Source organism: Deinococcus alpinitundrae, assembly GCF_009982895.1.
GTDB classification, from domain to species: domain Bacteria; phylum Deinococcota; class Deinococci; order Deinococcales; family Deinococcaceae; genus Deinococcus; species Deinococcus alpinitundrae.
In genome coordinates, this window is sequence record NZ_WXZL01000006.1 from 1 (window position 1) to 111,595 (window position 111,595).

Annotated in this window: 112 protein-coding genes, 1 tRNA gene, 1 rRNA gene, 2 pseudogenes and 1 riboswitch (1 of these 117 cut by a window edge); of the genes and pseudogenes, 72 read left to right on the top strand and 44 right to left on the bottom strand. The window is 65.3% G+C overall.

All coding sequences use genetic code 11. From position 1 onward, the window contains the following. Window positions 1-97: ribosomal RNA gene (locus GUI70_RS06905) — 16S ribosomal RNA — on the top strand; the annotation flags it as partial. A 154-nt stretch (window positions 98-251) separates the two neighbouring features. Here GUI70_RS06905 and GUI70_RS06910 read toward each other — a convergent pair. Further along, window positions 252-551 (bottom strand): annotated as a pseudogene (locus tag GUI70_RS06910) (SRPBCC family protein); the annotation flags it as partial. A gap of 423 nt (window positions 552-974) precedes the next feature. On the opposite strand from GUI70_RS06910, the gene GUI70_RS23945 reads away from it, so the two are divergent. From GUI70_RS23945 to GUI70_RS06945, 7 genes are all read left to right on the top strand, one after another. After that, window positions 975-4,559 (top strand): S-layer homology domain-containing protein, encoded by a 3,585-nt coding sequence (locus GUI70_RS23945; protein ID WP_202630417.1) that lies wholly within the window; start codon window positions 975-977, stop codon window positions 4,557-4,559. Window positions 4,560-4,791: 232 nt separating this feature from the next. Then, the gene (gene tnpA, locus GUI70_RS06920) at window positions 4,792-5,190 is read left to right on the top strand and encodes an IS200/IS605 family transposase (protein ID WP_161881583.1); all 399 of its coding nucleotides are present in this window, start codon (window positions 4,792-4,794) and stop codon (window positions 5,188-5,190) included. Then, window positions 5,191-6,330: an RNA-guided endonuclease InsQ/TnpB family protein gene (locus tag GUI70_RS06925; protein WP_161881584.1), complete on the top strand. Its 1,140-nt coding sequence runs from the start codon at window positions 5,191-5,193 to the stop codon at window positions 6,328-6,330. It begins immediately after the preceding gene. A 73-nt stretch (window positions 6,331-6,403) separates the two neighbouring features. Next, window positions 6,404-7,330, top strand: coding sequence for a manganese-dependent inorganic pyrophosphatase (locus GUI70_RS06930; RefSeq protein ID WP_161881585.1), 927 nt, complete (start codon window positions 6,404-6,406; stop codon window positions 7,328-7,330). A 20-nt stretch (window positions 7,331-7,350) separates the two neighbouring features. Then, a complete protein-coding gene (locus tag GUI70_RS06935) occupies window positions 7,351-8,589 on the top strand; it encodes a bifunctional folylpolyglutamate synthase/dihydrofolate synthase (protein ID WP_161881586.1) in 1,239 nt (412 codons plus the stop codon). A 126-nt stretch (window positions 8,590-8,715) separates the two neighbouring features. Next, the gene (locus tag GUI70_RS06940) at window positions 8,716-10,251 is read left to right on the top strand and encodes a carboxypeptidase M32 (protein WP_237724760.1); all 1,536 of its coding nucleotides are present in this window, start codon (window positions 8,716-8,718) and stop codon (window positions 10,249-10,251) included. Further along, window positions 10,241-10,771 (top strand): adenylyl-sulfate kinase, encoded by a 531-nt coding sequence (locus GUI70_RS06945; protein ID WP_161881587.1) that lies wholly within the window; start codon window positions 10,241-10,243, stop codon window positions 10,769-10,771. Before GUI70_RS06940 ends, GUI70_RS06945 begins: the two co-directional genes overlap by 11 nt. Window positions 10,772-10,787: 16 nt before the next feature. Here GUI70_RS06945 and GUI70_RS06950 read toward each other — a convergent pair whose 3' ends face one another. Then, complete coding sequence (locus GUI70_RS06950) at window positions 10,788-11,039, bottom strand: hypothetical protein (RefSeq protein ID WP_161881588.1); 252 nt, start codon at window positions 11,037-11,039, stop codon at window positions 10,788-10,790. Between the two features lie 337 nt (window positions 11,040-11,376). Here GUI70_RS06950 and GUI70_RS06955 point away from each other — a divergent pair, with 337 nt between their 5' ends. Next, window positions 11,377-11,766: a helix-turn-helix domain-containing protein gene (locus GUI70_RS06955; RefSeq protein ID WP_161881589.1), complete on the top strand. Its 390-nt coding sequence runs from the start codon at window positions 11,377-11,379 to the stop codon at window positions 11,764-11,766. A 218-nt stretch (window positions 11,767-11,984) separates the two neighbouring features. Then, the gene (locus GUI70_RS06960; protein WP_202630418.1) at window positions 11,985-12,335 is read left to right on the top strand and encodes a DUF1801 domain-containing protein; all 351 of its coding nucleotides are present in this window, start codon (window positions 11,985-11,987) and stop codon (window positions 12,333-12,335) included. On the opposite strand, the gene GUI70_RS06965 is transcribed toward GUI70_RS06960, so the two are convergent. Further along, window positions 12,325-13,098, bottom strand: a complete 774-nt coding sequence (locus GUI70_RS06965) for a PIG-L deacetylase family protein (RefSeq protein WP_161881590.1) — start codon at window positions 13,096-13,098, stop codon at window positions 12,325-12,327. The two genes, GUI70_RS06960 and GUI70_RS06965, sit on opposite strands and share 11 nt — an antisense overlap. A gap of 105 nt (window positions 13,099-13,203) precedes the next feature. Here GUI70_RS06965 and hisB point away from each other — a divergent pair, with 105 nt between their 5' ends. The 10 genes from hisB (at window position 13,204) to GUI70_RS07010 (ending at window position 19,785) form a co-directional block, all read left to right on the top strand. After that, a complete protein-coding gene (hisB, locus tag GUI70_RS06970; protein ID WP_161881591.1) occupies window positions 13,204-13,788 on the top strand; it encodes an imidazoleglycerol-phosphate dehydratase HisB in 585 nt (194 codons plus the stop codon). Next, the gene (gene hisH / locus GUI70_RS06975; protein ID WP_161881592.1) at window positions 13,785-14,444 is read left to right on the top strand and encodes an imidazole glycerol phosphate synthase subunit HisH; all 660 of its coding nucleotides are present in this window, start codon (window positions 13,785-13,787) and stop codon (window positions 14,442-14,444) included. Before hisB ends, hisH begins: the two co-directional genes overlap by 4 nt. An 88-nt stretch (window positions 14,445-14,532) precedes the next feature. Continuing rightward, window positions 14,533-16,686 (top strand): 1,4-alpha-glucan branching protein GlgB, encoded by a 2,154-nt coding sequence (gene glgB, locus GUI70_RS06980; RefSeq protein WP_161881593.1) that lies wholly within the window; start codon window positions 14,533-14,535, stop codon window positions 16,684-16,686. Between the two features lie 5 nt (window positions 16,687-16,691). After that, window positions 16,692-16,946 (top strand): hypothetical protein, encoded by a 255-nt coding sequence (locus GUI70_RS06985; protein ID WP_161881594.1) that lies wholly within the window; start codon window positions 16,692-16,694, stop codon window positions 16,944-16,946. Window positions 16,947-17,047: 101 nt separating this feature from the next. After that, the gene (locus tag GUI70_RS23950) at window positions 17,048-17,188 is read left to right on the top strand and encodes a hypothetical protein (protein WP_202630419.1); all 141 of its coding nucleotides are present in this window, start codon (window positions 17,048-17,050) and stop codon (window positions 17,186-17,188) included. A 43-nt stretch (window positions 17,189-17,231) separates the two neighbouring features. Continuing rightward, entirely contained in the window at window positions 17,232-17,666 is a 435-nt protein-coding gene (locus GUI70_RS06990; RefSeq protein ID WP_161881595.1) for a uracil-DNA glycosylase, read from the top strand. A gap of 69 nt (window positions 17,667-17,735) precedes the next feature. Further along, the gene (locus tag GUI70_RS06995) at window positions 17,736-17,978 is read left to right on the top strand and encodes a hypothetical protein (RefSeq protein ID WP_161881596.1); all 243 of its coding nucleotides are present in this window, start codon (window positions 17,736-17,738) and stop codon (window positions 17,976-17,978) included. A 184-nt stretch (window positions 17,979-18,162) separates the two neighbouring features. Further along, the gene (rplM, locus tag GUI70_RS07000) at window positions 18,163-18,594 is read left to right on the top strand and encodes a 50S ribosomal protein L13 (protein WP_161881597.1); all 432 of its coding nucleotides are present in this window, start codon (window positions 18,163-18,165) and stop codon (window positions 18,592-18,594) included. Next, entirely contained in the window at window positions 18,594-18,986 is a 393-nt protein-coding gene (rpsI, locus tag GUI70_RS07005) for a 30S ribosomal protein S9 (RefSeq protein ID WP_161881598.1), read from the top strand. Before rplM ends, rpsI begins: the two co-directional genes overlap by 1 nt. 85 nt (window positions 18,987-19,071) lie before the next feature. Beyond that, the gene (locus tag GUI70_RS07010) at window positions 19,072-19,785 is read left to right on the top strand and encodes a YqjF family protein (RefSeq protein ID WP_237724761.1); all 714 of its coding nucleotides are present in this window, start codon (window positions 19,072-19,074) and stop codon (window positions 19,783-19,785) included. A gap of 186 nt (window positions 19,786-19,971) precedes the next feature. Here GUI70_RS07010 and GUI70_RS07015 read toward each other — a convergent pair whose 3' ends face one another. The 6 genes from GUI70_RS07015 to rnhA form a co-directional block, all read right to left on the bottom strand. Continuing rightward, complete coding sequence (locus tag GUI70_RS07015; RefSeq protein ID WP_202630420.1) at window positions 19,972-20,340, bottom strand: nucleoside/nucleotide kinase family protein; 369 nt, start codon at window positions 20,338-20,340, stop codon at window positions 19,972-19,974. A 65-nt stretch (window positions 20,341-20,405) separates the two neighbouring features. Next, on the bottom strand, window positions 20,406-21,371 hold the full coding sequence (locus tag GUI70_RS07020) for a hypothetical protein (RefSeq protein ID WP_161881599.1): 966 nt from the start codon (window positions 21,369-21,371) through the stop codon (window positions 20,406-20,408). 554 nt (window positions 21,372-21,925) lie between these two features. Further along, window positions 21,926-24,151 carry a RelA/SpoT family protein gene (locus GUI70_RS07025; protein WP_161881600.1) on the bottom strand — a complete coding sequence of 742 codons (2,226 nt, stop codon included), beginning with the start codon at window positions 24,149-24,151 and terminating at the stop codon, window positions 21,926-21,928. Window positions 24,152-24,542: 391 nt separating this feature from the next. Continuing rightward, complete coding sequence (locus GUI70_RS07030) at window positions 24,543-25,304, bottom strand: DUF937 domain-containing protein (protein ID WP_161881601.1); 762 nt, start codon at window positions 25,302-25,304, stop codon at window positions 24,543-24,545. 83 nt (window positions 25,305-25,387) lie between these two features. After that, a complete protein-coding gene (locus tag GUI70_RS07035) occupies window positions 25,388-26,584 on the bottom strand; it encodes an MFS transporter (protein ID WP_161881602.1) in 1,197 nt (398 codons plus the stop codon). Window positions 26,585-26,637: 53 nt separating this feature from the next. Next, window positions 26,638-27,213, bottom strand: a complete 576-nt coding sequence (rnhA, locus tag GUI70_RS07040; RefSeq protein ID WP_161881603.1) for a ribonuclease HI — start codon at window positions 27,211-27,213, stop codon at window positions 26,638-26,640. 93 nt (window positions 27,214-27,306) lie between these two features. Here rnhA and GUI70_RS07045 point away from each other — a divergent pair, with 93 nt between their 5' ends. The 4 genes from GUI70_RS07045 to GUI70_RS07060 all read left to right on the top strand — a co-directional run bounded on the left by GUI70_RS07045 (window position 27,307) and on the right by GUI70_RS07060 (window position 31,159). Beyond that, the gene (locus tag GUI70_RS07045) at window positions 27,307-28,527 is read left to right on the top strand and encodes a YihY/virulence factor BrkB family protein (RefSeq protein ID WP_161881604.1); all 1,221 of its coding nucleotides are present in this window, start codon (window positions 27,307-27,309) and stop codon (window positions 28,525-28,527) included. An 80-nt stretch (window positions 28,528-28,607) separates the two neighbouring features. Further along, on the top strand, window positions 28,608-29,225 hold the full coding sequence (locus tag GUI70_RS07050) for a hypothetical protein (protein WP_237724762.1): 618 nt from the start codon (window positions 28,608-28,610) through the stop codon (window positions 29,223-29,225). Window positions 29,226-29,279: 54 nt separating this feature from the next. Further along, the gene (locus GUI70_RS07055; protein ID WP_161881605.1) at window positions 29,280-29,498 is read left to right on the top strand and encodes a hypothetical protein; all 219 of its coding nucleotides are present in this window, start codon (window positions 29,280-29,282) and stop codon (window positions 29,496-29,498) included. 170 nt (window positions 29,499-29,668) lie between these two features. Further along, a complete protein-coding gene (locus tag GUI70_RS07060; protein WP_161881606.1) occupies window positions 29,669-31,159 on the top strand; it encodes a fasciclin domain-containing protein in 1,491 nt (496 codons plus the stop codon). A gap of 74 nt (window positions 31,160-31,233) precedes the next feature. On the opposite strand, the gene GUI70_RS07065 is transcribed toward GUI70_RS07060, so the two are convergent. Next, window positions 31,234-31,809: a hypothetical protein gene (locus GUI70_RS07065; protein ID WP_161881607.1), complete on the bottom strand. Its 576-nt coding sequence runs from the start codon at window positions 31,807-31,809 to the stop codon at window positions 31,234-31,236. A 116-nt stretch (window positions 31,810-31,925) separates the two neighbouring features. Here GUI70_RS07065 and GUI70_RS07070 point away from each other — a divergent pair, with 116 nt between their 5' ends. The 4 genes from GUI70_RS07070 (at window position 31,926) to ppgK (ending at window position 36,484) form a co-directional block, all read left to right on the top strand. Continuing rightward, entirely contained in the window at window positions 31,926-32,573 is a 648-nt protein-coding gene (locus tag GUI70_RS07070; RefSeq protein ID WP_161881608.1) for a MazG family protein, read from the top strand. Next, window positions 32,570-33,148 (top strand): NUDIX hydrolase, encoded by a 579-nt coding sequence (locus GUI70_RS07075; protein WP_237724763.1) that lies wholly within the window; start codon window positions 32,570-32,572, stop codon window positions 33,146-33,148. The genes GUI70_RS07070 and GUI70_RS07075 overlap by 4 nt, the downstream gene beginning before the upstream one ends. Window positions 33,149-33,380: 232 nt before the next feature. After that, the gene (locus GUI70_RS07080; RefSeq protein WP_161881609.1) at window positions 33,381-35,618 is read left to right on the top strand and encodes an ATP-dependent Clp protease ATP-binding subunit; all 2,238 of its coding nucleotides are present in this window, start codon (window positions 33,381-33,383) and stop codon (window positions 35,616-35,618) included. A gap of 116 nt (window positions 35,619-35,734) precedes the next feature. Further along, complete coding sequence (gene ppgK / locus GUI70_RS07085; RefSeq protein WP_161881610.1) at window positions 35,735-36,484, top strand: polyphosphate--glucose phosphotransferase; 750 nt, start codon at window positions 35,735-35,737, stop codon at window positions 36,482-36,484. Window positions 36,485-36,568: 84 nt separating this feature from the next. Here ppgK and GUI70_RS07090 read toward each other — a convergent pair whose 3' ends face one another. After that, a complete protein-coding gene (locus tag GUI70_RS07090) occupies window positions 36,569-36,865 on the bottom strand; it encodes a hypothetical protein (protein ID WP_161881611.1) in 297 nt (98 codons plus the stop codon). 166 nt (window positions 36,866-37,031) lie between these two features. On the opposite strand from GUI70_RS07090, the gene GUI70_RS07095 reads away from it, so the two are divergent. After that, window positions 37,032-37,442: an SCP2 sterol-binding domain-containing protein gene (locus GUI70_RS07095; protein ID WP_161881612.1), complete on the top strand. Its 411-nt coding sequence runs from the start codon at window positions 37,032-37,034 to the stop codon at window positions 37,440-37,442. 3 nt (window positions 37,443-37,445) lie between these two features. On the opposite strand, the gene moaC is transcribed toward GUI70_RS07095, so the two are convergent. After that, window positions 37,446-37,928, bottom strand: coding sequence for a cyclic pyranopterin monophosphate synthase MoaC (gene moaC, locus GUI70_RS07100; RefSeq protein ID WP_161881613.1), 483 nt, complete (start codon window positions 37,926-37,928; stop codon window positions 37,446-37,448). Window positions 37,929-37,936: 8 nt separating this feature from the next. Beyond that, window positions 37,937-38,548, bottom strand: coding sequence for a DUF177 domain-containing protein (locus GUI70_RS07105; RefSeq protein ID WP_161881614.1), 612 nt, complete (start codon window positions 38,546-38,548; stop codon window positions 37,937-37,939). A 180-nt stretch (window positions 38,549-38,728) separates the two neighbouring features. Between GUI70_RS07105 and rocF the strand changes: the two genes are divergently transcribed. Next, window positions 38,729-39,613, top strand: a complete 885-nt coding sequence (gene rocF / locus GUI70_RS07110; protein ID WP_161881615.1) for an arginase — start codon at window positions 38,729-38,731, stop codon at window positions 39,611-39,613. A gap of 58 nt (window positions 39,614-39,671) precedes the next feature. Then, on the top strand, window positions 39,672-39,992 hold the full coding sequence (locus GUI70_RS07115; RefSeq protein ID WP_161881616.1) for a putative quinol monooxygenase: 321 nt from the start codon (window positions 39,672-39,674) through the stop codon (window positions 39,990-39,992). A 73-nt stretch (window positions 39,993-40,065) separates the two neighbouring features. Here the strand turns inward: GUI70_RS07115 and pheT are convergent, their stop codons facing one another. From pheT to pheS, 3 genes are all read right to left on the bottom strand, one after another. Next, the gene (pheT, locus tag GUI70_RS07120) at window positions 40,066-42,525 is read right to left on the bottom strand and encodes a phenylalanine--tRNA ligase subunit beta (protein WP_161881617.1); all 2,460 of its coding nucleotides are present in this window, start codon (window positions 42,523-42,525) and stop codon (window positions 40,066-40,068) included. A gap of 35 nt (window positions 42,526-42,560) precedes the next feature. Further along, a complete protein-coding gene (locus tag GUI70_RS07125) occupies window positions 42,561-43,040 on the bottom strand; it encodes an NUDIX hydrolase (protein ID WP_237724764.1) in 480 nt (159 codons plus the stop codon). Window positions 43,041-43,146: 106 nt separating this feature from the next. Then, a complete protein-coding gene (gene pheS / locus GUI70_RS07130; protein WP_161881618.1) occupies window positions 43,147-44,166 on the bottom strand; it encodes a phenylalanine--tRNA ligase subunit alpha in 1,020 nt (339 codons plus the stop codon). A gap of 161 nt (window positions 44,167-44,327) precedes the next feature. After that, a riboswitch (cobalamin riboswitch) is annotated at window positions 44,328-44,479 on the top strand. A 117-nt stretch (window positions 44,480-44,596) separates the two neighbouring features. On the opposite strand from pheS, the gene GUI70_RS07135 reads away from it, so the two are divergent. From GUI70_RS07135 to GUI70_RS07150, 4 genes are all read left to right on the top strand, one after another. Next, window positions 44,597-45,457: an ABC transporter substrate-binding protein gene (locus GUI70_RS07135; protein WP_161881619.1), complete on the top strand. Its 861-nt coding sequence runs from the start codon at window positions 44,597-44,599 to the stop codon at window positions 45,455-45,457. A gap of 92 nt (window positions 45,458-45,549) precedes the next feature. Next, window positions 45,550-46,569: a FecCD family ABC transporter permease gene (locus GUI70_RS07140; protein WP_438503458.1), complete on the top strand. Its 1,020-nt coding sequence runs from the start codon at window positions 45,550-45,552 to the stop codon at window positions 46,567-46,569. Beyond that, window positions 46,569-47,357 (top strand): ABC transporter ATP-binding protein, encoded by a 789-nt coding sequence (locus tag GUI70_RS07145; RefSeq protein ID WP_161881620.1) that lies wholly within the window; start codon window positions 46,569-46,571, stop codon window positions 47,355-47,357. The genes GUI70_RS07140 and GUI70_RS07145 overlap by 1 nt, the downstream gene beginning before the upstream one ends. 20 nt (window positions 47,358-47,377) lie before the next feature. Beyond that, complete coding sequence (locus GUI70_RS07150; RefSeq protein WP_161881621.1) at window positions 47,378-47,812, top strand: hypothetical protein; 435 nt, start codon at window positions 47,378-47,380, stop codon at window positions 47,810-47,812. Between the two features lies 1 nt (window position 47,813). Here the strand turns inward: GUI70_RS07150 and GUI70_RS07155 are convergent, their stop codons facing one another. Further along, entirely contained in the window at window positions 47,814-48,704 is an 891-nt protein-coding gene (locus GUI70_RS07155) for an EamA family transporter (RefSeq protein ID WP_161881622.1), read from the bottom strand. A gap of 59 nt (window positions 48,705-48,763) precedes the next feature. On the opposite strand from GUI70_RS07155, the gene GUI70_RS07160 reads away from it, so the two are divergent. The 5 genes and pseudogenes from GUI70_RS07160 to GUI70_RS07180 all read left to right on the top strand — a co-directional run bounded on the left by GUI70_RS07160 (window position 48,764) and on the right by GUI70_RS07180 (window position 52,820). Next, window positions 48,764-49,099 (top strand): (2Fe-2S) ferredoxin domain-containing protein, encoded by a 336-nt coding sequence (locus GUI70_RS07160; protein ID WP_161881623.1) that lies wholly within the window; start codon window positions 48,764-48,766, stop codon window positions 49,097-49,099. Between the two features lie 503 nt (window positions 49,100-49,602). Continuing rightward, window positions 49,603-51,438 (top strand): thiamine pyrophosphate-requiring protein, encoded by a 1,836-nt coding sequence (locus GUI70_RS07165; protein ID WP_161881624.1) that lies wholly within the window; start codon window positions 49,603-49,605, stop codon window positions 51,436-51,438. 149 nt (window positions 51,439-51,587) lie between these two features. Beyond that, a pseudogene (locus GUI70_RS25215) lies at window positions 51,588-51,836 on the top strand (cytochrome b N-terminal domain-containing protein); the annotation flags it as partial. A gap of 94 nt (window positions 51,837-51,930) precedes the next feature. Next, entirely contained in the window at window positions 51,931-52,368 is a 438-nt protein-coding gene (locus GUI70_RS24960; protein ID WP_272952857.1) for a cytochrome b N-terminal domain-containing protein, read from the top strand. Next, complete coding sequence (locus tag GUI70_RS07180) at window positions 52,362-52,820, top strand: c-type cytochrome (RefSeq protein ID WP_237724785.1); 459 nt, start codon at window positions 52,362-52,364, stop codon at window positions 52,818-52,820. Before GUI70_RS24960 ends, GUI70_RS07180 begins: the two co-directional genes overlap by 7 nt. 3 nt (window positions 52,821-52,823) lie before the next feature. Here the strand turns inward: GUI70_RS07180 and GUI70_RS07185 are convergent, their stop codons facing one another. From GUI70_RS07185 to aceE, 3 genes are all read right to left on the bottom strand, one after another. Then, window positions 52,824-53,489, bottom strand: coding sequence for an RNA ligase 1 family protein (locus tag GUI70_RS07185; protein WP_202630421.1), 666 nt, complete (start codon window positions 53,487-53,489; stop codon window positions 52,824-52,826). 10 nt (window positions 53,490-53,499) lie between these two features. Beyond that, window positions 53,500-55,269, bottom strand: a complete 1,770-nt coding sequence (gene aceF, locus GUI70_RS07190; protein WP_161881628.1) for a dihydrolipoyllysine-residue acetyltransferase — start codon at window positions 55,267-55,269, stop codon at window positions 53,500-53,502. A 69-nt stretch (window positions 55,270-55,338) separates the two neighbouring features. Continuing rightward, window positions 55,339-58,041: a pyruvate dehydrogenase (acetyl-transferring), homodimeric type gene (gene aceE, locus GUI70_RS07195; protein WP_161881629.1), complete on the bottom strand. Its 2,703-nt coding sequence runs from the start codon at window positions 58,039-58,041 to the stop codon at window positions 55,339-55,341. Window positions 58,042-58,242: 201 nt separating this feature from the next. On the opposite strand from aceE, the gene GUI70_RS07200 reads away from it, so the two are divergent. Together GUI70_RS07200 and GUI70_RS07205 are read left to right on the top strand one after the other, a co-directional pair. Next, window positions 58,243-59,151 (top strand): LysR family transcriptional regulator, encoded by a 909-nt coding sequence (locus GUI70_RS07200; protein WP_161881630.1) that lies wholly within the window; start codon window positions 58,243-58,245, stop codon window positions 59,149-59,151. A 48-nt stretch (window positions 59,152-59,199) separates the two neighbouring features. Continuing rightward, on the top strand, window positions 59,200-60,081 hold the full coding sequence (locus GUI70_RS07205; protein ID WP_161881631.1) for a phosphotransferase enzyme family protein: 882 nt from the start codon (window positions 59,200-59,202) through the stop codon (window positions 60,079-60,081). A 3-nt stretch (window positions 60,082-60,084) separates the two neighbouring features. Here GUI70_RS07205 and GUI70_RS07210 read toward each other — a convergent pair whose 3' ends face one another. Then, on the bottom strand, window positions 60,085-61,563 hold the full coding sequence (locus GUI70_RS07210; protein ID WP_161881632.1) for a S41 family peptidase: 1,479 nt from the start codon (window positions 61,561-61,563) through the stop codon (window positions 60,085-60,087). 61 nt (window positions 61,564-61,624) lie between these two features. Then, complete coding sequence (locus GUI70_RS07215; protein ID WP_161881633.1) at window positions 61,625-62,662, bottom strand: hypothetical protein; 1,038 nt, start codon at window positions 62,660-62,662, stop codon at window positions 61,625-61,627. A 141-nt stretch (window positions 62,663-62,803) separates the two neighbouring features. On the opposite strand from GUI70_RS07215, the gene GUI70_RS07220 reads away from it, so the two are divergent. Then, window positions 62,804-63,535 (top strand): queuosine precursor transporter, encoded by a 732-nt coding sequence (locus GUI70_RS07220; RefSeq protein ID WP_202630422.1) that lies wholly within the window; start codon window positions 62,804-62,806, stop codon window positions 63,533-63,535. Between the two features lie 81 nt (window positions 63,536-63,616). On the opposite strand, the gene GUI70_RS07225 is transcribed toward GUI70_RS07220, so the two are convergent. From GUI70_RS07225 to GUI70_RS07240, 4 genes are all read right to left on the bottom strand, one after another. After that, the gene (locus tag GUI70_RS07225; protein ID WP_161881634.1) at window positions 63,617-64,942 is read right to left on the bottom strand and encodes a GH1 family beta-glucosidase; all 1,326 of its coding nucleotides are present in this window, start codon (window positions 64,940-64,942) and stop codon (window positions 63,617-63,619) included. A 56-nt stretch (window positions 64,943-64,998) separates the two neighbouring features. Next, window positions 64,999-65,874 carry a carbohydrate ABC transporter permease gene (locus GUI70_RS07230; protein WP_161881635.1) on the bottom strand — a complete coding sequence of 292 codons (876 nt, stop codon included), beginning with the start codon at window positions 65,872-65,874 and terminating at the stop codon, window positions 64,999-65,001. Then, a complete protein-coding gene (locus GUI70_RS07235) occupies window positions 65,871-66,863 on the bottom strand; it encodes a carbohydrate ABC transporter permease (protein ID WP_237724765.1) in 993 nt (330 codons plus the stop codon). The genes GUI70_RS07230 and GUI70_RS07235 overlap by 4 nt, the downstream gene beginning before the upstream one ends. Window positions 66,864-66,990: 127 nt before the next feature. Next, complete coding sequence (locus tag GUI70_RS07240) at window positions 66,991-68,241, bottom strand: ABC transporter substrate-binding protein (RefSeq protein ID WP_161881636.1); 1,251 nt, start codon at window positions 68,239-68,241, stop codon at window positions 66,991-66,993. A 351-nt stretch (window positions 68,242-68,592) separates the two neighbouring features. Between GUI70_RS07240 and GUI70_RS07245 the strand changes: the two genes are divergently transcribed. The 3 genes from GUI70_RS07245 (at window position 68,593) to GUI70_RS07255 (ending at window position 71,439) form a co-directional block, all read left to right on the top strand. Beyond that, window positions 68,593-69,609 carry a LacI family DNA-binding transcriptional regulator gene (locus GUI70_RS07245; RefSeq protein WP_161881637.1) on the top strand — a complete coding sequence of 339 codons (1,017 nt, stop codon included), beginning with the start codon at window positions 68,593-68,595 and terminating at the stop codon, window positions 69,607-69,609. A 67-nt stretch (window positions 69,610-69,676) separates the two neighbouring features. Then, window positions 69,677-70,987, top strand: a complete 1,311-nt coding sequence (locus GUI70_RS07250) for a glutamate-5-semialdehyde dehydrogenase (RefSeq protein WP_237724766.1) — start codon at window positions 69,677-69,679, stop codon at window positions 70,985-70,987. After that, window positions 70,984-71,439, top strand: coding sequence for a hypothetical protein (locus GUI70_RS07255; RefSeq protein WP_161881638.1), 456 nt, complete (start codon window positions 70,984-70,986; stop codon window positions 71,437-71,439). The genes GUI70_RS07250 and GUI70_RS07255 overlap by 4 nt, the downstream gene beginning before the upstream one ends. A gap of 11 nt (window positions 71,440-71,450) precedes the next feature. Here the strand turns inward: GUI70_RS07255 and GUI70_RS07260 are convergent, their stop codons facing one another. Together GUI70_RS07260 and rpe are read right to left on the bottom strand one after the other, a co-directional pair. Next, window positions 71,451-72,206 carry a 2-phosphosulfolactate phosphatase gene (locus GUI70_RS07260; RefSeq protein WP_161881639.1) on the bottom strand — a complete coding sequence of 252 codons (756 nt, stop codon included), beginning with the start codon at window positions 72,204-72,206 and terminating at the stop codon, window positions 71,451-71,453. Further along, window positions 72,203-72,871: a ribulose-phosphate 3-epimerase gene (gene rpe, locus GUI70_RS07265; protein WP_237724767.1), complete on the bottom strand. Its 669-nt coding sequence runs from the start codon at window positions 72,869-72,871 to the stop codon at window positions 72,203-72,205. The genes GUI70_RS07260 and rpe overlap by 4 nt, the downstream gene beginning before the upstream one ends. Window positions 72,872-72,962: 91 nt before the next feature. On the opposite strand from rpe, the gene GUI70_RS07270 reads away from it, so the two are divergent. From GUI70_RS07270 to GUI70_RS07295, 6 genes are all read left to right on the top strand, one after another. Next, window positions 72,963-73,406, top strand: a complete 444-nt coding sequence (locus GUI70_RS07270; protein ID WP_161881640.1) for an NUDIX hydrolase — start codon at window positions 72,963-72,965, stop codon at window positions 73,404-73,406. Between the two features lie 48 nt (window positions 73,407-73,454). Continuing rightward, the gene (locus GUI70_RS07275) at window positions 73,455-74,741 is read left to right on the top strand and encodes an NAD(P)/FAD-dependent oxidoreductase (protein WP_161881641.1); all 1,287 of its coding nucleotides are present in this window, start codon (window positions 73,455-73,457) and stop codon (window positions 74,739-74,741) included. Continuing rightward, the gene (locus GUI70_RS07280) at window positions 74,738-75,370 is read left to right on the top strand and encodes a VOC family protein (RefSeq protein WP_161881642.1); all 633 of its coding nucleotides are present in this window, start codon (window positions 74,738-74,740) and stop codon (window positions 75,368-75,370) included. Before GUI70_RS07275 ends, GUI70_RS07280 begins: the two co-directional genes overlap by 4 nt. After that, a complete protein-coding gene (locus tag GUI70_RS07285; protein WP_202630423.1) occupies window positions 75,363-75,812 on the top strand; it encodes an NUDIX domain-containing protein in 450 nt (149 codons plus the stop codon). Before GUI70_RS07280 ends, GUI70_RS07285 begins: the two co-directional genes overlap by 8 nt. 257 nt (window positions 75,813-76,069) lie before the next feature. Continuing rightward, on the top strand, window positions 76,070-77,827 hold the full coding sequence (gene dnaG / locus GUI70_RS07290) for a DNA primase (protein ID WP_237724768.1): 1,758 nt from the start codon (window positions 76,070-76,072) through the stop codon (window positions 77,825-77,827). A gap of 84 nt (window positions 77,828-77,911) precedes the next feature. After that, window positions 77,912-78,691: an endonuclease III domain-containing protein gene (locus GUI70_RS07295; RefSeq protein WP_161881643.1), complete on the top strand. Its 780-nt coding sequence runs from the start codon at window positions 77,912-77,914 to the stop codon at window positions 78,689-78,691. A gap of 94 nt (window positions 78,692-78,785) precedes the next feature. Here the strand turns inward: GUI70_RS07295 and GUI70_RS07300 are convergent, their stop codons facing one another. Continuing rightward, window positions 78,786-79,622: an EamA family transporter gene (locus GUI70_RS07300; protein WP_161881644.1), complete on the bottom strand. Its 837-nt coding sequence runs from the start codon at window positions 79,620-79,622 to the stop codon at window positions 78,786-78,788. A gap of 147 nt (window positions 79,623-79,769) precedes the next feature. On the opposite strand from GUI70_RS07300, the gene GUI70_RS07305 reads away from it, so the two are divergent. Further along, the gene (locus GUI70_RS07305; protein WP_161881645.1) at window positions 79,770-80,465 is read left to right on the top strand and encodes a histidine phosphatase family protein; all 696 of its coding nucleotides are present in this window, start codon (window positions 79,770-79,772) and stop codon (window positions 80,463-80,465) included. A 49-nt stretch (window positions 80,466-80,514) separates the two neighbouring features. Further along, a complete protein-coding gene (locus tag GUI70_RS07310; protein WP_161881646.1) occupies window positions 80,515-81,495 on the top strand; it encodes an NADPH:quinone oxidoreductase family protein in 981 nt (326 codons plus the stop codon). Window positions 81,496-81,529: 34 nt separating this feature from the next. On the opposite strand, the gene GUI70_RS07315 is transcribed toward GUI70_RS07310, so the two are convergent. The 5 genes from GUI70_RS07315 to GUI70_RS07335 form a co-directional block, all read right to left on the bottom strand. Then, window positions 81,530-82,297 carry an SDR family oxidoreductase gene (locus GUI70_RS07315; protein ID WP_161881647.1) on the bottom strand — a complete coding sequence of 256 codons (768 nt, stop codon included), beginning with the start codon at window positions 82,295-82,297 and terminating at the stop codon, window positions 81,530-81,532. A gap of 15 nt (window positions 82,298-82,312) precedes the next feature. After that, window positions 82,313-83,578, bottom strand: a complete 1,266-nt coding sequence (gene serS, locus GUI70_RS07320; protein WP_161881648.1) for a serine--tRNA ligase — start codon at window positions 83,576-83,578, stop codon at window positions 82,313-82,315. 75 nt (window positions 83,579-83,653) lie between these two features. Continuing rightward, on the bottom strand, window positions 83,654-83,944 hold the full coding sequence (gene gatC, locus GUI70_RS07325; RefSeq protein ID WP_161881649.1) for an Asp-tRNA(Asn)/Glu-tRNA(Gln) amidotransferase subunit GatC: 291 nt from the start codon (window positions 83,942-83,944) through the stop codon (window positions 83,654-83,656). 44 nt (window positions 83,945-83,988) lie between these two features. Then, entirely contained in the window at window positions 83,989-85,251 is a 1,263-nt protein-coding gene (locus GUI70_RS07330) for an aspartate aminotransferase type Ic (RefSeq protein WP_161881650.1), read from the bottom strand. A 79-nt stretch (window positions 85,252-85,330) separates the two neighbouring features. Next, window positions 85,331-86,110 (bottom strand): DUF554 domain-containing protein, encoded by a 780-nt coding sequence (locus GUI70_RS07335; protein WP_161881651.1) that lies wholly within the window; start codon window positions 86,108-86,110, stop codon window positions 85,331-85,333. Between the two features lie 598 nt (window positions 86,111-86,708). On the opposite strand from GUI70_RS07335, the gene GUI70_RS07340 reads away from it, so the two are divergent. Next, window positions 86,709-86,909, top strand: coding sequence for a helix-turn-helix domain-containing protein (locus tag GUI70_RS07340; RefSeq protein ID WP_161881652.1), 201 nt, complete (start codon window positions 86,709-86,711; stop codon window positions 86,907-86,909). A gap of 99 nt (window positions 86,910-87,008) precedes the next feature. Then, entirely contained in the window at window positions 87,009-87,911 is a 903-nt protein-coding gene (locus GUI70_RS07345; protein WP_161881653.1) for a glutaminyl-peptide cyclotransferase, read from the top strand. 72 nt (window positions 87,912-87,983) lie between these two features. Here GUI70_RS07345 and GUI70_RS07350 read toward each other — a convergent pair whose 3' ends face one another. Then, window positions 87,984-89,636 (bottom strand): DUF937 domain-containing protein, encoded by a 1,653-nt coding sequence (locus GUI70_RS07350; RefSeq protein WP_161881654.1) that lies wholly within the window; start codon window positions 89,634-89,636, stop codon window positions 87,984-87,986. A 214-nt stretch (window positions 89,637-89,850) separates the two neighbouring features. On the opposite strand from GUI70_RS07350, the gene GUI70_RS07355 reads away from it, so the two are divergent. Together GUI70_RS07355 and GUI70_RS07360 are read left to right on the top strand one after the other, a co-directional pair. Further along, a complete protein-coding gene (locus GUI70_RS07355) occupies window positions 89,851-90,690 on the top strand; it encodes an NAD-dependent epimerase/dehydratase family protein (protein WP_237724769.1) in 840 nt (279 codons plus the stop codon). A gap of 91 nt (window positions 90,691-90,781) precedes the next feature. After that, window positions 90,782-92,023, top strand: a complete 1,242-nt coding sequence (locus GUI70_RS07360; protein WP_161881655.1) for an MFS transporter — start codon at window positions 90,782-90,784, stop codon at window positions 92,021-92,023. Window position 92,024: 1 nt separating this feature from the next. Here the strand turns inward: GUI70_RS07360 and GUI70_RS07365 are convergent, their stop codons facing one another. The 3 genes from GUI70_RS07365 to GUI70_RS07375 form a co-directional block, all read right to left on the bottom strand. Continuing rightward, on the bottom strand, window positions 92,025-92,780 hold the full coding sequence (locus GUI70_RS07365) for a class I SAM-dependent methyltransferase (protein WP_237724770.1): 756 nt from the start codon (window positions 92,778-92,780) through the stop codon (window positions 92,025-92,027). Window positions 92,781-92,851: 71 nt separating this feature from the next. Next, entirely contained in the window at window positions 92,852-93,223 is a 372-nt protein-coding gene (locus GUI70_RS07370) for a metal-sulfur cluster assembly factor (RefSeq protein WP_161881656.1), read from the bottom strand. Continuing rightward, window positions 93,220-93,534, bottom strand: a complete 315-nt coding sequence (locus tag GUI70_RS07375) for a rhodanese-like domain-containing protein (RefSeq protein ID WP_161881657.1) — start codon at window positions 93,532-93,534, stop codon at window positions 93,220-93,222. The genes GUI70_RS07370 and GUI70_RS07375 overlap by 4 nt, the downstream gene beginning before the upstream one ends. 56 nt (window positions 93,535-93,590) lie before the next feature. Between GUI70_RS07375 and GUI70_RS07380 the strand changes: the two genes are divergently transcribed. Both GUI70_RS07380 and GUI70_RS07385 read left to right on the top strand, forming a co-directional pair. Continuing rightward, the gene (locus GUI70_RS07380) at window positions 93,591-93,863 is read left to right on the top strand and encodes a rhodanese-like domain-containing protein (RefSeq protein WP_161881658.1); all 273 of its coding nucleotides are present in this window, start codon (window positions 93,591-93,593) and stop codon (window positions 93,861-93,863) included. A 1-nt stretch (window position 93,864) separates the two neighbouring features. Continuing rightward, the gene (locus GUI70_RS07385; RefSeq protein WP_161881659.1) at window positions 93,865-94,335 is read left to right on the top strand and encodes a P-loop nucleotide/nucleoside kinase family protein; all 471 of its coding nucleotides are present in this window, start codon (window positions 93,865-93,867) and stop codon (window positions 94,333-94,335) included. Between the two features lie 47 nt (window positions 94,336-94,382). Here GUI70_RS07385 and GUI70_RS07390 read toward each other — a convergent pair. Next, a tRNA-Met gene (locus GUI70_RS07390) sits at window positions 94,383-94,459 on the bottom strand. A gap of 254 nt (window positions 94,460-94,713) precedes the next feature. Between GUI70_RS07390 and rpmI the strand changes: the two genes are divergently transcribed. The 3 genes from rpmI (at window position 94,714) to GUI70_RS07405 (ending at window position 95,896) form a co-directional block, all read left to right on the top strand. After that, a complete protein-coding gene (gene rpmI, locus GUI70_RS07395; protein ID WP_161881660.1) occupies window positions 94,714-94,914 on the top strand; it encodes a 50S ribosomal protein L35 in 201 nt (66 codons plus the stop codon). Between the two features lie 5 nt (window positions 94,915-94,919). Next, entirely contained in the window at window positions 94,920-95,291 is a 372-nt protein-coding gene (gene rplT, locus GUI70_RS07400; protein WP_161881661.1) for a 50S ribosomal protein L20, read from the top strand. Between the two features lie 125 nt (window positions 95,292-95,416). Continuing rightward, on the top strand, window positions 95,417-95,896 hold the full coding sequence (locus GUI70_RS07405; protein ID WP_161881662.1) for a hypothetical protein: 480 nt from the start codon (window positions 95,417-95,419) through the stop codon (window positions 95,894-95,896). A gap of 21 nt (window positions 95,897-95,917) precedes the next feature. On the opposite strand, the gene GUI70_RS07410 is transcribed toward GUI70_RS07405, so the two are convergent. Next, window positions 95,918-98,980 (bottom strand): FtsK/SpoIIIE family DNA translocase, encoded by a 3,063-nt coding sequence (locus GUI70_RS07410; protein WP_161881663.1) that lies wholly within the window; start codon window positions 98,978-98,980, stop codon window positions 95,918-95,920. Between the two features lie 238 nt (window positions 98,981-99,218). Between GUI70_RS07410 and GUI70_RS07415 the strand changes: the two genes are divergently transcribed. Then, window positions 99,219-99,635 (top strand): M67 family metallopeptidase, encoded by a 417-nt coding sequence (locus GUI70_RS07415; protein WP_237724771.1) that lies wholly within the window; start codon window positions 99,219-99,221, stop codon window positions 99,633-99,635. A gap of 58 nt (window positions 99,636-99,693) precedes the next feature. Here the strand turns inward: GUI70_RS07415 and GUI70_RS07420 are convergent, their stop codons facing one another. Then, entirely contained in the window at window positions 99,694-100,716 is a 1,023-nt protein-coding gene (locus GUI70_RS07420) for a C40 family peptidase (RefSeq protein ID WP_237724772.1), read from the bottom strand. Between the two features lie 278 nt (window positions 100,717-100,994). On the opposite strand from GUI70_RS07420, the gene GUI70_RS07425 reads away from it, so the two are divergent. From GUI70_RS07425 to leuB, 5 genes are all read left to right on the top strand, one after another. Next, entirely contained in the window at window positions 100,995-102,392 is a 1,398-nt protein-coding gene (locus GUI70_RS07425; RefSeq protein WP_161881664.1) for an MFS transporter, read from the top strand. A gap of 234 nt (window positions 102,393-102,626) precedes the next feature. After that, window positions 102,627-103,916: a homoaconitate hydratase family protein gene (locus tag GUI70_RS07430; protein WP_161881665.1), complete on the top strand. Its 1,290-nt coding sequence runs from the start codon at window positions 102,627-102,629 to the stop codon at window positions 103,914-103,916. After that, on the top strand, window positions 103,916-105,163 hold the full coding sequence (locus tag GUI70_RS07435) for a hypothetical protein (RefSeq protein ID WP_161881666.1): 1,248 nt from the start codon (window positions 103,916-103,918) through the stop codon (window positions 105,161-105,163). The genes GUI70_RS07430 and GUI70_RS07435 overlap by 1 nt, the downstream gene beginning before the upstream one ends. Beyond that, entirely contained in the window at window positions 105,163-105,753 is a 591-nt protein-coding gene (locus tag GUI70_RS07440) for a 3-isopropylmalate dehydratase small subunit (RefSeq protein WP_161881667.1), read from the top strand. The genes GUI70_RS07435 and GUI70_RS07440 overlap by 1 nt, the downstream gene beginning before the upstream one ends. Continuing rightward, window positions 105,746-106,783: a 3-isopropylmalate dehydrogenase gene (gene leuB / locus GUI70_RS07445; RefSeq protein WP_161881668.1), complete on the top strand. Its 1,038-nt coding sequence runs from the start codon at window positions 105,746-105,748 to the stop codon at window positions 106,781-106,783. The genes GUI70_RS07440 and leuB overlap by 8 nt, the downstream gene beginning before the upstream one ends. A 76-nt stretch (window positions 106,784-106,859) precedes the next feature. Here the strand turns inward: leuB and GUI70_RS07450 are convergent, their stop codons facing one another. From GUI70_RS07450 to GUI70_RS07460, 3 genes are all read right to left on the bottom strand, one after another. Beyond that, window positions 106,860-107,018: a hypothetical protein gene (locus tag GUI70_RS07450; protein WP_161881669.1), complete on the bottom strand. Its 159-nt coding sequence runs from the start codon at window positions 107,016-107,018 to the stop codon at window positions 106,860-106,862. A gap of 371 nt (window positions 107,019-107,389) precedes the next feature. Further along, window positions 107,390-107,764: a hypothetical protein gene (locus GUI70_RS07455; protein ID WP_161881670.1), complete on the bottom strand. Its 375-nt coding sequence runs from the start codon at window positions 107,762-107,764 to the stop codon at window positions 107,390-107,392. Beyond that, complete coding sequence (locus GUI70_RS07460; protein ID WP_161881671.1) at window positions 107,710-107,994, bottom strand: hypothetical protein; 285 nt, start codon at window positions 107,992-107,994, stop codon at window positions 107,710-107,712. The genes GUI70_RS07455 and GUI70_RS07460 overlap by 55 nt, the downstream gene beginning before the upstream one ends. 378 nt (window positions 107,995-108,372) lie before the next feature. On the opposite strand from GUI70_RS07460, the gene ilvB reads away from it, so the two are divergent. The 3 genes from ilvB to ilvC all read left to right on the top strand — a co-directional run. After that, a complete protein-coding gene (gene ilvB / locus GUI70_RS07465) occupies window positions 108,373-110,115 on the top strand; it encodes a biosynthetic-type acetolactate synthase large subunit (RefSeq protein ID WP_161881775.1) in 1,743 nt (580 codons plus the stop codon). Next, window positions 110,112-110,726: an acetolactate synthase small subunit gene (gene ilvN / locus GUI70_RS07470; protein ID WP_237724773.1), complete on the top strand. Its 615-nt coding sequence runs from the start codon at window positions 110,112-110,114 to the stop codon at window positions 110,724-110,726. The genes ilvB and ilvN overlap by 4 nt, the downstream gene beginning before the upstream one ends. A 141-nt stretch (window positions 110,727-110,867) precedes the next feature. After that, window positions 110,868-111,595, top strand: partial view of a ketol-acid reductoisomerase gene (gene ilvC, locus GUI70_RS07475; protein WP_161881672.1) — the 5' portion only. 283 nt of this gene lie beyond the right edge of the window; 728 of the gene's 1,011 nt are visible here — the first part of the coding sequence; the start codon lies at window positions 110,868-110,870; the stop codon falls past the right edge of the window.

Below are 111,595 nucleotides of genomic sequence, written 5' to 3' on the forward strand. Positions count from 1 at the left end.
GGGAGCTGAAAGGCAGGCGTCTAGGCTGTGGTTGATGACTGGGGTGAAGTCGTAACAAGGTAACTGTACCGGAAGGTGCGGTTGGATCACCTCCTTTATATTGTCACGCCCCTTACCGTTCAAACAACACTGTTCATCTGCCCCGAGCTGTCCCGCACTTCACTGTGCGGGACAGCTCTTTTTTTGCTCTGTGCCCGCTAAAAAATGTACTGGAAGACGCCCGCGTCTTCCAGTACGGCCTTTCTATGGGCTCAGTTCTTGTTCTGTGCCTCAAAACTCTGCTTGAACTTCTGAAGGTCCTCGGCGATCTGCTGGCTGGGCTCCTCACCGAAGATCTTGGCCACAGCTGCACCCAGCGCCCCTGCGGGGGGACGGTAACTGAGGGCCACGTGCAGCCGCGTACTGCCGTTGGGCATGCTCTCGAACTGCACACTGCCGGCATTGTCGACTGTCGCGCCGGGCAGACTGTGCCAGCCGATCCGCTCGCCGGGCTTGTCGTTGACCACTTTGGCCTCCCACTCGACATGCGTCCCGAGCGGGGCCTTGGCAAGGTGCTTCTCAACTTATTCGGCAGCGCATATTGCAATCCACCCAAGCCGATACTCTCTGAATTCAAGTGTCGCTGCTAAAGTGCTACCAAGCCCTCCGTCAACGCTGCGGATGAGAACGCTCCGGCAAAATCGGGCAGTTCAACTCTTTATGAGGGTATGCTTTCGGATCGTTCAGCACGTTTCGGTCAGGCAATTCGGGCTATTTCGCGTATTTATGGGATTCTCAGGGTTGACCGCCTGATCTTCATGCGTGTATCATCACTCTGATCTGAACTGACTTTTCTCATGAAAGGGATTGCCAGTCCAGGTTGCGCGAAAGGAATGAGGAAGGCGGTTGCCCCTGGGAGAGGAAACTCGGGAACTCGCCCCATCATCGTCACCAAGCCGGAGCCGTTTCTGGCGCGCGACATTACGGGGGTTCATATGAAGAAGTCTCTGCTCGCTCTCACCGCTGCGCTGTCATTCGGCTTCGCAGCCGCCCAGGACACCGCACCGGCGGCTCCTGCGGCCCAGGTCCCTGCTCTGACCGATGTGCCTGCTGGTCACTGGGCCAAGGACGCCATCGACAAGCTGGTTTCACAGGGCGTCATTCTGGGTTATCCCGACGGCACCTTCCGGGGCACCCAGAACCTGACCCGCTACGAGGCCGCTGTCATCATCGCGCGTCTGCTCAACCAGATGGGCACGGCCCAAGCGCCCGCCCTGGACGCCGAGACCATGACCAGCCTGCAAAACGCCATCCAGGAACTGGCCGCCGATCTGGCTGCCCTGGGTGTGCGCGTCAGCGATCTGGAAGAAAATGCCGTGACCAAGGACGACTTCGCTCGTCTGGAGCAGCGCGTCGAGGAACTCGGCAGCATGACGCCCGCGCCGACGGAAACCCCCGCACCGGAAGCGTTCGACAACTCGGCCAACGAGCAGACCCAGGCCGACTTGCAAGACCAGGTGTCGACTGTTCAGGACCAGGCTGCGGCCAACGGCGACGCCATCACCGACCTGCAAGACCAGGTTTCGGGCAACGGCGACGCCATCACCGAGCTGCAAGACCAGGTTTCGGGCAACAGCGACGCGATTGCCGATCTGCAAGGCCAGATCAGCGATTTCACCACCCGCGCCGACGACCTCCAGGCCAACTACGACACGCTGCGCGCTGATGTGGACGATAACGCCAGCAGCATCGCGGCCCTCAACGACCTGACCGTCTTGCTCAACCAGGACATCCTGAACCTGCAAGACCGCGCCAGTGCCATCGAGGCGGCCCAGGCCGACTTCGTGCAGCGCGCCGACTTCGATAACCTGGTGGGCCGCGTGGCCGTCACGGAAACCAAGATCACCGATTTTGGCAACCGCATCACTGCGTTGGAGAAGAACCAGTTCAGCATCAAGCCCACCCTCACCGCCACCTATTTCGTGGCACGTGCTGACCGTGATATGGACATTGACCGCCTCTTCCCCGGTACCAAATTCAGCACTGGCGACGACGGCGACAGCGCCACCACCGACACCCCGGTCGATTACGTGGACCTGGCCAACAGCCAGACCAAAGTGGTCAACAACGCCGGTGGTCTCTACGGCTTCAGCACCGACAGCTACGTCAAGACCGTGGTGTTGACCAACCCCACCACCAAGGCCACCAAGACGGTGACCTTCACCGGTCCCATGGCCGGTGCGTACACCATCTCGGCGGCAGATACTTTGGCGGGCTTTACTGTCGCCGGAACGCCGACTGTCGTGGCGGCGTCAGCTGTCAACAACGAGGGTGCGACTACCCTTGACTTCGGCATCGACTTCAGCAACACCGGGGCCTTCACCACTGGCACCAGCGCCAACACCGGCGCATACCTCACCAGCGCAGGCGGCGTGGCCATCAAATCGGTGGACGTCAAGTTCGGCATTACCGCCAATCCCTCGCTGACCGGTACCCAGACCGATGCTGCCCTGGCCAATTACCCGGCCATCACGGACGACAACGGCTACACCTACAAGCCGCTGTTCTTCTACTTCAAGAACGGTACCGCTGTTTTCACGGTGGGCAACAGCCCCGTGACGGTGGACTTTGGCCGCAGCCTCAAGACCAAGTTCAGCGATTACGTGTTCGACAATGACCTCGACGGGCGCGGCGACGGCTACGCAGTCACGGTCGACGGCAGCAACCTGCCGGTGCTAGGGGCGTTCAAGCCGATCATCAAGGCCGTCTATGGCAGCAGCAACCTGACGTATGACGCAGCTGGAGCCAACGTTCACGCCACCACCGGAGCCAACGGCGATTACCGTTACTACCGTGGCGTCCGCGCCGAGATCACCCCGGTCGGGACCCTCAAATTGGGCCTGAACTACGCCCAGGAAGGCCGCGATGACGTCGGCACGACGCTGGCCAACAACGGTGCCCTCGTGGGTGTACAAAACGTCGTCGCTTACGGCGCGGATGCCCACGGCGGCCTGTTCGGCTTCCAGATCGACAGCGAGTACGCCCGCAGCACCGTGACCGGCACCCCTACCGACAACTCCGACACCCAGCGCACCGCGACGGCGTTTTACGGTAAGGCCAGTGGCGCGATCGGCCCGGTTCGCGTGTACGACCTCAACTACCGCAGCATCGGCGCGGGCTACGACAAGTATGCCGCGATCTCCGAAGCCAACCCCGGTGATAGCGACAACGGCAGCACTGCGCCCTACAACCGTGGCGACCGTGCCGCAGCGTACAAGGCAGCCGACGGTACCTATCAGACTCAGACCACGGCACCCGGACAAGTCGGTGCAGGTGTAGAAGTGGGTGGCGCGCTCGGCCCGGTGGCTGTGGGCGGTTACTACAACGTCCAGACCGTCGAGGGCGGCAACCTCGGCCAGAAAGATGACAACGGCATCGTGGACTTCGGTGTGACCGCCAAGGTCAACTTGCTCAACCTGGTGACGGTGCGCGGCGGCTACTACGGCCTCTACGCTGGCACACAGTCGGCAGACGTGACCAACTCGGTCAAGGGCGACGGAACGCGCTACGGGGTGCGCGCCGACGTGACGCCGGGCCTGGGCCTGGCCATTGGCGGGTTCTACCGCAATTTGTCGCTCAGTGGCAACCGCACCCAGAACGACGTGCTGGCTTATGACGCCGTAGGCGACACTGACAGCTTGTTCGAGAACAGCCGTTACGGTGCTTATTACACCCTGGCCGCCAATACCTTGACCAACCAGAGCGGTTGCGGTTTTCAGCATCCCGGCACAGGTCTGACCGATACCGACGACGTCGGCGGCGCGCTCACTTTCAGCCTTTCCGCTTTCTCCGATACGACCTGCTACAGCGAGTACGGCGCGGAAATTAGTCATGACGGCGCTCTGCCCGGCGCGCTGGTCAAGAACCTGACACTGCGCTTCGGCTACGCGGCCCGCTACCGCGACGCCACCAGCAGCTACAGCGGCTCGGCCCTCTACGCCGATGGTCTGTACAACGCCAAGCTCGGCTTCCTCAATGTCAACGTCAAGGGTCTCTACAACAACCGTGGCTTCGACCAGGGCAGCGAGCCGACGGTGAATGACGTCAGCACGGTGGCCGCTGGAGCCAGAATCAGCACCGACACCCTCAACACCATCTTCAAGCCCAGCGTCGAAGGTCAGGTCGGTTACCTCAGCCGCAACTACTCCGGTAGCAGCGTCGCCGCCAGCAATTACGACGTGACGGGCCTGAGCTACCGCGCCGGGATCAAGCTCAACGACTTCCTGCTGCCTACCGGCAAGCTGGCTGTCTACTACGCGGGCCTGAACGCCAAGAACCGTGCCTACACCCCCTGGACTGACAGTGACGACAACACTGCTGGCTACTACAGTGATCAGAACACTGGCACCAGCATCAACCAGAACGGCGTGTACGTGGAAGGCAACTACTACGACCTGTCGTTCGCCTACGGCCTCTACAATCTGAGCGCAATTGACGGCAACGGGAACCAGGTGGCCTTGCCCAGCGGCCAAGCGGCCCAGGGTTCGACCTTCAAGATCACTTACAAGGTCGGCTTCTAAGCCTTTTAAGCGCAGCGAGCTTCACCCCCGAGCATTCCCGCTCGTGCATCCCCGCACGAGCGGGGGTGTTTTTTTATAAAGGGTTCTGGGCGGAAAACCAACCCGCTTTAGCGGTGGGATGGTTAGCCCAGCCGCCCGCAGAGAGGTAAGCGAAAGCTGAGCGCCTGGTCACATGCCTATCTGGTGTCTTTTGGATCTTGCAACAGACACATCGAATTGCTAGACTGTGTCCGTGTCTATCACCAACTTCCACAGGCAGACTTCGGTGACGCATCTGCGATACCACTTCGTGTTCTGCCCGAAACGGCGACGCAAAGTGTTAGTGAATGGCGTGGCTGACCGTTTGAAGATGCTACTGGCCGAGAAATCGGCGGAGTTAGGATGGGAGATTGTGGCGCTGGAAATCATGCCCGACCACGTTCACATGTTCATCAGCACAGGGCCAGATGTTTCGCCCATTCAGGTCATGCACGCCCTTAAGGGACATACAAGTCGGATTCTTAGGCAGGAATACCCTCGGCTCAACACGCTCCCGTCGCTTTGGACTCGCTCCTTCTGGGCCAGCACGGCAAGCTACGTCAGCGCTGAAACCATTCAGAAATACATCTCAGAGCAGAAGACGAGAGATTGAATGCTGAAAGCATTCCGCTATCGTCTTTGTCCCACTCAAGCGCAAGAAACTGAGTTTTTCAACCAATTACGCCTTTGTCGTAATCTGTACAATGCGGGATTGGAGGAAAGAATTGGAGCGTACAAGAAAAGGAAAGAGAAGCTGAACTATTACGACCAAGCCAACAAACTGAGCGAGGTCAAAGAAGCGTTGCCGGAATACAAGGGTGTCTACAGTCAAGTCCTTCAAGATGTTTTGAAGCGGCTTGACAAGGCATATCAGACGTTTTTCCGTAGGGTCAAGGCGGGTCAAAAAGCGGGCTTCCCGCGTTTCCGGGGACGTGACCGCTACAATTCCTTCACCTACCCGCAGTCGGGTTTCACCGTCGCTCAGGACGGACGCACGGCTTACTTCTCTAAGATTGGGAATGTCCGTATCCGGCTGAGCAGACCGTTGGAAGGCAAGATGAAAACTGCAACCCTGATTCACGATTGCGGGGAATGGTATGTCAGCTACATCTGTCAGGTTGAACCTCGGCTGATGCCCAACACGGGGCGTAGTGTCGGGATTGACGTAGGGACAACGCATTTTCTCACTACCTCTGATGGGGGGGTTGTGGATAACCCCAGATACTTTCAGAACGCCATGACGAAACTGCGTGTCCTGCAACGTGCCATTGCCCGTAAATCGAACAAGCGCAGCAACACCCGGAGGAAAGCCGTCAAACGAGTGGCGAAGCTGCACCGCAAGGTGGCGCGTCAACGTCTGGACTTTCACCACAAAGCAGCCCGTAAGCTGGTCAACGCAAATGACCTGATTGCACATGAAAATCTCAACGTCGGCGGGATGGGGCGCGGGAATCTGGCCCGCAGTATCCATGATGTTGGGTGGGGTCAGTTCTTTCAGATACTCGCTTTCAAGGCAGAATGCGCCGGAAAACGAGTGATTGCGGTTGACCCGCGCTATACGTCGCAAGCGTGCAGCAAGTGTGGGTATACCGAAAAGGCAAACCGCGTCAGTCAGTCTCGTTTCGTGTGCCGCAGTTGTGGACACGCTATGAACGCTGACCATAACGCCGCCTTGAACATTTTGGGTCGGGCAGACCCGTTGAGCGTTAACGTAGGGATTTCTAGTCCATGCGTTGCTCAAGAATCCCACTGATTCATCTGTGGGATTGTCAAGGATGCAGACGCCCCCACCTCGCTGCGGCCTGCAAAGCTCTACACTGCTGGGCATGATTTCTGTCTTCGGTCACCTCAACCCCGATACCGACGCGGTCACGGCGGCGCTGGTCTACGCCCACCTGCTCAGCCGCAGTGGCACCCCGGCTACCGCCTACCGCCTGGGCGATCTCAATCTGGAAACGGCGTATGTGCTGCGTGAAGCGGGTCTGGACGCCCCTGAACTGCTTTTCAGCCTTCCTGCGGGCAGTCTGGTGGCGCTGGTCGATCACAACGAATCGGCCCAGAGTCTGCCCAACTTGGCCGAGCTGGACGTGCGCTACGTTGTGGACCACCACAAGCTCGGCGATTTGACGACCAGCCAGCCTGCCTCCTTGCGTTTCGAGCCGCTGGGCTGCACCGCCACCTTGCTGCTCAAACTTCACCGCGAGGCGGGGCTGTCCATCGAGCCTGTAGACGCCCGGCTGCTGCTGAGCGCCATCCTCTCGGACACGCTGCACTTTCGCAGCCCTACCACCACCGTCGCCGACAGGGACGCGGCGGCGTTTCTCGCGCCGATTGCGGGCATTGACGACGTGGCGGGCTACGCCATGCAGATGTTCGCGGCCAAGAGCAATCTCGGTGACATCGCTGCCGATAAGCTGCTGAAGATGGACTACAAGGTGTTTCCCTTCGGCACGCAAACTTGGGGCATCGGCGTGGTCGAGACGACCAATCCGGCCTATGTGTTCGGACGGCAGGCCGAACTGCTCAGCGCCATGCAAGCTGAGAAGGCGGCGGCCCAGCTCGACGGTGTGCTGCTGGGCGTGGTCGATATTCTCAATGAGACCAACCGGATGCTCGTTCCTTCCGAGACGGAAGCCGGGGTGGTGCAGGCCGCTTTCGGCGTAGAAACGCAAGGCGGCCTGGCCGATCTGGGCCAACTGATCAGCCGCAAGAAGCAGATCATTCCGGCGCTGGAAGCGTATTTTTCGACCTGAAGGGCTGGGGTGTGCCTGCCGTGAATGACCTCGACTGGCTGTATGCCCGTCAGCGCTTCGGCGTTCATCCTGGCCTGGGCCGGGTGCGCGATTTGCTGGCGCGGCTGGGCGACCCGCAAGGGGCTTTCCGGACGGTGCTGGTGGGCGGGACCAACGGCAAGGGCAGCACGGCGGCGACGCTGGCGGCCATGCTGGCGGCGGATGGTGGGCGCACGGCCCTGTTTACCAGCCCGCACCTGACCCGCTTCGCTGAGCGCTTCGTGGTGGGCGAGCGCGAAGTGCCGCCGGAAACGGTGAGCGCAGCCCTGAGCCGGGTGCGTCCGCAGGCCGAGGCATTGGGCGCGACCTTCTTCGAGATTGTGGTGGCGCTGGCCTGTTCGCTGTTTGCCGAAGCCGGGGCTGAGGTGGCGGTGATGGAAGTCGGCCTGGGTGGGCGGCTGGACGCCACCAACGTCCTCGACCCGCTGCTGAGCATCGTGACCGGCGTGGCGCTCGACCATACCGAGATCCTGGGCCAGACCGTCGAGCTGATCGCCGCCGAGAAGGCGGGCATTCTGCGCCCGGGTGGGTTGGCCGTGACTGGCGTCGCGCCGGAACTGCTGCCGATCCTGGAGCGGAGTGGGGCCGACGTGTGGGCGCTGGGGCGTGAGGCGCAGTTCGAAGGTCGTCCGCTCGGCTGGGACGGCTGGGAAGTCGAGCTGAGCAGTCCCGCCGGGTCTGTCACCTTCCGCACGCCGCTGCTGGGGATGCACGGCGCGAGGAATGCGGCCCTGGCAGCCCTGGCGGCCCAGCGACTGGGCCTGGGCGCAGCGGCTCTTCAGTCGGGTGCGGCGCGGGTGCGCTGGCCGGGACGCCTGGAGAAACTGGATTGGCGCGGGCGCGAGGTGCTGCTTGACGGCGCACACAACCCCGACGGTGCTCGGGCACTGGTGGCGGCCCTGCGGGGACTGGACGTCGAGCGGCTGCCCATCGTCTTTGGAGCGGCGGGTGACAAGGACATCAAGGGCGTGGTGGCCGAGTTGGAGCGGGTGGCGAGCGAAGTGATCGTGACCCGTGCCCAGCTCAGCCCGCGTGCCGCCGATCCTGGCGTGCTGGCTGGGCTGTTCAGTGTGCCGACCCGCCTGGCCGGAACGCCCGCCGAGGCACTTGACCTGCTGCCGCCGTGCCTGAGCCTGGTGTGCGGCAGCCTGTACCTGGTGGGTGAGGTGCGGCCCCTGCTGATGGGTGAAGTGGGCGAGGAGCGCGAGCGGTGGCAGTGAGCGGGAATCAGTCGGGGAGGGCGGGAGACTGTTGTGGCATGGGTCTCGCCTGAGCGCTGCGCTAGGCCATTTGGCTGAGTCGGGCCGCCGCCTTCCTGGCCTCACGCCGGTGCTAGCTTAAACGGCATGACAGTTGACCAGATGCCTGCTCCAGCCGGTGCCGCCAGCACCCTCGACGACCTCAAACGCCGCCTCAATCTGATCAGCGACCTCGGTGCGGCGCAGAGCCTGCTGTCCTGGGATCAGGAAACGCAGATGCCGCCGGACGCGGCACGGGTGCGCGGCCTGCAGATGGCGTCGCTGGCTGGGCTGAGCCACCAGATGTTCATCGGTGAGGAAACGCGGGTGCTGCTGGAAGCTGCCGAGCAGAGCAGTACGGTGAGCGAGATCGGCGCCGACCTGCTGAGGGTGACCCGGCGCGACTACGACAAGGCCACCAAGTTGCCGACCGCCTTCGTGGAGGAGCTGACCCAGGCCAGGAGCGAGGCCCACCACGCCTGGATCAAGGCGCGGGGCGAGAACGACTTCGCCCACTTCGCACCTTACCTGAGCCGGGTGCTCGATCTGACCCGCCGCTATGCCGAACTCACCAGCCAGGGCGACCACCCTTACGACGCCCTGCTGGACGACTACGAACCCGGCATGAAAACGTCCCAGGTACGCCAGATCTTCGCCGACCTGCGCGAGCGCACCCTGCCGCTGCTGAGGAAGATCGTGGCCGCCGGTGATGCTGCCGATTACGGCGTGCTGTCGCGCCCGTTTCCGGCGGCAGCGCAGCGGGCCTTCTCGCTCAAGGTGGCGGCGGAGGCCTTCGGCCTGCAGCCCGGTTTTTCGCGACTCGACGTCTCGGCACACCCGTTCCAGACCAATTTCAGTGCCGACGACCTGCGGATCACCACCCGCTTCGACGAGCAGTACTTCCCGATGAGCCTCTTCGGCACCTGGCACGAGACCGGCCACGCCATGTACGAGTACGGCGTGGGCCGCGAACTGGAGCGTACACCGCTCTCTAGGGGAGCCAGCCTGGGCGTTCACGAAAGCCAGTCACGGATGTTCGAGAACCTGCTGGGCCGCTCACGGGCCTTCTGGCAGCGCTACTTCGGCGAATTCGCCGGGGCTGCGCCGGAGGTGGCCGCCGGACAGGACGCCGAATCCATCTACCGGGCCGTCAACCGGGTGCAGCCGAGCCTGATCCGGGTCGAGGCCGACGAGGTGACCTACAACTTCCACATCATGCTGCGCTTCGAGCTGGAACTGGCCCTGCTGGAGGGTGAGCTGAGTGTGGCCGAGCTGCCCGACGCCTGGAACGCCAAGATGCAGGCGTACCTGGGCCTGACGCCGCCAAGCGACGCCGAGGGCGTCTTGCAGGACATCCACTGGTCATCGGGCCTGATCGGTTACTTCCCGACCTACAGCCTGGGCAACCTGCTGAGCGTGCAACTGTTCGAAGCCGCCCGCCGTGTGCCGGAGATTGCCGCCGGAATCGAGCAGGCCGACTACGCTCCACTGCACGAGTGGCTCCGCGTCAACGTGCATCAGTATGGCCGCCGCCGCACGCCCGGTCAGATCGTGCAGGACGCCACCGGCCAGCCGCTGAGCGCCGACGCCTACGTCAACTACCTGTTCGACAAGTACACCGACATCTACGGTCTTGAAGCCTGAGCCGACCCCGGAACGCAGCGAGGTGCTGCTGATCGGAGGCCGCTCCGGGGTGGGAAAGACCAGTCTGGCTGCTGAGCTGCACCATCAGCTCTCGGCGCGGCAGGTCAGGCATGCCGTCATCGAGGGCGACAACCTCGATCTGGCCTGGCCACCGCCCTGGGAACATGGCCTGGCCGAACGGAACCTGGCAACCATCTGGCAGAACTACCGCGCCCTGGGTTACCGCCGACTGATCTACACCAACACTGTCAGCGTGCTGCACAGCGCTGACCTGGCGAGGGCAATGGGCGACGAGCCGGTACTGAGGGCCGTGCTGCTGACTGCCAACGACGACACGGCGCGGGCCAGGCTGGCCGGCCGGGAAATCGGGGCGGGGCTGGAGGTACATGTCGAAAAAAGCAGCAAGCGGGCCGCTGAACTCGGTCAGCAGACGCCCGCCTGGGTTCAGCGCCTCGGCACCGATGGCCGGACGGTTGGTGAGCTGGGCGCACAGGTGCTCGCCTGGCTCGGTTGGACCTGAACCTTCCTGACTGGTTCTACACCGCCCGCTTCTGCTCGGTCTGGGCCACCAGATACGCGCGGGTGGCGCTGAGCCAGATCTGCGCCAGCTGGCTGTGGGGATGCTGGCGCTCGTTCAGGGCGTCGGCGCTGCGGGTCAGGTGGCGCTCAAGCTGGCGCACCGCCCCGAGGCCGCCCTCGTTCTCGGTGGCGATCAGGGTGTTAAGGACGGAGGTGGGGTGAAGCTGGCCGAGCCGCAAGCTCAGGGCGATATCGTCAATGGCGCGCATAGGGTCCTCCGGGTGAAGGCAAGCTCAGAACGCTGCTCTTGATTACGATAATAGCGTACCCGGCTTGCCTCTTCAAGAACTTGACCCGCTTCATTCTGTCTTGACCGGATTCGGGTGCGGTGGTACACTCCATTTTGAGGGTGCGAAATTCTGTAAATACCAGAAGGTATCGGCAGATCCGCATCCTGAGCCAGAGCACCTCAAATCATCCACCAGCTGAACCCAACGCCAGCAATGACGGGGCGATTCGTCTGAATGGGGAGGGGGGTTACCCGAACGGGTCGTCTGGACACTTCGTCTGGGCGAGGCTGGCTCTCACCACACCGGGAGGTGAAGCATGAAATTACACGAACGATTGCGCGAGTTACGCAGCGAGCGCGGGCTGCGCCTCAAAGACGTGGCGGAGACGGCCAGCATTAGCGTGCCGTACCTGTCTGACCTTGAGCGCGGACGCACCAACCCCAGCCTGGATACCCTTCAGACGCTGGCGGGAGCCTACAACATCACCGTCCACGACCTGCTCGAAGGGGTCGAGTTCTACGGCCAGAACACCGATGGAGCCATGCCCAAGGGACTGGCCGATCTGGTGGCCGACCCCACGCTTGGCGCGCAGATCACGCCCGACTGGGTGCGGACCCTGGCCCGCATCGAGTTGCGTGGCAAGCGCCCGCGTGACAAGGGCGACTGGTACGAGATCTACCTGCACCTCAAGCGCATTCTGGACTGAGGGCCGACCCCCCACCGTTCCGGTCAAATCCCGCTCGGCACCCGCGTGCTGGACGGGATTTTGTTTTGTCGAGCCGCCAGATTTGCGTGCTGATCGCTCGCAGCGATCAGACGAAGGGGGGCAGGAACCATAAAGCCAACGAATAGTGCTGACGCTCAGCTTGTTGCCGCCAGAATTACCGAGCGGATCGCGGCGCTGGCTGATTGGCTGGGGAGACGTTGGGCCGCGTCTGGCGGCTTATTCTGGCAGCCGACCCCGAGATGCAGGAAGAATGGAAGTGGGAAAAGCCGACCTCGCCCGGCATCCCGGTCTGGTCTCACGACGGTGGTGTCTGTACCGGAGAGGTGGGCCAGCAGGCGGTGGAGCTCACCTTCTTTCGTGGGGCCAGCGTCGACGACCCGGAGCGGCTGTTCAACGCCAGCTTGACCGGCGGTACGCGGCGGGCCATCGATCTACGTGAGGGCGATGAACTCGGTGAGGCCGCCTTCAAGCGGCTCATCAGTGCGGCGGTGGCGACCAATGTCGCCGCGCGGGCTGATCGGTCCGCCCGCAAGAAAGCTACTTCCTGAGCACCCGGAACAGCTCGGCAAAGCCGACGCCCACCGATTTGCCTGCTCCAGCGAAAAAGCCCCGCATATTTTCGCCGCTGCCGCCGTTCTGGCTGACGTGCTGCGCGAGTGCGCGGACTTTGGTGTCGATGACGCCGCTGATGTCCACCCCCGCGTCGGGCCGCCGGGTCTGGAACAGATAGACCGGCGGCTTGTCTGCGCCCAGCGTGTTCCAAAACTTTAGAAACTCGCGCGCCGACCCCTGGTGATCGACGTGCAGGTAGGGCAGCGAGGGATAGGTTGGGTCGAAGACGAACACGGCATCAGGCTTGACCTCGTGGTAGAGACGCTCGACTTCCGGCAAGAAGCGCGGGTCCTTCGCCGCGCCCCGGTCCGGCAGGGCCAGCGAGAAGATATGGGTATAGCCGTTGATGGCTCCGGCGGCGGCCTGCTCGGCGCGGCGGGTGGCCGCCAGGTTCGGCGACTTGGTGCGGTTGGGTCCCTTCTCGCCGTCGGTGGCGACGATGACCTGCACATTCGCGCCGCCCTCAGCCAGTCGCCTCAGGGTGCCGCCGATATACCACTCCAGGTCGTCGGGGTGCGCCACAATCGCCAGCACCGTCTTCTGGCTCAGCAAGTCCTGGCCTGCTGCCAGCGCCGCTGCGGGCGAATCGGTGAGCTGGGTGGTAAAGACGGCGGTGCAGGCCGTGCCGAGCAGCGCCAGCGCCAGTAGCCACAGCAGCGGTCTGCGGCGCTTGGGGGTCTTGCCGGTGAGGCGGGTCATAACGGCAGTCTAGCGGGTCGGCCTCTCTCGCCGGAACGAGACTTCATTCATACCCGTCCAGCCTGGCCCACCACCCCTCGGCACGGCGGGCCCTAGACTTCCGGCATGACCCGATCCGCCACCGTTCACCGCCGCACCCTGGAAACCGACATCAAAGTGAAGCTCGACCTCGACACGCCCGGCGCAGCGCTCGCCAGCGGGCACGGCTTTTTCGACCACATGCTCGAACAGCTCTCGCGGCATGGGCGGCTGGGCCTTCAGGTGCAGGCCACGGGCGATCTTCACATCGAGCCGCACCACCTGATCGAGGACACCGGCATCACGCTGGGGCAAGCGCTCAGTCAGGCGCTGGGCGACCGCCAGGGGATCGAGCGCTACGGCAGCGCCTTCGTGCCGATGGACGAGACGCTGGCGCATGTGGTCGTCGATCTCTCGGGCCGCGCCCACCTGGCCTTCGAACCGGAGGCGCTCGACGTGTGGGGATCGGCGGGCGACTTTACCCACTACCACCTGCGCGAATTTCTGCGGGGATTTTGTAACCACGGCGGCGTGACCCTGCACGTGCGCCTGCTCTCGGGCCGCGAAGCCCACCACGTCATCGAGGCGATCATGAAGGCGTTTGCCCGTGCCCTGCGCGACGCCGTGAAGGTGACGAGCACCGATTTGCCGAGTACCAAGGGCGCGCTGTGACCCCACCGACCGACCCGCAAGTGCTGCTGCTCGACTACGGCGCGGGCAACCTGCGCAGCGCCGAAAAGGCCCTGGTGCGCGCCGGAATGAACGTCAGGGTGACAGACGACCCCACTGAGTTGGATGGGGCCGCCGGGATTGTGGTGCCGGGTCAGGGGCACTTCCGGCAGGTGATGGAGGCGTTCGATGAAAGCGGTTTCCGTGAACCGCTGCTCTCGGCAGTCGCGTCCGGCACGCCGCTGCTGGGCATCTGCGTGGGCATGCAGATGCTCTTCGACGGTTCCGAGGAAGCGCCGGGCGTCTCAGGCCTGAAACTCATTCCCGGTACGGTGCGGCGCTTCACCGCCCAGCCGGGCCACAAGGTGCCGCAGATGGGCTGGAACAGCGTGCAGCCGGTGGGTGACTCGCCGCTGCTGCGCGGTTTGCCCGGCAGTGGGGGAGGGGCGGGCCACGCCTACTTCGTCCATAGCTACTACGTGCCCGCCGAGGTGCCTGTCGATGCCGGAGCCATCACCGAGTACGGGTTGCCGTTCTGGTCGGTCATCAGTCAGGGCAACATCCACGCCACCCAGTTTCACCCGGAAAAGAGTGGGGCGTTGGGCCTGGCACTGCTGGCCCGGTTCCGTCAAAACGTCGTGGAGCCGCACTTGAGCTGACTTTACCTAGCCTTTACAGACCCGCCCTCGGGCCGCTCTGGCCCCGGCAGTGCAGGGCTTGGCGGCAACCGGACGGTAAACTGCCAGGATGAACGAGCTACTGCCGCTGAATTATGACCTGCTCCAGAAGCTGGCCACCGCCGATCTGGTGCGGCCCGACCAACTGCTGGGCGCGCATGTCACCACCCAGGACGGTGTGGAAGGCGTCCGGTTCGCGGTGTGGGCACCCAACGCCCAGCATGTCAGCGTGGTGGGCGATTTCAATTACTGGAACGGCTTCGAGCACCCGCTGGAGCGCCTCGACTTCGGGTTCTGGGGCCTCTTCGTGCCGCAGGCCCACGCCGGGCACGCCTACAAGTACAACGTCACCGGCCAGGATGGGCGCACCGTCCAGAAGGCCGATCCATACATGCAGCTCTCAGAACTGCGCCCCGCCACCGCCAGCGTCGTCTGGCAGAGCAGCCACGTCTGGAACGACGGCGACTGGCTGGCCAAGCGTGATCCCAGCGACAAGCAGCCGATCAGCATCTACGAGGTGCATCTGGGGTCATGGGCGCGCGGCCTGGGCAACTGGTATATGAATTACCGCGATCTGGCGCACCGCCTGGCCGATTACGTGGACTGGCTCGGCTACACCCACGTCGAGCTGATGGGCGTCATGGAGCACCCCTTCGACGGCTCGTGGGGCTACCAGGTGACCGGCTACTACGCGCCCACCAGCCGCTTCGGCACGCCCGACGACTTCAAGTATTTTGTCGATCATCTGCACTCGCGCGGCATCGGGGTGCTGCTCGACTGGGTGCCAGGTCACTTCCCCACCGACGAGCATGGCCTGGCCCATTTCGACGGCGAACCGCTCTTCGAGTACGCTGACCCGCGCAAGGGCTTTCACATCGACTGGAACACCTACATCTTCGACTACGGACGCAACGAGGTCGTGATGTTCCTGATCGGCTCCGCCCTCAAATGGCTGGAGGAATACCACATCGACGGCCTGCGGGTGGATGCGGTGGCCTCGATGCTCTACCTCGATTTCTCGCGCACCGACTGGATCCCGAACATTCACGGCGGCAACGAGAACCTGGAAGCGGTGGCCTTTCTCAAGCGCCTCAACGACGTGGTGGCCCACCGGGTACCGGGAGCCATGATGATCGCCGAGGAGAGCACCAACTTCGCGGGCGTCACCACCCCGGCTCCCTTCGGCCTTGGCTTTCATTACAAGTGGGCCATGGGCTGGATGAACGACTCGCTTGATTACATTCGGCAGGACCCGGTCTACCGCAAGTACGCCCACCACAAGTTGACCTTCTTCAACGTCTATCGCACTTCCGAGAAGTTCGTGCTGGCCCTGTCGCATGACGAGGTGGTCCACGGCAAGAAGAGCTTGCTGCGCAAGATGCCCGGCGACCACTACGCCCAGATGGCCGGGCTGCGCGCCTTCTACGCCTACATGTGGACCACGCCCGGCAAGAAGCTGCTGTTCATGGGCCAGGAATTTGCCCAGGCCACCGAGTGGAACGAGAATATCGAGCTGCCCTGGTTCCTCACCGACCAGCGCGATCACCGGGGCGTGCTGCTGCTGGTGCGCGACCTCAACCGGCTCTACCGCGAGTACCCGGCCCTGCACGCGGGCGACCACGCTCCAGAAGGACTGCTGTGGATCAACGCCGACGACGTTGACGCCAGCACCTACAGCTACCTGCGCCGCGACCCTGACAGCAACGACTGGCTGCTGGTGGTGCTCAACATGACCCCGGTGTACCGTGAGGGCTACCCGGTGGGCGTGCCGCAGGGCGGCCAGTATCAGGTGCTGCTCGACACGGACGCGGGCGAGTACGGCGGCTTCGGAACCCAGCAGGGTGACCTCTTTGCTCAGGAGGGCGGAGACCACGGCCAGACCCACCGCTTGCGGCTCAACTTGGCTCCCAACAGCGCCCTGATGCTGAGGCCGCTGCCGTCGCCCACGCTACCCGCCGAGCCGGAGTCTCAGGTGATTCCAGCCCAATTGACGCCGGATCAGTCAATACCAGTGACGCCTACCCAAGTGCCGTCCCCCACTTCCGAGATCGCCAGCGGCAAGGCCAAAGGCAAGAAGGCCCGCTCGAAATCCGCCAACGCTAAGCAGATTAGTGCCGGGCCGCCGCAGGTGGAGGTGGCCGTCACCAGTCGAGGAGCTAACGAAGATCCTGAGTCGTCAACGGCCGGTCCAGTCCCCACCGAGCGCCCCGGCGATTCCACCTGAAGCGGATGCCGCCTGTTCTGGAACCGCTGGCGACGCTGAGCCTGCTGTTGCTGCTGGCCATCGCCCTGCTGCTGTTTGCGCCGCTGCTGGGGCTGGCGGTGCCGGTGTGGGTGCTGGCCGCGCTGCTGGCCCTGCGCCTCGTGGTGCAGGTGTTGCGTGCCCGGCGCGATGTGCGTCTGTGCCGTCCGGCCAGCTGGCTGCTCGACGCCGCCCTGATTGTGCTATTGCTGCTGACGCTGCGCCAGGGCAGCGCGCCTTGAAGCTGATGCAGATCAGCTCAGGCCGGCCCGCAGCCGGTTGACAGCGGCTGGATGAAGTGAAGGGGAAGGCAATCGGGGGGCGCAAGCCTTAAGCTCTGCTTATGATTCGCTTTCAGAGACACGACGCCCTGCATCCCGAGAAGGAAACCACCGTTGCCCTCGATCTGCTGCCGCTGCTGGTGTTCGCCGTCGGGTACTTCATTGCCCGCAGTCTGCTCGGCACACTGCCTGAGAAGAGCTGAGCGAGCCAGACCGGAGTGCCCGACTTTGAGCTAAGGTAAGGGCATGACCCAGAACACTTCCCAGATGTACAAGAGCAACTCCAGCGGGCGCAACGTGGTGCCGGGCTGGATGAAACTCAACACTGACAAGCCCGACGCCATCGAGATTCAGCTCGACATTGACGCCTCGGACCTTCAGCGCCAGCAGGCCACCTTGCTGATCGAATACTGGCCGGCACCCGGCGAACTGGGGCTGCAAAGTCTGTTGCCGGTCCGGGCCTTCACGTCCTCGCCGGAGGGCTGGTGCGTGTTCGTTCCGGCCCAGGGGCAGGTGCTCGTGCGCGCCATCGACACCCAGCCGATCCCACCGCTGCTCTCGGCCCACAGCATCATCCTCGACCCCGCCACGGTCATGGGCACGGTGGTCAATGTCAGCGTCAAATTCCCGGGCGAGACGACCCCGGTGGGCAATATAGGCAACCTGATGCTCAACAACTGAGACGACGCTCTTAGGGAATCGTCAGGCATTGCACCGATTTTGTCAGGAGCCGGGGGCTATGCTGACTGTATGGTGCAGCACTACAGCGATACCCGCACTTCCGAGGGCCGTGTGCGCTTCCTGCTCGACGGGGAAGCTGTGGTGCTGCTGACCGAGGGATCTGGCTGGCAGCAGCAGGCCCAGTTCGCCAGCATCCAGGACGCGGTGCTGGGCCTGGCCCTGCTGTCCGATGTGCCGCAGCCACTCTACGCCCAGGCGCTCGACGACCTTTACCGGCAGCTGTCTTTTTTCGGGCAGCTCGGCGCGGCCTGATTCCAGAGTTGCCCCGCTTGCCGCCGCCGCTTATCTCTGATACACTGGCGAGCGGTGTTTTGCGCTTGGTAGGGTGCGAAACGGTCGGGCGCAGCCCCGGCGAGGTCGCTCGCTCCTTGCCCCCGCGAGAAGCCGAGCCTCGACCTGACGAGCTGCTCAAATCCCCCACTTCTGGAGCAACAACGTGAAAACCTACGTGCCTGACAACAATTCAACCGAACAGAACTGGGTCGTCGTGGACGCCAGCGATGTGCCGCTGGGCCGCCTGGCCACCCTGATCGCCAGCCGTATTCGTGGCAAGCACCGTCCCGACTTCACGCCCAACATCATGAACGGCGACTTCGTGGTGGTCGTGAACGCCGAGAAGGTGGCGCTGACCGGCAAGAAGATGGACCAGAAGGTCTACACCCGCTACAGCGGCTACCAGGGCGGCCTCAAGAAAGAAACCGCCCGCACCGCGATTGCCCGTCACCCCGAGCGCGTCATCGAGCACGCCGTCTTCGGCATGCTGCCCAAGGGCCGCCAGGGCCGGGCCATGCACCCGCGCCTGAAGGTCTATGCGGGCGAGACCCACCCCCACGCCGCCCAACAACCCACCAAGCTGGAGAATAAGTAATGGCTACTGAACAGTTCTACGGCACCGGACGCCGCAAGACCGCCGTCGCGCGCGTCTTCCTGCGCCCCGGCGAAGGCAAGATCGTCGTCAACGGCAAGGAGTTCCAGAACTACTTCCGGGGCCTGCTGCGCGCCGTCCACGCCCTTCAGGGCTTTCGCGAAACCGGCACGGCGGGGCGCTACGACGCCTACATCACCGTGGCGGGCGGCGGTCCCAGCGGCCAGGCCGACGCCATCAAGCTGGGCATCTCGCGCGCGCTGCTGAAGGTCAACCCCGACTTCCGCGCCCAGCTCAAGCCCAAGGGCTTACTCAAGCGCGATCCCCGCGAAGTCGAGCGCAAGAAGTACGGCCTCAAGAAGGCCCGCCGCGCGCCGCAGTTCAGCAAGCGCTGAGTCCTTCCCCCAGTTCCGGCCCCTTCCAACTCGGAGGGGGCCTTTTGTTGCGCTCCGCCCCCCGGTCAGCCGCTAGGCTGGGGCCATGACCGATGCTGCCCACCCGCCCTCCGCCCTGCGCATGACCTGGGCGCGGCTGTGTTTCATGCACTGGCCGGTGCGCGCCGATGCGCTGCAAGCCCAGCTGCCACCAGGCCTGACGCTTGACACCTTTCACGGACAGGCGTATCTCGGCGTGGTGCCGTTTCTGATGTCGGACGTGGCTCCGCGCGGCCTGCCCACCGTCAGCGGGCTGTCGGCCTTTCCTGAACTCAACCTCCGGACGTATGTGATCGACGCTGAAGGGGTCGCGGGCGTCTGGTTTTTCAGCCTGGATGCCGCACAACCCATCGCCGTGCGGCTGGCGCGGCTGGGGTTTCATCTGCCGTACTTCGATGCCCGCATGTGGAGTGAGAGTCGCGGCGACATCACTGAATACGCCAGCGTCCGCACCCACAGGGGCGCGACCAGGGGTGCGTTCGCCGCCGCCTACCGGCCTGTCGGTCCCGCCTTCGAGTCGCAGGAAGGCAGTCTAGAGGCCTGGCTGACCGAGCGCTACTTTCTGTTCAGCGCTGCTGGCAACAGGATTTACAGAGGGCCCATTTGGCACCGGCGCTGGCCGCTGCAACGCGCCGAGGCGGAGATCCGGGTGAATACCTTGCCCGACTTGATCGGCATGAAGCTGGAGGGTGAGCCGCACCTGCTCTACGGCGAGAATCAGGTCGTGAAGGCGGGACTGATCGGGCAGGTCAGGGGTTAACGTGCCACGAATCCGGGATCGTCCAGAATGGCATTGTCGACGATAGACGATAACGGTCGCCCACTTTTCCAGCTGGGCTTCCTCAAAGTAAAGTCGCTGCCCGCCAATGTAACGGGCGTTGCTGGGTGCGCTCAGATCGGCGCTCCCAAACCCTGCGCCGCGCTTCCCGCAGAAAAGAGAGAAGTCTTAGTGGGGCCACAATTCGTGCCGTTCCAGAAACAGACCATCGAGCAGGAGAATGTCGCCTGGCCCGGCCTGCTCCAACTCGGCGTGTAAGGGGAGGTCCGTGGTCACATAGAAGGCGGCGCGGCGATACCGACCGTCTCCAACTGGTCCCAGTGGGTCGAGAAAAGCGGTTCGCAGAGTGCCGTAATCGTAGGAGTCGCGGTCAAAGCCTTCGGCGGAGTGCCTGCCCAGGCGGGAGCGCTCGGCACGCGGGCGGTGAAAGCCGTCTACGCTGGCGCGGATCACCTGAGCGCCTGCGCTACTCAGCGTCTGTGCCAGCTCATCGGCAAAATGGGTCTTGCCCGCACCGTCCACGTTGTCCCGCAGCACGCCCTACCACGCCGGGTCAGCAGATCGGCGGCGACCTGCTACCTGCTTCAGCAGTGCCGAGCGGTTCATTCGTCCGCCGCCAGCGCGAAGGCCGTCTGCATGCCCGCCCGCGCCGTCTCCCGCGCCACCTCCGGGGCAAAGTTGAGCGCCAGCACCGCCTGATAGCTGCGCCGCGCCAGGTCACGCTCGCCCTGGGCGTCTCTGACCTGCCCCAGTCGCGCTAGCACCAGCCCCGGCAGGCTGCGCGGCAAGTCGCTCAGGCCGTGCGCCGCCTTCTCCAGCAAGCTGCGGGCGCTGGCGAGGTCGCCGGTCGCCAGATAAATCCCGCCCGCGTGGTAATCCAGTTCGGCCAGTGGGGTTACGGCGTCGCCGGTCTCGCGGCCCAGCGCGGCGATCAGGGCGTCTAGATCGTCGTCCTCGCGCAGTTGCCCGGCCCGGTCTGCCAGGGCCCGCAGGCGCGACGCCTCGCCGGGCTGGAAGTGTGGCAGCTGGGGAAGCACGGCGTCGGGGAGCCGGTCCAGCAGTTCCGGCAGATCGTCGAGCGCGGCCAGCACGATACCGCCTTGCCCGCTCAAGCGCTCTGCCAGTTCATCCAGCCGCCGCGCCTGATGGCGGGTGCCGGGGCCTTCGCCGAGCGCTTCAGCAAGCGTGGCGTGGTAGCGCCGGGCCACGTCCAGCGTTTCCGGGGCCGTGACTTTGCCGAGCGTCATCGGCCCGGTCAGGAGGTCAGCCAGTTCGCCCTCGGCCTCGGCGGCGGCGCGCAGCCTGACTTTGCCCTGGGGATATTGCGGCATGAATTCCAGCAGTTGCTGATACTCGGCCTCGGCGAAGGCCCAGTCGGGGGCCACGTTATGGACCGTCAGGCGGGCTGCGCTGAAGCTGTCGCGTGCCGGGTGGTCGGGGTCGGGGCCGCTGGCCCACCAGACCTGCGCCGCGCCCATTTCACGTATCACCTCGACCAGCGTGGCGGCGTTGTACTGGGGCGAGAGCCGGAGCAGATCACCGAGGTCAGGGAGAAGGGTGAGGAACATTTGGGGTGATTGTAGCGGAGGTTGAAGATCGTAAACTAATTTCGGGCCTTAGACGAATAAGGAGAGGGATGAGCGAGTCCTATTTTATTAGATACAAGAAATTGTCAAGATACAATAACCTTGCGTAGATTAGATCGCTCATTATGGAAGACTGGATGTTGGAATCCAACGGAGTGATATCCTATACAGATTTTCTACATGGTTTCGAAAAATGTGATGCGTATTATCAGAGGTACATTTCAGAAGAACATGATCTTGAAAATTTTTTAGATATTGTTCAGCTACGATATGGACATCAAGAAAGTATTAGCTTCCCAGCTCTGACCCAAGAATTGCACTATTCATTATTTCTGACATTTAATTCAGATGGGTCGGTATATGTTAGTTTCACTTATCTCGACGTGCTTTTCTCAGAGGAGTACAAATTGGCCGACCTCAATCTGGTGCTGAGCTGTCTCTTCAAATTCTTTCGCAAACATCACTGCGACATTCAGGCCTGTAAAATTTACTGGGGAGATTGAACAGACCGAATGGCGAGTGAAAGCATCTCTTCCTTACGCCCTCGGCACGCTCTTGTTGCCCCGGCCCACCCGCAGCACGTCGGTCACGCTGTGGATGCCCCGCAGCTGGTTGGCCAGCGTCATCAGCTCAGCCTGGTCCTCGACGGCCAGCCGCAGGGCGATGTGCGCCACGCTGTCTGCGCCGACGCCCGCGCCCACCTTCATGGGGCTGTGCTTGAGGGCCGCCAGCAAACTCAGCACGTCGCTCAGTAAGCCGCTGCGGTCGGCGGCCACCACATCGAGGTCCACGATGGTGTTGCCGCGCTGCCCAGGGTTCCACGAGGCGGCCACACACCTTTCCGGCTCGAACTTGAGGAGCCGCACCATGTTGGGGCAGTCGATCCGGTGCACCGTGACGCCCCGGCCCCGCGTGAGGTACCCCATGACCTGATCGCCGCGAATTGGAGAGCAGCAGTGGGCCAGCTTGGTGACGGTGGAAAAGCCCTCCACGTACACGCCGCCGGGTTCGACGGGGCGCGGCATCGGCGCACGGACCGGGCGCTGCTCCTGTTCGAGTTGCGGCGCGAGGGCACGTGCCACCGCGCCCGGCGTCAGCTTTCCAGCGTGAATCGCCAGGTACAGATCGTCGGGGTTGCGCGATCCGGCCAGCTTGGCGCTCACATCTTCCAGAATCTTGGTGCGCATCAGCTGACGCACCGGGAGCTGGCGTTTTCTGAGGTACTTCTCCAGCACGTCGTGGCCGTTTTGCAGGGCCTCGCCGCGCTCCAGAATGCGGAAGTGGTGGCGGATCTTGCTGCGGGCGCTGCGGGTGGTGGCAAAATTCAGCCAGTCGCGGCTGGGGGTGCTGCTCTTGTTGGTGACGATCTCGACCATATCGCCGTTCTTGAGCTTGTGGCTGAGCGAGACGATCGAGCTGTTGACCCGCGCACCGATGGTGGTGTCGCCGATGCGGCTGTGAATGTGGTAGGCGAAATCCACCGGCGTCGCGCCCTGCGGCAGGCTGACGGTGTCGCCCCGGGGCGTGAACACGAACACCCGCCCGCCCAGGATGTCGTTTTTCACCGCGTCCACGAAGTCCGAGGCGTCGGTGAAATCCTGCTGGAGCTGGCGCATCTGCGAGAGCCAGTCCTCGCGCTCCTTCTGGGCCAGTGTGCTGCCCTGCTTGTACATCCAGTGGGCCGCCACCCCGAACTCGGCCACCATGTGCATCCGGCGCGAGCGGATCTGCACCTCGATGGGCTGCCCGCCCTGGCTGATGACGGTGGTGTGCAGGCTCTGGTAGCCGTTGGGCTTGGGCACCGCAATGTAGTCCTTGAAGCGCCCCGGAATCGGCGACCACATGCTGTGGACGATGCCCAGCGAGTGGTAGCAGACCCGCTTCTCGCGGGCTTCCTCGGCGCGGTCTTTCTGGCGGCCCGGCGGGGCGCTCACCGGCTTGGGGGTCAGGATCAGGCGAATGGCCAGCAGATCGAAAATCTGCTCTAGGGCCTTGCCCTCCTTTTGCATCTTGTTGTGAATGCTCCACAGGTGCTTGCTGCGCCCGGCGATGTCCTCTTCCTCGACCCATTCCGACAGCTCGATGTCGTCGGCCAGCTCAGTGCGCAGCTGCTCGATGGCCTGCAAGATGTGGGCTTCTCGCTCCTCCTGGCGGGTGCGCAGGCGGCTTTGCAGGTAGCTGTAGGCGTCGGGATCGAGGTACTTGAAGCTGAGGTCTTCGAGTTCCCATTTGATCTGCCCGATGCCGAGGCGGTGGGCCAGCGGCGCGAAGATTTCGAGCGTCTCGCGGGCGATGCGCTGCTGCTTTTCCGGCTTCATGGAGGCCAGGGTGCGCATGTTGTGCAGCCGGTCGGCCAGCTTGACGATGATGATGCGGATGTCGCCGGTCATGGCGATCAGCATCTGGCGCAGGTTCTCGGCCTGTTCGTCTTGCAGGTTGGCGCTGAGCTTGGTCAGTTTGCTGACCTTGGTTTCGCCCTCCACGATCCGCCGCACGTCCGCGCCGAACTGGGCCTCGATCATGGCGAAGGTCACGCCCTCCACGTCTTCCACCGTGTCGTGCAAAAACCCCGCCGCGATGGCGTCGGTGTCGAGGCCCAGCTCCGACAGGATGTGGGCCACCGCCACCGGATGGGTGATGTACGGCTCGCCGCTCTTGCGGTTGACCCCCTCGTGAGCGTCGCGGGCAAAGGCGTAAGCGGCTTCGAGTTTGTCCCGTTCTTCTGGCGGGCGCTCCGCGATCAGCGGGCGGAGGAGTTCCATGCCATGCACGCCCCCCAGCATAGCGAATCACTCTGTCCGGCGTCTGTCACCTGTGGCGCTCCCCCCGACGGCTGCCGAGACAAGCGGCCCCACCAAAAACGCTCCCCACCAGGAAACGGCGGGGAGCGGAGCATGAAGAGGGTGGAGGTAAAAGAGAGAAGCGGTTCAGCGCCTGACGCGCACGGGTACAGGCACCGGCTGCGGTTGCCCGCCGGGGTTCCGGAGCGTTTCGCGCAACCACTCGATGAATTCCTTGAGACCCATACCAGCAGTTTAAGTGTCGCCAGATGAAACGGGTACGCCGAAGCTTACCGTCGCTTTACGCTCACCGCAGCGGACTGTCGGCTGGCTGACCGAGTGGGACATCTGCCTGTCCTGGGCTGCGCTGAATTCAGCGCCGGTTGCCGCCGAACATGCCGATCAGGTCTTCCAGCGGGTTGCTGCTGCCCGGCTGGTTGGGCTGCTGGTTGATCGGTTCCAGCCCGACGCCACCCGAGGAGAAATTGGATTGCTGGCTCTGTCCGCCGCCGAAGATGCTGCCGAGCATGCCGCCGAGGTCGCCCAGGCCGCCGGAATTTTGCTGAGGCTGCTGATACTGGGGTTGTTGATATTGGGGTTGCTGCGATTGGCCGCCACCCAGCATGCCGCCGAGGATGTTGCCCAGCCCGCCCGCTGCGCCGCCGCCGAGCACGCTGCCCAGAATGCTACCCAGACCACCCAGGTTGCCCCCCAGTCCCCCGCTCATACCGCCGCCCGGGTTGCGGTTGCGGCTGAGGTAGCCCATGACCAGTGGGGCCACCATCGCGATGATCTGGATGGCGAGCTGCGGGCTGATTCCGGCGCGCTGACTCACCGCGTTGACCGCCGAGTTCTGGTTGCCGCCGAAGACGTGACCCATGATGGCCTGGCCGTCTTGCAGATTGGGCAGCTGACCCTGCTGCACCTGGTCGATGGCGCTGCCGTCGTGCTGATCGAGTGCTTGTGAGAGCGAGGCCGCCTGCTGCGGGTCCTGGGCGTTGTGACCCATCTGGCTGATGAGCAGCGGCACGGCAGCTTCCAGCGCCGAGGTCATCTGGTCGGGGGCCACGCCGAGTTGCTGGCCGAGCTGGGCGGTCTGGTTCTGGCCAAGGCCAATCATATTCAGGATGTCCATTCGGTCAGTAGAGAACGGCCACCAAGCAGGGCGGTTCTGGAGAAGCTAAAGGCAGGCTTGGGAAACTGCCCCCGCCGCGCTGCTCAGCGTTGGGGTCCGGCCCGCCACCACAGCAGCACAATGCTCAGTCCGAAGGCCGCGCCCAGGGCGCTCACGCCTGCCCAGCCGAACTTCACGTAGGCCACGCTCGACAGGGCCGACCCCAGCACCCCGCCCGCGAAATAGCTGGTCAGGTACACCGTGGTCACGCGGCTGCGGGCGTCGGGATGCAGCTTGTAGATCTCGGACTGATTGGTGATGTGCAGGCCCTGCACGCCCAGGTCCATCAGCAGCGCACCCGCGATCAGCGGCCACAGCGCCGTGCCGCCCCACCAGATCAGCCCGAACGACAGCGTAATGAGCGCGGCCATGATGCCGGTGGTGCGCTGGCCCTTTCCGGCGTCGGCCTGGCGGCCCGCCCACGATGCGGCCAGCGCGCCGAGTGCGCCCACCAGCCCGAAGAGGCCCGCCACCGCTTCCTGATAGAAGTACGGCGGCCTGGCCAGCAGGAAGGCCAGACTGGTCCAGAACACGCTGAAGGCGGCGAAGGCCAGCAGGCCGTAGAGCGAGCGGCGGCGCAGCACCGGCTCTTCTCGCAGCAGCCGCGCCACCGAGGCCAGTAGCGCCCCGTAGGCCAGCTTGGGCGGCGCGGGCAGGCGCGGAAGCTGCCGCCAGAGCGCCAGCAGCAGCAGCACCAGTGCGCCCGCCGCCACCACGAACACCATGCGCCAGCCCAGCCACGCCGAGAGCAGCCCCGACACCGTGCGCGCCAGCAAGATGCCCAGCAGCAGCCCGCTCATGACCGTGCCGACCACCTGCCCCCGGCGCTCGGGTTCGGCCAGACTCGCCGCGAACGGCACCAGCACCTGCGCGGCCACCGAGGTCAGGCCCAGCAGCACCGAAGCCAGCGAAAACAACCAGAAGACCGGCGCGGCAGCCACCCCCAGCAGCGCCAACACGCTTAGGGCAGTGAGGCCCAGGGTCAGCTTGCGGCGGTCCACGGCGTCGCCCAGCGGCACGATCAGGGCCAGCCCCGCCGCGTAGCCGAGCTGTGTCCAGGTGACCAGCCGCGCCGCCGTGCCCACGCTGACCCCGAAGGCCGAGGCGATCTTGGGCAAGAGAGGTTGGGCGTAGTAGAGATTGGCCACGATCAACCCCACCGAGACGGCGAACAGGGCAATCGCGGCCCCCGTCAACCGGGTCACGGCGGGTGCGGCGGAAGAAGCAACGGGCACAGACATACTGCCGAGCTTAGCGCTACTTAGCCGTCAAAGTACCTTGTGGCGTAGATGGGTTAGCGCCGCAGCTTCTTGCGCTCGGCCACCGCCAGTTCGTCGACGCGCTCGTTCTCGGCGTGCCCGGTGTGTCCGCGCACCCACACGAAGGTCAAAGCATGAAGGCGCGCCTGGACGATCAACTCCTCCCATAAATCCTGGTTCTTGACCGCGTCGCCGCCCGCCGTTTTCCAGCCGTTACGCTGCCACTTGAGAATCCAGGCGTCGGTGAAGGCCTTGCGCAGGTACTGGCTGTCGGTCACCACCCGCACCTGGCAGGGCCGCTTGAGTGCCCTCAATCCTTCGAGCAGTCCGGTCAGTTCCATGCGGTTGTTGGTGGTGGCCTCGGCGTGGCCCGAGAGTTCGGTGGCGTGCTCGCCGTATTTGAGGATGGTGGCCCAGCCGCCGTGCCCGGCCTGGGTGTCGCAGGCGCCGTCGCTGTAGAGCGTCACGGCGTTGGCCGCCACCGGCACTTCGGGCTGGATACAGGCCTGAATCGGCAACTGGTCGCGAGCGGCGCTCTGGGCTTTTTGCGCGGCACTCCGGGGAGCGGCGGACTTGAAACTCGGTCGTGGGGAAGCGGACTTGCGGGTCATTGGGGGTCAAAGTGTAGCAGAGGTCGCTCAATATGCCGGACTGGATGTTGGACCGCCGGGTGTGTGCCGCCGCTGCCCGTCATACTGGGCAGCATGAAAGCCAGAGCGAAAGAACTGTTCACCCTGCTCAGGGACGCGGCCAAGGCCTTCAACGAGGACAACGCGCCGCGCCTGGCCGCCGCCATCGCCTACTACGCCATCTCGTCCATCGGCCCGATTCTGTTTTTGATCATTACCGTGGCGGGCATTCTCTTTCAGGGCCAGAACACCCAGGACGTGACCAACAAGATCATCGACGTGGTGCAAAACGTGCTGGGCAGCGGCAGCAGCCCCGAGTTTTCCAGCAACACCACCGAGTTCGTCGGCAAGTTGGTCGAGTCACTCAGTAAGCAGTTTGCCAACGCCGGAACCAACACCCTGGCGATCTTCACCGGTCTGGCGACCTTGTTTCTTACCTCCACCGGCCTCTTCCTTCAACTTCAGGGCGCGCTCAATGCCCTGTGGGACGTCAAACCCAAGCCGGGCCTGCTCTCCATGATCCGCACCCGCGTCATCGGTTTCCTGATGGTGATCGTGTTCGGGGCGCTGGTGGTGGCGTACGTGGCGGGCAATGCTTACCTCAGCAGCCTGACCAAGCAGCTCGGCGACACCGTGGGACAGGGAGCCAATTTTGTCCGGCTGGGCAGCGCGCTGCTGGCGATGCTGTTTTTCACGCCGGTCTTCGCCGCCACCTACAAATGGCTGCCTGCCGTGGATCTCAAGTGGCGGCAGGTGTGGGTGGGCGGGGCCAGCACCTCGGTGCTGTTCGTGCTGGCGCAGGCGGCCATCGGCGTCTACTTTGCCCGTGCCACCCCCGGCAGCGTCTACGGCGCGGCCAGCACCCTCTTTATCGTGCTGCTGTGGATTTATTTTTCGAGCATGGTGGTGTTTTTCGGCGCGGAAGTCACCTGGGTCTACAGCCAGCGGCCCGGCGAAAAGGAAGTGCTGGCCGGGACAGAAGGCCAGGGCAGCCGGGCCAAGGCCGGAGCGCTGGGCCTGCACCCGCCCCGCCCCACCCATCCGCCGCACCACCCGCCCCGCCCCGCTCCGCCGATGCGCCCGCCTGCGGTGCGCCGCTCACTGCTCAGCGCCGGGCTGGCGGTGCTCGCGCTGCCCTCGGTGCTGGTGCTGGGGCTGTTACGCGTCGTGGGATTGGTGCGCGGCCAGCAGCCGGTCAGGGTGCTCTCGACCCGCCAGAAGGCCCGAGCGCAGCAGGTTTGGAACCGCCACGACCTCAATCCGCCGGACGATACCCAGACCGCGCCGCGCCGCTGAGGCCCGGCCTGGGTGTTCGCCGGTATTCAGCAAGCCTTCATCTGCCGCGCCTTCACGGGTTCGGCAGTTTACTTTGGAGCATGACCCGGACTCCCTCGCTGTTTACCCGCTGGCTGCGTCTGCTAGGCCTGGCCGCGCCCGCACCCTCGCCCGTTTACCGGGGCGCGCTGCTGGGGCTGGTCGGCGGCGTCGCCGGGACGCTGGCGATGGGGCAGTACTGGACTAGGGTCGCGCCCAGGGTGCAGCCGCCCAGCCCACAGGAAGGCGGAGACGAGGCCCAGAGCGGGCCGCAGCCGGACCAACACGTCATCTCGCCGCTGGGCCAGCAGCATCAGAACGGCGAGAGTTCGACGGCGGCGTTGGGAAGGTTCGCCTACGAACTCATCGCCCACAAAACGCCCAGCCAGGACACCCGCGCCGTGCTCAGCGAGGCGGTGCACTGGGCCATGGGCGCGGGCAGCGGCGCACTTTACGGGGCGCTGAGTGCGCGCAGCGGCGAGGGACCGCTCAGCGGCGGCATCTTCGGCGCGGCGCTGTGGCTGAGCGTGGACGAGACGCTGGTGCCGCTGCTGGGCCTTCAGGACGGCCCGGCCAGCAGCGCGTGGCACGGCCACCTCAACCGGCTCGGCGCGCACGTCAGCTACGGCGCGGCGCTGGGCTTGAGCGTCTGGGCGCTCGGCAAGCTGCTGCCCGACTGAAGACTCCCAGACCGAGACCCTCTAGACTGCGCACATGATCTCGGACGCTGCGCTGTGATTCGCCTGCTGCTGGCGGTGCTGGGGGTGGCCCTGGCCGCGCTGCTGGGCTTGTGTGCGTTGTGGCTGCTCGGCGAATTCGTCAGCGGGATCGGCCAGGTTCTGGTGGCCGCCGCCGCCCTCATGATTGGTGTGCTGCGGTTCATGCTGGTGGCCGGGGTACTGGGCGGCCTGACTTATGTGCTCGCGAGTGCCTGGGCGCGTCCAGGCCGCTGAAACGCTAGGTGCTGGAGTGGGCTCGGCATTTAGATGAACTGGAGATGATAAAGCACCCAAATAGAAATGAAGTTTTCTTAAGGCGTTCTGTTGAGATTCCATCAATTGCACTATTTTTCTGAATGTAAGGTTGGTAAGGATTGTTAAACTCAAGGCCAGAGGTGACGTAAATGCAAAGAAAAATGATCGTCTTGCTTTCGTGTGGATTAATGGCGGCCTCGGTGGCGTCGGCGGGCGGAGCGGGGGCCAAGCCTACGACCAAACCCACCGCCATGCCTGCTGCTAAGTGCATGAGTATCGCCGACACGGTGATGAACAACGCGCAGTTCAGCACCTTACTGACCGCGCTGCAGGCCGCCGGGCTGGTCAATACCCTCAAGAGCGGGCAGTACACGGTCTTCGCGCCCACCAACGCGGCCTTCGACAAGCTGCCCAGCGATGTACTGTCCGGCGTGCTCAACGACCCGGAACTGCTCACGGCAGTGCTGCTCTACCACGTGGTCCCGGGTAAGGTGAATGCCAAACAGGTCATGAGCCTCAAGAGCGTCAAAACCGCTCAGGGCAGCACGCTGAGCGTACAGATGATGGGCAGCAAGGTCATGATCAACGGCGCGAACGTGATTCAGGCCGACGTGCCCGCCTGCAACGGGGTCATTCACGTGATCGACACCGTGCTGCTCCCGGCGATGACCGCTATGACGCCTAAGCCTGCGGCTGCGGCCCCGGCTCCTGCTGCGGCAGCGCCCGCCCCTGCGGCCAGCGACGACACGATGACGAGCGATACTGGCACCGATGCGTCGATGGATGACGCCGCGACGACGGACAGCACGACGGCCGACAGTGCTGCCGCCGACACCACAGACACTACTACTACCGACAGCACGCCCGCCGATACGACGATGGCGATGGCATCGACCAACCCGATTGTCATTCCTCCCACGCCGCTGACCATGCCCGCCGACCTGATGACCGACACCTCAGCGGACACCAGTGCAGACACGACAGCTACCGATACCACCGCCCCGGCAGACACGACGACTACCGCTGACACGACGGCTACCGATACCACTGCCCCGGCAGACACGACGACTACCGATACCACCGCCCCAGCAGACACGACGACTGCCCCCGCCGACGCTACCGCAGATACCTCAGCAGATACCACGATGGACGCCACCACTACCGACACCACGGTGGTCGACGTGAGCACCGACGCCACCACGGCGGATGCGGCGATGGTCGACAACACCATCTACGACCTGATCGTGGCCGACGATCGCTTCAGCACCCTGCGCTCGCTGCTGAGTGACGCCGACCTCACCGAGACGCTGATGGGCGGCCAATACACCGTGTTCGCGCCCACCGACGAGGCGTTCGCCAAGGTGGACCCCGATACCCTCGCCAAGATCGCTTCCGACCCGGCGCTGCTCAAGCAGGTGCTGCTCTACCACGTGGTCGCGGGCAAGATGACCGGTGAACAGGTCAGCGCCGCCACCCAGCTCGCCAGCGCTGAGGGATCGAGCCTGATGGTGACCAAAGACTCCGGCGGCGTTCTGAAGATCGACAACGCCACCTTGACTGCTGCCGACCTCAACGCCAGCAATGGTGTAGTGCATGTCATCGACAGCGTGCTGATTCCGACTGATCTGAAACTGCCCTGATCATTTAAAAGACACGGAGAAACAGCGAAACGGCCCCCACAATGGAGGGGCCGTTTCGCTTGTTCAAACGTCGCTCAGGGCAAGCGCTGGGCGAGCTGGTCGAACACAAAGTTGGCGGCCTCGGCGCGGTGAAGGTAGACGGTCCAGAGGCTGAAATTCTGCTGCAACACCAGGTCGGGTGCGCCCTGCGCCTGAAACACCCAGCGCGCGCCGATGTTGGCCCAGGGCACCAGCGCACTTGGAGCCTGCATCTGTGGCGTGACCCGGACGACGCCGGGCATGCTGGCATCTGTCGTGAAGTGCGCGCCGGGGTAGCGCCGGTGCAGCGCGCCCTGCGAGTCGCGCGACATGGCTCCCAGCACCGACTGCATGTCGCTGCCGCCAATCAGCGAGGCGTTGCCCTGCACCACCGGCGGCAAAATGATGTAGGTGGCCGTCTGCAAACGTTCGCGGCTCAGCGGTCCGCTGGCAGCGGTGCTGGTGGCCTCGACGGGCGGCGCGGAGGTGGGCTGTACGGGTGCCGGTTGAACAGGGGCCGGTGGCGCGGTGGGCGTCACCTGGGCAGGCGTGGTCTGGGCCGACACAGCACCGAGGGAAAGAGAGGCGAGGAGACTCAGGGCCATCAAGGCGGGGCGTAGGCGATCATGCATGGCTCCACTGTGGACCCCACAAGCTGATGAAAGATGACGTGGGGGTGAGCCGACGTCGCCAGCACTTGGCGAGCGGGTTCGCCTTTGGGCCAGCCGGGGCCGGGTAGCATACTGGCATGCAAGAGCTGCTCAAGATCATGCGCCGCCTGCGCGCTCCAGAGGGCTGCCCCTGGGACCAGGAACAGACCCACGCCAGTCTGCGCCCCTACCTGCTGGAAGAAGCTGCCGAGGCCGCCGACGCCATCACAGCGGGCGACCTCACCGAGTTGCGCGGCGAACTTGGCGACGTGCTGCTGCAAGTGGCCTTTCACAGCGTCATCGCCGAGGAAGCAGGCGAATTCGGCTACCACGATGTCGAGCAGGGCATCGTGGACAAGTTGGTCCGGCGGCATCCGCACGTGTTCGGTGGGGTGCAGGTGTCGGGCAGCGAGGAGGTGGTCAGCAACTGGCAGGTCATCAAAACCGCCGAGCAGGGCGGCAGACCCCGCCGTGCCGCTGACCAGGTGCCGCGTGCGCTGGGAGCGCTGGCCCGCGAGGCCCAGGCGCAGAAATTGGCGCAGCGCAGCAAGGACCCGGCCCAGACACACCTTCGGCAGGCACTTGACGAGGCCCCCGACACCGAGGCGGGCGTGGCCGCTGTGCTGGCCGCCGCCGTGGCCTGGGCGCGCGGTCTGGGTGTCGACCCGGAAGTCGCCCTGCGTGCCCACACCGACGCGCAGTTGCGGGCGCTGGACGCTGCGAATCTGGACGGCGCGAGTTCGTGAGTGACGACCTGCCCGCTGCGGCCCTGCCGACGCGAGATCCCTGGGCCGAGTGGCAGCTTGGCCGCACCCGCCGCCGCCTGCACCTGCCGCACTACCGTGCCGCCGCCGTGCTGGTGGGACTGACCGTTGAGGCCGACCCCAGACTGCTGCTGACCCTCAGGAGCAGCGATCTGCCCACCCACCAGGGTCAGATCAGTTTTCCCGGCGGCAGCCTGGAAACCGGCGAGAGTGTCGTGGAGGCGGCCCTGCGCGAGGCCTGGGAGGAGGTCGGGCTGGAGCCGGGCGCGGTGAGGGTGCTGGGCGAACTCGACGACGTGTTTACCCCGGCGGGCTTTCATGTGACCCCGGTGCTGGCCCGCCTGGAGGCCGCGCCGCGCCTGACCCTCAGTAGCGAGGTGGCGGCCATCCTGCTGCCGCCCTTGAGCGAACTGCGTGCCCTCGAGCAGCCTGCCGAGCGCCGCACCGGGCCGGACGGCCAGGCCTTCTTGCTCTACCGCTACCTCTGGCGGCAGCACGACATCTGGGGCATGACTGCCCGCGTGATTCACGACGTGCTCCAGAGCGGCGTGGGCTGACGGCGAACTGGTCAGAACGTGACCTCGGGCGCGGCCACAGCGCAGCCAGGGGCTTAACATGGGTTTCAGTGCCCACCATCTTCAAGCCGCTCTGCACCGCGCCGCGTTCAGGTCTGCGCCTTTGTGACCTGGCGTTCAGACCGCTTCACCTATACTTCCGGAGAGCCGATCCCACGACCAACCGTGCCCGAGCCCCACTCCACTCCATAACTGCCGTGTTTCGAGGGATGCCATGAACCGATACGATGACCGAGCCAGATTGGTTTTTCACTACGCCCGCGAGGAAGGCAATCGCCTGGGCCACGCGATGGTCGGCCCGGAGCATCTGCTGCTGGGCCTGATGCGTGAGGGCGGCACGGCAGCCCTGATTCTGGGTGAGTTCGATGCCACCCTGGAGGGCCTGCGCCGCCGGGTCGAGGAGATCATCGGGCGCGGCGAGGGCAACCGCCTCAACGACGCCCCGAGCATCACCCCGCGCGCCCGCCGGGTCATGGAACTTGCCAGCGCCGAGGCGAGGTCGCTGGGCGCACAGGTCACCTCCACCGAACACATCTTGCTGGGCATCATCCGCGAGGGCGACGGCGTGGCTTTCCGCATCTTGCAGGAACTCACCAAGGACGTCGACACCATCCGCTGGCGCATTCTGGCGCAGGGCGACAACGCGGGCGGCAAGGCGGCCAAGCCGGTGGCCACGCCCTTCCTCGACGAGTATGGCCGCGACCTCACCAAGCAGGCCCGGGAAGGCAAACTCGACCCGGTGATCGGCCGCGCCGAGGAAATCCGCCGCGTGACCCAGATCCTCTCGCGCCGCACCAAGAACAACCCGGTGCTGATCGGCGACCCCGGTGTGGGTAAGACCGCCATCGTGGAGGGACTGGCCCTCGCCATTCACGAGAAGCGCACCCCGCCCAACCTGCATGGGATCCGGCTGGTCAGTTTGGACCTTTCCGGCGTGGTCGCGGGTACCAAGTATCGAGGCGAGTTCGAGGAACGGCTGCGTCAGATCATCGAGGAACTCCGTAATGCCAAGGTAATGGCCTTTATCGACGAGCTGCACACCCTGGTCGGGGCGGGCGGCGCGGAAGGCACCCTCGACGCCGCCAACATCCTCAAGCCCGCCCTCAGCCGGGGTGAGATTCAGGTCATCGGCGCGACGACGACCGGCGAGTACCACCGCTACATCGAGAAAGACGCGGCCCTGGAGCGCAGATTCCAACCCGTCATCGTGCTGGAACCCAGCCCTGCCGAGACGGTGCAAATTCTGCGCGGGCTGCGTGCCCGTTACGAGGAGCACCACGGCGTCCAGATTCCTGACGCGGCCATCGATCTGGCGGTCCGCATCGGGGAGCGCAGCCTGCCGGGGCGCAACTTTCCCGACAAGGCCATCGACCTGATCGACGAGGCCGCCAGCCGGGTGCGCCTCAACATGAGCCTGGGCATTCAGGTCACCGAGAACGAGATGGGTGAGCCGATGGTGGCCCGCGAGGACATCGAGAGCGTCATCAACTCGATGGGCGGCATCTATTCCGAGGAAACGGCGGCCCAGCTCGCCGACCTCGACGAGCAGCTCGACGCGCAGGTTTACGGCCAGCCCGATGCCATCAAGGCGCTCAGCAATGCTTTGCGCCGCGCCCGCGTGGGCCTGGGTGGGCGCACCCGTGTGGCCGCTAGCTTTCTGTTCGTGGGGCCGAGCGGCGTGGGAAAGACTCACCTCGCCAAAGCGCTGGCCCGCACCCTGTTCGGCTCCGAGCGGGCGCTGATCCGGGTCGATATGTCGGAGTTTCAGGAAGCCCACAGCGTGAGTAAACTCATCGGCTCGCCGCCCGGCTACGTGGGCTACGAGCAGGGTGGCCGTCTGACCGAGGCGGTGCGCCGCCAGCCGTTCAGCGTCATCTTGCTCGACGAGATCGAAAAAGCCCACCCCGACATCTACAACACCTTCTTGCAAGTGCTCGACGATGGCCGCCTCACCGACGGTCTGGGCCGCACGGTGGATTTCCGGCGCACCATCCTGATCATGACCAGCAACACCGGCTTCAACGTCAGCCCCACCGCCGGATTCAGTCCGGTGACGCCCGACAACAACACGCCGCTGAGAAACCTGTTCACGCCGGAGTTTCTCGACCGGCTCGATGAGGTCATCCGCTTCCGGCCGCTGGGCGAGGACGAACTGGTGCGCGTCTCGCAGCAACTGCTCGAAGAGATGCAGGAAGAACTCGCCAGCCGCGAACTCAGCGTCACCTTCGAGCCGGGCGTGGCGGCCTGGTTGGTCAGCAAACTGCGGGCGCGCAGCCCCAAGCACGCGGTGGGCAGCTCAAGGCAGTTGCGCACGTTGGTCCGCGAGGAAATCGAGGACCCGCTGGCCCTGGAACTACTCTCGCACGGCGAGGAGGAGGTGCGGGTGGGTATCGGCACCGAACACCTGACCTTCGAGCGCGGCAAGCAGGCGCAGCCGCAGATGCTGGCCTGAGGCGGTACGGAGAGGGGAGCAGACCAAGCTGGCCTGCTCCCTTTTTCGTGGTGGTTGAACCCGTTAGTGCCCAGGCATGACTTGAATGCCCTTCAAACTTGATACCCTGAGCAGATATGAGCCTTATCCTCGGCATCGACATCGGCGGCAGCGGTATCAAGGGCGCTCCGGTAGACACCCAGACCGGCAAACTCACGGCGGAGCGCTGGCGCATTCCCACCCCCGAGGGAGCCAAGGCGCACGATGTGGCCGAGGTGGTTCACGAACTGGTCAAGCACTTCAACCACAGCGGGCCGGTGGGCGTGACGTTTCCCGGTGTGGTGCAGCACGGCGTCACGCTGAGCGCGGCCAATGTGGACAAGGGCTGGATCGGGCTGGACGCCGACGATCTGTTTACCAAGGCCACCGGGCAGCAGGTCACCTTGCTCAATGACGCCGACGCCGCCGGGCTGGCCGAGGCCCGCTTCGGCTCGGGCAAGGGCGAGGTCGGCATGGCGCTGCTGCTCACCTTCGGCACCGGCATCGGCAGCGCCCTGCTCTACGGCGGCGTCCTGGTTCCCAACACGGAACTCGGCCACTTGTGGCTGGAGGTCAACAAGGCGGCCACCGAGGCCGAGGCCTGGGCCTCCGACCGCATCCGGGAGCAGGAAGACCTGGGCTGGAAAAGCTGGGCCAAGCGCGCCAGCAAGTATCTGCAACACGTCGAGATGCTGTTTAGCCCCGATCTGTTCATCATCGGCGGCGGCATCAGCAAGAAGGCCGACAAGTGGCAGCCCCACGTCGACTGCAAGACCAAGCTGGTCACGGCGACCCTGCAAAACGACGCCGGCATCGTAGGCGCGGCGCTGTACGCCAGCGAACGCTAGGCGGGCCAGAACGTCAGCAAAAGAGTTTCAACGAAGAATGGGCCGTCCCGGTTGGGGCGGCCCATTCTTCGAGAAAGAGCTAGCTTAGCCTTTGAGGGCGGCGGCCAGCTGCCGGAGGCCGTCTTTGTCGGCATCAGGAGCGGCGGACGCCAGCTTCTCGGTCTCGCTGCCCAGGCCCGGCAGAATGCCAGCGGCTTCCTGAAGGTTGCCGCTTTCCAGGGCCGACTTGAGCTTGGCAAGGTGACCAACCAGCGTCTCCGCGCCGGGCACGCCGTTCAGGGCGCTGTGCCAGCTGCTGACGTTGCTGAGGGCCGCATCTGCCGGAATGTTGGCGACGCCGTCCTGGGCCGCTTGAAGGGTCTGACTCAATTGCTCGTTCATGGGTGTACCTCCTGTGAAGTGGTCTTGCTCACATAGCAGACTGCACCGGGCGGCTGACCTGTGTCGGTCTTGTTACAGGACAATTGTCAGCGCTGACACCAGTGCCTGCTCTTCTGTAAGGCGCACCGCGGAAAGCAGGGGCTAGTGTGAAAAAATGCCTAAGCAAATGTCTCCGTCAACGTCCTCGGCGGCCCAATTGAAGGCTGTTCTCAGTGAAGTCTATGCCCCGGCAGGGCAGGACGCGCAAGCTGGCGTTCTGGCTGCGCGGCGACTGGTCGTGGCCTTCGCGTTCCGCAATCCTGATCTGCACCTCGTCGTGGACGGGCGCAGCGGCGAGGCGGTGGTCAGGACAGGGGGAGATGATCTGCCTGCTGCCGATCTGACGTTTCATCTGGCGGGTGACGATATCGACCAGTTCTGGCGCGGCGACCTCAATCCGGTGGCGGCCCTCTCGGCGGGACAACTCAAAATTGAAGGCTCACTGCTGACGGCACTGGTGCTGGCCCCAGCCCTGCCCGGTTTGCAGGCCCGCTACCGCCAGATCACCGCCCGGCTCTCGGATGATGCGGAGCGCTGAGGCTCAGTCGCCGCGCCGGTAATCGCCGCTCTTGCCCCCGCTCTTGCTCAACAGCCGCACCCCATGAATCTCGATGGCCTTGCTGGCGGCTTTCAGCATGTCGTAGACGTTGAGGGCGGCCACCGTCACGGCCGTCAGGGCCTCCATCTCCACGCCAGTGGGGGCCTGGGTTTTGACGGTGGCGACGATATGCACGCCGCCCGCTTTCAGGGTCACGTCCACCTGCGCGCCGGTCACGGGGATGGGGTGACACAGCGTGATCAGGTCGGCGGTGCGCTTGCTGCCCGAGAGGCCAGCCAGCCGCGCCACCGTCAAGGGGTCGCCCTTCTTGTTGGTGCCGCTTTCCAGCGCCGCGCGGGCCTCCGGCGGCAACATGACCCAGGCCTCGGCGCTGGCCTCACGGTGGGTCGTGGCCTTGCCGGTCACATCGACCATGCGCGGTTGCCCCGCCACAAAATGGGTCAGCTCCGGAGGCGCGTCACTCATTGCGGTGCTTACTCATCCGGCAATTCCAGACCGCGCAGGGCCGTGAAGGGATTCTGGCGGGCGTGCTGTTTGCCCTCGTGCTGGGCTTCCAGAAAGCGCTCGGAGTCGTCCTCGATCGGCACGCTGGCGCTGTGCTCGCAGGGACCTTCGTTGAGGTCATGGCCGCACACCTGGCACAGGCCCCGGCAGGCGTCGTCGTGCAACACGCTCAGCGGCGCTTCGAGCAGGGTGGTCTCGGCCAGGTAGTTGCTCAAATCGAGATCGGGGTCGCCGAACACCAGGATTTCCTCGCCGGTCTCGGCTTCCTCCAGGTAGGGCGTCTGGGCGGCGGGGTCGTAGCGCATCAGGGTGCCGAGCTTGAGTTCGATCGGCACCGCGACTGGGCGCAGGCAGCGGGCGCAGTCCATTTCGAGGGTCGCCTCAAAACTGCCTTGCAACCAGAACTCGTTGCCCTGCAGGGCGTTGACGCTGACCTCGTAAAAGGCAGGCTCGGCAAAGCGCATCATCTGCGTTTCCTGGCCCTGCTCGTAGCGGAGTTCCGTGAGTTCACCGCTGGCTTCGGCGTCGCCCATCTGGCGCAGCAGCGTGCCGAGGTGAATCCGGGGGGTCTGAATGGTCATCCGCTCATGATAGGGCCGGGCACGCCGGGACATGGCGAGTGAATATTCAGTTGACCAGCGCCGCCGCCGGCAGCCCTGCCGGGCGTGCTCCGGCGACTGGCCCGGCCCAGCGCTTCCGGTCCAGCACTGATATTCATGCACCGCTGAGGCATACCGCTTCTCCGGCCCTAGCATGGGCACATGGACATCTCGATTCTGGGCATTCCGATGGACCTCGGCGCGGGGCGGCGCGGGGTCGACATGGGCGCGTCGGCGCTGCGCAACGCTCAACTGGCCGCCACCCTGCGCGCACTTGGCCATGCCGTCACCGATCTGGGCGACGTGCCGGTGACGGTGCCGGAAACTGCCGACAAGTACCAGGACCAGGGGCTGGTGTTTCTGGACCAGATTCTGAGCGCCTGCACCGGAGCGTATCAGCGCCTCAGCGCCCTTGACGCCCACACCTTTCCCATCGCGCTGGGGGGCGATCACTCGATCAGCATGGGCACGGTACCGGGTGCGGCGCGGGGTCGGCGCACCGGAATCGTCTGGGTCGATGCCCACGCTGACTTCAACACGCCGGGCAGCAGCGAGAGCGGCAACATTCACGGCATGCCGGTGGCGCACCTGGTCGGCCTGGGCGATGCGCGCCTGAGCAGCATCGCCGGAGGTTGGCACGCCCGGCCCGAGGACATCGTGATGATCGGCCTGCGCAGCGTGGACCGGCGCGAGCGCGAACTGGTGGCCGAGGCGGGCATCAAGACCTACACCATGAAGGACGTGGATCAGCTCGGCATGACCCGCATCGCCCAGGAAACCCTGGAGCGCCTCAGCCATCTGGAGCGTCTGCACGTGTCGTTCGATGCCGACGCCCTCGACCCGGTGGTCTGCCCCGGCGTCGGCACGCCCGTGCCCGGTGGCCTGAGTTACCGCGAAGGCCACCTGCTGATGGAACTGTTCGCCGAATCGAACCGGGTCACCAGCCTCGATATCGTGGAGGTCAATCCTATTCTGGATACCCTCAACCAGACCGCCGAGGTGATGGTGGGCATGGCGGCGAGCTTGCTGGGGCAGCGAATTTTGTGAGGGTGGTCTGGTTTCGCCGGGTCGGGTAAGCTGGGGCCGTACCCCGTGGAGGTCAACGATGTTTTACGAACTGCGCCGCTACACCGCCCAGCCCGGACGCCGGGACGAACTGGTCAAGTTCATGGAAGAAGTGATCATTCCTTTTCAGGTTTCCAAAGGCATGGTCGTTACCGCCTCGTTCGTGGACGAGGAGAACCCGGACATCTATATCTGGATGCGGCGCTTTGAGGATGAGGCCGACCGTCAGCAGCTTTACGCCGCGACCTACGACAACGACTACTGGAAGAATGAAATCGCGCCGATCACCAATCAGCTGATGATCCGCGAGAAGATGGTGATTACCCGGATCGTGCCGACTGCCAAATCGGTGCTGCATTGAGCTGAGGCGTCTTTCAATGAAAACGAACACGCCGACTCCGGTTCTTTGGAAGTCGGCGTGTTCGTTTTCAGTCTTACTTCTCGCGGATGGCCCAGCCCGCCGCCCGCACCGCGCCGATCAGCCGCTCCATGACCGGGTCCACCTCACTGTCACTCAGCGTCTTCTCGCCCCGGAACGTCAGGCGCACAGCGACGCTGCGCTGGCCTTCCGGAATCTGCTCACCCACGTAGACGTCGAACGGTTCCAGGCTTTCCAGCTGCGGCCCGACTTCCTTCCTCAGCAGCGCAGCCACCTCGCCGTAGCTGACCGACTGCGGCGCAATGACGGCCAGATCGCGCCAGGCGGCGGGAGCGCGGCTGGGATCGCTGAAAGCCCACTCGGCAGCGGGCAGCGGCAGCGAGACTTCCAGCAGGTAGGTGTCGCCCTTGAGACCGTACCCCTGGGCAATCTCGGGGTGGAGTGCGCCCAGCCAGCCGACCTCCTGCCCGTTCCAGACGACTGCGCCCGCGATGCCGGGGTGCAGGGCCGGGGGGACGTCCGCGCCGCGTAGCTGGCGAATCTCCAGGCCCGCGCCCTGCCCGGCCGCCAGCGATTCCAGCAGGCCTTTGAAGGCGGCGAAACTTCCGGCCACGCCCGCCTGATGGGTGCTCGGGGCCAGCGGCCCGCGCAGCAGCAGGCCCAGTTTCTCGGCCTCACCCGACGCGGGGAAGATGCGCCCGATCTCGAACAGCAGCGCCCGCTCGCCTTTGGGGCGGTTCTGGGTGGCTTTCAGCAAACTGGGATACAAAGCGGTGCGCAGGCCGGTGCGCTCGGCGGTCAGCGGATTTTGCAGCTTGACGCTGGGGGCCTCGCTGCGGGCCTGCTCGGCTTCAGGGTCACTGGTGAAGGTGTAGGTCACGACTTCCTGAGCGCCGAGTCCGGCCAGCGCGCCCTTGAGGCTGCGCCGCGCTGCGCTGACGACTCCCGCACCGTGGTTGTCGGGGTGGGGGCTGAAGGTGGGCAGGGTTTCGGGCAGCTCGGCATAGCCGTGCAACCGGGCGACTTCCTCGGCCAGATCCTGCCAGACCACCATGTCCACCCGCCAGGTCGGGGGCGTGACGCTCAGGGTGTCGCCGTCCTGTTTCACTTGTGCGCCCAGGTGGGTCAGGATGTCCACCATTTCGCCCGTGTCGATGTGCATGCCCAGCAAACCGCGCACCTGTTCACCGGTCACCTGAATGTCGGCGGGCAACTCTGGCGTCCCCACCGTCGTCAGGCCTGCCTCAGCCGTGCCGCCGCCGTACCGGACCAGCAACTCGGCCACCCGGTTGGCCCCGCGAGGCGAGAGCATCGGATCGACGCCGCGCTCGTAGCGGTACACCGCGTCGGTCTTGAGGCCCAGCCGGGTGGCGGTACGCCGCAGCAGCACTGGGTCAAAATGGGCCGATTCGATGACGACTTCAGAGGTGTCCGCCCGCACATGCCCGTGATCGCCGCCCATGATGCCTGCGATGCCCAGCACGCCGCCGTCGGTTTGGGGCGTCTGAGCCGTCTGGAAAGCGTCGGCCACGCTCATCACGCCCCGCTCGCGTCCGTCCAGAATCAGCAGGTCTTCGGGGCCGACCTGATGTTCGCCGCCCATCAGGTCTTTGACGTTCTCGCCCTGCCGCAAGCCGAACGACACCAGAATCCTGTCATTGGTCACGTCGCGGCGGTCATACAGGGCTGTCGGCTGGCCGAGCTCCAGCATCACGTAATTGCTGCTGTCCACGATCAGGTCAATGGAGCGCATTCCGGCCAGCGTCAGGCGGCGCTGCAGCTCCACCGGCGCGGGGCCGTTGTGCACGCCGCTGACGGTGCGGGCCGAAAAGTGATCGGAACCGAAGCGCAACTTTTTGCTGGGGTCGCGCTCCAGCGTCACGGCGCGGGGCGGCAGGGTCACTTCGATCTGGCCCTGGCCGCTGGCGGCCAACCCCTGCGACGGCTCTTTGAGTTCCAGCTTGAGAAAGGCGGCCAGATCGCGGGCCACGCCCAGCACGCTCAGGGCGTCGGCGCGGTTGGGGGTGATCTCGATATCCAGCACGCTGTCGGCGGGCCAGACATCAGCCAGGGGGGTCCCGACGGGGGCCGTGCCTGCCGGAAACAGCAGCAGTCCCGCGCTGCTCTCGCCGATGCCGAGTTCCTTGGCGCTGGCGGCCATGCCCCAGGACTCTACGCCCTGCAGGCTGCGGACGCCGTATTCCGTGTCGCCCAGCCTGGTGCCGGGCACGACCAGCGCCAGCATCGTTCCGGCGGGCAGGCCCACGGCGTTGGGTGCGCCGCTGGCAATCGTTTTCTGACCGTGTGGGCCGGTGTCGAGTGTGAGTTTGGTCAGTTGTGTGCCGGGTATGGCTGCGGCCTCGCTGACGCTGACCAGCAGCACCCCGGCGGGCGGCGCGGGGGCGGGGTCAATGCCTTCCAGCGGCAGGCCGAGCTGGGCGAAGACCGGTTCGAGGGTGTTGACGGGCGGAAGCTGGGGAATCAGTTCTTGGAGCCAGGAGTAGGGAAGTTTCATGGGTGTCCTTTTTCGTCAAGTGCTCATATATTGCATCAGGGCATTGATATGAAGTGGATAGAAGTCCGCTGGGCGGCGCTCAAGCTGTGCTCTGCACGCCTCGACAGAGACCCAACGAATGTTCTGCGCCTCGGATGAACACCCGAGCAGCTCTCCCTCAGCCTGGCAGAGAAACGTCTGCAAGATGATGGAGTAGCCGCCCGAGAGATTTTGGGTCGTGCAAAAGGGGTGAAGCTCATCACTTCGTAGCCATTGATCGTCCGAACGGTCCGTTCGCTTTCGCCTTGAATGCTGAGGAGAGACAGTCCCGTTTCTTCCCGAACTTCCCGCTTGGGCGCGTCAAAAATGTTCTCGTACTCACGCACTTTTCCAGCGGCCAGTTCCAACAGGCCGTTCTCCACGCCGCCACTCTTTTTCTGGCGCTCCTGAATCAGAATCTGAGGTTGACCGCCAATTTCACGGTGGATCATTGCACCAACACAGGGAACGGCAAAAGTTTCAGGGAGTTCCTGCATTGAAGTGCTCCTCATCTCTGCTGGAAACCAGACGCCTTTTGGAGTTCACGTCTCAAACATGCCAGCGGCGGCCAAGACGGACGTTTTTCTACCGCCGCGTCTCCACTCACCCCAGCGCCCCTCGAAACTGCCCGATCACCTTCGGATCGTTGGCATAGAAGTACCGAATATCGGGGATGCCGTACTTGAGCATGGCGATGCGCTCCGGCCCCAGCCCGAAAGCGAAGCCGGTTTTGCCCTCGTAAATGCGCTCCTTGCCCGCTGCCTCGCGCAGATCGTCCACCGCCCTGAACACGTTGGGATGCACCATGCCGCAGCCGCCGAGTTCGAGCCACTTGCTCTCGCCGCGCGGATTCTCCCACCACACCGCGAAGTCGGCCCCCGGCTCGGTGAACGGGTAATAGCTCGGCTGAAAGCGCACCTTGGCGCGCGCTCCGAACAGCCCCCGCGCCATCTCGGCCACCGTGCCCTTGAGGTCGCTCATCTTGATGCCGTCGCCCACCACCAGACCTTCGAGCTGGTGAAACATGGCCTCGTGGGTGGCGTCGGTGGCCTCGTAGCGGTAGACCTTGCCGCGTGCCACGATCTTGAGGGGCGGCGTGTGATCGACCATGTAGCGAATCTGCATGGGGCTGGTGTGCGTCCGCAGTAAGCGCCCGTCTTCCAGCCAGAAGGTGTCCTGAAGGTCGCGGGCCGGGTGATACCACGGCACGTTCAGCGCCTCGAAGTTGTGGTGTTCGTCCTCGACCTCCGGGCCTTCTACCGTGTCGTAGCCCAGCCGGGTAAAAATTCCGATCAAATCGTCGTAGACGCGGGTGATCGGGTGCAGGCCACCGGCAGGCAGCTGCAAACCCGGTAGGGTCACGTCAATTGCCTCCGAAGCCAGGCGGGCGTCGAGTGCGGCGCGTTTCAGCACGCCCTCGCGCTCGGTCAGGGCGGCGTCCAGGGCGGCCCGCACGGCGTTGATCTCGGCCCCGCGTGCCTTGCGCTCCTCAGGCGGGAGCTTGCCGAGACTGCCGAGTTCCCTGGTCACCAGGCCGGACTTGCCCACATATTTGGTCTTGACCTGTTGCAGCGCTTCCACGTCGGCGGTAGCGGCAATTTCTTGAAGTGCTTGCTCTTGCATTTTTCTCCTGACCTTCAGTGAAGATATTCAACAAAAAAGGCCCCGCCTGCGATCACAGACGGGGCAGCGGGCGCTCAACTCTAAAAAGTCAGCGCAGCCCCACAGCCAAAAAACGGCGAAGGTGTACCGGCGCGGGGCGACATGCGTCCAGCCTAGCCGCTCGCCGGTGTTGGGGTCAAGGTGTAGACTGGCGGCGACGAGCGCGGGGGAAGCCCGGTGACGGCCTCACGGCCCATTCCGGCACTGTCGCGCAGCGGTAAGGCTGAATTCACTCAGCCCGAGTCCGAATGCCCGCCTCGCCGAAGACGCAGCTTGACCCTCGCGGAAAGGGAAACGCTCGGCATGTGTTGATTGCACAGCTGGACGCTTATTTCCGCCCCCAGAGACATGTCTGGTCGGGCGGCTTTTTCGTTGGGGAGGAGGACTCCTCATGTATAAATTGATGTTTCTGAGTGCGGCGCTGCTCACCACCGCCGCCCACGCCACCGCCTACCCGCTGACCCTCACCGACGACACCGGCCGCAAAGTGACGCTGAAGGCCGAACCGCTGCGGATCGTCAGCTTTTTGCCGAGCAACACCGAAACCATCTGCGCCATCGGCGGCTGCGACAAGCTGGTGGGCGTGGACGAGTACAGCGACTTTCCCGCTTCGGTGACCAGGTTGCCCAAAGTCGGCAACCTGTATCAGCCCAACATCGAGGCGGTGGTGGCGCTCAAGCCTGATCTGGTCATCGTCAGCAAGTACGGCGACCTGACCGCGCCGCTGACCAACGCCGGAATCAACGTGCTGGCCGTCAACCCCGAAACCTACGAGGACGTGTTTTCCAAGACGCAGCTGCTCGGCAAGATCATCAACCGCCAGGCCCAGGCCACCGCACTCGTCACGCAGATGCGCCGCGACATCGCCAGGGTCGAGATTCTCGCCAAGAATGCGGTCAAGAAACCCACCGCCTACTACGAAATCGATCCGACGCCTTACACGGTCGGCCCCAATTCCTTTGTCGGCGTGCTGCTGAGCAAAGCCGGAGGCGCCAACATCATTCCGGCCGCGCTGGGCGACTTTCCCAAGATCAGCCCCGAATTGGTGGTCAAGTCGGCCCCGCAATTGATCTTCGGCGTCGATCTGGCAACGGCCAAAGCCCGCCCCGGCTGGAACACCATCCCCGCCGTAAAATCGGGCCGGGTGATCAAGGACGACGCGCTGGACCATATCCTCTCGCGCCCTGGCCCGCGCTTGCCGCAGGCGTTTCTGGGGCTGGCCAAGCTGGTTCATCCTGAGCTGTTCAAGTAGGAGCTGGCGGGTGGGAAGAGCGGGTTCGCCTCACCACCTCTTGCGGAAGCGGCAAGGCGGGGACTGTCCAGCGCCGCAGGAGAGGGGGTGACGTGAGCGCCGTGAAGACCTTTCCCAGGCGTGCCGCGTCTTCCCCCGCCCTCCCCACGCTTTTCCTGCTGGCCGCCACTCTCGCCACCGTACTGCTGGCCGTGGGTCTGGGCAGTGTGCCCATTTCGCCCGCCGACACGCTGAAGGCTATCGGGCATGGGCTGAGTGGGGCCGAACTCAGCGGCAACGACGTGATCGTCTGGCAACTGAGATTGCCACGTGTGGCGCTGGGCTGGCTGGTGGGCGCAGCCCTGGGGGTCAGCGGCGGGGCCTTTCAGGGGGTCTTTCGCAACCCGTTGGCCGATCCGTACCTGATGGGCGTGGCGAGCGGTGCGGGTCTGGGCGCAACGCTGGTGATCGCGCTGGGGCTGGCGACGCTGTGGCTGCCGCTGTTCGCGCTGACCGGCGCAATGCTGAGCGTCTTCACCGCGCTGCTGATCGCCCGCGAGGGCAACAGGTTGCCGCCCGCCCGCCTGATTCTGGCCGGGGTGGTGGTCGGCAGTATCCTGACGGCGTTCACGACTTACCTGCTGCTGCAAAATGCCGACCGCATCCGGCAGGTCTTCGCCTTCACGCTGGGCAATCTGGCGTTTGCGGGCTGGCCGCAGGTGGGGAGGCTCCTGCCCTACGTGCTGATCGGTGGCGGAGCGCTGCTGCTGCTCGCCAGGGCGCTCAACACCCTGCAACTCGGCGATCTGACTGCCCGCAGCCTGGGATTGCCGGTGGAGCGGCTCCGGCTGCTGGTGATCGTGGCGGCCAGTCTCTGCACGGCGGGCGCGGTCAGCTACGCAGGCATCATCGGCTTTATCGGGCTGGTGACGCCCCACCTGGTGCGGCGGCTGTGGGGCGCAGACCACCGGATTCTGCTGCCCATTTCGGCCATCGCGGGCGGCACACTGCTGGTGCTGTCGGATCTGCTGGCCCGCACCCTGACCCGGCCCGCCGAACTGCCGGTGGGCGTGGTGACGACGCTGCTGGGCGGACCGTTTTTTCTGTATCTGCTCCGAAGGCAAAAAACGTAATGCTGGAAGCGCTGGATGTCTCGGTGAGGGCGGGCGATCTGCTGGCCGTCCAGCAGGTCAGCGCCGCCTTCGAGCGCGGGGCGTTCTCGGCCATCATCGGGCCGAACGGTGCGGGCAAATCCACCCTGATGCGGGCGTTGGCGGGCCTGACGCCGGTGCAGGGCGGAGAGGTGCGCTGGCAGGGCCGTTCCCTTGCCAGCCACTCGCGCCGCGAACGCGCCCGCACGCTGGCGTATCTGGCCCAGACCGAGGCGCTGCCACCAGACACCAAGGTGCGCGACGTGGTGGCGTTGGGGCGCGGGGCAGGGGAGTGGTTGTGGGGCCTGTTTCCTGGCAATCCGCTCTCGTTTGGCGGCCTGAGCGCCGACGACGATGGCGCAATCGCCTGCGCCATGCAGCGCACCGACACCGCCCGCTTTGCTGATCGCCCTGTCGCTGAGCTGTCGGGCGGCGAGCAGCAGCGCGTCTCGCTGGCCCGCGCCCTGGCCGCCGAGCCGGATTTTTTGCTGCTTGACGAGCCCACCAACCACCTCGATCTGGCTTACGGGCTGAACCTGATCAAAACGCTGCGGGAGGAGGTCCATAACGGTCTGGGTGTGGTGGCCGTGCTGCACGACCTCAACTTGGCCGCCCGCGCCGATCATCTGCTGCTACTCAGTGAAGGCCGGGTGGTGGCGCAGGGCCGTGCCGAGAACGTGCTGACACCCCGACATCTGGAAGCGGTCTACGGCGTGCGGGTGGACGTGATCCGGCACGGCGGCAGGTTGGTGGTGGTCCCGGAAGGCTGAGGGCTGCGCTAGCATCGCGTATGGCTCTGCGCCCAGACGAATTGCTGGCTGATCTGCTCTCCCGCGATCCCGTGCAGGTGTGGGCCAGCGCCTGCGCGGTGATCCAGCTCGACGACCTGGCGCTGATCGAACTGGTGCGCCATCTGCCGGAGATCGAGCGCGGCACGGCTGACCTCGATCTGGGCGGGGCATTCTTTCCCAACCGCGAACATCTTCAGCAGGCCTTGCGCGTACTGCGGGCGCGGCGGGACGGACGTTGTTCCTGCTCAGTCTATCCCGGTTACCTGTTTTATGACCCCGAGAAGGAAGCCCAGGCCAAGCGGATAAGGATTCTGAGCCACACGCCGCCCGACTGGACTATGACGTACCGGTGTCGGTGTGCCGTCTGCGGCAGCGACTACGACGTGGAGCAGGGTGAATCTCACTACACCTGGTGGCAGTGGCGACCCGCTTGACTCAGGCTTCCACGCCCTGCACCTTCCAGCGCTCGACCAACCGCCCGCCGAACACATGCACGATCAAGCCGACGAACACCAGCACCGCGCCCAGCACCTTGAGCGGCGGAAAGCTTTCCTGAAAATAGAGGGCGCTGCTGAGCAGGCCGAATACCGGCACCAGCAAGGAAAGCGGCGCGACTTTGCTGGCTCCGTGCTGCTGAATCAGCCAGTTCCAGATGCCGAAACCCAGCACCGTGTTGAAGTAGCCCATGAACGCCACCGCTGCCCAGAAGCCGGGGCCGCTGTGGGTCAGGGTGTGGCCGATGCTGGCCCAGCCGCTGGTCAGCCCGGTCATCAGGGTCAGCGGAATCGGTGGGATGAGGGCCGACCAGACCACCAGACTGAGCATGTTGGCACTACCCGCCGACTTGACCAGAATGTTGCTGACGGCCCAGCCGAAGGCAGCGACCAGCACCAGCACCAGCCCGACCACGCTGGTGTGATGGTCGGCCAGTAAGCCGATAACGGCCATGCCCGCGAAGGCCAGCGTGATGCCCAGAATCTGGTTGGCGGGCAGGCGCTCGCGCAGCAGCAGGGCCGCCAGGATCGCCGTGAAAAAGGCCTGCATCTGCATCAGCAGGCTGGCCAGCCCCGCACCGAGGCCGAGTTGAATGGCCAGGTACAGCAGCCCGAACTGCACCACGCCCACCGCCACGCCATAGCCCAGAAAAATCTGCCAGCGCATTTTGGGGCGCGGAATGAAGAACACGGCGGGCAGGGCGGCCAGCGCAAAGCGCAGGGCAGCGACCAGCAGCGGCGGGGCCTCGGTGACGCTCAGCTTGATGACCACGAAATTCACGCCCCAGATGAAGGTAATCAGCAGGGCCAGCAGGAGGCTTCGGAGCGGCATGGCTTCACTCTGTCACAAGTGCCCTCCATTCAGCGCCGCCGAGCCTGTAGCCTTCACGGGTGCCGCCCACCTTCTTCGCCACCCGAGGCCATCTGCTGATCTGCCAGCACACCAACTGCAAGGCGCGCGGCTCCGAGTTGCTCTACCGCGCTCTCTGGAACGCGCTGGAGCGTGACAAACTGGTCTACTACAAGACCGGTGGCAGCCTGCGGCTGACCGAATCCGGTTGCCTGGGCGCGTGTAGCTTTGGACCGGTGATGGCGTGCTACCGCGCCAGGAACGGCGTGGTGGAAGAAGCTTGGTACGCGGCGGTGGACTTCCCCCTCGCCCGGCAGGTCGCGCAGGCGATGCACGACGAAACCGAACTCCCCGATCTTCAGCGCTACGGCCCCTGAATTCAAGCGAGATTTGAGCGCTGCGAAGTGATTTCCCAACGTTCGGGCGCGTCATTGATTTCATACGAAGTATATAGAAGTGTTCTTCTTTTGAAAGGCCTAGTTTCTGTTTTGGAGTGAGGCATGGGCCGCTTTATATTGAGTTGAGTTTTAAACGGAATGGCTCTCTGGGACAGTGAACTGTGCGAAGTGAAAATTCAGAATGGACTAGATTCCAATCAAAAGGTAGACACCGATTTCATGAGTTTTGCCTTAACTATGTGCCCATATTCGGCCTTTTGGTAAAACTAGGTTTCATCTTCTTGTCAGATTTTGGGGTGACGGTTGAAAGGAACGTAGAATTCCCGCGTCTAAGGACCATTAGTCGAGACGAGCGGGAGAAACGGCAAGGCGGCGGCGTGAAACAGACGAGTTGGATACCGAGCCGGGGCATGTTCAGGATCATGTACGGTGTTTTAGCGCCCCGCTCTGCAAAAACAAACCTGGCGCAAAGGAGGAAGTGCATGAGCACTGTCAGCGATTTTGTGATCGACCGGATTCAGCAGTGGGGCGTCACAAGGGTCTTCGGTTTTCCCGGCGACGGCATCGGCGAATTTGACGGGGCCCTGGGCAAGGCGCAGCGAAAAGGCGAGGGCCTGAAGTACATCCGCCCGACCCACGAGGAACTCTGCGCGCTGATGGCGACGGCACACGCCAAATTTACCGGCGAGGTCGGGGTCTGCATCGCCACCTCCAGCCCCGGCGCGTTTCACATGCTCAACGGCCTCTACGACGCCAAGATGGACAATCAGCCGGTGGTCGCCATTGTGGGGCAGCAGGGGCTGGCCTCGCTGGGCACCTTCGAGCAGCAGGAAAACAACCTGGAGCGCACCTTCGCCGACGTGGCCTGCTACGTGCAGACCATCGTCTCGCCTCAGCAGGCCCAGGCAGTCATCGACACCGCCTTTCGCACCGCCCGAACCCGCCTCGCGCCCGCCGTGATCATCTTGCCGCACGACGTTCAGGGTATGAAGATGGAGGATGCGGGCCGCGCACACTGGGTGTCGCGCAGCAGCGCTGTGGCTCCGTCCATTTCCATTACCCCACCGGAAGACGAACTGAAAAAGGCTGCTGCCATTCTCAATGCGGGCCAGAAAGTCGCCATGATCGTCGGGCACGGCGCGCGCCTAGCCACCGACGAGGTGCTGAAGGTGGCCGAGCTGACCGGAGCGGGGATCATCACCGCCCTGCGCGGCAAGCAGGTGGTGCCCAGCGACGTGCCGCACCACACCCAGCAACTCGGCCTGCTCGGCTCCGGTCCCAGTCTGACCATGATGAAGGACTGCGACACCTTGCTGATGCTCGGCACCAATTACCCGTATGCCGAGTTTCTGCCTAAGACCGGGCAGGCGCGGGCCATTCAGGTGGACCTCAAGCCCGAACAGATGGGGCTGCGCTACCCCACCGAGGTCAATTTATGGGGCGACGTGAAAGCCACCCTGACGGCGTTGATTCCGTATCTGGACACCAAGACCGACCTGAGTTTCCAGATGATGCTCGCCGACGCCATGCGCGACTGGGATCAGGAAGAGCAGGCGCAGGCTGAGGTGGAGTACGAGAAGCTCAATCCCCGCTTGGTCTTTCATGAGCTGAATAAGCGGCTGCCCCCGCAGGCCATCGTCACCTGCGACGCGGGCACCACCGCCGACTGGTACGGCCACCACATCCGGCTGCGCCGGGGCATGATGGGCGACCTCTCTGGGCGGCTGGCAACCATGCTGGCGGCCATGCCGTATGCGACGGCGGCCAAGTTCGCCTATTCCGAGCGCAGCGTGATCTGCACCATCGGTGATGGGGCGTTTCAGATGCTGGGCATGAACGAACTGATCACCATCAAGAAGTACATGAAAGACTGGGAAAACCCGCAGTTCATCATTCTGGTGCTGCACAACGACGACTTGGAGCAGGTGTCGTGGGAAATGCGCACCGAGGACGGCAATCCGCTATGGGCGACCTCGCAGGACGTGGAGTCGATGGATTACGCCGGGTACGCCGAGCTGCTGGGCTTTAAGGGCATCCGGCTCAAGAAAGGTGACGACGTGGGGGCTGCCTGGGACGAGGCCTTTGCCCACCGGGGCGTGACGCTTATTGACGCTTACGTGGACAAGAACGTGCCGCCGATTCCAGCCCACATCAGCCGCGAGTACCTGCTCAACACCGCCAAGGCGCTCCTGAAAGGTGATCCCGAAGAAGCCAGCGTGATTGTGGACTCGGCCAAGGCACTGTTCACTGAGGGCGTGGAGCGCGCCAAAGGCATCTTGCACATTGGGCAGGACAAGGAAGGCGAGAGAAACAAGTAGGACAACCAGCACGGCAAGGTCGTCGGCTGGAAGACCGCACCGGGCTGGTCAGCCGCATCAACCAGGCGGCGGGCCACCGGGTGCCGAGGCGCAGCGGCTGGGCCTTCGTGTTCGGCAGCGCTACTTTGTTTGCCTTCATCTTACAGGTGGTGAGCGGCATCACGCTGGCGATGTTCTTCGAGCCGGCGACCGCCACCGCCTATCAGAGCCTTCAGCAGATCTCCAGGCCTGGCAGCTTCGAGGCCATCGTGCGCGGGCTGTACTACTTCGGTGTGTCCCTGATGGTCGTGATGGCGGGCGTTCACATGGCCCGCGTTTACCTGATGGCTTCCTACAAGTACCCGCGCGAAGTGCAGTGGCTCAGCGGGGTGCTGCTGCTGTTTCTGATGCTGGCGCTGGCCTTTAGCGGCCAGACCCTGCGTTGGGATCAGAATGCTTTGTGGAGTGTGGTCGTCGGTGTGGATCAGGCGTCGCGCGCCCGTCATTGGCCCAGTGCTGGCCCGCTTTCTGCTGGCGGGCGACATGCTCAACGCCGCCACCCTGACCCGCCTGTTCAGCCTGCACGTCTTCTGGTTCCCGGAGATCATGTTCGGGCTGTTCGGGCTGCATGTCTTTCTGGTTCTCAGAAACGGCATCAGCGAGCCGAAGGTTCCAGGGTGCAAGGTCAATCCGCAGATCTACAAGCAGGAATACCAGGCCCGCGTGGCGCGTGACGGCGTTCCCTTCTGGCCCGACGCAGCCTGGCGCGACACGGTGTTCGGCAGCGCTCTCATTTTGCTGATGGTGTTTCTGGCTTGGAAGATTGGTGCACCCGCCCTCGGCCAGCCGTCCGACCCCAGCATCGTGCAGGCCGACCCCAAGCCCGACTGGTACCTGACTGGTACTTCTCGGTCCTGGCGCTGTGGCCCTACGGCATTACCAATATCATGATCATCGCCGCGCTGCTGCTGGCGTTGGTGGCACTGCTGGCCATGCCGCTCGTCAGCAGCAAGGGCGAGCAATCGCCCAGCCGCCGTCCCTGGGCGATTGCAGCGGTGGTCGTCATGGTGGGCCTGGTCTTCAGCCTGACGGTGGTCGGATACCGTGAACCCTGGCTGCCGCAGTTCAAAGCGCCGCCGCTGAGGGCGCAGACGACGGGCAGCACGAATCTGGTGATTCGCGGCGCGGCCCTCTTCCACAGACAGTCGTGCATCCTGTGTCACCAGATCGACGGGCAGGGCGGCAGTCGCGGCCCCAATCTGAGTCAGGTAGGCGCGCGCCTGAGCCGCGATCAACTCGTCTGGCGCATCCAGAACGGCGCGGCCAGCATGCCGCCGTATGCTGGGGTGCTGACGGCCCAGCAGTTGCGCGACGTGGTGGGCTTTCTGGCAACGCGGAAGTGAGCCTCAGCGCCGTGCCGTTTTGAAAAAGTCCTTGCGTTTGATCTTGACCATTCGTCCATCCGGATGATGCCAGACGATCCCTTCCATCTCGGGACGTGCCTCCAGATAGGTTTTCAATCCACCGAAGTCACGCGGCGTATCTTCAAGCAGTGATTCGCCGTGCCGGATGAGTTGGTGTTCGGCCACCCCATCGGGATTGCCCTGGACTTTCGGCCCGATGAGTTCGTAGGTGCCGTCTGGCAGGGCCGCACCAGCCCTGGCCCAGGCTTCGCGGTGGTAGGCGTCGCCTGGGCTGTCGTCCACCGGAATCCAGCCGGGATGATGGCCGGTCACGGGGTCGGGTTCCTGAGCAGCCTCAAAACCCGGCGGGGGCGTGCGGCCCTTCTTAGCGTCATAGCGTTTGAAGAGCTGCTTGCCGCGCACCAAGCAACTGGTCCCATCCCATTTGCGGGTGGCAACGCCCTCACCGGCACGTACCCATTCTGCTCCTGGCACAAGCTCATCCCGAACCAGGCGGTCTGTGTCGTAATTGCGTTGAAACAAGCTCTGGATTTTCTGCATGACGTTTTCCTCGCCGTCAGTGTAGTCAGGGAGAGCTGGGTTCGGTTGCGTCAAATGGCTTATCTCCAAAGAAGTGGCCCCCACCGACTGCGGCAGGGGCCAGATCACAGCAACTCGTTTACAGCGAGATCAGGAACGGGTCTTCCAGCGACTCGGCAATCGCCCGCACGAAGCGGGCCGCGTCCGCGCCGTCGATCAGGCGGTGGTCATAGCTGAGCGAGAGCGGCAGCATGTTGCGCGGCTCGAACGTCTCCGTTTCGCGGTTCCAGACCGGCTCGAAGCCGCCGCGTGACACGCCCAGAATCGCCACTTCCGGCGAATTGACAATCGGGGTAAAGGCGTAGCCGCCGATGCCGCCGAGGTTACTGATGGTAAAGGTCGCGCCCTGCATCTCGTCGGGCTTGAGTTTGCGGTCACGGGCGCGCCCAGCCAGTTCGTTGAGCTCAAGCACCATCTCGGTGATGCTGAGCCTATCCGCGTTTTTCAGCACCGGGACCAGCAGCCCGTTGGGGGTGTCTACCGCCACGCCGAGGTTCACGTAGTCCTTGTAGATGACCTGCTGATTGTCCAGGTCGAGGCTCGCGCCGAATTTGGGGAACTTGCGCAGGGTGTTGGCCACGACCTTCATCAGGATGTGGGTCATGGTGAGCTTGCCGCCCGCCTTCTCAACCCGCGCGCCGAACTGCTTGCGCACCTCTTCCATGCGCGTCACGTCAGCCTTGTCGAAGTGCGTGACCATCGGAATGCTGGTCGAGGCGTTCATGCTGCGAACGGTGGCCTTGCGGATGCCGGACATGTCCTCGCGGCGCACCGTGCCCCATTTCTCGAAGTCGGGCAACTTGGTGGTGCTCGGGGCTGCCGGGGCAGGCACCGCTTGAGAGACAGCAGGGGCTTGCGGAGCGGGAGCCTGAGCAGCGGCGGCAGGTTGAGCTTGAGCCGTTTGAGCCGAAGCGCCACCCTTGGCCGCCTGCTGCACGTCCTCGGCGCTGATGCGTCCGGCGGGGCCAGCGCCCTGCACCGACTTGATGTTCACGCCGAGTTCGCGGGCCAGCCGCCTGACACTGGGAGCCGCGTGAACCACGTCGCGCCCGTCGAAGGTCTGGGTGTTGTAGGTGCCGGGCGCTGGGGCCACCGAGCCGATGGCCCCGCCAAGCTGGGCGGCGGGCGGCAGGTTGGGCTGCTCGGTAATGTTGTCGGAACTGGCAGACGCTGAAGGCGCTGGGGCGCTCTGGGCCGGAGCCGCACTGTCCGTCCCTGTTCCGCCAGCCAGGGTCAGCAGCACGCCGCCGATCTTGACCGAGTCGCCGACCTTGACCGCCACCGAGGCGACCTTGCCCGCCGCGCTGGACGGCACTTCCACCACCGCTTTATCGGTTTCCAGCTCCACGATGGCCTGCCCTTCGGCAATCTCGTCGCCCTCGCTGACCAGCACCGTGACCACCGTGCCCTGCTCGATGTTGTCGCCCACGTCCGGCAGCACGATGTCCTGCCCGGCGCTGCTGGAAGTTGTCGGTGCGGGGCTGCTCTGGTCGGGGCTGGGCTGCTGCACGGCAGTGGGCACGGCCACTGGCGCCGACTCCACCGACATGGCCTCGTCGCCGCCGCCCTGGCTGGGCGACGCGGCAGGCACGCCCTGGGCCGGGGCCGACGCGCCATCTGCCAACGTCAGGATGACGCCGCCCACCGGCACGCTGTCGCCCTCCTTGACCCTGAGTTCGGCGACGGTGCCGCCCGCCTCGGCAGGGACTTCCACCACGGCTTTGTCGGTTTCGATTTCAATGATGGCCTGGCCCGCTTCGATGGTGTCGCCGACCTTGACCAGCACGCTGACGACGGTCCCCTGCTCGATGTTGTCGCCCACTTCGGGCAGTTTGAGTTCTGTGGCCATGTGCGGCTCCTTTTGGTGACGTTTTGGGTGAAGTGTCGTGGAGCGGGAAGTTTAAGGAAAAGGATTCCCTCAGCGCAGCACCGGCATCAAGCGCTCCGGATCGATGCCGAAGTCGGTAATGGCTTTTTGCACCACGTCACCCTTGATCTTGTCGTCGCGCAGCAGGGCATAGAGCGCCATCACCGTGACGTGCCGGGCGTCGGTCTCGAAGAAGTCACGCAGCTCCTCGCGGGCTTCCGAGCGTCCAAAGCCGTCGGTGCCCAGCGTCCACAGTTTGCGGTCGAGGTGACCGTTGAGGCCGTCTGCGCCAAGCTTGACGTAATCGCTGACCGATACCAGCACGCCGGGGGCATTCTCCTTGCTGAGCTGCTGGGCCACGTAGCTCACCTGCGGCGTTTCGATGGGGTGCAGCATGTTACGGCGCTGCACGGCCAGCGCTTCCTGGTGGAGCTGTTTGTAACTCGTCACGCTCCAGATGTCGGCGGCCACGCCGTAGCCTTCGAGAAGCTTGACCGCTTCCTGGGCCGCGCCCATCGCCGGGCCGCTGGCAAGCAACTGGGCACGCAGCTTGGCTTTGCTCTCCGATTTCTGAAAGCGGTACATGCCCTTGACGATGGCGTCGTGCAGCCCTTCCACGGCGGGCGCGGCGGGCTGAAGCTCGTTCTCGTTGTCCACCATGATGTAGTAGAAAACGTCCTCGCCGTCCACGTACATCTTCTTAATGCCGTCTTCGACGATGGCGGCCAACTCGTAGGCGAAGGCGGGGTCGTACATCCGCAGGTTCGGCACGACGTAGCCTTGCAGCAGACTGTTGCCGTCCTGGTGCTGGAGGCCTTCACCAGCCAGGGTGGTACGCCCGGCGGTGGCCCCGATCAAAAAGCCCTTGGCCTTCTGGTCGGCGGCGGCCCACACCAGGTCGCCCACGCGCTGCAACCCGAACATGCTGTAGAAAACATAAAAGGGAATCGTCGGCACGCCGTGGTTGGCGTACGCCGTGCCCGCCGCGATCCAGGAGGCCATCGCGCCGTCTTCGGTGATGCCTTCCTCCAGCATCTGGCCGTCTTTGGATTCCTTGTAGGCCATCAAGGAGCCGCTGTCGACGGGTTTGTACGTCTGACCGCGCGGCGAGTAGATGCCGATGCGCGGCACCAGCGCGTCCATGCCGAAGGTGCGCGCCTCGTCCGGCACGATCGGCACGATCAGCTGGCCGATGTTCTTGTCGCGCAGCAGCTTGCTGATGACCTGCACCATCGCCATGGTCGTGCTGACCTCGCGCTCGCCGCTGCCCTTGGTGAACTCTTGATAAAAATCCTGGCCCGGCACCTGCGGCATCTGGTACTCGACGTGGCGCGCTGGAATCTCCCCGCCCAGCGCGGCGCGGTGCTCTTTGATGTATTTGACTTCCGGCGAATCGGGGCCGGGGTTGTAGTACTCCAGATGCTCGACCTGATCGTCAGTGAGCGGCAGCTTGAGGGTGTCGCGCAGGGTCTTGAGGGCGCTGAAGTCGAGCTTCTTGACGTTGTGGGCCACATTGCGGGCCATGGCGCTCTCGCCCAGCGCGTAGCCCTTAATGGTGCGCGCGATGATCACGGTAGGGCTGCCCTTGTGCTGAATGGCCGCCGAATACGCCGCGTATACCTTGTTGACGTCGTGTCCACCCCGGTTGAGCAGTTCCAGGTCGGCGTCGCTCCAGCCCTCAATCAGGGCCTTGAGTTCGGGGGTGTTGAAGAAGTTCTCGCGCAACTCTTTACCGCCGAAGGCCGCGTAGCGCTGCGACTCGCCGTCGACGAGTTGCTCGAATCGCTTAACGATGGTGCCGTTGTAGTCCTTGCTGAGCAGCTCGTCCCACTTGCCGTCCCAGACCACCTTGATGACGTTCCAGCCCGCGCCCCGGAACAGCGCCTCGAATTCCTGAATGACCTTGGAGTTGGCCCGCACCGGCCCGTCGAGGCGCTGCAGGTTGGCGTTCAAGACGAAAATCAAATTGTCGAGGTTCTCGTAGGCGGCAAACCTCAGCGCCCCGATGCTTTGCGGCTCGTCCATCTCGCCGTCGCCGAGAAAGGCCCAGACCTTGGCGTCTCCGGCAGGCTTGAGTTTGCGGTTTTCCAGATACTTGATGAAGCGGGCCTGATAAATTGCCTGGATGGGACCCAGGCCCATGCTGACGGTCGGGAACTCCCAGTAGTCGGGCATCAGCCAGGGGTGCGGGTAGCTCGCCAGACCGGGGCCTTCCTTGCTCAGCTCGCGCCGGAAGCGGTTGAGGTGGCCCTCGTCAAATCGCCCTTCCAGAAAGCTGCGGCTGTAGATGCCCGGCGAGGTGTGGCCCTGGTAAAACAGCAGGTCGCGGTCCTGGCCCGCGCCGTGGCCCCGGAAAAAGTGGTTGTAGCCGACTTCGAGGAGTTCGGCGGTGCTAGCGTAGCTCGATAAGTGCCCACCGATGCCGTCGCTGTTCTTGTTGGCCTTGACCACCATCGCCACCGCGTTCCAGCGGATGATGTTGCGAATCTTGAGTTCCAGGGCGATGTCACCGGGATAGACCGGCTGCTTGTCGGCGTCGATGGTGTTGAGATACGGCGTGTTCTGCTTGAACTGAATCGGCGCGCCGTGAAAGTAAGCGTAGTAGTCCAGGTCCTCTAAGAGCTGCGCAGCGCGGTCGTCTCCGGCGTTGGCCATCACGAAGGCCAGAGAGTCGAGCCACTCCTGCTTTTCTATTTCGTTGAGTTTTTCGCGCTCTGGGGCGGGAAGGGTGGCGCGGGGACGAATCTGTGTCATGCGGGGTGCTCCTCTGCGTGCGGCGGGGCGGGAAAGCAGCTGTCTTGTGATCGCCTTTCAGTCTAATGCCGGGCATTGCCGCGTGCCAACACTCTAAAAAGCGTTCATTCACCAAATTGAGTGGTAGATAATGGAAGATAGAGAAGTCGGCCCTCACTCCTGGTGCTTCATCTTCTCAAATCCACCTCTTAAAGGAGCCACATGGAACTGCGCCACCTGCGGCACTTTGTTGCCCTGGCTGAAGAGGAACATTTCGGACGCGCCGCCGAGCGGGTCTTTGTGGTGCAGCAGGCCTTGTCGAACTCCATCAAGAATCTGGAAGACGAGGTCGGCGTGCCGCTGGTGCTCAGAACCACCCGGCGGGTGCAGCTCACTCCAGCGGGGCGCGAATTTCTGGAAGCCGCCCGCGCCACGCTGGAGCAGGCCGATAAGGTGATCGAGCGTGCCCGGCGGGCCGCACGCGGCGAGGTCGGACGGCTGACGCTGGGCTTCGTGTCGGGGATGGTATTCGGCGGCTTGCCTGAGGTGGTGCGGACCTTTCGTGAGCGCTACCCGAACGTCAGTGTGGATCTGCAAGAACTCACCGCCCAGGAGCAGGAAGCGGGCCTGCGAAGCGCTCAGCTCGATATCGGGCTGATGCTGCTGCCGGTGCGCGATCCGGGCTTCGTGGCCGAGGCGCTGTGGCGTCAGCCGCTGGTGGCGGCGCTGCCGAGCGCGCACCCGCTGACCCTCAAAGCGCAGTTGCAGATTGCCGACTTCGCTCAGGAACCGTTCGTATTCTTTCCGCGCCAGATCAGGGCCACCTACTTTGATCAGGTGATGCGCTGGTGCGCCTCGGCGGGGTTTGCGCCGCGCATCGTGCAGGAAGCCATCGAGGTGCCGACCCTGCTCTCGCTGGTGGCGGCGGGTCTGGGCATCTTTTTGCCGATTCACTTTTTCGAGCGTGTCTCGCTGCCGGGCGTCACCTACCGCCCGGTGCAGGGCGCGCCGATTGTGGACATCGTGGCGGTGCGGCGCAGGCACGACGACAACCCGGTGGTGCGGGCTTTTTTGGCGGTGGCGCGTGAAGTGCTGGTGTCGGAGCGGGTGGGGGAAGCGGGCCAGGGCTAGGCCGTCTGGCGGATGTTGCCGGAACGCCTATGCCCGTAAGGTCAATCCATGCTCGATCTTGAAGGCATTCTTGAACGCTACGGGATCGTCGCTGCGTCGCTAGAGCCGCTCGGCGACACCCAGAATGCCAATCACATGGTCGCCGCAGCGTCGGGCGAGCGCTTCCTGCTACGCCAGCACCGCTCGGAGCATCTGAGCCTGAACATGCTGGAATCTGAACTTCTGTGGCTGAGTGATCTGCACAGGCGCGCTCTGGAGGTGCAGCGGCCGGTCACTTTGCCCTCCGGGAAATTCATTTTGCTCGACGATGAGCGGCGCTTCTCGCTGCTGAGCTGGCTGGAAGGAGAAGTTCACCAGGTACTCAACGAGGCGCAGGGACAGGCGGCGGGCGCCTTGCTGACGAGGCTGCATCTCGCGGCGCGGGCGTTTGCTCCCCCGGTGGGCTTTGAGCGCCCCGCTTACGATCAGGGACATCTGGCACGGGTGCTGGCCACCTTGCGCGGCCTTGAGTGCTTGACCCCGGATCTGCCGCTGCTTGAACGAGCGGCCCTGAGCGCTGTGCCTGCTTTCGCCGACCCCGTTGCCCGGCACCTGATTCATGCCGACCTGCATCCGGGCAATCTCGTCTGGCGCGGCTCAAAGGTGGCGGCGATAGATTTCGACGCCTGCGGCTTTGGACCGCTGGGCTTTGACCTGGCTTCGGCGCTGGGTTCTCTGGAAGCTGGGCCGCGCGCCGCTCTTCTGCACGGCTACGAGCGTGTTTCACCGCTGCCAACCGACGTTGAAGCGCACCGCAGCGCCTACACCATCGCTGCGGCGCTGACGAATCTGACGTTTCTGGCGGCGCGAGAACATGAGCGCGGGTTTCTGGACACAGTGATGTTGCCCGAATTGCGCCAGCAGTTGCCGGAGCTTCTTAAGGGTCGCTAGACGTCACTGTCCCCTGGTCAGCGCCGCTTGCAGCGGCAGATCCTGGCCGTGCGCCAGCGCTTTCAGGTCGTCGGCCACCGTCACGTTCGGCGCAACTTTGGCGGTCAGGTACGCGCCGCCCAGCGAGCGGCTGCGTGCCACCGTGACGCTCAGGCCCCGGCTCCCCGGCAGACCGCCGATCTGGGTGGCGGTGTTGCCGACGCCCACCGTCGCCTCGCCCAGCGCGGTGGCTCCGACGTTTTGCAATGTCTCGGTCACCACTTCGCTGGCACTGGCGCTGTCCGCATTGACCAGCACCTCCAGTGGCCCATTCCACAGCGCCGGATTCTGAATGGTGGTGAGCGGCTGGCTGCCGGAAAAGCACACCCCGCTCACCGTCACCTGACCGACCGCGCCGCTGCCCTGGTAGGCGAAGGTGTAGTCCTGGGCGTCGAGAAATTCCAGGGTCTGACCGGCCAGCTTGGGCGCAAACGCGGCACTGACGGCGGTGGCCTCGCTGACCAGCCCGCCCCGGTTGCCGCGCAGGTCCAGAATCAGGCGGCTGGCGCCAGCTTTTTGGGCCGCCCGCACCAGCTCATGCACGCGCTGGGCGGTGCCCTCGGTGGCGAACGAGGGAATCCGCAGCAGGTACGCCGGGCCGACGAGCTGACCCGACGGCAGTGCACTGCTGGCGATGATGCGCGGCGTCACGGCGACACTCAATCGGGTCTCGCCGCGCCGGATGTCCAGCGTCACGCTCTGGCCGCTCTTGACTGCCGCGCCGAGCAGCCCGGAGTAGGCGCTGGCCGCGTCGCCGTCAGTCTGGTTGCTGCGGCTGAGGGCCGCGCCGTTCACGCTCAGAATGGTGTCGCCGCGCTTCAGGCCTGCGTCCTCGGCAGGCGTGCCCGCGCCCACGTCGGTCAGCACCACGCCGTCCTCGCCCGGCACGGCCGCGAACTGAAAGCCGAATCTGGGCGAGGGGGTGGGTGCGCCGCTGCTTTGGTCCTGAAGCGCTCGGTAGTCGGCGGGGTCGAGGTAAAAGGTGTGCTCGTCGTTGACGCCCGAAACGTACTGATTCATCAAAGCGTCGGCGGCGCTGGGAATGGCCTGCTTGAGCGAACCGAACGCGGCACGGAATCTGGCTTCCCAGGTCTCGTGGAGCGCTTGCAAATCCACCGTGCTGAAGCCGTAATAGTTGGTATTGATGGCCGTGCGGGTGGCGGTGAGCAGGCCCGCCAGCGTCGCGCTGCTCGCCTGCGTGCTCAGGCTGGGCGCGAAGGTGGTGTAGCTCAACCGGGCCAGATCGCCGCCGCTGAGCTGCGCGGCCAGGCTCCGCACCGCACAGTTGGGCTGGGCCGGGCGGATCAATCTGGGCACGCTGGGCACGTCGTCGCCCGAACTGCCGGAAGCAGGTGGGAGCGAAGTGGGCGGCGGTACGGCGGCGCAGGCATTCAGGAGGCCCACGCAGAGCAGAAGGGTGCGGCGGGTCAGCAATCGGTTCACGCTCCGTATTGTGGCGCAGCGGGCCGCAGGATCGGTGAAGGCGCTGGGGGGTTGGGGGGTGTCAGCGCGGGTTCGGCGGCTTCAGTGAGGTTTTCCAGGGATGCAGCGAGGTGTTGAGGGTGGCCGGATTCAAGCTGCTGGGGCTCAAGGTCAAGGCGTTCGGGCCGGAAGCGGCGTCGAGCAGGGCGGCCGCGTCCAGCGCCAGACCGCGCGACCAGGCGGCCAGGGCCATCAGCAGACCGTAGAGCAGGCCCGAGAGTAGCAGCAGGCCGGCCACACCCCACAGCACCCACCGGAAGACGGCACTGCTGAACCCGAGGGTGGCGTTGTCCTCGAACGCCTGCCCCAGCCCCGGCACGGCGGCCACCACCAGTATCAATAGGGCGCTGAGCAGGATGGAGGCCAGGCCCAGCCCCAGCACGACCAGGGTAAAGATCAGCCAACCGCCTGCCGCCGTGGCTGCTGGCGTGACCGTCACTGGAGCGCCGCGCGCGTGGTTGAGCGCTGCCGCAAAAAAGCGCTTGACGCTGCCCAACGCCAGCCAGGTCAGGACGACGGTGGGCACGCTCTGGACCAGGGTGCTCAGCAGCACCAGAGCAGTCTCCGGGCCGCCCAGCGACAGGTCTTTGTTGTCCGGCAAGAGCACTTGCGACAGGCCGAACGACGCCGCGACGATTCCCAGGCCCAGCACTGCCGAGGCCAGCGTGCCCCACTGCCAGACGCCCAGCCAGGTGATGAAGCGCTTCAGGTCGCCGGGCAGGGCGGGAGCCGGGCGGCGGGGGGCCAGCGCAAAGTCGCGGAGGCTGAGCACCGCCCGCCGCGCCGCCATGAGCGTCAGCAGATACGGCAGATAAAACAGGGCCGTGAAGACGAAACCCAGACCGAACGTCCAGGTGGGCAGCGCATTGCCCGCGCCGAGTTCCTGCCAGAACGGCCCGGAAAAGGCCCACAGTGCCGCCAGTCCACCCAGGGTCACGAGGGCCAGCAGGGTATAGAGGCCGGTCAGCAGACCGAGGCCGCCGCCGATGCGCTCAGCGCGAATCTGGACTCCCTGACGTGCGAGTTCGGAAGCAGGAGAAACAGGAAACGGCTGGGTCATGTCCGTATGCTGCCACGCCGGACCGTACCGGGTGAGGGGGAGGAGGCAGGCGGCCCTCCTCCCCTGGCTTCTTGCCGTGCAGCCGCTACACTGCGCTTCGGCGCTCGCCTCCCGCGAGTTGGCCATCACAAGGAGGGCCGCATGTCCAGCGACCAGACCGTATCCAGTTCTCTTCCTCTCGCCGCTCCCCAGCCGCGCCTGCGCTACTTCGACCTGATCCTGGGCCTGTTCGCGGCGGTGCTGATCATCTCGAACATCGCCAGCACCAAGACCGCCACCCTGAATCTGGGGTTCTGGCAACCGACCTTCGACGGCGGTACCATTCTCTTTCCGCTGACCTATATCTTTGGCGATCTGCTGACCGAGGTGTACGGCTACGCCCGCTCGCGCCGGGTGATCTGGTTCGGGCTGGCGATGAACCTGCTGGCCACCCTGACCTTCGCGCTGGTGGCGGGCCTGCCCGAGAGCGCCGACAGCCCCACCCGGGGAGCCTTCGGGGTGGTGTTCGCCTTCGCGCCGCGCATTCTGCTGGCGTCCACGGCGGCATTCTTCGTGGGCGAGTTTCTCAATTCCTATGTGCTGGCCCGCCTCAAGCTGCTGACCGGTGGCAAATGGCTGTGGACCCGCACCATCGGCAGCACCCTGATCGGGCAGGGGGCCGACACCATGGTGTTCAGTCTGGTGGCCTTCTGGGGCGTGCTGCCCAGCGACGTGCTGTGGGGACTCGTGCTGTTCAACTATCTCTACAAGGTGGGCCTCGAAGTGGTGCTGACGCCCGTGACCTACGCTGTCGTCGCCTTCCTCAAGCGGGCCGAGGGCATGGACAGTTTTGATCGCCACACTGATTTCAATCCGTTCCGGCTCGGCAACTGAACCCACCGCCAAGGCAAACCCCGGACAGCATGACGTGCTGTCCGGGGTTTGCCTTGAAAGCTGGTGGACTTTTTGTTCGGCTCAGCTCTTCGACAGCGCCTGATACCACTTGGCGCTGTCCTTGAGGGTTCGCTCCTGGGTGGCGTAGTCCACGTACACCAGCCCGAAGCGCTTGGAGTAGCCGTAGGCCCACTCGAAGTTGTCCATCAGCGACCAGGCGAAGTAGCCGCGCACGTCCACGCCCGCCTCGGTAGCCGTCAGCACCGCCCGCAGGTGGAGGTCGAAGTACTTGACCCGCTCGGGGTCGTGGACCTCGCCGCCCGCGCCCGGCGCGTCGGGATAGGCCGCGCCGTTCTCGGTGATGAAGATGGGCGGCAGGGGGTAGTCGGCGTGCAGGCGAATCAAGAGGTCACTCAGGCCCTGCGGAAACACCTCCCAGCCCATGTCGGTGTTGACGGCCCCGGCGGGCGGCTCGCCGCTGGCGGCAATGTAGCTGCGGGTGTAGTAGTTGACGCCCAGAAAGTCTATCGGCGCGCGGATGATCTCGAAGTCGCCCGCTTCCAGCGTCGGCACGTCCGCACCGTAGCCGTCCCAGATGTCCTGCGGGTACTCACCCTTGAAGAGAGGATCGAGAAACCAGCGGTTGAAGCGCCCGTCGGCGACGTGGGCGGCGGCCTCGTCGGCGGGGGTGGCCGGGTAGGCCGGGCCAAGATTGAGCACTGTGCCGAGGTCGGCCGGCAGCTTCAGCGCCCGCAATTCGCGCATCGCCAGCCCATGTCCGAGCAGCAGGTGGTGGGCGGCGCTCAGGGCGGCGGGGCGGTCGTGCCAGCCGGGCGCGTGCTCACCGATCTCGTAACTCAGGATGCTGGCGCACCACGGCTCATTCAGGGTGGCGATGCTGCGGACCTTGTGGCCCAGCCGCTCGCCCACGATCCGGGCGTACTCGGCAAAGTGGGACGCGGTCTGGCGGTTGGTCCAGCCGCCCTGGTCTTGCAGGGCCTGCGGCAGATCCCAGTGGTAGAGGGTCAGGTGCGCCGCGACGCCGCGCCGGTTCAGGCCGTCGACCAGGCGCTCGTAGAAGGCCAGGCCCGCTTCGTTGGCCGCTCCGGTGCCGGTCGGCTGAATGCGCGGCCAGGCCACCGAGAAGCGGTAGGCGTCCACGCCGAGCGAGGCGATCAGATCGAGGTCCTGCTCCAGGCGGTGGTAGTGGTCGCAGGCCACGTCGCCGTCGCTGCCGTCACGGATGCGGCCCGGCTCGCGGCAAAACGTATCCCAGATGCTGTCGCCGCGCCCGTCCTCGTGGACCGCACCCTCGATCTGAAACGAGGAGGTGGCGACGCCGAAGACGAAATTGGCCGGAAAGTTCTGGCGGGTCAGGGATTTGATGTCGGGTGAAGTGAGGGTCATGGTTCTCCAGGGAAGTCAGCAATAAGGTGGGGCCAGGGAGCGGGAGCGGCGGAAACTTAGCCTTTGAGCGCCCCGCTGGTCAGGCCGTCGATCAAGCGGCGCGAGGCGAAGGCGAACAGGATCAGCAGCGGCACCACGGTCAGCGCCACGCCGCACATCAAAGCCCCCCAGTCGGTGTTGGCGATGCCTTGCAGGGTGCGCAGGGCCAGCGGCGCGGTGTAGGTCTCGGCGCTGCGGAAGATGATCAGCGGCCCCAGGAAGCCGTTCCACGACTGCACGAACGTCACCAGGCCGAGCGTCGCCATGGCCGGGCCGGTCAGCGGCACGATCACCTTGCGAAAGGTCGTGAATTCGGTGGCTCCGTCGATGCGGGCGGCCTCGACCAGTTCACGCGGAATGGCGCTGCCGATGTACTGGCGCATCAGGAAAATACCGAAAGCGTTGGCCATGCCGGGAATCCACAGGGCGCGCGGCGTGTCGATCCAGCCGAGTGCTTGCATGATCAGGGCGAAGGGCACGATGTTGAGGGTCGAGGGAATCAGCAAAGTCGCCAGCAGCAGTCCGAAGAGCCAGCTCTTGCCCTTGAATTCGTACATGGCAAAGGCGTAGCCGCCCAGCGTGCAGAAAAACAGGGTGGTCGCAGTGGTCAGCACCGCCAGATACAGGCTGTTCCAGAGGTTGCGCCAGAACGGCATGCGTGAGAGCAGGCTCTCGTAGTTGTTGGTCAGGTCGTGGCCGAACCAGGTGGGCGGCGGCAGCGAGAAGATCTCCTGACGCGGGTGGGTGGCGAAGATGAACATGAAGTAGAAGGGAGCCAGCGTCAGCACGCCGCCGAGAAAGAGCAGCAGGATGGAGCCAGCACGACTGAGCGGTCGCTTACCGCTGATGCTGCGCGGCGGAGCCGTTGGGGCGGCCAGGGGTGTGGAAGTCATTTCGCTGCCTCGTTGTTGCCCGTGCCGCTGCGGCCGAACGCAAAATTGTTGACCAGGGTGAGCAGGCCGATCACGATAAACAGCAGCCAGGCCATCGCGGCGGCCAGTCCGGCGTCACTGTAGGCGTTGTAGGTTCTAAACATATACATGATGGTGGTCAGTCCCGCCTGCCCGACGCCGCCGCCGCCGTTGGTCAGGATGAACGGCTCCTCGAACAGCTGGAAGCCGCCGATGAGGCTCAGGGTCACGGCCAGAAAGATGGTGGGGCGCAGCAGCGGCAGGGTGATGAACCGGAACTGCTCGCTTCTGGTCGCGCCGTCCACGGCGGCCGCCTCGTAGAGTTCGCCGGGAATGGCCTGCAGGCCCGATAAGTACAGCAGCATGTTCCAGCCCACGTAGCGCCAGACGATCACCATGGCAATCGACGGCTGCACGAAGGCGCGCTCGCCCAGCCAGTTGATCTTGTCGGCGGGAAACAGCACGCCCAGGATGGGAATCTGGTGCAGGCTGTTGAGTGCGGCGTTGAGCACCCCGTACTGCCAGCTGAACAGCGTGAAGAAGATCACCGAGATGGCGACCACGGACGTGATGTAAGGCAGAAAGTAGATCGCCGTGATAAACGACTGCGCCCGCTTGAGGCCCATGTTGATGGCAAAGGCCAGCGGAATGGCGATCAGGTGCTGCGGCAGGCCGCTTTCCACCGCCAGGATCGCGGTGTTTTTCAGGGACAGCCAGAAGGTGGGGTCGGTCAGGTTGTCGGTGAAGTTGCGCAGGCCCACGAACTTCATGTCGCCCAGGCCGCTGCCGGGTTGCCATTCATGCACCGAGAGGTAGGCATTGAACAGAATCGGAAACAGACCGAAGACGAAAAACAGCAGGAAAAAGGGGCTGATGAAGATGTACGGTGCGTACTTGCGCTGGAAGTTGTCCCAGCCGCCGACTTTGGGAATGGGCGGGGTGGGCGTCAGCTTGGCGGGGGGAGCAGTCACGGCGGGGCCTCCTTCGGGCGCGGCCAGCCCAGCAGAGCCAGCCCACAAAAAACGCAGCAAAAACTGAGCGCGGGCAAATGCCGGACGCGCTCAGCCTGTCAAACTCAGGGTTGGGGCGCTGCTGGAATCAGCGGGTGCGGCGCTCCACCAGGCGCTGCGCGTCGGCCAGCGCGGTGGGGATGTCCTTGCTGCCGTCGAGCACGCTGCCCAGCGCGTCGCTGACGATCTGATCGGCGATGGGGTCGAGCTTGTTGACGTCCAGCGGCTGAATCTTGGCTGCCGCCGTGCGCCACAGCAAGCGGGCTTTCTGGTTGCCCAGGTACACCACGCCCTGGTTGAACACCGCGTCGGTCTGTCCGGCCTTGAGGGCCGGGAAGGCTCCGGTGGTCTTGAACGCCAGCACCTGCTGGGCCGCGTTGGTGGTCAGGTATTGCACCAGCTTCCAGGCGGCGTCCTTGTTGGCGCTCTGGGTGGGAATGCCGTAGAACGAGCCGCCCCAGCTGGCAAAGGTGTTGCCCGGCAGGTTCTGGGCGTTCCACTTGCCGGTGAAGTCCTTGGCCAGCCAGTTCTGCATGTGGCCGACCAGCCAGGCTCCCGAGAACTCGGTGGCGAGGTTGCCTTTCTGGAAGGCGGTGGTCCACTCCGGCGAGAAGGCTCCGCCCGCCTTGGCGTCGAGCTTGGCGTCGCGGATCTGCTTGGCCACCGTGAACGCCTTGACGAAGCGGGCGTTGTCGGGGCTGATCAGCACCTTGTTGCTCTTGTCGAAGTACAGGCCGTCTCCGGCCTTGAGGCCGGTGCGCAAGATGATCTGGGCGGCTTCGGAAGCGTCGGGAATCAGGAAGGTGCCGGGGTTGGCGGCCACCACTTTCTTGCCGTTGGTGATGTACGAGTCCCAGCTGGCATTGAGCTGGCTGGGCTTGACGCCCGCCTTGGCCAGCAGATCGGTGCGGTAGAACATCGAGCCGGGGCCGATGTCGGTGGGCATGGCGACGATGCGCCCGTCCTGGGTGGTGGCCTGCGGGAAGGTGAAGCCCACGAACTTGGACGCCAGCGCGCCAGCGTTGTAGGGGGCCTTGCTGAGATCGGTCATGCCGTTGCCTTCAGCAAACTTGGCGACGTAGCCGAAATCGATGGCCTCTACGTCGTTGGCTCCCTTGCCGGTCGAGAGCGCGGTGGTCAGCGCGTTGTGGTGATCGGCGTAGGCCAGCGAGTTGATCTTGACATCGATATCGGGGTAGAGCTTGTTAAAGCCGGGCAGGGCGGCCTTGACCACGCTGTCGAGGTCGGGGAACACGCCGATGGTGAGGGTGGTCTTCTGCGCGGCGGCCAGGCTGACCGAGAGCAAAGCGGCGGCGACGAACAATCTCTGAATCTTCATGGTGGAACCTCCGTAACTGGGGAGTGGAACCTGCTGAAAACGTTATCTGAAGCTTCGATTGGGTATGCCAGCAGACCGGGACAGAAATGCAGACGGCTCGCACTTCGAACGACAGGTTGTTGGTGAGGAAAAGCATAGGACTAGATAACGTTTTTTGCAAGCCCCCACCATCGGTGACCAACGGGGTGGGGACACCGATGGCGTGCCAGCGCAGGATCAGGCTGATCGGTAGGCGGCTGATGGGTCGCCCTGGACCGGGAAAAGTGAACGGCGGAATACTTTTGAGGGCCGGGGCCACTGGTCCGGTGGGATGTCTTGGCGAATACCTGCACTCGTGATAACGTTTTCTGCATGACCGCCGGGAGCCTTGCCAAATCTCTGACCATCCGCGACGTGGCGCACCGTGCGGGCGTCTCGGTCAGCACCGTGTCGCGGGTCATCAACGGCAAGAAGGTGCGCCCCGAACTCGAAACCAGCGTGCGCCAGGTGCTGAGTGACCTCAACTTCCGGCCCAGCGCGGTGGCCCGCAGCATGGTCCGGGGCACCACCCAGACAGTGGGGGTGCTGGTCGAGGACATTTCCAGCGCTTACTACGCCGAGCTGATCAAGGGTATCGAGAGCGTGCTGGAGCGTACCGGTCACCATCCGCTGTTCAAGAGCAGCCACTGGAGCACGGTGCTGGAGGAAGAGGCCCTCAAGGTGTTTCTCGACCACAACGTGGACGCCATCATCGTGGTGGGCGGCTTCATTCCCGAAACCCGGCTGCGTGAGCTGGCCGCACGCCTGCCGCTGGTGGTGGCCGGGCGCGGCGGCCTGAGCCTGGGCGTGCCGACCCTGACGCTCGATCAGCGCGGCGGAGCGGAGCGGGCCACCCGTCACCTGATCGAACTCGGCCACCGCGAGATCGTGCATATCTGCGGGCGCATGACCCAGGAGGACGCCGTGGGCCGCCTGCACGGCTACCGCGACGCCATGCACAGCGCAGGCATCGAGGTGCGGCCCGAATGGATCTTGCCCGGCGACTTTCTGGAAACCTCGGCGTACCGGGCGATGCTGGGCTTTGTCGAGCTGAACCTGCCGTTTACCGCCGTGTTCGCGGCCAACGACCAGATGGCGCTGGGAGCCAATCTGGCGCTGCACCGCAAGGGTCTGCGGGTGCCCGACGACGTGTCGCTGGTCGGCTACGACGATCTGCCGATGTCGGCCTACAGCCTGCCGCCGCTGACCACCATTCGCCAGCCCGCCCAGCAGGTGGGCGAGGCCGCCGCCCACGCTGCCCACGACCTGATGACCGGCAAGACGCCCCACTTGCCGGAGTTCGAGCTGAGGCTGGTGCTGCGCGAATCGACCCGCCCGCTGCGGCGTTGAAACGGGCGGGTCGCCTGCTTTGCATCCGCTTCCCCAGACCTTCAGCTGAACTTGATACGCTGTGGCCATGACCACTGCCGCCGCGCCCGAGGCCCTGCCCCCCGTGCTCACCGTCCGCGAGATGGGCATCGCCGCGCGCCGGGCGGGCCGGGTGCTGGGCACACTCCCCACGGCCCAGAAGAACGCGGCCCTGAGCGCGGTTGCCGCGCAACTCCGCGCCCAGGCCGCCGAGATTCTGGCCGCCAATCTGCTGGACGTGCAGGCTGCTCGCGCTGCCGGGCTGGCTGAATCGCTGATCGACCGCCTGACCCTGACCCCCGAGCGCCTGGAGGGCGTGGCCGCCGACGTGGATAAGGTGGCGACCCTGCCCGACCCGGTGGGCGAGATGCTGGGCGAGGCGACGCGCCCCAACGGTTTGAAGGTCTCGCGCCGCCGGGTGCCGCTGGGGGTGCTGGGCGTCATCTACGAGGCGCGGCCTAATGTCACGGTGGATGTGGCGACGCTGGCTGTCAAGAGCGGCAACGCGGTGATCTTGCGCGGCGGCAAGGAAACGGCCCGCAGCAACGCCGTGCTGGTGCGCCTGATCGCCGCTGCGCTTGCTCAGCACGGCATTCCGGCAGGTGCGGTGCAGGTCATCGCCGACCCCGACCGGGCCAGGATGCTCGAACTCCTGAAGCTTGACGATCTCATCGACGCCATCATTCCGCGTGGGGGAGCCGGGCTGCACCGTTTCTGCGTCGAGAACGCCACCGTACCGGTGATCGTGGGCGGCGTGGGGGTGGTGCATCTGTACCTCGACGAGAGCTACGTGCAGGACGCGGCGGGGGTGGCCAGTGCCGCCGAACTCATTCACAACAGCAAGGTGCAGCGGCCCAGCGCCTGCAATGCCCTCGACACCCTGCTGCTGACCGAGACCTCGGCCCAGCTGGCCCTGCCGGAGGTGGCCCGCGATTTGCTGGCCGCGGGCGTGGAGCTGCGCGCCGACCCCGTGAGTCTGGGCATTCTGCAAGCGGCGGGCCTGGAGGCGGTGGCCGCCACGCCCGGCGATTTCGGCACCGAGTTTCTGGCGCTCACACTCAGTCTCAAGACAGTGGCCGACTTCGGTGAGGCGCTCGACTTCATCGCCCAGTACGGCAACCACACCGACGCCATTCTGACCCGTGACGAGCGGCAGGCCGAGACGTTCGTGCAGCAGGTCGACAGCGCCGCCGTGATCGTCAACGCCTCGACCCGCTTCAACGACGGCGCGCAGCTCGGTCTGGGCGCGGAGGTGGCCGTCTCGACGCAGAAGCTGCACGCCCGCGGCCCGATGGCCCTTTTCGAGCTGACCACCACCAAATGGGTGGTGCGCGGCCAGGGACAGGTGCGCGGCGGATGAAAGCCCGCTGGGGTCTGTGGCTCGGCCTGGGCGGCCTGCTGCTGGCGTCCGGGGCGATTGCCGCCGCCGTGCGCACCGATCCCTGGCCCGGTAGCCCGGTGCTGACCCGGTTGTTTGCGCTGCCATCATCGAAAGCGGACGTGAAGCAGCTCGCCGCCGACCTCGACCTCAGCGCTGGACAGTTGCAGGACCTGCGCCAGCTCACGGCAGGCGAAGCCAGGAGCGCCAAACTCGGCGAGGCGGTGCAGAGCCGCCTTCAGGCCCGGCAGCTCAACACCGAGATCAGCGCCATGCGAATGGAAAAGGACCGCAAGGCCCGGCTGATTCTGGGCGACAAGTACACGGCGTTCCGGCAATGGATTAGAGAATGGTGGGCGCGGCAGGTGGGACACAGCCGTCAGCGAAGCGAGTTGCGGCAAGCGGCCCGTGAGGCGGCGCAGGCGGCGAAATAACAGAACGGGGCTCAGCCCGCCACGAACCGCAGCGCTCCCTCCACGTCCTGAAGGTCACTCAGGACCGGTACCACGGTACTTTCCGAGACCTGGGCGGCGTAGCGCACGTCCTCGCCGAGGCCCAGGCGCTCCAGCGTCTGCCCATGCACGCTGCTCGACAGGGCTTCCAGCGGGTTCCCGGCACTGCGGCGCAGGGTCAGGGCGATGCGCGCGCCGTCGTCCACGCTCAGTTCACCCAGCGCCAGCAGGTACTCGGCGATCACGCCCGCCGCGTACACGTCCTCCAGGCCCACCCGCTCGTCGGTTCCGGCGCAGACGATGGCGATTTCTTCGAGCGCCAGCGCCTTGGCCCGCCTCGCGGCGGCGTGGGCGTTGGTCAGTGAGGCCAGCAGCACCCGGCTGCCGCTCTGGGCCGCGATGTGGGCGGCCCCGGTGCCGTTGGTGGTGTTCATGATCACCGTCTTGCCGGTGAAATTCTGCTGCGCCGCTTCCACCGGGCTGTTGCCGAAATCGAAGCCGGGGATGGCCAGCCCGCCGCGCTCGCCGCCGAGCAGGTAGCGGTCGTCGCGCAGGGGGTCGCCCGCCTCGTCGGTGAGGCCCGGCTGCCACTTGAGGCCCAGGGCGATGTCGGGGCTGGCGGTGAGCAGCAGTGCCTCGGCTCCGCGCTCCAAGTACGTGACGGCGGTGGTGGTGGCCCGCAGCACGTCGATGACCAGCACGGTATCGGAATACGACCCGTGCGGAAGCAGATCGACCCGCAGCTTCACGCGTGCTCCTGCGTTAGCGCGGCGCGCAGGCTGGATAAGCCCGCCGCCGCGCCGCTCGCGCCGAACACGCTCGACCCGGCCACCAGCACGCTTGCGCCAGCATCGGCCAGGGCGCGGGCGTTCTCGGCGCTCACGCCGCCGTCCACTTGCAGTTCCGCCGCGCTGCCGATGTCGTTCAGCCAGCCGCGCACGGTGCGGACCCGCTCCAGTGATTGCGGCAAGAAGCGCTGCCCGCCGAAGCCGGGATTAACGCTCATGATCAGCACCAGGTCCACGTCGGCCAGCACCGGGCGCAGGGTGTCCAGCGACGTGCCGGGATTGAGCACCACGCCCGCCTGCTTGCCCAGGTCCCGGACCATCTGCACGGCGCGGTGCAGGTGCGGGGTCGATTCGACATGCACCGTCAGGCCGTCTGCGCCCGCCGCCGCGAAATCTTCCAGGTAGCGCTCGGGCGACGTGATCATCAGGTGAACGTCGATGAACTGCCCCGGCGCGGCGGCCCGTTTGGCAGCGGCCAGAATGGGCAGCCCGAAACTGATGTTCGGCACGAACAGGCCGTCCATCACGTCCACATGAATGTATTCGGCGCTGGCGATGGCCGACACTTCGTCCCCGAGGCGGGTGAAATCACAGGCGAGGATACTCGGAGCGAGTTTGACTGGCACGCGGGTCAGTGTACCAACCAGGAGCAAGTAAGCCTAGAGAGGACGCGGCATGAGGAGCGAGGGGCTGCCGGGCGCGTGGCATAGTGACCCCATGTCTGCCCCTCCCTTTCACCTCGTCGCCTGGGCCGTCTTGCAGCGCCCGGATGAGCGGATTTTGCTGGCCCGGCGCAGCAACGTGAGTTACGGCAATGGATTGTGGGGCCTGCCCGGCGGCCACGTCGAGGACAACGAGACACTGCCCCAGGCCGCTGCCCGCGAAGCCCTGGAGGAAGTCGGCGTGCGGCTCGATCCGGCTTCGCTGCTGCTGCTGGGCATGACCCGTTACGTGGACAACAGTGAAGCAGACATCGTGCGCGGCCTGGACGCCTTTTATCTGGCGGTGGACTGGCAAGGCGAGGCCCAGCCGGTCAGTGAATGCTCCGAGGTCGGCTGGTTCTCGCCCCACGATCTGCCGCCGGACGCCCTGCCCTGGCTTGATACGGCGGTGAGCAGGCATCTGGTGGAGAGGACGGCGTTTCGAGAAGATCTGGGCTGAAAGCGGCCCACGCCGATGCGTTACCCTTCAGCGTATGGATGTGACGGCATGGACGTAATAGTCATTGGCGCGGGGCTGGCTGGTCTCACTGCCGCGCGTACTTTGCAGCGGGCGGGAAAGCGGGTGCGGGTGCTGGAAGCCTCAGCGGTGGTGGGGGGACGGGTCCAGTCACGTGAACGCTCGGGCTTCACGCTCGACGCGGGCTATCAGGTGCTGTTCGAGGCATACCCAGCGGTCGAGCGCCAGCTCGATCTGTCGGCGCTCGATCTGGTCCGTATTCCGCCGTCGGCGGCCATTCGGCTGGGCACGAAAGAGGAGTTGCTGGGCGATCCCCGGCGCGACCCCGGCGTCATTCCCGGTCTGCTCACCGCCCGCAGCCTGACGGTCAAGGATCGGTTGCTGTTTGGCCGCCTGGCCGCCTCGGTGGCGGTGGTGCCGCCGCATACCCTGCTGACCGGCCCCGACGAGCCGACCCACGCCTACCTGGGGCGCATGGGCTTCTCGAACACGGTGCTGGAGCGCTTCTTCGCGCCGTTTTTCGGCGGTATCTTCCTCAGGCGCGACCTCTCGACGAGTGCGCGGCTGTTTCGCTACTACCTGCGGATGCTACTCAGTGGCCCGGTCAGCTTGCCCCGGCACGGGATGTCGGTGCTCAGCGGGCAACTGGCCTCGGAACTCACCTCGAGCGGGGCCATCACCTTCAATGCCCGCGCTCTGAAGCTCACGCCGCACAGCCGGGGCGTCAGCGTGACCACCTCGCTCGGCGAACTCGACGCCCCGCAGGTGATCGTCGCCACCGATCCGCCCAGCGCCGCTCAGCTGCTCGGCGAGGACGTTTCACGCGGCAGCGTGTCCAGCACCTATCTGTACTACGCCGTCGACACGGCCCCCGATGCCCAGTTCCGATTGCTGCTCAACCCGGTGGGTGGCCTGGGCAACTCGGCCCTAATCAACAACGCCCAATGGCTCAGCCACCTGCTGCCTGAGCGTGCGCCGGTGGGCCAGCACCTGCTCACCGTCACGGTGCTGGGCAACCCTGAGCTGGACGACGCGGCGCTCGACACGGCGGTGCGGGCCGAACTCTCGGTCTGGTACGGCCCGCAGGTCGCGGCGCTGCGCACCCTGGCCGTCGAGCGCATTGCCCACGCCCAGTATCCCCAGTCGCCCGGCTACGCCGCCCAGCTGCCGGGGCACACCACCCGGCTGCCCGGCGTGCTGCTGGCCGGGGAGATCACGTCCATGAGCGGAATTCAGGGCGCACTGGAAAGCGGCGAGAGAGCGGCAGCCATCATGCTGGGCGACCTGGCGACCATGAGCCGCCCGCGCGGCGCATGACCACCCCAGGCTCCAACCATCCGGCCATTGACCATCTGGTGATCGCCGCCCGGAGCCTGGGTGAGGGGGCGGCCTGGCTGGAAGAGCGGCTGGGCGTGCCGCTGTCACCCGGCGGCGAGCATCCCACCTTCGGGACCCACAACCGGCTGCTCTCGCTGGGCGGCAGTTATCTGGAAGTCATCGCCGTCAACCCGGACGCGTCCGCGCCCACCCGCCCGCGCTGGTTCGGCCTCGACATGCCCGCCGTGCAGGCCCGGCTCAAGGGTGGCCCGGCGCTGATTCACTGGGTGGCCCGCACGCCCCGTCTGCCGCTGGCCGGGCAGGGTGAGGCGCTGGCCCTCTCGCGGGGCCGCTACGCCTGGACCCTGACGGTGCCGCAAGATGGCTCCCTGCCGCTGGGCGGCGCGCTGCCGAGTCTGATCACTTGGCAGGGCGAGTCGCCCGCTGCCGCGCTGCCAGATGTGGGCGTGCGCCTGCAAATCCTGACGCTGGAGACGCCCCAGCCCGGTGACCTGCGGACCGCCTTGAGCGCGCTGGAACTGGTGGCGCTGGTAACGGTTCAGCAGGCCCCCAAAATCAGCTTGCGCGCCCTTCTGAACACCCCGAACGGGGAGGTCGTCCTTGAGTAACTCCAGAACCCTGATCAACCCCAGAAATCTGCCGCTGCGCCCCGGTGTGGGGGCCGTCATCGTGCGAACGGACGAAACCGGCGGTGAGTGGCTGGCCGTCGTGCGCGAATCGAACGGGTCGCTCACCTTGCCCAAGGGCGGTATCGAGCCGAAGGAGGACGCCCTGACGGCCCTGCGCCGCGAGGTCCACGAGGAGTCTGGAATCACGGCCCTGACCATCCTCACCGAACTCGGCATCTGGCCGCGCGAGAACGAGGCCGGAACACGCTGGGTCGAGAACCGGTTTTTTGTCTGCACCACGGCGCAAGTCGAGGCGACGCCGCTGGAACCCGGCTACGCGCTGGAGTGGTACCCGCTGACCGCGCCACCCGCCTTCTTTTGGGCCGATCAGTTCGAGGTGCTGGCGCAGGCGCGCTTGTGGCGAAATTCACATTCTGGATAACACCGCCGCGAGCCGCGCTACGACGCTGTTTGCCAAAAAAAGCCGCGCCAGGACGATGTTTTCCAGGCCTTTACGGATGGGGCGACGGAAGAGTAAACTGAGGCCCTGACCGCCCCGGCCAGCCATGGCATACGGGGCCGTTCGCGGCCTGCCGAGAGAGCAACATTGACGGCGCTGGACACTTCGTCTGGCGCTGCCCTGTTTTCGGCAATCGGGGTCGCAAGAGGGGGTGAGGACACATCGGAACCAAGGAGGAAGTGCGCGAGCGGCTGAATATCGCCGACGTGGTGGGACAGTATGTGAGCCTCACCCCGGCGGGCAAGGGCCGCCTGAAGGGCCTGTGCCCGTTTCACAACGAGAAGACCCCCAGCTTTCAGGTCGACACCGAGCAGGGGTACTACTACTGCTTCGGTTGCAAGGCGGGCGGCGATCTGTTCTCGTTCGTGCAGCGCACCGAGAACCTGAGTTTCGGCGATGCCCTGCGCAAGCTGGCCGAGCAGGCGGGCGTCACCGTCGAGACCCGCTACGGTGAGCGCAGCAGCCGCGATATCTACGACGTGAACGCCTTCGCGCTGGAGTATTTCCGCAGCCACCTGCCGGGGCCGGGCCTGGACTACTTCCGCGCGCGCGGCCTGACCGAGGAGACGATTGCCAAGTTCGAACTCGGCTACGCCCCGGACGGCTGGGACGGTTTGCTGAGTCTCGCCCGCACGCGCGGCCTGACGGACCGGCAACTGCTGGAAGCGGGCCTGCTCTCAGAGAACACCCAGACCGGGCGGGTCTACGACCGCTTCCGGGGCCGGGTGATGTTCCCGATTCGCGACCACCTCGGGCGGCTGGTGGGCTTCGGGGGCCGGGTGCTCGGCGACGAGAAGCCCAAATATCTCAACACGCCCGAGACGGAGGCGTTCAAGAAGGGTGAGCTGCTCTACGGCCTGAACTTCGCCCGCAGCGCCGCCCAGCAGGCCAGCCCCGACGGCGGCGGTGAGCTGATCGTGGTGGAAGGCTACATGGACGTGATCGCCCTGCACCAGGCCGGATTCGAGACGGCGGCGGCGACCCTGGGCACGGCGCTCACTGCCGACCACGCGACCCTGCTGGCGCGGCTCGACATTCAGAAACTGGCCCTGATGTTCGACCGCGACGAGGCGGGCCTGAAAGCCACCTTATCCGGACTCGATCAGGTGGTGGGCAGCAAGCTGCGGGTGCGCGCCACCCGGGTGCCGAGCGGCAAGGACCCCGCCGACGCGGTGATGGCCGGAGAGCTGCACGCCATTCGGCAGGCGCTGGCGAGTGGACTGGACGAGGTGCATTACCGGGTGGAGGCCGCCGTGCAGAAGTACGGCGTGGCGACCTCCGAGGCCAAACGGCGCATTCTGATGGAACTCCTGCCGCGCATGCAAAACCTCGATCCCTTCGACGAGAGCGCCCGTGAGATGCGGCGGCTGGCCTGCGATCCGCTGGGCCTGAAGCCCGAAGCCCTCAGCGACTGGATCGCCAACAAGGCCAAGCGCAAGACCCTCACCGATACCCACCTGGCGGGCATGTCTAACACGCCGCAGGGCGACCACGAGCTGGCCCTGCTGCGCCAGATTCTGCTGGCCCCCGCGCTGCTCGCCAAGCTCGACGGCCAGTTGCCCTGGCACAACGAGACGGTCAAGAAGGTGATGCTGGCCGCGCGCGGTGCGAAGAGCAGCGAGGAGATTCTGGAGGTCTTCCGGGGTCAGCCTGAGGAACAACTGCTGATCCGACTGCTGTTCGAGGGCCGCGATCCCCGCGCCCACAGCCGGGCGGCCACCGAGCAGTTCGAGCAGAAGGTGGGGGCCTACGCCGCCGCCGCCGTCGAGGACATTCAGTCGGGGCGCAGCATCGAGTCGCTCAAGGTTGAAAAAGACCTGCTGGCCCAGCAGATGTCGAGTGCTTCCGCCGCCGAGCAGCGGGCCTTGCTGGTGCAGATTTCCGAGTTGCAGCGGGCCATCGAAGCCGAGAAGCGGGTCCGGCGGGTGCAGGCGTAAAAATCTCCAGCGACGTTGGCCCTTTTTTAAGAAGTGACGCCAGGGCACGAAGTGGACCGGACCGACTTTCTAGACTGCCTCAGTATGACCAAGCCTTCCACAGCTCGCCGCCAGCCCGCCCCGCTGTTTGAGCCGCTGGAAGATCTGGCGGCGCTGAAGGCGAAAGCGCTCACTGTTCACCACACGCTCTGCGGGGTCTACGGCTGTCCGGTGCCGTTTTTCTCCGAGAGTGATCCGCTCAGCAGCCTGGTGAGCAATCTGCTGTCTCACCGCACCAAGAATGCCGATACGGCCAGGGCCCTGAGCAGTCTGCGGGCGGCGTTTCCGACCTGGGAAGCCGTGCGCGACGCCCCTGTGACAGACATTCAGCACGCCATTCGCGCCAGCACCTGGCCGGAGCAAAAGGCCCCGCGTCTCCAGGCCGTGTTGCACGAGGTGAGCGAACGCAGGGGAGCACTGAACCTCGATTTTCTGGGCGAGCTGGGCGTCCCACAGGCCCGAGCGTGGCTGGAGAGTATCCCCGGCGTCGGTCCCAAGACGAGCGCGGCCACCCTACTGTTTTCCAGATTGCGCATGCCCGCCATGCCGGTGGACTCGCACCACCACCGGGTGGCCCTGCGGTTGGAGCTGATTCCTTCCGGGACCGCCGTGGGGCCGTCTCACGCGCTGCTTGAGCGGCTGCTGCCCGAGGGCTGGGACGCCCAGCAGGTCTACGACCACCACGAGGTGCTGATGATGCATGGCCAGCAGTGCTGCTTTTTCGCCAATCCCGCTTGTGGGCGCTGCGCCGTGCTGGGTCAGTGCCCGACAGGTCAAGCCAGGCTGGGGCAGGTGGGTGAGACGGCGAACCCGGTGCAGGATTGAGGCGGTCACGGGAAGGGCGAGGTGACGTGTCTTGACGTTCGAGACAGCACTGAGCCGCCCGAACAGCAGAACCTACTCTCCAGTCCTGACGACTTCACTTTGCCGTCAGCAACGCCGCGCCAGCGAGGGCCAGCACCACGCCGCCCCACTGGGTGCGCCGCAGCCGCTCGCGCAACACACCCACCGCCAGCAGGGTGGTGAAGGCGGGATACAGACTGGTCAGCAGCGCGCCGATGGCCAGGCCACCACCCTGTACCGAGAGCAGGTAAAACAGATTGCCCAGTAGATCGCCCGGCGCAGACCCCAGGATCAGTGCGGGTTTGCGCGGCTTGAGGCCCACTGTGAAGATGGTGATCGGCAGCGCGATCAGCGAACTGGTGGTGCGGGCGGCGGTCAGCGTCCAGAGGGTGCCGGAGGGGGTCTGGGCCTGCCCCAGCATCACGAAGAAGAAGCCGAACCCCAACCCGGCCAGGAGGCCCAGGCCCACACCGCTCTGGCCCGGCGCGCCTTTTGGCCCCACACCCGGCGCGAAACTCAGTAGCGCCGTGCCGACGAGCACCAGCGCCGCGCCCAGCCAACCGAGGGTGCCGAGCGCCTCGCCGCCCAGCACGCCCACCGCCACCGGCACCGCTGCCGAGAGTGCGCCCGCGCCCACCGACACCGCGCCCATCGGCCCGACGGCCAGCGCTTTGTAGAAGGCCAGCACCGCCACCAGCCCCACCGCGCCCGCCGACGCGCCCCACAGCAGATCGCCAGTCGGCGGCAGTGGCTGGCCCAGCATGGCGGCCACCAAAGCCAGGGCGAGGGCGGCCAGCGGGTGTGAGAGGGCCACGACCCTCAGCGGTGGGTCAGAGCGGCTGGCCAGCCCCGCCAGAAAATCGCCCACCCCGTAGGTGAGCGCCGAGAAGAGACCGAGGAGGGCAGGATTCATCACGCGAGTGTAGCGGCTGTGCCATCCATGCTGCGGGCCCAGTGGCGGCGGGGCCGCAAAGACCAGAGCCTTTGGCGGCTTGAAGCGTACCTGTCGGACAGGTTAGAGTGCGGACGTTCTCAAGTTCCGACTTTTTCTGGAGGCCCATTGAGCCAACTGCTGCTGATCCGTCACGGACAGGCCACCCCGTTTGAGGCCGACACCGACCGCCTGAGCGAACTGGGCCAGGCGCAAGCACGCCGGGTCGGTGAAGCGCTGCGCTCGGAGGGGCTGGGCGTCACCCACGTCTTGCACGGCCCGCTGGTACGCCAGCGCCGCAGCGCCCTGATCGCCGCCGAGGCTTCGGACTGGCCCGCACTCAGCGAGGACGCCCGCCTGGCCGAGTATGACGGCGACGGCCTGCTGCACCATCTCGCGCCGCTGCTGGCCGAACTTGCCCCTGAGTTCGCCCGGCTCGCCCGCACCTTCGAGCAGGAAAAGTCCGGGCCCCAGCGCAACAAGCACCTTCAGGCCATGCTGGAGCCGCTGACGGCCCGCTACCTGCAAGGCGATCTGCTGCACCCCGATTTGGAATCCTGGGCCGACTTCCAGGCGCGGGTGCAGGCGTCGGCGCGCGACCTGCTCCGGCTCTCGGGTGCAACCGTGCTGGCCTTCACCTCCGGCGGCGTCATCGGCAGCGTGGTGGCGGGCGTGCTCAAGGCTCCGCCCAGTACGGCCCTCGCGCTCAACTGGCGTGTCAAAAACGCTTCCATCACCCGATTGACCTACGGGGGTGGGCGCGTCAGCCTCGATACCTTCAACGAAACCGGGCACCTGCCGGAAGAACTGCGCAGCTGGCGGTAAGCGGCACGATTGCTCGTCCTCTTTCTCGACATTCATCCAAGGAGATTCCATGCAAGCTGTTCAGTGTACCCACCTCGGCCCACCCGACGACCTCGAACTCAGCACCCTGCCCGACCCCACACCCGGCCCCGGCGAGGTCGTGATCGAGGTTCACGCCGCGCCGCTCAACTTTCCTGACGTGTTGATGATTCAGGGCAAGTACCAGATGCGCCCCGAGTTGCCGTTCACACCCGGCGCGGAAGTCGCGGGCCTGGTGACGGCGGTGGGGGAGAGCGTCACGCACCTTCAGGTCGGGCAGCGGGTCGCCTCGTTCGTGCAGCTCGGCGGCTTTGCCCAGCAGGTCAAGGCTCCGGCCAGCGCTACCTTTCCGCTGCCGGACGGAGTGGACTTTGCCGAGGGCGCCGCCCTGCCACTCGCTTACGGCACCTCGGCCCACGCCCTGATCGACCGGGCCGAGCTGAAAGCCGGGCAGATTCTGCTGGTGTTGGGTGCAGCGGGCGGCGTGGGGCTGGCGGCGGTGCAGATCGGTAAGGCGCTGGGCGCGCGGGTCATCGCGGCGGCCTCGACGGACGAGAAGCTCGAACTGTGCCGCCAAAACGGAGCCGACGAGACCATCAACTACGCCGATCAGGATTTGCGTTCAACCCTCAAGGCGCTGACCGGGGGCCAGGGGCCGGACGTCATTTACGATCCGGTGGGCGGCAAGCTGGCCGAACCGGCCTTTCGCAGCATTGCCTGGGGCGGCAAGTACCTGGTGGTGGGCTTTGCCGAGGGTGACATTCCGGCGCTACCGCTCAATCTGCCGCTGCTCAAGGGCGCGTCGGTGGTGGGCGTGTTCTGGGGCGAGTTCGCCCGACGCGACCCGAAAAAGAACCTCGCCAACCTCCGCCAGCTCCTGACCTGGATGGGCGAGGGCAAAGTCAAACCGCACATCTCCGCCCGCTACGCGCTCTCGGATGTGCCGCAAGCGCTCAAGGACATGGCCGGGCGCAAGGTGACCGGCAAGGCGGTGATTGAGCCGCAGCGGTGAGAGGAGCATCAGGGGCAGCATGGCCGACTTGTTCTCAGGCCTTCAGGCGGAGCCACTCGGCGAATGTGCGCTGGCCGCGTGCCATTTGCGGCGCGGTCAGGACGCCCTTTCGAACGGCTTGGAACGCCGCGAGCGGCAAGCCGATGGACACGACCGGCTTGTGTTGATGCTTGGCCGCTAGCATCTGCTCAGCCAGCTCGGCGATGGTCAGAACTTCCGGCCCGGCGAATCGTTCCGTTATGGGTTGACGCTTGAGGACATGCCGTGACAGGGCGGCGGCCACCTCGCCGATGTCCACAGGTTGCAACAGTCCAGTGGGAACCAGCAGCAAGGGCAGGCGCTCCAATTTGGCGAGCAGCGGGTACACGAAAGAATGAAATTGTGTGGCCTGAAAAATAGAAGCGTGCAGCCCACTTTTCAGTAGCAATTCTTCGGCCTGGGCTTTGGCCGCATAGTACGGAAAGCCGGGCACCTGCGCGGCCCCGACGATGCCGACCTGGGTGAAGTGCCGAATCCCTGCGGCCAGCCCAAAGCTGTGCAGCCGTGCAACCCCGGTCAAATCGCGCTCCGGGTGCTGCGGATCATGGGCTAGGTGCAACACCTCGTCCACACCTTCAAAGGCCTGCGCCAGTCCATCGCCGCTGATGTAATTGCCCTCGGCCCATTCATAGCGGGCGTCAGGGTGTGCCGGACGCTGGCGGGTCAGCACGCGGACTGTTTGGCCTGACTGCACCAACTCATGTGCGACCCTGCGGCCCAGATGGCCGGTTGCACCTGTGACGAGAATTCGTCCAGTGACCATCTTCGAAGCACCTCCTTACCCGATAAACGCCTTCCCGCCCAGGAACCCCTGCAACGCCGCCGGTATCCTGATGCGTCCGTCGGCCTGCTGGTGGTTTTCCAGAAACGGCACCAGAATGCGCGGCACGGCGATGCCGGTGTTGTTCAGCGTGTGCGCAAACTGCGGTTTGCCGTCCTCGCCCCGGTAACGCAGGCCAGTGCGCCGCGCCTGCCAGTCGCCCAGGTAGCTGCACGAGTGCGTTTCGCGGTAAAGCTGCTCGGACGGCACCCACGCCTCAATGTCGTACATCAGCGCCTTGCCCGCGCCCATATCGCCGGTACAGTTCTGCACCACGCGGTAAGGCAGTTCCAAGGCCCTGAGGATGCCCTCGGCGTTGGCCAGCAGCGTCTCGAACCATTTCAGCGCCTCGGCCTGATCGGCCCGGCAGATGACGTACTGCTCGACCTTGCGAAACTCGTGAACGCGGATCAGGCCGCGCACGTCGCGCCCCGCCGACCCGGCCTCGCTGCGGAAAGCAGCGGAGAGGGCCGCCAGCGTCACCGGCAACTCGCTCTCGGCCAGAATCTCGCCCGCATACAGGCTGTTGACCGGCACCTCGGCGGTTCCGGCCAGCATCAGATCCTCGCCCTCGATCTTGTAGACCTGATCCTCGCCGCCGGGGAAATGGCCGGTCGCCACCAGTGTCTCGGGCCGCACCAGCGCGGTGGTCGAGAGCGGCGTGAAGCCCCGGTCCGCGAGGTAGGTCATGGCGAACGTCAAAATGGCCTGCTCCAAGAGGGCAGCCTCGCCCTTCAGCAGGTAACTGCGGCTGCCCGAGACGCGGGCCACCCGCTCGGCGTCGGCCCAGCCGTGCTGGTCGAGCAGGGCCACGTGATCGAGCGGCGTGAAGTCGAAGCTGGGCAGCGTTCCCTCGCGCCGCAGCTCCACATTGTCCGAGTCGTCCACGCCCTCCGGCACGCCGGGCAGCGGGAGATTCGGCACGCGCAGCAGCAGCTGGCGCAGGGCGTCCTCGTGGGCCCGCAGCGCCGGTTCCAGCGCCTTGATCTCCTCGCCCAGCGCCTTGCCCTTCTCGATCAGCTCGGGCTTTTCCTCCTTGCTGGCTTTGGGCACGGCCTTGGCGTTGGCGTTGCGCTCGGCCTGCAAGGTTTCGACCCGCTGGCGCACGGCCAGCAGTTCGCGGTCAATCCTGAGCAGCTCGTCCAGATCGAGGTTGATGTGTTTGACCCGGATGGCGTCTTTGACCAGACCGGAATGGTCCCGGATGAATTTGAGATCAAGCATTTGGGTTCCTTTCGGGGAGTGGGCGTTCCGCTTGGTGGCTGATCGGGCGCTGAGTCGGCCCAGCACTATTCCACCTCACTCCGCTTCCACCGTGCGCGGCACCTTCACGAAGCCGCCCTGCATTTCCGGGGCCAGACTTTCTAGCGTGGCGTGCGGCAGCATCTCGCCGGGTACGTCGTCGCGCATCACGTTGACGAGGGCCACCGGGCGCTGCATTTCCTCCACACCCTCGGTATTGACGGCCTGAAGCTGCTCGAAGTAGCCCAGAATGGCGTTGAGTTCACCGCGCAGTTGCTCGGCCTCGACCTCGGCCAGGTCCAGCCGGGCCAGCTCAGTCAGGTGGTTCATTTCGGCGGCGTCGATCATGGGCGTCATTGTAAGTGAAAGAGCGGCCACCCAACTCCGGCAGCTCAGCCGTGTGCGGCGCGGTATTCCTCGCTCGCCAGCTTGATGCACACCGCCACCGCCTGCATCGCCTCGCGCACTTCCTCGACGGGCGGGCGACTGGGCGAGAGGCGGATGTTGGTGTTGTGCGGGTCGACGCCGCCCGGATAGGTGGCTCCGGCGGGGGTCAGGCTCACCCCGGCAGCCTCGGCCAGGGCGATCACCCGGTCCGCGACGGGCAGCGCGGTGTCCAGGCTGACAAAATAGCCGCCCCTGGGGGTCTTCCAGCTGGCGTACTCGCCCGCCGCGCCGAGTTCGGCCTCCAGGGCGTCGTACACGGCCTGGAACTTGGGAGCCAGCAGCTTGGCGTGGTCTTTCATCAGGCCGTCCAGGCCGCCGGGATACTGCGAGAGAAACCGCACGTGCCGCAGCTGCTCAATTTTGTTGGGGCCGATGCTCTGCACGCTCAGCAACTTGGCGAGGTAAGCGATGTTGGCCTCGCTGCTGGCCAGAAAGCCCAGGCCCGCGCCGCCGAAGGTGATTTTGCTGGTCGAGGCAAATACGATGGCCCGGTCCGGGTGCCCGGCCTCGGCGCACAACTTGACCAGGTTGACCGGCACGTCGCGGTTGTGCTCGAAGAGGTGATGCACCCGGTAAGCGTCGTCGGCGAAGATGGTGAAGTCGGGAGCCGCCGCCTTGAGCTGTGCCAGCCGCCTTGCTTTGCCTGCGCTGATGGTCTCGCCGCTGGGGTTGCTGTAGGTGGGCACGAACAGCATGCCCTTGACGAGTTCGTCCTGAACCAGCTCCTCCACGGCGTCGAGGTCGGGGCCGTCGTCCTGCATCGGCACGGTCAGCAGGTCGTAGCCCAGCGTTTCGAGCAGCAGGAAGTGACGGTCATAGCCCGGCACGGTCACGATCATCTTGGGTTTGCCGCTCAGACGCACCCAGGGCTGGGGACTGGCCCTGAGGCCGTGCAGCAGTGCCGCCGTCAGCACGAAGCTCTGGAGTTCCAGGCTAGCGTTGTTCCAGACGATCACCTGCGCGGCGGGAACGTCGAGGTAGTGACCGAACAGTTCGCGGGCCTCGGGCAGACCGTGGACGCCGCCGGGATAGTTGCGGGTGTCGAGGTTCCCGGCCATGTAATCGCCGCGCCGCAGCACGTCGATGAGCCCGTTGCTGAGGTCGAAGTCGGCGTCGCTCGGCTGACCGCGCTGCATGTTGAGCTTGAGCTGTCTGGCTTTCAGGGCGTCGTACTGTTGCTGGGCCGACACGTCGTCACGGGCAGTCATGGGTTCAGCTTACGGTCTGCGCCGGGCGCAGCGGGCGAGAACGTCTATGGCATTCGGCTCAACAGCCGACGAGACCGGCTCAGGCCCAGACCAGCCGCGCCGCCCACAGCAGCAGCGGAGCGGCGATCAGGGCCGGCAGAAAGCTGCCCACCCGCACCCGGTGCTCTTCCCCGAAGCCCAGGCCCGCCAGCATCAGGTTCCAGCCGATGCCCACGATCATCAGTCCGCCCGCACCGGTGATGATGAGCACATACGGATTGCTATTCAGGGTCGCCGGATCGGCCCCGCCCAGCAGCAGCCCGGCCAGCCCGCCCGAGGCCAGCGCGATGCTGCCCTGAATGACCAGCACAGCGGCGGCGCTGAGCAGCACGCCCACCCCGTAGACGCTTGCCAGCGCCAGTGACGAGATGCCGTCGAGGGTGGCCTTGAGCACATACGAACTGCTGTCGCCGGTCAGGCCGTTTTGAAGGCCGCCCACGATGGTCAGCGGCCCCACGCAAAACAGCAGCGAGGCCGCCACGAACCCTTCGGTGAACTGGCCCCCGCCGCGCATCCGGCGCTTGAGGGTATCGCCGAGCTGCGAGAGCCGGTCTTCCAAGTTGAGTGCCTCGCCGATGACCGCGCCGAGCGCCAGCCCGATCAGCGCCAGAATGACGCCCGGCACCGGCCCGCCCTTGACGCTGCCCAGACTGCTGGCCATGCCCAGTCCGATATACAGCGTCACCAGGCTCAGGACTTGCAGTAGGGTTCGCTGGGTGCGGGCTGGCAGGCGGCTCCCGAGCAGCAGGCCCAGCCCGGAGCCGACGATCACCGTGGCAGTGTTGATCAAGGTGCCGGAGAGCTGAGCGAGGAGCGACATGCGCGCCATGCTAGCGCGGCGGGTCGGTTCGGCCCCAGGACGGCACGTGAGCCAGGCCGAAGCGCTCGCGTTCATACCCAGCCTCAGTAATATCAGAGCGTCTGGATCAACCTCAGCTACTTCTGGACAGTGATGTCATGGCCCCCAGCGCCTGCCCGGTACAGCGGGTCTTGGGACGTTGGATAACCCGCCACCGGGTCAGCAAGCGCTTCGAGTTGCCGTACCGATCGGCGGGTTGGTCTGGGGCACGGGTCCTGAGCGCAGCGGTGGATTCACCGGCTGGAACCGTGTCCCTGGCGTCGGGGGGGATTCCCAAGTTCCCCCAATGTCGGCTGAACGCCCCCTGACATCTGCTGTTATACTGAGGGGCAAGTTGAACGCTCCCGGCTGTTTTCAACCGCGCCCGTGGTTCCGGCTGTCCTGCTTCGGTGGGCCTGGCGGTCAGGTCACGCCGGACACTGCGCTGCACGTTCAACCCGGTTTCGTTCAGAACAAACACTCAATTTTACGGAGGCTGCCTCGTGGCGGCCTCTTTTCGTTGTCTCTGCCTACCCCACGTCTCCCGCTTCAGCTCTGCTTACCCCGCCTGGAGGATCATGTGACCCTAAGCGAACAGTTCCAGACCCTGCCCAAGCTCCTGAAAGTCAGCGAAGTTGCTGAATTTACCGGCACCCACGAACGCACCGTGCGCCGCTGGATTCGCGAGGGCCGAATGCCCGCGGTGGAAAGCCCCTCGGGCATTCGGGTCCCGCGCCGGACGCTGTGGCGCTTTCTGGGTCTGGATCTGCTGGCCGCTTGAATCACTTCTCCGGTCGCCCGGTCGCCTGGTCCGAAGGTTAAGGCCGCCTGCGCCAAAAGGCGGACGTTTGTTGGCGCTCACCCTTCTATGCTGAGCGGTATGACGCGCCGCGCCCTCCTGCTCGGACTGCTGCTGTCGTTGCCCGCGCAGGCGGCCACGCCGGGACTGTCCACTTCGCCGCCTCCATCCATCAAAGCCTCGCTGCCCGCCCCCACCCCGGCTCCTACCATGACCCCTCCTGCGCCCACATCCAGTTCCAAAGCCGCGCCCGCTGCCGTGCCTGGCACCCCCATCCTGACGCCCCGAGTGGTGGGAAGGTTTCCGCACGACCCGGCGGCCTTCACTGAGGGCCTGGAACTGGTGGGCGGCGTGCTGTTTGAGAGCACTGGACTGGTGGGCGAGAGCAGTATCCGGCGCACCAACCCGCAGACCGGCGAGGTCACGCAGCGCCGCGCGCCACCGAGCAACAAGATCTTCTCTGAGGGCCTGACGGTGCTGAATGATGTGGTGTATCAGCTCACCTGGCAAGACGGCCTGGTGTATCTCTACGACGCCCAGAACTTGCGGAGCCTGGGGCAGCTGCGCTACCGGGGCGAGGGCTGGGGGCTGACCAACGACGGCAAATCGCTGATCATGAGTGACGGCTCCGATACGCTGATGTGGCGCGACCCCGATACCTTCGCCGTGACCCGCCGGGTCCGGGTGGTCGACCGGGGCGCAGGCATCACCAATCTCAACGAACTGGAATACGCGGGCGGCAGCGTCTACGCCAACATCTGGCTCAGCAACAAGGTGGCCCGCATCGACCCGCAGTCCGGCAAAGTCACCGCCTGGATTGACGTGACCAATCTGGCCCGCGAGGCGCAGGCCGCCGCTGCCAGAGCGGGGCGGCAACTGGGCTTCGACGACGTGCCCAACGGTATTGCCTTCAATGCCGCCAGGGGGACCCTTTTGCTGACCGGCAAGCGCTGGCCGCTGACCTTTGAGGTCAAACTGCCCTGATGTGCTGGCGACTACACGAGAAGCGGGGCGCTGAGATCAACGTTCAGCGCCCCGCTTCGTAGGGTCGGTAGGCTACTTCACGTTCAGGGTGATGGTGCTGATCGGCGTGGCCGCCCGGTCGGTGCCGGGGCGCACCACGTAGGTGATCTCGCCCTTGCCGGGGTTGCTGGCGTAGCTCCAACCGCAGGCCGTGCTCAGCGGCAACCGCTTGGTGCCGACGGTGCGCTCGCCGCGCTTGACGCTGACGTTGTAGCCGCTGCCCGACCCCTGCCCGCCGAAACGAAACGGTGAGGTCACATTCTGGCCGTCTTGCAGCGAGAGGGTAAAATCCTGATCGCAGGCGACCGCCCCGCCGCTGGCCGCGCCCACCGTGACGCGGGTGCTGGCCTGACCACCCTCGCCGCGCACCTCGTACTGGTGCGCTCCGGCGGCGGGCGAGGGCACATTGAGCGTCCACTGGCCGCCGGTGTCCACCGTGGCCGTGCCGATATCCGCACCGTCCTCGTAGACGGTCACGCTCTGACCGGCCACCCCGCTGCCGGTCAGGTCGAAGGCTCCGGTGACATTGCCGAGCGGCGCATTAATGGTGGGTGCGCTGGCGCTGCTAGCCGCCGCACTGGTGCCTGTGGTCCCGGTGTCCGTGGTGGCTGAATCGCTGGCGGCGTTGCTGGTGTCTGCGGCTATGCTGCCGGTGTCTGTGCCGGGAGTCGTCGCCGTGCCATTTGCTGCGCTACCACTTCCGGTGTCCCCTGTGGTACCCGATTCTGTGTCCGCTGCTCCGTCGCCCACCGTGACCTGAAGCTGGGCCACGTCGCCCGCCGTGTTCTGGGCCTCGTAGGTGTGCTGGCCAGAGCTGGGGGCAGCGATCTGGGCGCTCCAGGTGCCGTCCGGCCCAACCTCGGCGCCACTAATCTGGTTGCCCGTGTCCTTGATGACGACCTGATCGCCCGCCTTCCCCTGCCCGCGCATGGTGAAGGGGGCGGCAGGCAGGGCCACGCCCGCTGCCGGTTCGGTGACGCGCAGCGCCCCAGCAGCCTCGCCTGTTGCCGTGCCCTGGGCCGTGCTGTTGCGGTTCTGAGTGGCCAGATAGCAGCCGCCCGCCAGCAGCAGCAGCGCCAGCGGAATGGCCCACAGCCAGCCCGCTCCGCGCCGCCGCCGCTCATCGTCCCGGGGCGGCGTGGCTGGACGGATCGGCACTGAGGGAACTGCGAAGGTGCCCAGCAGTGGCGCGAGGGCGGCGGGCAACCAGGTCGCCAGGTGGGGCCGCAGCGAGAGCAGCAGTGCTCCCAGGCCCGCCGCGCCCAGCGAGTTGCTGCGGGCGTACTCCAGCAGCAACTTGAGCAGCAGCGGCAAGCTGAGTTGCCCCAGCCGCGCTACCCCCGACTCAGGGGCGTCTGTGGCGGCCGCCACCTGCCCGGTGATCAGCGCTTCGTTGCCGCCCAGCAGCAGCGGGGCCGAGGAGCGCCCCAGCCGTTCCAGATCGTCCAGGCTGCCGGGGCGCTCCACCAAAGGACCCACCGGGCCGCCCGGCACGCTGGCCGCCAGATCGAGCACTTGCTGCGCGCCTGCCGGGTCCTGGGCGTGGGTTGTCAGGGCGTCGAGTTGCAGCGGCCAGAGGGCATTCAGGGCCTGGCGCGCCGCCTCGGGAGCCAGACCCACCTGAGCGCCGAGGCGTTGGGCCAGCGGGCCGCTGAACTGGGTGTTCAGAAAGTCGAGAAGTTCCATAAGCCTCCGTGGTCGAGCCAGTGTGGTCGGGTCAGTGTCGTTGCCGGAACAAGCGCTCAAGGCGAGCGGCCAGCCTGACTGGGTGTACTGGATTCTTCCACACGCTTCAGGCGGCGGCCCGAAGGCAAGCCTTAGAAAGTCCATAGCTCGCCTTGAGGGCGGGCCCACACCAGCTCCGGACGAACGTCCGCCGCCGAAGGACTAGGCTGAAGTCATGACGCCCACCCCATCCATGTCCCGCCCCCGGCGTGTGCTGCTGACTGGCGCAGCGGGACACATCGGCACGACCCTGCGCGAGCATCTGCGCGGCCACTACGACCTGTTGCGCCTGAGCGACCTGCCTGCCGCGCTCGCCGGATTGCCGCCTGCCGCAGCGGGCGAGGAACTGTACCCTGCCGACCTGACCGACCCGGCAGCGCTGCGGGGAGCCACGCAGGGCATGGACGCCGTGATTCATCTGGGCGGTATTCCCGACGAGGACACTTATCCGGTGATTCGCGCCGTGAACATGGACGGCACCGCCAACTTGCTGGAAGCAGCGCGGTTATGTGGGGTGCGCCGGGTGGCCTTCGCCTCCAGCATCCACGCCGTCGGATACGCACCCCGTGAACCCATCGGGATGGACGCCCCGGTGCGCCCCGATAGCTTCTACGGCGTCAGCAAGGTTTTCGGCGAGGCGCTGGGCCGGATGTACGTCGACCGCTACGGCCTGGAATTCGTCGCGGTGCGGATCTGCTCGTTTCTGGAGCGGCCCCGCGAGGCCCGCAACCTGGCCACCTGGCTCTCGCCGCGCGACGCCGCGCAACTGTTCCGGCGGGCCATTGACGCGCCGGGCGTGACCTACCTGACGGTGGCAGGCATCAGCGCCAACACCCGGAGATGGATGAATCCGGACGGCTGGGACGTGCTGGGCTACGAACCCGAAGATAACGCCGAGGAGTACGCCGCCGAGGTCGAGCATCTCATTTCCCCGCTGCAAAGCAACGCGGCGCGCTTTCAGGGCGGCATTTTCACCGAGCCGGACTACCGGGGCCGCGCCGGGGACGGGTCATGAGCGGCGCAGTCAGAGGGGGAATCAGGACAGGGGTGCGCACAGTGTTTTTTGACTTACCGTTCGGTCAGCATGGCGGAGTAGACTCGCTCTTATGAGCGCCTCCACCCTCACGCCGCCGCCCGCCCACCTGGGCCGCGCCAAACTGATCTTGTTTCTGACCATCTTCGTGGCGATGCTGGGCCTGTCGGTGCTGTTCCCGATTTTCGGGCCGCTTTCGCGGCAACTTGGCCTGAGCGAATCGCAGACCGGCTGGTTTTCCACTGCCTACAGCTTGATGCAGTTCGTGTTCAGCCCGATCTGGGGCGCGCGCTCCGAGCGTATTGGCCGCAAGCCGGTGCTGGTGATGGGCCTCATCGGTTTCTCGCTGAGTTTCGGGCTATTTGCCATCGTTGCCGACCTGGGACTGCGCGGGGTGCTCAGCAGCACCCTGCTGTTCGGGCTGCTGGTCGGGGCGCGCTTCCTGGGAGGCATTTTGTCGAGCGCCACCCTGCCCACTGCCCAGGCGATGATGGCCGATCTGACCGATAGGGGCAACCGCGCCGCCGCCATGGGCCTGATCGGCGCGGCCTTCGGGCTGGGCGTCATCTTCGGGCCGGGCCTGGGCGGGGTGCTGGCCAACTTCGGCCTGACCGTGCCGGTCTACTTCAGTGCCGGACTGGGGCTAGTCACGGCGCTGCTGGCGCGGCTGACCCTACGTGAAACCCGCGAGCCCGGCACCTCGGCCCCCGCTGCGGGCAACCGTTTCGCGCTGGCACGCGGCCCGATCGTCGTGTTTCTGGTGATCAGTGCCCTCTTCACGCTGGCCTCGGTGGGCATGGAGCAGACCATCAGCTTTTACGTGCAGGACAATCTGCACCTGACGGTGGCCCAGACCCCGCAGGTCGTCGGCGGGATGCTGGCCCTCTTCGGGCTGATCTCGGCGGCGGTGCAGGGCGGCGCGATCCGGCCCCTCAGCAAGAAGCTGTCGCCGACCATGCTGATTCCGGCGGGCCTAATCGTGATGGGCGCGGGTATGTTCGCCCTGAGTGCGGCCAGCGTGTTCTGGACCATGGCAGGATCGCTGGCCCTGATCGGCATCGGCAGCGCCATTCTCGGCCCCAGCCTGTCTGCGGCCCTGTCGCTGAGCGTCAACGAACACCAGCAGGGGCAGGTGGCGGGTCTCAATTCCTCGGCGCTGGCGCTGGGGCGCATGACCGGCCCGCTGATCGGCACCGGCCTGTATCAGAGTGTCAGTCACCACGCGCCCTATATCTTCAGCGGGGGCGTGCTGGTGGCGCTGCTGGCGGTGGTGGCGCTGGCCCGGCCCCAGGTCAGGACGCCCGCCCCGGGGTAAGTCAGTCCAGCGGCATCAGAGCTTTGATTTCGGCCCCGAACACGAACTCGCCCACCTCGCCGTCCGGCAGCAGGTGGGCGAAATGCTGACGCAACCATGCCGCGACCTCCTGCGGCGTCTCGCGCCCGGCATCAGTCACGGCGATGGTGTTGCTGTGGGTGAGCAGGTAAGCCACCAATTGATCCTGGCTAAAAGGCACCAGATGGGTGAATTTCTCAGCTCGAAACGAAAATCCGGCGGCCTGCGCCTCGGTCTCGCCGAAGGGGCGGCGGTCGCGCTCAGGCGTGGGGTAGCGTGCTCCGTACTGAGCCATCCCCACCGTGAACTCCGGTTTCCCCACCAGTTCATCTGCCGCAAACCAACTGTCGCAAATTGCCAGCACGCCGCCCGGTTTCAGTACGCGCCGCGCTTCTTGCAAAAAAGCGTCGCGCTCCAGCCAATGAAAGGCCATGAACACCGTCATCACGTCGGCGAATTGATCTGGCAGCGGCAGTGTCTCGGCAGGGGAGAGGGCATAGCTCACGCGCGGGTGGAGCCGGGCATGGGACAGCATCGCCTTTGAAATGTCGAACGCCCGGACCTCGTCGACCAGTTCCGCCAGCGCCACGCTGCACTGCCCGGTGCCGCAGGCCACGTCCACGCCCAGGGCCGTACCCATCAGAAACGGTCTGACCCGTTCCAGGACCAGCGGCTGCACATCGGGCCGTCCGGCAGCGTAGCGAGCGGCTCCGTCGGCACTGAGAAAGGGATTGGTCACGCCCCCAACTCTAGCGGCCAGGCAGCAAAAACGCCCCAGCGCAGGGGCCAGGGCGTCTCAGAAAGCGCGGCTCAGATGCTGAAGCCGAACATCCTCATCTGGCGCTTGCCGTCGTCGGTCATCTTCTCGGGACTCCAGGGCGGCGTCCACACGAACTCCACGTTCACCCGGTTGACCCCGTCCAGGCGCATCACGGCCATCTCGGCGTCGGAGCGGATCAGGTCCTGCACCGGGCAGCCCACCGAGGTCAGTGTCATGGTCACGTCCACCACGCCCTCGGCGGTAATGTCCACGCCGTAGATCAGGCCCAGATCGACCACGTTCACCGGAATTTCCGGGTCCTTGACCACCTTCAGGGATTCCAGCACCTGCGCCTCGCTGGGCAGGCCCGCCAGGGTAGGTGCGGCGGCAGCGTTAATGCCGGGGGCGGTGTCGTCGCTCATGCCGTTCCCTCTTGGGTGGGCAGGCCCGCTTCCTGCCAGGCCAGGGTGCCGCCCTTGAGGTTGGAAACCTGCTGGTAGCCGTTGTCCAGCAGGTGCTGGGTGGCCTGGGCGCTGCGTGCTCCGCTGCGGCAGATCATCACCAGCTCTTTGTCTCTGGGCAATTCATTGTACCTCGCTGCGAACTCGCTCAGCGGCATCAGGGTTGCGCCCTGGGCGTGGACTTCCTGGTATTCGTTGGCCTCGCGCACGTCAATGAGCAGCGCACCGTCGTTCATGCGGGTCTGGGCTTCCTGGGGGCTGACTTCGTTCATGAGATCAGCATACCTGAGCGGCCCACTCGGTATTGTGAGTCGCCTAAACTATCCCTATGCTGCTCGATCCTCAGCACCTCGTCATCGATCTGCGCCCCGACCCGCTGCGAACTGCCGAGCCGCTTTCGGCACTGCTGCCCAACCCCAGCCGCGCGGTGACCCTGGCCCAGATCGAGGAGGGCGAGCATCACCTGAGCGCCGCTGACGGCCCGCTCATCGTCGTCTGCGAGCGCGGCATTCGCAGCACGCTGGCCGCCCGCTTTCTGCGCGCCGACGGACTGGAGGCGGTGGCCCTCCCAGGCGGCGTCCCAGCCCTGCGGCGGTCATGAGATGAGCGGCCCCGCCATTCACGCCCTGCACGGCTTTCTGGGAAGCGGCAAAACCACGCTGGCCCGCCGCTTGGAAGCCGAGTTGCCCGCCATGCGGTTTTCCAGCGACGAGTGGATGGTCGCCCTCCACGGCCAGGACCCGCCTGCCGCTGACTTCGCTGAATACCGCTCACGGATCGCTGGTCTGATGCAGCTTTACTGGACCCGCGCCCTGGCCCTGGGCTTGCCAGTCGTTCTGGACGAGGGGCTGTGGACTCGCCGCGAGCGCGGCGAACTGCGTGCTCAGGCGGATGCGCTCGGCGTGCCGCTCACGATCTATGCGTTGAACACCCCCGAGCCACTGGCCCGCGAGCGTATCCGGCAGCGCAACGCCGGGCCGGCCAGTCTCTCCATCGCCGAGAACACCTACGACCTGTTTCGCCCGCGCTTCGAGGCCCTGGAGCCGGACGAGACGCACGTTTCGGTGTTCTGAGCGGGGGCAAAAAAAGCCCCAGCCACTTGGACTGGGGTGTTTATCTTTGGTTGCAGGGACAGGATTTGAACCTGCGACCTCCGGGTTATGAGCCCGACGAGCTACCAGACTGCTCTACCCTGCGTTAACTGCTTTCGCCCCGTTTTCCGGCGCTCAGGAATAGTACTCCCCGGCTGCCAAAGTGTCAACTGTGATGGGAATCGCGGTGGCGCAAAGTGGGGTCAGGCCGGTCCTTGCTTCTTCGACCCCTGGCCCTGTATAGTTTCTTCTTGGCCGCAAGTGGGGCCGGGCATTAACAGCGCTTTTGGGCGCGGCCCGCCGACCCCCAGACGGCGACGCCCTGAACACAGGGTTGTCCGCCGGGCTTCAAGGAGAATCATGCCGAAAGTCAAGACCAAGAAAAGCGCCGTGCGGCGCATCAAGATCACTGCCACCGGCAAGGTGATGGCGTTCAAGAGCGGCAAGCGCCACCAGAACACCGGTAAGAGCGGCGACGAGATCAGCGGCAAGGGCAAGGGCTTTGTGCTGGCCAAGAGCGAATGGGCACGCATGAAAGCCGCGCTGCCTGGCGGGCGGTGAGCTGAATGCCACGCGCTAAAACAGGCATCATCCGTCGCCGCCGCCACAAGAAGGTGCTCAAGCGGGCCAAGGGCTTTTGGGGTTCACGCTCCAAGCAGTACAAGATGGCCTTCCAGACCCTGCTCAACGCCGCGACCTACGAGTACCGCGACCGCCGCAACAAGAAGCGCGATTTCCGCCGCTTGTGGATTCAGCGCATCAACGCGGGTGCCCGCTTGCACGGCATGAACTACTCCAACTTCATCGCCGGACTCAAGCTCGCGCAGATTGACCTGAACCGCAAGATTCTGGCCGACATCGCCGCCCGTGAGCCTGAAGCCTTCGCCGCGCTGGTCGAGAGCGCCAAGAGCGCCCACGCCAACAAGAACGCCGCTTAAACCGAGCCGAACTGAACGAGAAAGCCGCTCCCGAAATGGGGGCGGTTTTGATTTGGCCCCATGAAGGTGCCGGTGATCGGCCCGCCGTCAGAACGCGGCAAGAGGCTGTTTCTTAGGGTAGGCGTATGAAGCCCAGTTTCAGACCCGAGAAATTCCCCTCCCGAGTGATCGCCGTGGCAGTGTTGGCAACAGGAGTGGCGCTCAATGCTTCAGCGGCACAAAACCCGTACATCACCTTGCAGAATGTCTCGGCTTGCCTGGTCAAGCGTGCGGACGGCTACGCACCACGGTTGTCATTCAACATGCGGCCCAAGGAGAAGATGGAAACCGTGTCGCTGGTGGGCACCTTCGCGATCAACAATCAACCAGCGCTCAAGTCGTCGCCGTACATCCAGTTTGACGCCGAGGCGGAAGGGAACTACAAATACCCCGTCCGGCTGCTGCCCAAGTCAGCCCTCCTGGCTGCTCCCGGCGGTGACATTGTTACGCTCAACGTGATTGCCCGGATTTTGCCGTACAAGGACCGCGCCACCCTCAGCCTGGGTCAAGTGACCGAGGTGACGCTGCTGTCCACGAAGATGAGACTCGTCCGCTGCGCCGGGTAGTTCTGAGACAGCGGCCCAGGTTTATTTCCCGAAGTACTCTGGCAAATCCTCTTTATTGATCAGGATTTCTCTTGGTTTGCTGCCCTGGTGCTTACTCACGATGCCCATCGCTTCGAGCAGGTCCATCAGTTTGCCCGCGCGGGCGTGACCCACCGACAACCGGCGTTGCAGGCGGCTGACGCTGCCCTGGCCCTCCTCGATGCAGATCTCGGCGGCCTGCCGGAGCAGTGGATCGGAAAAGTCCATGTTGCCCTTGTCGTGGCTCGGCCCGCCCGATTCGATGCCGCCGTCGAAATCCGGGCCGTAGAGTTCCACGAAGGCGTCATCAAATACCTGACGGCGCAGCTCCTCGGTGATGCGGTTCGATTCGTCCTCGCTGATGTACGGTCCCTGGAGGCGGATCGGCTTGACCAGGCCCGGCTGGTAAAACAGCATGTCGCCCATGCCGGTCAGCCGCTCAGCTCCCATGCTGTCCAGAATGGTCCGCGAGTCGTGTGAGCTGCTGACGGCAAACGCGATGCGGGCAGGCACGTTCACCTTGATCAGGCTGGTCAGAATGTCCACGCTGGGCCGCTGGGTCGCCAGCACCAGGTGCATGCCGGTGGCGCGGGCCATCTGCGCCAGGCGCATGATCGCCGACTCGACCTCCTTGGGCGAGGTGATCATCAGATCGGCCAGCTCGTCGATGATGATGACCAGATGTGGCAGCTCTGTTTCGCGAATCTGGCGCATCTTGGCGTTGTACTGCTCCAGGTTCTTCGCACCCACCTGCGACATCATCTTGTAGCGCCGCTCCATGTGGGCCACCGCGCCGAGTAGTACTCCGGCGGCGTCCACCGGATTGGTGACCACGCTGCGCACCAGATGGGGAATGCCGTCGTAGGGAGTGAGCTCCACCATCTTGGGGTCGATCATCAGAAATCTCAGATCGGTGGGCAGATACTTGTACAGCAGAGACGTGATCAGCGTGTTGACGCACACCGACTTGCCCGAGCCGGTGCTGCCCGCGATCAGGAGGTGCGGCATCTTGGCGAGGTCGCCGACCATCAGTTCGCCGTCGATGCTCTTGCCCAGGATGATCGGCAATCTGGCGCGGGTGTTCTGGAAGCTGCTGGCCGCCACCGCCGTGTGGAAAGTGACCGGCTCGCGCTCGGCGTTGGGGACTTCCAGCCCGATGACGTTCTTGCCCGGCACCGGGGCCTCGACGCGCACCCCGCCGACGGCCAGGGCGCGGGCCAGGTCGTTACTGAGGCTGGCGATGCGGCTGATCTTCTCGCCGGGAGCCGGTTCGATCTCGTAACGGGTCACCGTCGGGCCGCGCGCGAAGTCCACGACCTTGGCCAGGAGGCCGAACTGCCCCAGCGTTTCGTTGATCAACCCTGCCCGCTGCCGCGCCGAGATATCGAGTTGCAGGGTGTTGTGGACCTCCGGCGGCACCGGGTCGAGCAGGTCCACGCCGGGAATCGCCAGATCGAGCGCGCCCTGGGTGGGGCGGCTGCGCTTGGGCGCAGTGGCATTGTCGTCCTCCCAGGGCAGGCTGTCCGCTTCGAGCTTGCGGCCCGAGGACACCGGCAGCGGCCCGCCCACGCCCTGGGCACTGCTCTGGGGACCGCCGACCCCCACCGCCACCGGAACGGTCGAGACCACCAGGGTCCCGGCCGGCTCGGTCGCCAACGGAGCAGGCTGTTCGGCGTCCATTCGCAGATCGATCAATGGCGGCTGAAAAGCCAGCGTGCTGCCGAAAATGTCCAGTGCGGGCGCAGCGCTGTGGCCCGCCTCGTTTTGCCCGAAATCGAAATCGAGCAGCGGCGCGCTTGGTTCGGGCTGAACATGCTCGAGCTTCTCCTGCCAGACGGCGCGCTCGGCCAGGGTGGTGTCGGGATCGGTCAGCAGCGCTTGTTCGAGCGTCTCGGCCAGCCGCGCCGGACCCGCATCATAGGCGCGGGCCAGGGCAGGCCAGCCCGCATAGAGCCGAGCGCGGCGGTGCCAGGCGACGTAGCCGTCCTCCAGTTCGCGCCAGCTCTGCACCCGCTGGGCGTGGGCCGGGCGCTCGCGGGCCAGCAGCGCCGAATCGGGCTTACTCAGCGCCTTGGCGGCGCGGGCGCGTTCGCGCTCCAAGCCGCCCGCCCTGGCCGCCAGGCGCGCGAGGTCGAGCGTCAGGTTGCGCCGCAGCCGCTCCAGCGCGCCGCTGGCAAGCGTCGAGGGTAGCTCCAGGCCGAGTTCGTGGCGGCCCGCCCGCACGTCCTGGGCCAGCCGCTCGACTTCCGCGCCCGCCTCGGGGGCTTCGCGGTCCACACCCGAGAGCAGTTCGCGCCCGGCGCTCTCGACAAACGAGTGGCTGATCTCGCGCCAGTGCTTCAAGTCGGCTTCCATATCCTTAAGACCGTGTTCGTCGAGGGCGCGCACCTGTTTTCCGGCGTCCTTGGTTTCGTCTTTCCAGCTCTGGAGTTCGCGGTTCTCGGGAAAGAGCTTGCCGAGCGTTTCCAGGTTGCGGCTGTGGGCCACCAGGTGCTGGCGAACCTGCTGGCGCTGCTGAGCGGTTTCCCGGCCTTCCTGCCGGGTTTCGACGGCGGCCTGCCCCCAGTTCAGCAGCACGCCGATGCCGGCGCTGAGGGTGCGGAAAAAACCTTTGAGCAGACTCAGGGGGCCGAGCTTGAGCATCAGTTCCAGGCCCAGGGTCAGGGTGACGACCGGCAGCAGAGCCGCCGCGTAGGAGAGCACCGAGAGCGGGCGCAGGGTCAGCGCGGCGAGTTGCCCCGCCGTGCCGGGCATGAAGATGTCTTGCAGGGCCAGCAGCGAGAGCACCACCACGGCGGCGCCCAGCATCCGGCGGGTGAGGTTGCCCAGGTCCTTGTTGATAAACAGCAAAATGCCGTAGCACAGGGGCAGAATTGGCAGGGTGTAGCTGCCCCAGGCCAACCAGGTCATCAGCAGGGTGTGGGCCTGCGACATGAATCCGGCTCCCTGGGCGGGCAACACCAACGTGATAATCAGAAAAATGCCCAGCGCGAACAGCACCAGCCCAAACGCCTCGCCGTCGAAGCGGTTCTGGACGGTCTTGGCGCGTTTTTTCGCCTTGGTCATGCTTTCAGTCTAGCGGCTGACAAGAATTCCGATTGAATCCCGCACAACGTGGGCGTTCAATCTGGTGATAGCAGCTCAGAGAAGAGGGGTTTCGCGGCACATGCGTGCAGGCGGCGCTTTCCGGGACTGTGGGAATGGAGCGCCGTCGTTGGGGTGCTTCTGGCGCTGTGTGCCGGGCAACAGTCCGGGGACCGGCCCACACGTTGCCCTGTGCGCCCCAGTTGCTTCACACTGAGGCGTGGCCGAAGTCACCTCGGTTCCCTGGCTGGCCCTGCCGGACGCACTGGAAGTTCGGCTGTGGCAGCATGCCCGCCGCAGTGCGCCGCAGGAATGCGTGGGTGTGCTGGGCGGGTGGTCGGTGGGTGCAGGCTGGCATGCGCAGGCGCTTTATCCGCTGACCAACGTCGCCGCCGTCCCCGAGCGCGAGTACCTGGCCGACCCACTGGAGCTGCTGCGGGCGCTCAAGGTGATGCGGGCCGAATCCCTCGAACTCGTCGCCATCTATCACAGTCATCCGTCTGGCCCCGCCCAGTTCAGCCGCACCGACCGGGCCAGGGCCGCCTATGACGTGCCGTACCTGATTGCCGACCTCAGCGGCAGCGTGCTGAGCGCGTACCTGCTGCCGGAGGGCCGGATCTGCGGGCTGCGGCGGTGAAGGGGGGAGGGGTCTTGAGAGCGGTGCGTCCCAGTGCGTTGTGCGTTGCGGTGGTTCTTCAGTGGCTGGCGGCCATCACGCCCAGCACCCGGCGCGCGCCGAGGTAGCGGGTGGCCCAGTAGCGGCTGCCCAGGTCGTCGAGGCCCACCCGGCCCGCAAACGAGTTGGCGTTGATGAAGGTGTTGCCCTCCACCACGATGCCGACGTGGGTGACCTTACCGCGCCCCTCGGTGTCGAAGAACACCAGGTCGCCGCTCTGCAACTCGCCTCGCTCCACCGGCACCCCGATTTGCGCCTGGTCGGCGCTGACACGCGGCAAGCTCAGGCCCAGCGGTGCGAACACCTGCAACACGAACCCGCTGCAATCGGTGCCGCTGCGGTTTTTGCCCCCGTAGACGTACGGTACGCCCAGCAAGCTGCGGGCGTTGACCAGCCAGTCGCCCTGCGGCGCGTCGGCAAGCGGCGTGGTGACGATGCTGGCGGTGATCTGCACCGGGGCCGTCGGGGCCGTATCCACCGAACTGCTGGGGAGCGCGTCCGGCGTCATGACGGTGGCCGCCGTGACCGTCGTGGTGGTGATGGCAGGTATCACGGTGATGCTGGAAACCGCGCTGCTGGCCATGGTGCTCCTGGCAGTGACGCTCTCGGGCCGGCTGACGCTGGCTGACGCCCCTACGGCTCCAGGCGTGCCCCGGACGACCAGCACCTGTCCTAGCTTCAGGTTCGGGCTGCTCAGGTTATTGAGGCTCAACAGCGCGTCCACGCTCAGACCGTTCTTGCGGGCAATCGAAAAAGCAGTATCGCCCTTGATGACGCTATACGTCGGGGGCGATACCATCAGCACCTGTCCTACGCTCAGATCGGGGCTGCTCAGATTGTTGAGGCTCAGCAGCGCGTCCACGCTGAGGTTGTACTTGTGGGCCAGACTGTAGGCCGTGTCCTTGGGCTGCACTGTGATGCTCGGCCCACTGAAGCCTGATCCTGACTGGGTGGTGGTCCCTGGGGTTCCAGCAGCTTGGGCGGTGGCGGCCAGGACCAGACTGGGGCAGAGCAGAAGCGCACAGAGTAAGGTTCGGAACACGAAGACCTCAGTTGGCTGGAGCTGCTCACGCGGGCCGGATGTACCAGGTGCGGCAGGCCGGAGCAGTTCAGCGTGGGGGTGCAGGGTGGCTTGAGACCAGGATTGGGATAGATGAACGTGCGGTGAAGCTTTGGCGCAGTGTAACACGATTCACGCTTGAATGTGAGACCCCCCTAAAGACGCCTTGGGGGTGGTGGGCGTGGGCCTGCAGCCGCCCTGCGATTTCGAGTTTGGAGGCCGCTCATGTTTCCAATCTGACGGAGGCGCACGGTGACAGCATGTTTGCCGCCGCTCAGGCGTGGCGCACCAAGACTTTCCGGGCGCTGCGCCATGCCGATTACCGCCGCTACTGGTTCTCGCAACTGCTCAGCTTGGTCGGGTCGTGGATGCAGAGCACCGCCCAGTCGTACCTGGTGCTCGAACTGACCAATAACAATTCGGCAGCGCTCGGCTGGGTCACGGCGGCACAGTTCACGCCGAGCCTGCTGCTCTCGCTGTTTGCCGGGGCCATCGTGGACCGGGTGCCGCGCCGCCGGGTGCTGCTGGCAACCCAGCTCACCTTGCTGGCGACTGCGCTGATGCTGGCTGTGACCACCCACCTGGGGCGGGTCACATTGCCGCTGGTGCTGGTGTTGGCTGCCGTCAGCGGCGTCGCCAACGCCTTTGACATGCCTGCCCGCCAGAGCATGGTCGTGGACTTCGTGCCGAGGGGAGACGTGCCGAACGCGGTGGCGCTCAACAGCCTCTCGTTCAACGTCTCGCGCACGCTGGGGCAGGCGGTATTCGGCGGTGTGGCGGCGCTGGGTGTGGCGCTGTTTGCTGGACGCGGCTCCGTCGGCAGCGCAGGCGAAGTCAGCAGTTCGGTGGCGGGCCTGGCCTTTCCCTTTTACCTCAACGTCCTCTCGTTCGGTCTGGTAATCTACGTGCTGGCGACGCTGCCGTTTCCCGAGCGCGAGGTGGGCGGGCGGCGGGCCGTCGTGGACGACATCAAGGAGGGCCTGCGCTACGTGCGCGCCACACCCGCCATTGCCGTCACGATGCTGCTGGTGGCGCTGCTGAGCCTCACCGCCATCAATTTCAACGTGATCATTCCCTACTTCGCCCGCGCCGTCTACCACCTCAGAGAAGGCGGCTTCGGAGCCATGAACGCGGCTTTCGGTGCAGGGGCGATGGTGGGCGCCCTGTGGCAGGCCTCGCAGCGCGACCCGGCCCGCAACCTGAGGCCCGGCGCGGTCATCCTGATCGTCAGCTTGGTGGCCTTCGCCCTGACGCCCTCGGCCTGGCTGGCGTCGTTGGTGCTGGCGTGCTGCGGCTTCGGCATGCTGACTTTTCTGATCAGCGCCAACAGCACCGTGCAACTCACCGTACCGGACGCCCTGCGGGGCCGGGTCATGAGTCTCTACTCGCTGGTGCTGGCCGGAATGGGGCCGCCGGGAGCCTTGCTGGTGAGTTACCTGATCGGCACCACGGGTCCGCTTGGACCGCGCGCGGGGCTAGGCGTGGTGGCCGTGCTGTCGGTGGTGGCGGTGGCGGCAGTGTGGCGCCGGCTGCCCAGGGGAGTGATTCGCAGCGAGACGGCTTTAGAGGTTGCCCAGGCGGTGCAGGGCGGCACGCTGGAGGCGGGCAAGCAGCCGATGCAAGCGCCGGTGATGGGAGAGAGTAAGGGAACGGACTGACGTGGGGCGTGCTGCTTGGGGTGGACCTGACCCATCTTGCCCCCCGGCTCCCAAAGGACTAAACTGACGCTTATGTTGACCGCCCGCCGAGCCGGAGACGCCTTCATTGGCGCGCTTCTTCTTCGCTGGGGGCGGTGAGCGCAAGCCTTCGCGTTCACCTGACGGCCCCCGAATCCTGCGCGGTTCGGGGGCTTTGTTGCGGTGCAGGGCGCTGAGCAGGAAGGAGGAAAGCCTATGGGAATGACGATTGCCGAGAAGATTCTGGCGGCCCACAGCGGCCACAATACGCTGACACCAGGGCAACTGATCGAGTGCAAAACCGACTGGGTGCTGTGCCACGAGATCACCACCCCCGCTGCCTTGCGGATGCTCGAAGAGCGCGGTATGGACCGGGTATTCAACCCCGACCAGATCGTGGCGGTGCCGGATCACTCGGTTCCGGCCATGAACATCAAGGCCGCCCAGATGTACCAGAAGCTCAAGAGCTGGGTCAAGGACAAGGGCATCAAGCACTTTTATGACGTGGGGCGCGGCGGCATTGCCCACGTGGTGCTGGAAAACACCGGCCTGATGAAGCCGGGGCAGACGCTGGTGTCGGGCGACTCGCACACCTGCAACGCCGGGGCGCTCGGCACCTTTGCCACCGGCGTGGGCAGCACTGACCTGGCCGGAGCCATCTACGCGGGCATGGTCTGGTTCAAGGTGCCGGAAACCATGCTGATCAAAGTGACCGGCCAGACCCAGCCGGGCGTGACGCCCAAAGACATCGTGCTGGAAGTCATCAAGCGCATTGGAGCCGACGGCGCCAACTACCTGGTGATGGAGTGGGTGGGCGACTACATCGACAACCTCGATATGGAAGGCCGCTTTACGCTGGCGAATATGGCCATCGAGGCGGGTGGCAAGACCGGCATCGTGGCGGTGGACGACACGACCCGCGCCTACATGGCTGAGCGCGGCGTCACGCCCGATCAGTACACCGAGTACCAGTCTGACCCCGACGCCAAGTACAAGGTCGTCGTCGAGGTGGACGCCTCTCAGGTCGAGCCGACGGTGGCCTACCCGCATATCCCCAGCAATGGCCGGGTGGCGGGCAGCGACCATATCGCCGTGACCCACGCCTACGTGGGCAGCTGCACCAACGGGCGTATCAGCGATTTGCGCGACGTGGCCCGCATCCTCAAGGGCAACAAGGTGGCCGAGGGCGTGCAGATGATCGTGGTTCCGGCCACCCAGCTGATCTGGAAGCAGGCGGCACAGGAAGGCCTGCTCGAAATCTTCGTGGACGCGGGAGCCAGCGTCTCGTACCCGTCGTGCGGCGCGTGCCTGGGCATGCACTCGGGCGTGCTGGGGCCGAACGACGTGTGTATCTCCTCGACCAACCGCAACTTCGTGGGCCGTATGGGCGACCCTTCGGCGGCGATTTACCTGGCCTCGCCTGCGACGGTGGCAGCCAGCGCGGTGGCGGGCTTCATCAGTGACCCGCGTGCCTACAACCACACCCTCGGCGGAGCGGCGGACTGATGGGCGACGCCAAGCGCCGCAAACAGCTCGGCCTGATGCCCACCGTGTATCCCTTTGAGGTGGAGCTGAACCGGAGCGGCACCCTGACGGAAGTCGTGATGCCCGAAGGCGAAGCGCAGCGCCAGCAGATCACCGCTACCCTGCGCCAGCTGCCCACCGGCCCGCAGTGGGACCAGTTCTACCGCACCGATTACGTCTCGGCGGGGCTGCCGGAAGAGCGCCTGATCACCCGCGAGGACGTGGAGAAGATTGCCGTGCCGCCGCGCCGCCGCATCGTGGGCGAGCTGGCGACCTGGCCCGCGGGCAACCACCAGACCGAGCCCGGCGAGCTGAAGGTGGAAGGTGCCGAGCACACCTGGCTGAGGCTGCGCAGCCAGCAGCATGCTTTCGAGAACCAGCCCTGGCAGCAGTTCCCGGAGCTGGAAAACACCGAGGAGTGGCTCGGTTACCTCTTTCAGCACCCGGCCCTGCAGTTGGAGGGCGAGGTCGAAGGCCGCTACAGCGCCGAGCAGACGGCAGACGGCCAGCTCAGCTGGACGCCGGAGCCGCCCGAGGAACAGCGCGCCGCCTTAGACAATCTGGCCCGCCGCTGGCACGGCGAGACGCCGGACGACTGGGCCGCCATTCACGCCGAGCGGCTGGGCGAGGAAGATGCGGCCTCGGTCAGCGTGCCGCAGGTTTTGCGTTCCACCTTTGAGCTGCGGCGGCCTTCACCGCTGCGCTCGTTTCTGTCGGCCCCCTTCGATTTGATCGGCGAGCTGGAAGTCTTCCCCGACGCGGCTGGGCAGGCGTACTCGCTGGACGCTCAGACCTGGCAGGACTACCCGGTCAGTGAGTCGGACGACGGTGAGGACTTCGGCGACTTCACCGATGTGGAGACCTTCAGCGCCACCGTCTGGGCAGGCGGACGCATGGAGTGGCCCGTGGAAGCGCTGGATGCAGACGCGGCCCAGCGCCTCACCGCTGATCTGCTGGCCTACACCGGCGCGGACGATGCGGCGGCCTGGGCCAGCTACACCGGGGGCGTGCTGACCTCCTTCTACGAACTCGAACCGGACACCGCCCTGCCGCACGTACAGGCCATCAAGATCAGCGTGCCGAACGATCTGTACGAAGACGAGGAGGATAGCGATTCGTTCGAGGCCCAGGTCATTGAGGACGAGATCAGTTTTGACGGCGACACCTGGCATGACCTCTACGAAGACCTGCCTGATGAACTGACCACCGCGACGCAGGAGGAGAACTAATGCCCAGAGTCCACGTATTTGCCCGTGACCACATCAACACCGACGAGATCATTCCGGCCCGCTACCTGACCACCGACATCGAATCCGAACTCGCCAAATTCGCCATGGAAGACTACGACAAGGACTTTGTCAACCGCGTCAAACCCGGCGACATCATGGTGACCGGGGCCGATTTCGGCTGCGGCTCCTCGCGTGAGCACGCAGTGTGGTGCCTGCGCGGGGCCGGGGTGAGCGTCATCCTCGCACCCAACTTCGCCCGGATTTTTTACCGCAATGCCATCAACAACGGCTTTCTGGCGCTCGAATCCGAAGATGTGGTGGCGGCCTTCGAGGACGGCGACGAGGCCGAACTCGACATGGAGGCGGGCAAGATCACCAACCAGCGCACTGGCCAGAGCGTGACCTTTCAGCCGGTGCCGCAGTTCGCACTCGACGTGAAGGCGGCGGGCGGCTGGCTGGAATACATGCGTGATCACTCCAAGGCCGAACTGGAAGACGAGACGCTCAGCGCCGAGAGCACCGAGGCTGGGCACGGCCACCCCGGCCATGACAGTGACGAGAACTTAGCGCCGGGCACCCAGCGTGCCTAAAGTCGTGGTGCTGCCCGGCGACGGTATCGGGCCGGAGATCTGTAAGAGCGCGGTGCAGGTGCTGCAAGCAGTCGCGCCGGATGTGGAGCTTGACTACCAGCTCCTCGGCGGCGGCGCCTATGACCAGACCGGCTCACCGTTTCCCGACGCCACCCGCGAGGCAGTCATGAACTGCGACGCGGTGCTGCTCGGCACGGTGGGCGGCGCGCAGAACTCGCCCTGGAACAGCTTGCCGCGTCCGCTGCGCCCCGAGTCGGGCCTGCTGCAACTGCGCCAGGCGTTGGGCGTCTACGCCAATTTACGCCCGGTGAAGGTGATGCCGGGGTTAGAAAGCCTCTCGCCGCTGCGCGAGGACCTGGCCCGTCAGGTGGACGTGCTGATCGTGCGCGAACTGCTGGGCGGCGCGTACTTCGATCCCCGGCGTGCCATCGAGGGCGAGAGCGCCTACAACACCATCGGCTACAGCAAGTCAGAAGTGGACCGGGTGGCCCGCGTGGCGTTCGATGCCGCCAGGGCGCGCAAGAAAGAAGTGACCAGCGTGGACAAGGCCAACGTGCTGGAGGTCTCGGAGCTGTGGCGCGGCGTGGTGCAGAACCTGCGCGACAGCGAGTACCCCGACATCTTGCTGGAGCACGAATACGTGGACTCGGTGGCGATGCTGCTGGTCAAGACGCCGGGCAGGTACGACGTGATCGTCACCGAGAATCTGTTCGGCGACATCCTCTCTGACCTCGCCGCCGTCATTCCCGGTTCGCTCGGCGTGATGCCCTCGGCCAGCCTGGGCGACGGCCCCGGCCTCTATGAGCCGATTCACGGCAGCGCCCCCGACATCGCCGGAAACGGCATCGCCAACCCCACCGGCACCATTCTCAGCGTCGCCATGCTGCTCAGGTACTCGCTGGGCCGAGGCGAAGAGGCCGGGCTCATCGAGGCCGCCGTGCAGGCCGCCCTGGAAAAAGTCCGCACACCGGACCTGGGTGGGCAGGCCACGACGCAGGAGCTGGGTCAGGCAGTGCTGGCGGGGCTGTAAGGTCGAAACGGCAGGATGAACGACAGGTCGCCCGGTGAGCTGGGCGGCCTGTTTCGTCGTTGTCCTCGTTCAGAACTCAGGGCAGGCGGTCGGCCTGATGGCGGGCCAGGCGGGCTTGCTCCTCGGCGGCCCATGTTTTCGCTTTCAGATAGCGCACCAGCAAAGATACGAGGTAAACCGGCAAGGCGAAGGAGCCGATCAAGATCAGAAGCTCAGGCAATCCCAAATTCGGCATGCCTCAGTTTATCAGGCGTCGTCTCTGAAGGCCGTCAGATTTTAACGGGTTCAGCAGCGCTGTTTGCCCGAGCCCCCTTCGTCTGCTCCGGTCGTCGGGGCGGTGGCGGCGCAGTGGTCTTCACAAGCAGCCACACCAGCACCAGCGTGGTGACGCCCAGCTTCAGAGTCTGCGCTTCCTCAGCCCAAAACATTGAACATCACGACGAGACAACCGACTACCCGATTGACACGGTGTTCAGGGCCGGTGAAGCCTGCATGTCTTCGTGCAGTGCCGCATCATCAGGCAGGCTGACCACTCTGTTGCGCCCCGCCATCTTGGCGGCGTACAGTGCGCGGTCGGCGCGGGCCGTACAGCTCTGAATGTCGTCTTTAGCGCTGCAGCAGGTCAGGCCGAAGCTGGCGGTCACGCCCTGGCCGTGGCTCACTAGCACCACCCTGCAGTTGCACCCGGAGCAGGTTGCCAAACGAGCTGAAAAATTGCCCTTTCCACAGCAGGGCAGACCAGGGAACGAGCACGCTGAGCAGATACATTCCAGCCGAGAACAGCAGGGCCTGCCGGTTCCCGAACATCAGGAAGGCCAGAATAGCCAGGGGCGTCAGTAGCCAGTAGGCCGAGCTGGCGAGCCAGACGACTTGAGCCGGATCGTCGGTGACGGTCAACAGCAACTGGGACAGCACGATCAGTGCGTTCACGGCGAAGACGGCCCGCTCGGCCACCACCAGGGCTTGGTCTGCAGCAGCCACCAGGCGGCCCAGGCACACAGCGGGAGCTGCGCTAGGACCATGCCCACCTGTCCGTAATCGGGCGACGGACTGCTGAGCTGGGTCAGCAGCACGATCACAATGACGCCCATGCCCAGCGCGATTGCCCACAGATAGACCCGCCGTCTCAGATCGCTGGAGGTCGGCGCAAGCCGCGAGTGACGGGCCTGAGCGGGCAACTCTGAAGGTCGGCGCTGCTCATGGATGGGCATCTCTGTGTCTACAGTACGCCTGAAACGCCCGAGGGGTTGCTGAAGAAACTCACCCCCCAGACCAACTCGGCATCGCCTGCCCTGATGTGCACATCTAGACCTTTCTCGACTGCCCCTTGACCCCCGAGCCGCCCCACGCGTAAGCTGAAACCATGTACGCAAACGCGGCTGCCCTCGTGGTAGTAATTCTTGGCTCCGGGGGTTCACGGCGCTAAGTTCCGCGTGACGTTGTAACCCCCCGCCCCACACCCAGGGCGGGGGGTTTTTGCGTAGGGGCAAGGCAGGACAGCTTCAACAGGAGATCAGCGCATGACCCAGCCAGACCCGATCCAGCCCGATTCAGACCAGCGAGGCCAGCCGCAACCGACGGTGCCGGACATGACCGGCGCGAAGGCGCTATGGGCGACCCTGGCCGCACATGGCATCAACACGGTGTTCGGTTACCCCGGCGGCGCGATCATGCCGGTGTACGACGCCCTGACCTACTACCCGGAGGTGCGCCACATCCTGGCCCGCCACGAGCAGGGGGCCATTCACGCGGCGGAAGGCTGGGCCAAGGCGACTGGCCAGATCGGCGTGTGCATCGCCACCTCCGGCCCCGGTGCGACCAACCTGGTCACCGGGCTGGCCGACGCCATGATGGACAACGTACCGCTCTTGGCAATCACTGGCAACGTGGCGCGGCATCTGATGGGCACCGACGCTTTTCAGGAAGCCGACATCACCGGCATTACCCTGCCGATCACCAAGCACAACTATGTGGTGACTGACCCCGACGAGCTGCCGATGATCATCGCCGAGGCCATCCGCATCGCCCGCTCGGGGCGGCCCGGCCCGGTGCTGGTGGACATCCCCAAGGACGTGCAACTGGCTGCCTTTCACGGCGAGCTGGTGCGCCCGCAGGCGACTCCTGAAATGCCCGCGCCGCGTCCCGAGGCCATCGCGGCGGCACTCGAACTGCTCAAGTCAGCGCAGAAGCCGGTGCTGATGGTGGGTGGCGGCGCGCAGGGCGCGTCCAAAGAGATCACCGCGTTTGCCCGCGCCTGGCAGATCCCCACCATCACCACCCTGATGGGTCTGGGTGCATTTCCGGCCTCGGACCCGCTGTGGCTCGGCATGCCGGGCATGCACGGCAGCGTGGCCGCCAACCACGCCATCAGCCAGGCCGACGTGCTGATCGGCTTCGGGCTGAGATTCGACGACCGGGTGACCGGCCGGGTCAAGGATTTCGCGCCGCAGGCCCAGATTATTCATGTGGACCTCGACGCCGCCGAGATCGGCAAGATCGTGCGTGCCCATCTGCCGGTCAGGGCCGACGCGGCGCAGGCCGCTGTGGCGCTGACCGGGGACGCGGTGCCGTTCGAGCGGCCCGAATGGAATGCCCAGCTCGCCGAGTGGAAGACGCGCGGCGAACACCCGACCACCTGGGGTGCAGCGCAGGCGGTGCGGCAGGTCGTGGCCCGCCTGCGCCCCGACGACATCCTGACCACCGACGTGGGCCAGCACCAGATGCTCGCCGCCCAGCTCGCCCGCTTCGAGAAGCCGCGAAGATGGCTGACCTCCGGTGGCCTGGGCACCATGGGCTTCGGCTTTCCGGCGGGGCTGGGCGCGGCGATGGCCGAACCCCAGGTGACCAGCATCGTGATCGCGGGCGACGGCGGCTTTCAGATGACGGCCCAGGAGCTCGCCACCCTGACCAAGTACGACATCCGCAACGTCAAAATCTGCATCATCAACAACTCGTACCTGGGCATGGTGCGCCAGTGGCAGGAGCTGTTTCACGAGAAGCGCTACTCGGAAGTTTACCTGGGTGATTCCAATCCCGATTTCCTCAAGCTCGCCGACGCTTACAACATCAGGGGCTGGCGGGCCGACAACTCCGGCGATCTGGAAAGCGCGATCGACGCCTGGCTCTCGCACGACGGCTCGGCCCTCCTGGAAGTTGTGGTGCCCAATGAGCACGGCGTCTTCCCGATGGTTCCGGCGGGTGCGGCGCTCTACGAGATGATCGAGAACGAACCGGTGAAGGTGCCGGACCTGGGAGAGAAGATGAACACCCTCGCCAGCAACACCGCTGTCAGCGAAGTCAGCAGCGAGAGGAAGACGGAGGCCAGCCCGTGACGTCACCGATCCAGCCCACTCCCGACCACCTCGTGTCCGCCCTGGTGCGCGACGAACCCCGCGTACTGACCCGCATCACGTCTCTCTTCGGGCGGCGCGGCTACAACATCAAGAGCCTCAGCGTGGGCACCACCGAGATGCCCGGTGTGTCGCGCATGACCTTCGTGGTCAGCGGCGATAGGGGGGTGGTCGAGCAGGCCATGAAGCAGCTCGACAAGCTCCACGATGTGGTGAAGATTATCGATCACAGCCTGGAGAAGTTCGTGGACCGCGAGCTGGTGCTGGTCAAGGTGCGCGTCGAGAATACGGACCGCCGCATCGAGATTCGTCAGATGGCCGAGGATTTCCGCGCCCGCATCGTGGACGCCGGACACCACGCCCTGACCTTCGAGGTGACCGGCGACGAGGGCAAGATCACTGCCTTCATCGAGCAGATGCGGCCTTTCGGCATCCTCGAAACCATGCGGACCGGGCGCATCGCCCTGACGCGCGGCAGCAACGCCGACATTCCCAGCCACATCTACCACGAGGGCGAAACCCAGACGCTGGAGCCGCTGCTGCAAAGCGCGCCGCGCGAGGGCAAGGCGCGGGAAGTCAACAACCTGTTTTGAGCGATACGGCCTGCGGGCTAGAAAGCATGGGTGGGCGTGAGCGCCAACGCTCTATAGTCGTTTCTGCTGCTTTCGGCCCAAAGCCCAGGGCTTTTTGTTCCCAGCCTGGCGGCAAGAGAACCCCCATTCAAGGAGATCGACATGGCCGCAAAAATGTACTACGACAAAGACGTCTCGCTTGCCCCCATCGAAGACAAACTGATCGCCATCATCGGTTACGGTTCACAGGCGCACGCCCACGCCCAGAACCTGCGTGACAGCGGCCTGAACGTGGTCGTCGGGCTGCGAGAAGGCTCCAGCAGCCAGGCCAAGGCCGAGCAAGCGGGCCTGCGTGTCGCCAGCATCGAGGACGCCGTGAAGGAAGCCGACGTGGTGATGCTGCTGATTCCCGACGAGAACCAGCCCAAGACCTACACCGAGAGCATCGAGCCTCACCTGACGGCAGGCAAGGCCCTGGCCTTCGGGCACGGCTTCAACATTCACTTCGGGCGCATCAAGCCGCCTGCTAACGTAGACGTGTTCCTGGTGGCTCCCAAAGGCCCCGGCCACATGCTGCGCCGCGTGTACGCTGACGGAGCAGGCATGCCCAGCATCTTCGCTGTCGAGCAGAATGCCAGCGGCCAGGCCGTAGACATCGCGTTGGCCTACGCGCGCGGCATCGGCGGCACCCGCGCAGGCGTGCTCGAAACCACCTTCAAGGAAGAAACCGAAACCGATTTGTTCGGTGAGCAGAGCGTGCTGTGCGGCGGCGTCACCCACCTGATCCAGGCGGGCTTCGAGACGCTGGTGGAAGCCGGGTATCAGCCGGAAATCGCCTACTTCGAGACGCTGCACGAGGTCAAGCTGATCGTCGATCTGATCTACGAGAA

Bases quoted from the DNA above. Each gene is read 5' to 3' on its own strand.
- GUI70_RS23945 (WP_202630417.1), top strand. From the start codon at position 975: ATGAAGAAGTCTCTGCTCGCTCTCACCGCTGCGCTGTCATTCGGCTTC.
- GUI70_RS06925 (WP_161881584.1), top strand. From the start codon at position 5,191: ATGCTGAAAGCATTCCGCTATCGTCTTTGTCCCACTCAAGCGCAAGAA.
- GUI70_RS06930 (WP_161881585.1), top strand. From the start codon at position 6,404: ATGATTTCTGTCTTCGGTCACCTCAACCCCGATACCGACGCGGTCACG.
- GUI70_RS06940 (WP_237724760.1), top strand. From the start codon at position 8,716: ATGACAGTTGACCAGATGCCTGCTCCAGCCGGTGCCGCCAGCACCCTC.
- GUI70_RS06950 (WP_161881588.1), bottom strand. From the start codon at position 11,039: ATGCGCGCCATTGACGATATCGCCCTGAGCTTGCGGCTCGGCCAGCTT.
- GUI70_RS06955 (WP_161881589.1), top strand. From the start codon at position 11,377: ATGAAATTACACGAACGATTGCGCGAGTTACGCAGCGAGCGCGGGCTG.
- GUI70_RS06965 (WP_161881590.1), bottom strand. From the start codon at position 13,098: ATGACCCGCCTCACCGGCAAGACCCCCAAGCGCCGCAGACCGCTGCTG.
- hisB (WP_161881591.1), top strand. From the start codon at position 13,204: ATGACCCGATCCGCCACCGTTCACCGCCGCACCCTGGAAACCGACATC.
- glgB (WP_161881593.1), top strand. From the start codon at position 14,533: ATGAACGAGCTACTGCCGCTGAATTATGACCTGCTCCAGAAGCTGGCC.
- GUI70_RS06985 (WP_161881594.1), top strand. From the start codon at position 16,692: ATGCCGCCTGTTCTGGAACCGCTGGCGACGCTGAGCCTGCTGTTGCTG.
- GUI70_RS23950 (WP_202630419.1), top strand. From the start codon at position 17,048: ATGATTCGCTTTCAGAGACACGACGCCCTGCATCCCGAGAAGGAAACC.
- GUI70_RS06990 (WP_161881595.1), top strand. From the start codon at position 17,232: ATGACCCAGAACACTTCCCAGATGTACAAGAGCAACTCCAGCGGGCGC.
- GUI70_RS06995 (WP_161881596.1), top strand. From the start codon at position 17,736: ATGGTGCAGCACTACAGCGATACCCGCACTTCCGAGGGCCGTGTGCGC.
- rpsI (WP_161881598.1), top strand. From the start codon at position 18,594: ATGGCTACTGAACAGTTCTACGGCACCGGACGCCGCAAGACCGCCGTC.
- GUI70_RS07010 (WP_237724761.1), top strand. From the start codon at position 19,072: ATGACCGATGCTGCCCACCCGCCCTCCGCCCTGCGCATGACCTGGGCG.
- GUI70_RS07020 (WP_161881599.1), bottom strand. From the start codon at position 21,371: ATGTTCCTCACCCTTCTCCCTGACCTCGGTGATCTGCTCCGGCTCTCG.
- GUI70_RS07025 (WP_161881600.1), bottom strand. From the start codon at position 24,151: ATGGAACTCCTCCGCCCGCTGATCGCGGAGCGCCCGCCAGAAGAACGG.
- GUI70_RS07030 (WP_161881601.1), bottom strand. From the start codon at position 25,304: ATGGACATCCTGAATATGATTGGCCTTGGCCAGAACCAGACCGCCCAG.
- GUI70_RS07035 (WP_161881602.1), bottom strand. From the start codon at position 26,584: ATGTCTGTGCCCGTTGCTTCTTCCGCCGCACCCGCCGTGACCCGGTTG.
- rnhA (WP_161881603.1), bottom strand. From the start codon at position 27,213: ATGACCCGCAAGTCCGCTTCCCCACGACCGAGTTTCAAGTCCGCCGCT.
- GUI70_RS07045 (WP_161881604.1), top strand. From the start codon at position 27,307: ATGAAAGCCAGAGCGAAAGAACTGTTCACCCTGCTCAGGGACGCGGCC.
- GUI70_RS07050 (WP_237724762.1), top strand. From the start codon at position 28,608: ATGACCCGGACTCCCTCGCTGTTTACCCGCTGGCTGCGTCTGCTAGGC.
- GUI70_RS07060 (WP_161881606.1), top strand. From the start codon at position 29,669: ATGCAAAGAAAAATGATCGTCTTGCTTTCGTGTGGATTAATGGCGGCC.
- GUI70_RS07065 (WP_161881607.1), bottom strand. From the start codon at position 31,809: ATGCATGATCGCCTACGCCCCGCCTTGATGGCCCTGAGTCTCCTCGCC.
- GUI70_RS07070 (WP_161881608.1), top strand. From the start codon at position 31,926: ATGCAAGAGCTGCTCAAGATCATGCGCCGCCTGCGCGCTCCAGAGGGC.
- GUI70_RS07080 (WP_161881609.1), top strand. From the start codon at position 33,381: ATGAACCGATACGATGACCGAGCCAGATTGGTTTTTCACTACGCCCGC.
- ppgK (WP_161881610.1), top strand. From the start codon at position 35,735: ATGAGCCTTATCCTCGGCATCGACATCGGCGGCAGCGGTATCAAGGGC.
- GUI70_RS07090 (WP_161881611.1), bottom strand. From the start codon at position 36,865: ATGAACGAGCAATTGAGTCAGACCCTTCAAGCGGCCCAGGACGGCGTC.
- GUI70_RS07095 (WP_161881612.1), top strand. From the start codon at position 37,032: ATGTCTCCGTCAACGTCCTCGGCGGCCCAATTGAAGGCTGTTCTCAGT.
- moaC (WP_161881613.1), bottom strand. From the start codon at position 37,928: ATGAGTGACGCGCCTCCGGAGCTGACCCATTTTGTGGCGGGGCAACCG.
- GUI70_RS07105 (WP_161881614.1), bottom strand. From the start codon at position 38,548: ATGACCATTCAGACCCCCCGGATTCACCTCGGCACGCTGCTGCGCCAG.
- rocF (WP_161881615.1), top strand. From the start codon at position 38,729: ATGGACATCTCGATTCTGGGCATTCCGATGGACCTCGGCGCGGGGCGG.
- GUI70_RS07115 (WP_161881616.1), top strand. From the start codon at position 39,672: ATGTTTTACGAACTGCGCCGCTACACCGCCCAGCCCGGACGCCGGGAC.
- pheT (WP_161881617.1), bottom strand. From the start codon at position 42,525: ATGAAACTTCCCTACTCCTGGCTCCAAGAACTGATTCCCCAGCTTCCG.
- GUI70_RS07125 (WP_237724764.1), bottom strand. From the start codon at position 43,040: ATGCAGGAACTCCCTGAAACTTTTGCCGTTCCCTGTGTTGGTGCAATG.
- pheS (WP_161881618.1), bottom strand. From the start codon at position 44,166: ATGCAAGAGCAAGCACTTCAAGAAATTGCCGCTACCGCCGACGTGGAA.
- GUI70_RS07135 (WP_161881619.1), top strand. From the start codon at position 44,597: ATGTATAAATTGATGTTTCTGAGTGCGGCGCTGCTCACCACCGCCGCC.
- GUI70_RS07145 (WP_161881620.1), top strand. From the start codon at position 46,569: ATGCTGGAAGCGCTGGATGTCTCGGTGAGGGCGGGCGATCTGCTGGCC.
- GUI70_RS07150 (WP_161881621.1), top strand. From the start codon at position 47,378: ATGGCTCTGCGCCCAGACGAATTGCTGGCTGATCTGCTCTCCCGCGAT.
- GUI70_RS07155 (WP_161881622.1), bottom strand. From the start codon at position 48,704: ATGCCGCTCCGAAGCCTCCTGCTGGCCCTGCTGATTACCTTCATCTGG.
- GUI70_RS07165 (WP_161881624.1), top strand. From the start codon at position 49,603: ATGAGCACTGTCAGCGATTTTGTGATCGACCGGATTCAGCAGTGGGGC.
- aceF (WP_161881628.1), bottom strand. From the start codon at position 55,269: ATGGCCACAGAACTCAAACTGCCCGAAGTGGGCGACAACATCGAGCAG.
- aceE (WP_161881629.1), bottom strand. From the start codon at position 58,041: ATGACACAGATTCGTCCCCGCGCCACCCTTCCCGCCCCAGAGCGCGAA.
- GUI70_RS07200 (WP_161881630.1), top strand. From the start codon at position 58,243: ATGGAACTGCGCCACCTGCGGCACTTTGTTGCCCTGGCTGAAGAGGAA.
- GUI70_RS07205 (WP_161881631.1), top strand. From the start codon at position 59,200: ATGCTCGATCTTGAAGGCATTCTTGAACGCTACGGGATCGTCGCTGCG.
- GUI70_RS07215 (WP_161881633.1), bottom strand. From the start codon at position 62,662: ATGACCCAGCCGTTTCCTGTTTCTCCTGCTTCCGAACTCGCACGTCAG.
- GUI70_RS07220 (WP_202630422.1), top strand. From the start codon at position 62,804: ATGTCCAGCGACCAGACCGTATCCAGTTCTCTTCCTCTCGCCGCTCCC.
- GUI70_RS07225 (WP_161881634.1), bottom strand. From the start codon at position 64,942: ATGACCCTCACTTCACCCGACATCAAATCCCTGACCCGCCAGAACTTT.
- GUI70_RS07230 (WP_161881635.1), bottom strand. From the start codon at position 65,874: ATGACTTCCACACCCCTGGCCGCCCCAACGGCTCCGCCGCGCAGCATC.
- GUI70_RS07240 (WP_161881636.1), bottom strand. From the start codon at position 68,241: ATGAAGATTCAGAGATTGTTCGTCGCCGCCGCTTTGCTCTCGGTCAGC.
- GUI70_RS07245 (WP_161881637.1), top strand. From the start codon at position 68,593: ATGACCGCCGGGAGCCTTGCCAAATCTCTGACCATCCGCGACGTGGCG.
- GUI70_RS07250 (WP_237724766.1), top strand. From the start codon at position 69,677: ATGACCACTGCCGCCGCGCCCGAGGCCCTGCCCCCCGTGCTCACCGTC.
- GUI70_RS07255 (WP_161881638.1), top strand. From the start codon at position 70,984: ATGAAAGCCCGCTGGGGTCTGTGGCTCGGCCTGGGCGGCCTGCTGCTG.
- GUI70_RS07270 (WP_161881640.1), top strand. From the start codon at position 72,963: ATGTCTGCCCCTCCCTTTCACCTCGTCGCCTGGGCCGTCTTGCAGCGC.
- GUI70_RS07275 (WP_161881641.1), top strand. From the start codon at position 73,455: ATGGACGTAATAGTCATTGGCGCGGGGCTGGCTGGTCTCACTGCCGCG.
- GUI70_RS07280 (WP_161881642.1), top strand. From the start codon at position 74,738: ATGACCACCCCAGGCTCCAACCATCCGGCCATTGACCATCTGGTGATC.
- GUI70_RS07295 (WP_161881643.1), top strand. From the start codon at position 77,912: ATGACCAAGCCTTCCACAGCTCGCCGCCAGCCCGCCCCGCTGTTTGAG.
- GUI70_RS07300 (WP_161881644.1), bottom strand. From the start codon at position 79,622: ATGAATCCTGCCCTCCTCGGTCTCTTCTCGGCGCTCACCTACGGGGTG.
- GUI70_RS07310 (WP_161881646.1), top strand. From the start codon at position 80,515: ATGCAAGCTGTTCAGTGTACCCACCTCGGCCCACCCGACGACCTCGAA.
- GUI70_RS07315 (WP_161881647.1), bottom strand. From the start codon at position 82,297: ATGGTCACTGGACGAATTCTCGTCACAGGTGCAACCGGCCATCTGGGC.
- serS (WP_161881648.1), bottom strand. From the start codon at position 83,578: ATGCTTGATCTCAAATTCATCCGGGACCATTCCGGTCTGGTCAAAGAC.
- gatC (WP_161881649.1), bottom strand. From the start codon at position 83,944: ATGATCGACGCCGCCGAAATGAACCACCTGACTGAGCTGGCCCGGCTG.
- GUI70_RS07330 (WP_161881650.1), bottom strand. From the start codon at position 85,251: ATGACTGCCCGTGACGACGTGTCGGCCCAGCAACAGTACGACGCCCTG.
- GUI70_RS07335 (WP_161881651.1), bottom strand. From the start codon at position 86,110: ATGTCGCTCCTCGCTCAGCTCTCCGGCACCTTGATCAACACTGCCACG.
- GUI70_RS07345 (WP_161881653.1), top strand. From the start codon at position 87,009: ATGACGCGCCGCGCCCTCCTGCTCGGACTGCTGCTGTCGTTGCCCGCG.
- GUI70_RS07350 (WP_161881654.1), bottom strand. From the start codon at position 89,636: ATGGAACTTCTCGACTTTCTGAACACCCAGTTCAGCGGCCCGCTGGCC.
- GUI70_RS07355 (WP_237724769.1), top strand. From the start codon at position 89,851: ATGACGCCCACCCCATCCATGTCCCGCCCCCGGCGTGTGCTGCTGACT.
- GUI70_RS07360 (WP_161881655.1), top strand. From the start codon at position 90,782: ATGAGCGCCTCCACCCTCACGCCGCCGCCCGCCCACCTGGGCCGCGCC.
- GUI70_RS07370 (WP_161881656.1), bottom strand. From the start codon at position 93,223: ATGAGCGACGACACCGCCCCCGGCATTAACGCTGCCGCCGCACCTACC.
- GUI70_RS07375 (WP_161881657.1), bottom strand. From the start codon at position 93,534: ATGAACGAAGTCAGCCCCCAGGAAGCCCAGACCCGCATGAACGACGGT.
- GUI70_RS07380 (WP_161881658.1), top strand. From the start codon at position 93,591: ATGCTGCTCGATCCTCAGCACCTCGTCATCGATCTGCGCCCCGACCCG.
- GUI70_RS07385 (WP_161881659.1), top strand. From the start codon at position 93,865: ATGAGCGGCCCCGCCATTCACGCCCTGCACGGCTTTCTGGGAAGCGGC.
- rpmI (WP_161881660.1), top strand. From the start codon at position 94,714: ATGCCGAAAGTCAAGACCAAGAAAAGCGCCGTGCGGCGCATCAAGATC.
- rplT (WP_161881661.1), top strand. From the start codon at position 94,920: ATGCCACGCGCTAAAACAGGCATCATCCGTCGCCGCCGCCACAAGAAG.
- GUI70_RS07405 (WP_161881662.1), top strand. From the start codon at position 95,417: ATGAAGCCCAGTTTCAGACCCGAGAAATTCCCCTCCCGAGTGATCGCC.
- GUI70_RS07410 (WP_161881663.1), bottom strand. From the start codon at position 98,980: ATGACCAAGGCGAAAAAACGCGCCAAGACCGTCCAGAACCGCTTCGAC.
- GUI70_RS07425 (WP_161881664.1), top strand. From the start codon at position 100,995: ATGTTTGCCGCCGCTCAGGCGTGGCGCACCAAGACTTTCCGGGCGCTG.
- GUI70_RS07430 (WP_161881665.1), top strand. From the start codon at position 102,627: ATGGGAATGACGATTGCCGAGAAGATTCTGGCGGCCCACAGCGGCCAC.
- GUI70_RS07435 (WP_161881666.1), top strand. From the start codon at position 103,916: ATGGGCGACGCCAAGCGCCGCAAACAGCTCGGCCTGATGCCCACCGTG.
- GUI70_RS07440 (WP_161881667.1), top strand. From the start codon at position 105,163: ATGCCCAGAGTCCACGTATTTGCCCGTGACCACATCAACACCGACGAG.
- GUI70_RS07450 (WP_161881669.1), bottom strand. From the start codon at position 107,018: ATGCCGAATTTGGGATTGCCTGAGCTTCTGATCTTGATCGGCTCCTTC.
- GUI70_RS07460 (WP_161881671.1), bottom strand. From the start codon at position 107,994: ATGCCCATCCATGAGCAGCGCCGACCTTCAGAGTTGCCCGCTCAGGCC.
- ilvB (WP_161881775.1), top strand. From the start codon at position 108,373: ATGACCGGCGCGAAGGCGCTATGGGCGACCCTGGCCGCACATGGCATC.